Raw genomic sequence first — 114,428 nt, 5'->3', positions numbered from 1 at the left:
GAGCTCTCCGCGTCCGAAGTCCCGATCATGGATGGTAGCGCTGGACCTTTCGTATTCCTGATTCAATCGGCTGGCCTGGAAGAACAGGACGCCGCCAAGAAGTTCATCCGCATCCTGCGTGAAGTGACAGTGGAAGATGGCGACAAGCGCGCTACTTTCGTCCCTTTCGAAGGGTTCAAAGTGAGCTTCGAGATCGATTTCGATCACCCGGTTTTCCGTGACCGCACCCAAAGTGCAAGCGTGGATTTTTCCAGCACTTCGTTCGTAAAAGAAGTCAGCCGCGCCCGTACCTTTGGTTTCATGAGTGACATCGAGTACCTGCGCAAGCACAACCTCGCACTCGGCGGCAGTGTTGAAAACGCTATTGTGGTCGACGCCGATGGCGTACTGAACGAAGACGGTCTTCGTTATGAAGACGAATTCGTGAAGCACAAGATCCTCGATGCAATTGGTGACCTCTACCTGCTGGGCAATAGCCTGATTGGTGAGTTCAAGGGCTTCAAGTCCGGCCATGCACTGAACAACCAGCTGCTGCGCAAGTTGATTGAGCAGACAGATGCCTGGGAAGTCGTGACGTTCGAAGACGCCAGCACTGCACCGATCTCTTACATGCGCCCGGTTGCGGCCGTGTAAGCAAAAAACCTCTCTAGTTTTTTAAAGGCTACCTTCGGGTGGCCTTTTTTTATGCCGGCCGAAAAGTGCAAAGATCGCAGCCTGCGGCAGCTCCTACAGGGAAGTGCATTCCAAATGTAGGAGCTGCCGCAGGCTGCGATCTGTTTTCAGGCAGCACAAACAACCCGGTTCCGCCCCCTCTCCTTGGCCTGATACAGCGCCTTGTCCGCACTGAACAGCAACTGTTCCAGGGTGATTTCGCTGGCCGCCGTCCAGGTGGCAATACCGATACTCACGCTCATCGGTTGCTCACCGGCGTCGACCAGTGGCAGTTTTTGCACAGCCTCACGAATATGTTCGGCAATCTGCCGTGCACCATCACTGCCTGTTTCGGCCAGGACCACCGAAAACTCTTCGCCTCCGTAGCGCGCCACCAGGTCTGTGGGGCGATGGACATTGGCACTGATGACCTCGGCCAAGGCCCGTAACGCTTCGTCGCCGGCCTGATGCCCGTGCCGGTCATTGAAGGCCTTGAAGTGATCGGCATCGATCATCAGCAACGACAACGGCTTGCCACTGCGCTGCGCGCGAAACCATTCATGGCGCAGGGTCTGATCAAGGGATCGGCGGTTGGCCACGCCGGTCAAGGCATCGGTGGCCGCCAGTTGCGACAATTCCTGCTCGGCATTCTGGCGCAGGCGCAACTCGCGGCAGAGCAGCCAGGTCAACCACAGCAAACCGATGCACAAAACCCCGGTAGCACCGCTGATCACATAGGCCGTACGGCTCCAGGTGGCGAACACCTCATCCAGAGAAAGGGCCACGATGACAGTCAGCGGCAGGTTGCCGACCCGGGTAAAGGTGTACAAGCGCCGTTGATGGTCGACGCTCGACACGCTTTCGAAGGTGCCATTGCGCTCCTGCAGCATGCGTACGACGTTGGGGCGGCTGGAGAAGCTTTTGCCGATGGAGTTCGGTTCCCGGTACGGCTTCTGCGCCAAGAGGATCCCGTCATTGTCGATGATGCCCAGGGTGCTGCCGGTGCCGATGTCGAGGCTGTTGAACAACTGATCGAAGTAGCTCATGCGCATCGAGGCGACCGCGACCCCCAGAAACTCCCCTGTGGGCGAGGAAATGCGCCGGCTGAAACTGATGCGCCATTCGTCGCTGTCATCGCAGTCGCAGCGCGGCTTGAACGGTCGGCTGATAAACATGCCGGTGTCACGATTGAAGACATGGGCCAGGAAATAATCGCGGTCAGCGAAGTTACCCGGTTTCGGTTCGATCAACGATGAGTCGGCCAGCACGTCGCCGTGTTTGTCCAGCAGCAGGATGTCGCCCTTGTAGCGCGCGGTGGTGGAGCGGTCGAACAGCGCCAGATGACGAATCTGCGGCGAAACCTGTTTCAGGTCGTCCCGTTGGGCGGCGGCGATCAGGCCCTGCAAGGTCAGATCATAGAGCTCGACCGTACGCAGGACATCGGCATCGATCAGTTGCGCAATGGTGGTCGCGCTGCGTGTGGCGGTCTGCTGAGCGTTGGCGTGTTCGCGGATCAGCAGAAAAGTGACGATGCACAGGATCGAGATGACCGTCAGGGTGCTGCCGAAGATCACCATGATCTCGGGTCGCCCGGACGGGCCTTGAAAATGTGGGGTTCGGCTTGCGGTCATAGGGCTGACGTCTGCTAAAGGGACGCTGTAAGCGTAGTTGCATTAGCGTCGCAGCCGGGGGAATCGTGCTTGTTGCTCTAACGATTGATCAATGATGTAGGCGTCAGCGTTTGTCGTTGCGAAAATTGCAATGAAAGTTGACTCGCCGCGATAAAAAAAGCCGCTGAAAGCAGCGGCTTTGCAGACAACTTTTCAAAGGGAAGAGCCGATGAAAAGTGTCGTGGGAAGCAGGAGTAAGCGGTGCAGATCAGCTGTCCTTCTCGACCTGTGGCAGGGCCTGAGTGGTCGAGGCTTGCGGGGCTTGGGCGTCTTGCGCAGCCTTGGCCGTCATCTCGATCTGCTGCTCTTGGAACGCTGCAGCGCGTGCGGCGTTCTGTGCGACGAAAGTCTGCGATTCTTCCGCCATCGCCAATGGCGACAGGAACAAAGAGGACAAAACGAAAGCGCTGGCAATACCCATACTGTTGGACATCTTTAAAACCTTCTTGCTTGGCAAGTGCTGTTTGGTGCGGGCAAAGATAAGGATCTTGAGCGAGGGGAAAAAGAGCGGATTCATGAAAGGACTGTTGCTGTTATGGCAACAGTTGGTTGGTCGCGCACTTGTGTTCAACCCGGAACCAATGTGGGAGCGAGCTTGCTCGCGATAGCATCACCTCGGTTCAGAAGTTGCACCGAGTCGCTTGCATCGCGAGCAAGCTCGCTCCCACAAAGGAAGAGGGGGTCAGACAGGAAGATGAATCCCGAACGTATTCATCCCATGGTCACTGCGCACGAACACATCGCCGCCATGCATCAACGCAATCGCCTTGACGATGGCCAGCCCAAGGCCATGGTTGTGGCCGCTGTTGCTGCGCGATGCATCGACCCGGTAGAAACGCTCGAACAGCCGTGGCAGATGTTCGCGGGCAATCGGTGAGCCGGGGTTGGCGACGCCGATGCTGACCTGATGTTCTGCGGCTTCAATGTGCACTTCAATCACCTGACCGGGCGCGGTGTGCTGCACCGCGTTGTTCAGCAGATTGATCAACGCCCGGCGCAGATGGGCGATCTCGATGCTCACTTGCGCGTCACCACTGACCTCTACCTGGACCTGAGCGTCCTCAAGAATGAAGTCCAGGTATTCCAGGGTCGTGGCCACCTCATCGGCCAGCGACGTGGACGTCAATCTGGTTGCCTTGCTGCCCTGATCGGCACTGGCCAGGAACAGCATGTCGTTGATGATCGAACGCAGCCGCTCAAGCTCTTCGAGATTCGATTGCAGCACTTCGAAGTAATGCTCGGCGGAGCGTCCGCGGGTCAAGGCGACCTGGGTCTGGCCGATCAGGTTGGTCAGTGGCGAGCGCAGTTCGTGGGCGACGTCGGCATTGAAGGATTCAAGGCGTGAGTAAGCCTGCTCGACCCGTTCCAGGGTCGAGTTGAACGAGCTGACGAACTGATCGAGTTCCGGCGGCAACGGTGACAATCGCAAGCGCCCCGAGCGCAACGGCGGAGCCAGGCGCCGGGCTTCCTGGGACAGTTTGATCAGCGGCTTGAGGCCGATCCGCGCCACCCAATAACCCAGTGCCGAAGCCAGCAACACACCGACAATCGCCAGGCTGATCAGCGCAATCAACAGTTGATGCTGGGTCTGGAAAAACGTCTCGGTGTCGATGGCGATCATGAAGCGCAGCGGTGGGCGCTGGTCCTTGGCCGGGAATTCGCTGACCAGCACTTTCAGCGGATAGGGGTGGTCCGGCAGTTGCATGTCGCGCATGCCCAGTGGCCCTTGGGCAAAGGTGCGGATCTGCGGGGACAGGTTGCCGTATTCGTAATGCGGATCGCCGCTGATGATCCAGAAGCTGATGCGCTTGTCTTCTTCGCTCAGCAGATTGAGCTTGTTGTTGATCTTCACCCAATGCTCAGGCGTGCCGTAACGGCCGACCGTGGATTCGAGCACGCTGTAGCGCGCATCCAGCTCGGCTTCGGGCAACAGGCCCAGGCCTTTGTCGACCTGCTGGTACAAGGCCCAGCCGATCAACAGGAACACCAGCAGCGCCACCAGTGTGAACATCCCGCTCAGGCGCAAGGCAATGCTGTTACTGGACACCACGGCTCTCCAGCACATAACCCATGCCACGAATGGTGTGCAGCAGTTTCTCTTCGAAGGGTCCGTCGAGCTTGGCCCGCAGGCGTTTGATCGCGACTTCGACGACGTTGGCGTCGCTGTCGAAATTGATGTCCCAGACCATCTCGGCAATGGCGGTTTTCGAGAGGATTTCACCTTGGCGGCGCGCCAATACGCTGAGCAGCGAGAACTCCTTGGCGGTCAGGTCCAGCCGTGCGCCACCCCGGGTCGCCTTGCGGCTGATCAAATCTATCCACAGGTCGGCGATGCTCACTTGCACCGGTTCATGACCGCCGCTGCGCCGGGTCAGCGCTTGCAGGCGTGCCACCAGCTCAAGGAAGGAAAACGGTTTGCCCAGGTAATCATCGGCGCCGTCACGCAGGCCCCTGATGCGATCTTCCACACGTTCGCGGGCGGTGAGCATGATCACCGGGGTTTGCTTGCGCGCACGCAAGGCGCGCAACACGCCGAAGCCGTCGAGGCCCGGCAACATCACGTCGAGGACGATCACCGCGTAGTCGCTCTCCAGCGCCAGATGCAGGCCTTCGACCCCATCCCGCGCCAGGTCCACAGTGTAACCCTGTTCCGTCAGGCCGCGGTGCAGATAGTCCGCGGTTTTTTCTTCGTCTTCGATAATCAGGACGCGCATGACCCCGCCTCAGTCTGTGGTCGCCAGCGCCGGTACTGGCGGAGGTGCTGGTGAGAGAGTGTGCCTATGAAATAACCGCTCCAGCCACAAGTATATGACCGGCGTGGTGAACAGCGTCAGCGCCTGGCTCACCAGCAGGCCGCCGACTACCGCGATCCCCAGGGGTTGGCGCAACTCGGCGCCGGTGCCGTAGCCGAGCATCAGCGGCAGCGCGCCAAGCAGGGCGGCGAGGGTGGTCATGATGATCGGCCGGAACCGCGTGATGCAGGCCTTGAAGATCGCTTCTTCAGGTGACAGTCCGCCATTGCGCTGCGCTTCGAGGGCGAAGTCGATCATCAGGATGCCGTTTTTCTTGACGATACCGATCAACAGCACCAGGCCGATCAAGGCCATGATCGAAAAGTCCTGGCCGCAGATCCACAGCATGATCACTGCGCCGAGGCCCGCCGAAGGCAAGGTCGAAATGATAGTCAGTGGATGCACGAAGCTCTCGTAGAGCACGCCGAGAATGATGTACACCGCCACCAGCGCCGCCAGGATCAACCACGGCTGGCTGGCCAGCGAACTCTGGAACGCCTGGGCCGCGCCCTGGAAATTACCGCTGATGGTGGTTGGCATGCCGATGTCGGCCTTGGCCTGGTCGAGCATGATCACCGCATCGCCCAACGCCACGCCGGGCGCCAGGTTGAACGACAGGTTGGCGGCCGGGAACATGCCGTCATGGGCAATGGACAGTGGGCCGATGGTTGGCGCATCGAACCTGGCCAGGGCCGACAGCGGTACCATTTCCCCGCTCAGGGGCGAGCGCAGGTAGAAATAGTTGAGGCTTTCGGCTTTGCCGCGTTGCTGGGTGTCCAGCTCCAGGATCACGTTGTACTGGTTGACCTGGGTCTGGAATTCATTGATCTGGCGCTGGCCGAAGGCATCGTACAGGGCTTCGTCGACGTCGCTGGCGGTCAGGCCGAAACGCGCCGCGGCGCTGCGGTCGATGCTGATGTGGGTGATGCTGCCGCCCAGTTGCAAATCGTTGGAAATATCGCGGAAGGCCGGGGTGGCGCGCAGTTTTTCCGTCAGGCGCTGGGTCCAGGTGCTCAGGGTCGGACCATCGTTGCTCTTGAGCACATATTGATACTGGGCGCGGCTCGGGCCTGAACTGAGGTTGATGTCCTGGCCGGCGCGCAGGTACAGGACGATGCCCGGTACTTTCATCAGTTGCGGACGAATCCGGTCGATGAACTGACTGGCCGAGACATCGCGGTCGCTGCGTTTTTTCAGGGTGATCCAGAAGCGGCCGTTGGCGATGGTCTGGTTGCTGCCGGAGACACCGACCGAGTGCGAGAACGTTTCCACGGCAGGGTCGGCGGCGATGATTTCCGCCATGGCGAGGTGTTTTTTCACCATGTCGCCGTAGGAAATGTCAGCAGCGGCTTCGGTGGTGCCGAGGACGAAGCCGGTGTCCTGGATCGGGAAGAAGCCTTTAGGAATGAAGATGTATCCGGCGACGGCCAGACCCAGCGACAAAGCGAACACGCAGATCATCGTTTTCTGATGGGCGAGGGCGCGGCGCAGGCCTTTTTCGTACCAGGCCAACAGACGCTCACCAAAGCCCGGTTTGTCGTGGGCATGATGCAACGGCGCGCGCATGAACAGCGCGGCCAGGGTTGGCGCCAGGGTCAGCGACACCACCACCGAAATCATGATGGTCGAGGTGGCGGTCAGGGCGAACTCCTTGAACAGTCGCCCGACCACGCCCCCCATGAACAGCAACGGAATGAACGCCGCCACCAGCGAAAAGCTGATCGACACCACGGTGAAACCAATCTCGCCAGCGCCCTTGATCGCCGCTTCGCGCATGCCGTCGCCGGCCTCCAGGTGCCGGTGAATGTTTTCCACCACCACGATCGCATCGTCGACCACAAAGCCCACGGCCACCACGATCGCCACCAGCGTCAGGTTGTTCAGGCTGAAGCCCATGACGTACATCAGCGCAAAACTGGCGACCAGCGAAACCCCCAGTACCGCCGACACAATCAGGGTCGCCGACAACTGGCGCAGGAACAGCGCCATCACCGCCACCACCAGCATGATCGCGATCAGCAGGGTGATTTCGACTTCATGCAGGGACGCGCGAATGGTCTGGGTCCGGTCGATCAGCACCTTGACCTGCACCGAGGCGGGGAGCATCGCTTCCAGCGCCGGCAAGGCGGCCTGGATGCGGTCCACGGTTTCGACGATGTTGGCGCCCGGCTGGCGGAAGATCACCAGGTTCACCCCTGGTTGCGAGCCCGCCCAAGCCTGGACGTAGGCATCTTCCGAACCGTTGACGACTTTGGCGACATCGCGCAGATGAACCGGTGCGCCGTCCTTGTAGGAAACAATCAGCTGGCTGTAGTCCTCCGGGTGGAACAACTGGTCGTTGGTGGACAGGGTCGAGATGTTCGACTCCCCGTACAGCGCCCCCTTGGCCAGGTTGAGGCTGGTCTGCTGGATCGCCAGGCGGATGTCGGCGAGGGTCAGGCCGATGGCCGCGAGTTTGTCTGCCGAAACCTGGACGCGGATCGCCGGACGCTGCTGACCGGTAATGGCGACCTGGCCTACACCGTCGACCTGACTCAGCTGACGGGACAACAGGGTTTCCGTCAGGTCGCTGAGCTCCGGGCCGGGCATCAGCGAGGAGTTGACGCTGAGGATCAGCACCGGGCTGTCGGCCGGGTTGACCTTGCGCCAGGTCGGCAGGTTCGGCATGTCCTTGGGCAGCTTGCCCGCGGCCGTATTGATCGCCGCCTGCACTTCCTGGGCGGCGGTGTCGATACTCTTGTCGAGGGTGAATTGCAGGGTCAGGTTGGTCGAGCCCAGTGCACTGCTCGAGGTCATCTGGGTCACGCCGGGAATGGCACTGAATTGCACCTCAAGGGGCGTGGCCACCGAGGACGCCATGGTTTCCGGGCTGGCGCCGGGCAATTGCGCGGCTACCTGGATGGTCGGGAATTCTGCCTCCGGCAACGGCGCTACCGGCAGGCGCGGAAACGCGATGACGCCCAGCAGCACCAGGGCGAACGTCAGCAGGATCGTGGCCACCGGGTGGTCGATGCACCAGGCGGATACCGAACCATGGCCCTTCATTGTGCTGTCTCCGATTGCACCACTTGCGGCGGCTCGGTCATCACCTGCACCGTCGACCCCGGTTTGAGCCGCGACTGACCATCGCTGACCAGTACATCACCCGGTTTCACGCCCTTGATGATGTCCTGGCCGCTGCCTTGATAGACCATTTGCACCTGGACGGCTTCGACCTTGTCACCATTGACCCGGTACACGAAGTGCTGATCGAGGCCGCGTTGTACGACCGTCGGCGGCACTACCAGCGCATCTTTATCCAGGGCTGTCTGAATCTTTACCGTTACCAGCAGACCCGGCCACAGCTTCTGCCCCGGATTGTCGAACTCGGCCTTGGCGCGGATGGTGCCAGTGTTGGCATTGATCTGGTTGTCGATCAGGGTCAGGTGACCTTCGCCGAGCAGGTTGCCGGTTTCGCCGTCGGTGTCAGCTCCGATGTAGGCCTTGACCCGGGCGTGCTGTGGATCGTTGATCAGGCCCTGCAAGGTCGGCAGCATTTGCTGCGGCAGGGAGAACTCCACGGCGATCGGCTCGATCTGGGTCACGGTGAACAGGCCCTGGGTGTCGGTCATGCGCAGGAAGTTGCCTTCATCCACGGTGCGAATGCCGACGCGGCCTGTCACTGGGGAGCGAATCTGTGTGTAGGAAAGTTGTACCTGAGCTGCGTCGATTGAAGCCTGATTGCCTTGGACGGTGGCTTTGAGTTGGTTCACCAGCGCCTGTTGCTGGTCGTAGGTCTGCTTGGAAACACCGTCGTCAACGCTCAGCAGTTTGTAGCGTTTAAGGTTGACCAGCGCCACTTGCAGTTGCGCCTGGCTTTCGCCCAGCTGTGCCCGGGCCTGGTCGAGGCTGGCGCGGATCGAGCGGTCGTCGATGGTGGCCAGCAGGTCGTCTTTTTTCACCAGTTGGCCTTCCTTGACCATGATTTTGGTGAGGATGCCGTCGATTTGCGGGCGGACCACGACGCTGTGCAGGGACAGCACCGAACCGATGCCGCTGACGTAGCGTGGCACGTCTTTTTCGGCGACGGCGACCACGCGCACTGGGATGGCAGTGGGGGTGGCGAGTTTGGTCTTGACCGGTTGGGTGGCGTACCACAGGCCCAGCGCTGCCAGGACGATCAGAAGGGCGACGAGCAGGGCGGGGTTTTTCTGGATTCGCATGCGAGTGGGGCGCCGGGGCTGGGTTTTTGGTCGAAGGGTAGTTTCCTTTATAAACCTGTTTGGCGGTCAGGAGGGTGACGGGTAACTGACGGCGCTGTCAGCTTTGGGGGCTTGGCGGCCTCTGGGCCGACCATGTTGTTGGTTGACTGTGTACATATCCGTTTCTTCGGTAACGGCCACCTATGGTTTCGCCCTGACGGCGACTCACTTTTTTTAACAAACGCCTCAAAAAAAGTAAGCAAAAAAAGCGCTCGCCCCGAACGTACGGCCCCTCGCTTAGGCTCGGGGTTCCTTCGCTCCGGTATTCATCCGGGGGCATCGCCTCCGGTCGGCTTCGCTTCGACCTCCTCTCGATGTGTTCGGCTTCGCCGAACGGCGCTGCGCGCCCACCCCCGGATGAACACCTCCACTCAGCCTTCCGAGGGGGCGGGTGGATCAAGATCAAGAGCTGCAGGCGAGCTAACGCTCGGCCTGTTGAGTGGTGAAGAGCGTCTGTGTACGCCGACCCACTGTGGGGGCGAATCTGCTCTTCGGCTAAAACGCACTCCCCCTGTAGGAGCTGCCGCAGGCTGCGATCTTTTGATCTTGAAAAATCAAAGTCAAAAGATCGCAGCCTGTGGCAGGTCCTACAGGGTAAGGATTTGGCTCAATTCGCCACCCGAACCCCACCCAGACTCCCGCTCAATTCATACGCCGCCAGTTCCGCCTGATGCGCCGCCAGCAATTCCGGCAGCGATCCACGCAAATACTCGACCCAGGTCTTGATCTTCGCATCCAGGTACTGGCGCGAAGGGTAGATCGCATACAGGTTCAGTTCCTGCGAGCGGTATTTGGGCATCACCCTCACCAGCGTGCCGTTGCGCAGGCCTTCAATGGCGGCGTACAGCGGCAGGACGCCAACACCCATGCCGCTGATGATCGCGGATTTCATCGCGTCGGCGGAGTTCACCAGAAACGGTGAGCTGTTGATGGTGACCATTTCCTGGCCGTCAGGACCGTCGAAGGCCCATTTTTCCAGTGGGATCACCGGGCTGACCAGGCGCAGACAGGCGTGGTTGAGCAGGTCGCTGGGTTTTTGTGCGCAGCCGTTGGCTTTGACGTAGGCCGGCGAGGCGCAAACGATGCTGTAGGTGATGCCCAGGCGCTGGGAGACGAAACCCGAGTCCGGCAGTTCGCGGGCGAGGACGATGGACACGTCGTAACCCTCGTCGAGCAGGTCCGGCACGCGGTTGGCCATGGTCAGGTCGAAGGTTACGTCCGGGTGGGTCTTGCGGTAGCGGGCGATGGCGTCGATCACGAAGTGCTGGCCGATGCCGGTCATGGTGTGGACTTTCAGTTGCCCGGCCGGGCGGGCGTGGGCGTCGCTGGCCTCGGCTTCGGCTTCTTCGACGTAGGCCAGGATCTGCTCGCAGCGCAACAGGTAACGCTTGCCGGCTTCGGTCAGGGCGATGCGGCGGGTCGTTCGGTTGAGCAGGCGGGTTTGCAGGTGGGCTTCCAGGTTGGAGACCGCGCGCGAGACGTTGGCCGTGGTGGTGTCCAGTTGCACGGCGGCGGCGGTGAAGCTGCCGGCTTCGGCCACGTAACTGAAGGCGCGCATGTTTTGCAAAGTGTCCATGGGGTGCTCTCTCGTCGAATGACAAATTGTGACACGAAGTTTCTGTTTATTTACAGGCGACTAAAGATCGACTTACGGATTATCGCGTTAACGGTAACAAAGATTCACAGGAATCCCAGCTTATCGCCCTTCAGGCCGCCCCATAGAATTGTGCTCACCTCTGTAGGAGCTGCCGAAGGCTGCGATCTTTTGATGTTTGTTTTCAAGAGCAAGATCAAAAGATCGCAGCCTTCGGCAGCTCCTACGCACAGAACATCTCTCCACCTCAGGAAATCGCAGCAGTGCCGCGTCGCATCAGCAGAGCGCTTCAGCCGCTCAGTGTTTTGGCTTTAACCCTGGCAATCAGCGGCTGCATCGGAACCGGAGGTATTGCCCCGCAGGGCAAGGCGCTGGAGGCCAATTCACTGGCTACCGACGCAGCAATCCAGAGCGCCGCGCAAGATGCGCACTGGCCTACCGCGCAATGGTGGCAAGCCTATGGCGACCCGCAACTGAATCGCTGGATCGACCTCGCCCTGCAAGGCAGCCCGACCCTGGCCATGGCCGCCGCCCGGGTGCGTCAGGCCAAATCCATGGCCGGCGTGGCCGAAGCGGCCGAGTCGCTGCAGATCAATGGCGATGCCACCCTCAAGCGTCACAACTGGCCTACCGACCAGTTCTATGGCCCCGGCGAGCTAGCCAACAGCACCACCTGGGACAACAACGCGGCGCTGGGTTTCAGTTATGCCCTCGACCTCTGGGGCCGTGAAAGCAATGCCACCGAGCGTGCCGTGGACATGGCGCACATGACCGTCGCCGAAGCGCGACAAGCCCAGCTCGAATTGCAGGACAACATCGTGCGTGTCTACATCGAACTCTCGCTGCATTACGCGCAACGGGACATCGTTGATGCCACCTTGAAGCAGCAACAGCAGATCCTCGAGCTGGCGCAGAAGCGTTTGAAGGGCGGTATCGGCACCCATTTCGAAGTCAGCCAGGCCGAGACGCCGCTGCCGGAAACCCATCGCCAGCTCGATGCCCTCGACGAAGAAATTGCCTTGAGCCGAAACCAGCTCGCCGCCCTCGCCGGCAAGGGGCCGGGTGAAGGCGCGCAGCTGCAGCGGCCAACGCTGTCGCTGGGGGCGCCACTGAAACTGCCGTCGTCGCTGCCGGCGCAATTGCTCGGCCAGCGCCCGGACGTGGTCGCCAGTCGCTGGCAAGTGGCGGCGCAGGCGCGGGGCATCGATGTCGCCCATGCCGGGTTTTATCCCAACGTCGATCTGGTCGGCAGCCTCGGCTATATGGCAACCGGCGGCGGGGCCCTGGAGTTCCTGACCGGCAAGAAGCTCAACTACAGCGTGGGTCCGGCGATTTCGTTGCCGATTTTCGATGGCGGGCGTTTGCGTGCCGAGTTGGGCGAAGCTTCGGCCGGGTATGACATGGCCGTGGCCAAGTACAACCAGACCCTGGTCAATGCCCTGAAGAACATCTCCGACCAGTTGATCCGCCGCGAGTCCATGGACAAGCAACAGGCTTTCGCCGCCGAGTCGGTGGCCACCGCGCAGAAGACCTACGACATCGCGATGATCGCCTACCAGCGTGGCCTGACCGACTACCTCAACGTGCTCAACGCCCAGACTCTGCTGTTCAAGCAGCAGCAAGTGCAGCAGCAGGTCCAGGCGGCGCGTTTGAGTGCCCATGCCGAATTGGTGACGGCGTTGGGCGGTGGTTTGGGTGCCGGCAACGACGTACCGAACGACAGCCAGACCCAGGCGCCGAAAACCCCGAGCCTTTTGCGTTGAACACAAAACCTGTGGGAGCGGGCTTGCTCGCGAAGGCGGAGTTTCAGACGACATTTATGCTGCCTGACACTCCCTCTTCGCGAGCAGGCTCGCTCCCACAGGTTCCGGTTTTCACTGGAATTTATTGAGCAGGATTTGATGACTCCCTTGCCCGCACCCTTGCGCTGGCTCTACTCCCTTGAATGGCGCCGGGGTTTCTTCGACTGGGCGCGCAGCGACGGCGTGACCTGGGTCTACATCTTTAAGGTGCTGTTCGCGGCATTCCTGACGCTTTGGCTGGCCATGCGCCTGGAGCTGCCGCAACCGCGCACGGCGATGATCACCGTATTCATCGTCATGCAGCCGCAGAGCGGCCAGGTGTTCGCCAAGAGTTTCTATCGGTTTCTCGGCACCCTGGCCGGGTCGGCGGTGATGGTTGCGCTGATCGCCCTGTTTGCGCAGAACACTGAGCTGTTCCTCGGTTCGCTGGCGATCTGGGTCGGTATCTGCACGGCCGGTGCCGCGCGTTGCCGCAACTTCCGCGCCTATGGATTTGTCCTCGCCGGGTACACCGCCGCGATGGTCGGCTTGCCCGCGCTGGCCCATCCGGATGGCGCGTTCATGGCGGCGGTCTGGCGAGTGCTGGAGATCTCGTTGGGCATTCTCTGTTCGACCCTGGTCAGTGCGGCGATCCTGCCGCAATCGGCCAGCGCGGCGATGCGCAATGCCTTGTACCAGCGCTTCGGCGTGTTCGCCCTGTTCGTCACCGACGGCTTGCGCGGTCGCAGTCAGCGCGAGGCGTTCGAGGCTGGCAACGTGCGTTTCATCGCCGAAGCCGTGGGCCTGGAAGGCTTGCGCAGCGTCACTGTTTTCGAAGACCCGCACATGCGTCGGCGCAATGGCCGGCTCAGTCGCCTGAACAGCGAATTCATGGGCATCACCACGCGCTTCAATGCCTTGCACCAGTTGCTCGAACGCCTGCGCAGCAGCGCGGCGGACCAGGTGGTGGAGGCGATCAAACCCGGCTTGCAGGACCTCGCCGAGCTGCTCGACGGCTTCAGCGGCCGCGCCCTGACCAGCGCCGATGCAGCGCGTCTGGTCACGGTGCTGAGCGCCTACAAGGAAGGTTTGCCGGCGCGGGTGCGCTGTCTGCGGGCGACGTTCCAGCAGAGCAATCCGAGCGAGGCCGGGCAACTGGATTTCCACACCGCCTACGAACTGCTCTATCGCTTTGTCGACGACTTGCACAGTTATGCCCAGACCCACGCGTCACTGGCTGATCACAGTCACGAACGAGAGCGTTGGGACGAGCCGTTCACCCCGCAAACCAACTGGATGGCAGCGGCAGCATCGGGGATACGCGCGGCGTTCATTCTGGTGGTATTGGGCAGCTACTGGGTGGCAACCGCCTGGCCGAGCGGCGCGACCATGACCCTGATTGCCGCCGCGACCGTGGGCCTGTCCGCCGCTACCCCGAATCCCAAGCGCATGGCCTTTCAGATGGCGTGCGGGACATTGCTCGGGGCGCTGATCGGCTTTGTCGAAATGTTTTTCATTTTCCCGTGGATCGATGGATTTCCGTTGCTGTGCGTGATGCTCGCACCGGTGATCGTACTCGGCTCGTTCCTGACCTCGCGGCCGCAATACGTGGGCGTCGGCCTGGGCTTGCTGATCTTCTTCAGCACCGGCTCGGTGCCGGACAACCTCACGGTCTACAACCCCTACACCTTCATCAACGACTACATCGCCATGGTGATGGGCATGCTGGTGTGCGCAGCGGCCGGGGCGATCATTCTGCCACCCAACAGCCGCTGGTTGTGGCGTCGCCTGGAACAGGACCTGCGTGGTCAGGTTGTGTACGCCATCAGCGGCAAGCTCAAGGGCCTGGCGTCGAGTTTCGAAAGCCGCACCCGCGACCTGGTGCATCAGGCCTACGGCTTCGCGGCGGGCCAACCGCAGGTGCAGCGGGACTTGCTGCGCTGGATGTTCGTGGTGCTGGAAGTCGGCCACGCGATCATCGAATTGCGCAAGGAGCAGGCGATTCTGCCGGTGCACCCGGCCTATGCCGAATCCCAGCCGTGGCGCCAGGCGATCCGGGTGATGGGGCGTGCGCTGGTGCGGCTGTTCCTGCAACCGAACAGCAGCAACCTCGAACGCGCACTGATCGCGGTCGATCACGCGATCAGCCGTGTGCAGTCCACCGACGAACCCTTCGCCCCGCACTTCGATACCTCGGCGTTGCGCCGGGTGAAGAGCTACCTGCACTTCATCCGTACCTCGTTGCTCGATCCGCAATCACCGCTCGCGGCCTTCGCAAGCAGCCAGCCACAAGGACTTGAACATGCCTCGTGAAATCGCTTTCCACGGCGTGTACATGCCGACCATGACCCTGATGTTCTTTATCGCGGCGGCGTTGGCCTGGGCGCTGGACCGGTTCCTGTCCGGGTTCGACCTGTACCGCTTTTTCTGGCACCCGGCGTTGCTGCGCCTGAGTCTGTTTACCTGTCTGTTCGGCGCCATGGCGCTGTCTGTCTACCGTTGACTCTCTATCACTGAGAATGCCCTGATGAAAAAGTTTTTCAGCCTGCTCGCGACCCTGCTGGTGCTGGCCCTCGCGCTGTGGATCGGCCGCTCCTTGTGGGAGCACTACATGAACACGCCGTGGACCCGCGACGGCCGCGTGCGCGCCGACATCATCAACGTCGCCGCCGACGTCACCGGCGAAGTGGTGGACGTACCGGTGCGCGACAACCAGCTGGTGAAAAAAGGCGATTTGCTGATGCAGATCGACCCCGAGCACTACCGCCTGGCGGTGAAACAGGCGCAATCGCTGGTGGCATCGCGCAAGGCGACCTGGGAGATGCGCAAGGTCAACGCCCATCGTCGCGCCGACATGGACAACCTGGTGATCTCCCGGGAAAACCGCGACGACGCCAGTAACCTCGCCGACTCGGCCCTGGCCGATTACCAGCAGGCCCAGGCGCAACTGGAGGCCGCCGAACTCAACCTCAAGCGCACTGAAGTGCGCGCGGCAGTGGACGGTTATGTGACCAACCTCAACGTGCATCGCGGCGACTACGCGCGCATCGGCGAGGCGAAAATGGCCGTGGTCGACATGAACTCGTTCTGGGTCTACGGCTTCTTCGAAGAAACCAAGCTGCCCCGCGTGCGCGTCGGCGATAAGGCTGACATGCAACTGATGAGCGGCGAAGTGCTCAAGGGCCATGTGGAAAGCATCTCGCGCGGCATCTACGACCGCGACAACCCGGAGAGCCGCGAACTGATCGCCGACGTCAACCCGACCTTCAACTGGGTACGCCTGGCGCAACGGGTACCGGTGCGCATTCACATCGATGAAGTGCCTGAGGGTGTGGTGTTGGCGGCGGGGATTACCTGTACGGTGGTGGTGAAGCAGGAGGGTGGGGCATAGCCGGTACACCGAGTCGCCTGCTTCGTGAGCAAGTCGGATCGCCGCACCGCCGCTCCCACATTTTGGAATGCAACCCCCTGTAGGAGCGAGCCTGCTCGCGATGAACCAGAGCACGCCGCGTGTATTCAGAATGCACGCGTTATCGTTGACGTCCATCGCGAGCAGGCTCGCTCCTACAGTTGATCGCCCTCGGTTTCAGCAGAAAGTTTCCTGCAAATGCCGCCAAAGAATCCTGTCATCTACCTTCTCGAACACAACCGTGGAACGACGATCCGAGTGCAGCCCGGTCGCATCGGTCTGTTGCTCGCGGTAACTCACGGTGGCGCCGCCGTCGTACAACGCAATGCCACGCAACTCGCTGAGCTCGATGCGGAACCCGAGTTTCTTGCCGCCCGCCAGCGTGAACAGTTCGTTCAGCGCGTCAAAATCCAGCACCCGGCCGAGCGGCGAGACCATGGAAAATTGCGGCGAAAAACGCGTCAGCAGTTTTTCGAGATCGGACGCGTCGCGTTCCTCGGCCAGCCATTGTTCGATGGCCACGTGGGCCTGGATCACTTCGTCGAAGTATTCGGTGTAGTCGGTCATCAACTCATTCCTGAAATTCGCAGTGTCTGTTCCGGCGCCATCGCGAGCAGGCTCGCTCCCACAGGGGAACGCATTTCAAATGTGGGAGCGAGCCTGCTCGCGATAGCGGCGACGCGGTCTCAGAGCTGCCCACGCAACCCGAACCGCTTCATCAGCCCGGATTCGAGCAAACCCTTGGGCAGCAAACTGGCCATCAGCGGCAACGCGCGGCTGCCATTGCCCAGGCGGATCAGCCGTGGCGGTTTGGCTTGCTGCGCGGCCTTGAGCAATCCGGCAGCAAACTCACTGGCCGGGGTCGGTCTGTCCTGGGAAGCCCTGGCTCGGGCGCGTATGCCTTCACGCAGCGGAAACCACGGCGATTGTTCACTGATCAGTTGCTCGGCTTCGTGCCCGGCATTCTTGGCAAAACTGGAAGCGATGGCCCCCGGCTGGACCTCCATGACCCGCACGCCGAAGGGCGCCAATTCCATGCGCAAGGCATCGCTCAAGGCATGCACGGCGGCTTTCGAGGCGCAGTAGGCGCCAGCGAATGGCGTGACCAGTACGCCGGACACGCTACCGATATTCACCACCAGCCCCTTGGCCCGACGCAGCACCGGGAACAAGGCGCGGGTGACGCCGACGATGGCGAACACATTGGTTTCGAACTGGCGCTGCATGGCCGGTACGCCGCCATCGAGCAGCGGCCCCATGGCGCCATAACCCGCGTTGTTGATCAGCACATCGAGGCCGCCGGTTTGCTGGTTGATACGCTCGCTCAAGGTTTCGAGTGCCACGGCGTCGTTGACATCCAGTTGCACGGCGGTGAAGCCCGCAGCGGTGAGCGCCGCGACATCTTCAGCCTTGCGGGCACTGGCCCAGACTTCATAGCCGGCGACCTTGAACGCATCGGCAAGGGCACGGCCAATGCCGCTGGAGCAACCGGTAATCAACGCAACGGGCATGGCGCATTCCTTGTGCAAAAAATGGGGGGAGGGATCAGTCGGAAAAACTACCCTGCAATCGCTCGGCGCGAAACTCCAGGGTTTCCGGCCGGTAGCCAGGGCGCAATGGCGGCAGCGGCAAGCAATCTTCCCAGTTGCCACCGGCCTGCAATTCGCCGGGGCCGCGATAACGCGGTGCGGTGTATTGGTTGTCGGCGAGGTTCACCGTGTCGCCCGGAGCATAGGCCGCCACCCGCCAGCGCAACTCAGTCAGCGGCACGTCATTGCCATTGTTCATCGTCAGTTTCAGCGGTCGGTCGGCCGGGCAGTGCTCGGGCGCATAGCTGATGCGCAACTCCAGGCGTTGCAGTTGCTTGAGTTCGCGGTGGTCCATCCAGATGACCCAGGTCGCGACGATCCCCAGCCCCACGGCGGCGGCCACGGATACGGGCAAGGCCTTGGCCGGATAGCGCAGCAACAGGATCAGCCAGGTGATGACCAGCAGGACGCCGATGAACATGACGCGCAAACCTCGGGAGCAGAGAAGTGCATCCTACCTAAGCGTAGGTGCGATTGGCGATGGGAGAGATTTTCGCGGTGACTGTGGGGGCCCCTTCGCGGGCAACCCCGCTCCCACAGGTTTTTTGGTTGTTCACGAATGTTGTGTTCCACCCGGTCCACTGTGGGAGCGGGCTTGCCCGCGAAGAGGCCAGTCGAGGCACTACAAAAAACCAGTACAAAAAAAGCCCCCGAACCACCCGCTGCGGATAGGGAACGCAGCACGTGGATCGGGGGCTCAAGGTTTACAGAGGCTTACTGCGCGATAGTCTTCACCGCAACCCCACGCTCAACCGGCGTCGAGCGCCCGTAGATATCCTCAAACCGCTCGATATCGTCTTCACCCAGATAGCTCCCGGATTGAACCTCGATGATCTCCAACGGGATCTTCCCCGGGTTACGCAGGCGATGCACCGAAGCAATCGGAATGTAGGTCGACTGGTTCTCGGTCAGCAGGAACACGTTTTCATCACAGGTCACCTCGGCGGTGCCACTGACCACGATCCAGTGTTCAGCGCGGTGGTGGTGCATCTGCAGCGACAGGCAGGCGCCCGGTTTGACCGAGATGTGCTTGACCTGGAAGCGGCCGCCCATGTCCACCGAGTCGTAGGAGCCCCACGGACGGTAGACTTCGCAGTGGTTCTGGGTTTCGCTGCGGCCCTGTTCGTTGAGGGTGTTGACCATCTGTTTCACGCCTTGGACCTTGTCCTTGTGGGCGATCATCATGGCGTCCTTGGTTTCGACCACGACGATGTTTTCCAGGCCGATCACCGACACCAGTTTGCCGTTGCCGTGGATCATGCAGTTTTTGCTGTCCTGGATCACCACGTCGCCTTTGGTGACGTTGCCGTTGGCGTCTTTTGCATTCACTTCCCACAGCGACGACCAGCAACCGACATCGCTCCAGCCGGCGGTCAGTGGCACGACGCAGGCGCGTTGGGTTTTTTCCATCACCGAGTAGTCGATGGAATTGTCCGGGCAGCAGGCGAAGGTGGCTTCGTCGAAGGTGATGGTGTCGGCGTCCTGGTGGCTGCGTTCCAGGGTCAGCAGGCAGGTGTCGTAGATGTCCGGATCGTGCTTTTTCAGCTCTTCGAGGAAGCGGCTGGCGCGGAACAGGAACATGCCGCTGTTCCAGAAGTAACCGCCGGACTGGACGAACTCGGTGGCGCGCTTCACGTCGGGTTTTTCCACGAAGTGCGAGACGCGGCTGACGCCTTCGGGCAGCAGCGAGTCGTTGGTCGACTTGATGTAGCCATAACCGGTTTCCGGCTTGGTGGCCGGCACGCCGAACAGCACCATTTCACCGTTTTCGGCGGCAACTGTGGCTAGGGCCAGGGCGCGCTGCAGGGCTTTCTGGTCTTCCAGTACGTGGTCGGCCGGCAATACCAGCATCAGTTCGTCGCGACCTTCGTTGACCAGCATCATCGCGGTCAGGGCCACGGCCGGCGCAGTGTTGCGACCGAACGGCTCCATCAGGATGCGCTGGGACTCCAGTTTGCGCGCCGCTAACTGCTCGTTGACGATGAAGCGGTGGTCCTTGTTGCAGACCACGATGGGCGTGTCCATGCCTTCGAACACCAGGCGTTCCAGGGTTTGCTGGAACAGGGTGTGTTCGCCGGTCAGGGCCAGGAACTGTTTAGGGAATTGTTTGCGGGAAAGCGGCCAAAGACGTGAGCCACTACCACCTGACAAGATCACCGGAATCATGTTGTTACTCCTTGAATATCGATTGGTTAGAGCTACTGCGTTCTGTCGTTTCACTCTTGTTTTTGTTCCGTGTCCGGATTGGCCTTTGTAGGAGCGAGCTTGCTCGCGATGGAGGCTAACGATGAAGTTGGGCACCAGAAAAAACGCGGTGCCCTTGAGTTCATCGCGAGCAAGCTCGCTCCTACAGGGGGGACATGGGTCAATCCGGCAAATGTATTAGCGCGTCGATACCGGGCGTTTCACCCAGACCGGCGACAGGCTGCTGCCGCTGCCGGTGACGTACAGCACCGCGGCTTCACCGCGTTCCAGGGCGACCGGTTTCACGTCGCCGACTTTGGTGGTGCCGTCATAGAGCGCCAGGCTGACCTTCACCGGGTTGATTTCACGCTCGCCGCGACCCTTGGGCGCAACGTTCGGGACCACGTCGGTCTTGCCGTCGGCGGTTTTCAGGGTCAGCGCCTTGTCGCTGAGGTTTTGCACGCGGACCAGGGACTTCTGCTTGTTCTTGAACGGCGGCTCTTCGATCAGTTGCGGTGCGCCGCTGGCGTTGTTGACCAGGGTGTAATAGTGGTCGCCGGCCAGTTTCACCGGCAGGCTCTGGCTACCGACCTTGGCGCTGTAGTCGCCGCCCGGCATGAAGCTGAAGTCACTGCTCGACAGTGGCGCGACATCGCTCAGGTTGGTGCTGCCGACGGTGGCGCTGACTTCGGCGTTGCTGGCGTTGTAGATACGCACGAAGGTCGAGCCTTTCGGTGCGGTCGGGCCGTACAGGGCGGCGTCGCCACCGGCGAAAGCCTGCACCGACAGCACGCTGAGGCCGGCAATCAGGGCAAAGCTTTTAGCGAGACGACGAGGAGTTGTAGTGAAAGTCATGGTGTACCTCTCTTTCAGTTTTGCGCCCGGTCGGGCGTCTCGGATTTGTTGTTGATGGCTACGTTTTGTTGGCGAGCGCCGGCTTGTTTAAGCTCTGCGACCCACTGCGGGTCGGCGTCGCCGATTTCGTTGTTCACAGGCAGATATCGTTCAGGGAACTCCCAGATCAGCACCTGAGGCGGGCTGTTCTTGAAGGCATCACTTTTCAGGTAGCTGAGCATTGGCAGAATCGGGCCGTGACCGTCTTCGGCGTAATTGACCACGTCGCTGTGCAACGCCTGCTTGAGCGCTCCCACAAAATTCCAGTTGGGGTTGGCGCTGTAGCTGGTGCCGATCAGGGCCACGGGCACTTCGGTGTTGGCGAACAGCGCGTCGTCGCCGGCGGGCTGATCTTCAGCGGCGACCGTATTGCGCTTTTGCAAGGTTTCTTGCTTGGGCATCAGGTTTTCGAACAGCGGGTCCAGTGGCAGGAACAGACGCAGGTCGCCCTTGTGGGTGACGGTTTCGGCCGGTTCGGTGACGAAGCGCTGAGGTTCGCCGCTCAGCGGGTACTTGTCGGCGATGGTCTTGGCCAAACGATTGGCCGCGATCTCGGCGCCTTCCGGGGTCCAGTGGGTGTCGGTGCGCAGGAACACTTGCTGGCCGTTCTGCTTGGCCTGTTGCAGCGGGCCGAGCAGGTCGGGGGCCGGAATCCGGTCGGCGGCCAGGCGCTGGTGGAAGTCCTTGTAGAGGTTGGCGTGGATGCTCGCCGGTTTCACCTCACCCAGGTGTTCCGGGTACAGGCGCACCTTGGCTGGCACCACTGCCATCACCAGTTGCACGCCTTTCTCTTTCAAGGTCTGGCGCACGCCTTCGACCAGCGCGTAGTTGCCTTGCAGGTTCAGCTCTTCGTTGACCACCGGGTGGAATTCTTCATCGCTGTACAACCACTGGTCGCGACCGAGCACCACGCCCGGACGACCTTCGTTGAACAGTTTGAAATCCAGCGCGGCCCAGAGATTGGTGCCCAGGCGCTTGATCGGGAACTCGTCGTCGTAGTGGGTTTCCACGGCCTTGGTCCAGCGACCGTTGAGCACCGTCGCGTCGGCGTTGGTGCTGAAGCCGAAGAAGCTGCGCACCGACCACAGACCGAGCACCAGCAGGGTCACCAGGAACAGCGCGATGTAGAAGATGCGTAATGAGCGGGTCATGGTCAGATCCCTCAGAACTGGAAGTAAAGGAACGGCGAGAAGCTTTGCGCCGAGAGTTTGAGAATCGAGGCGATGAACAGCAGCAGCACCAGCGCACGCATCACGTAGCGCGACCAGTCAGCAGTCCAATAGGCTGGTTGCACCTGGGCTTCGACGCCGACGGTGTAGCCAGGCTGGTGGATGCTCGCCGGGTTATCCCCAGGTACGGCCTTGATCGTTCCCGATGTCGCGGCGGCCGGGCCGTCGGCATCGACGTTCACCGCAGGCTTGGTCTTCACCGGAGGCTGATTGGTGTAGAAATCCCGCAGGCCGAAGAACGCCAGGGTCACGTAGGCCACGATCAGCGTTGCCACTTGCAGGCCGGTGAGGCTGGCCTGGTTGAGTTCCGACAGCGACCAGTCGCCGAAGCTGAACATCGCGCCGTACATGCGCCCGGCGACGTGCAGGTTTTCCGCGCGGAAGATCACCCAGCCCATCACCACCAGCAGGAAGGTCAGCACCCAACGGATCGGGTTGAAGCTGCGTGGCGAGGTGTTCAGGCCAATGGCTTTTTCAATCGCCAGCCACATGCCGTGCCATGCACCCCAGACGATGTAGGTGATGTTCGCGCCGTGCCACAGACCACCGAGCAGCATGGTCAGGAACAGGTTGCGATAGGTCATCAGCGTGCCTTTGCGGTTGCCGCCCAGGGTGATGTACAGATAGTCACGCAGCCAGGTCGACAGGCTGATGTGCCAGCGCCGCCAGAACTCGGTGATCGACTGGCTGACATACGGCTGCTTGAAGTTTTCCATGAAACGGAAACCCATCATCAAGCCCAGGCCGATGGCCATGTCGCTGTAGCCGGAGAAGTCGAAATACAGCTGCGCGGTGTACGCCAGGGCGCCGAGCCAGGCATCGCCCGTGGTCGGGTTTTGCAGGGCAAAGCAATGGTCGGCCACCACCGCGAGGGTGTCGGCGATGAAGACTTTCTTGATGAAACCCTGCATGAACCGCGTGCAGCCCTCGGAGAACTTGTCGAGGGTGTGGGTGCGGTTGTTGAACTGGTCGGCCAGGTCGCGAAAACGCAACACGGGACCGGCGATCAAGTGCGGGAAGATCGCCACGAACGCCGCGAAGTCGATCAGGTTGCGGGTCGCCGGAGTGTCGCCACGGTAGACGTCGATGATGTAGCTGATGGACTCGAAGACGTAGAACGAGATCCCGATCGGCAGCAATACGTGGGTCAGGATGAAGGGTTCCAGGCCCACCGATGTCATCATCGCGTTGATGCTGTCGACGCCGAAGTTGGCGTACTTGAAGTAGCCGAGGATGCACAGGTCGACGGCCACGCCGAGCAGCAGCCAGCGCTGCGCCGGTTTGGTCCGGACACCTGCGGCACCGACTTTCAGGCCGATCCAGTAGTTCCACAGCGTGACGCCGGCGAACAGTGCGAGGAAGTCCACACGCCACCAGGCGTAGAACACGTAACTGGCAATCAGCAGCAGCAAATTGCGATAGCGTTGCCCGCTCAGGTAGTACAAGCCGAGGAAGATCGGCAAGAACAAAAACAGGAACACGTTGGACGAAAAAACCATCCCGATCTCTCCTTGTTTGAACCAACAGTCAAGGGCCAACGGCCCCCCCAAACCCCCCACGGAAAAACTGGGGGGCATCACACAAAACTCACTATCGACACCGACCCTGTAGGAGCTGGCTTGCCAGCGATGGCGGTGTATCAGGTACAGCGCGTCGTACCATTCGCCAGCAAGCCGGCTCCTACAGGATTGCGGTGACAGGTACACCGCGTTACGTCAGGAACCCTTGCCCTTTTCATTGGCCGGGTCGTAGACCTTGGTCAGGTCACCGCCGAGGCGGAAGGTCTTGAACGGTTGCATCTTGTGCTTCTTCGCCAGCACCTCGGGCGAGCAGGTGTAGAGCGAGCAGTACGGTTCGAGCCAGGCGAATTTCATGTCCTCTTTGAGGTCGGTCATGTCCTGTTCCTTGCCGTTCTTTTTCTCGAACTCATCCGGGTCTTTCACCCCGGACAGCACCCGGTCTCCCAGGCGTTTGAGTGCGCCATTGTTTTCCTGACGCAAGTCCACTCCGTTGACCTGGGCGAAACTGGCGATCATCGCCAGCGGCGGCAGGGCGTAGTTGTGGTAGGCCAGGGCGCGTTGCTGACGCTTGAGTTCGTTGGGCAGGTAGCCGTCGGCGTCGATCTGGTTGGCGCCGACCTTGTATTCCTTCACCGCCCAGTCGAACAGGTCGCGGCGGTTGGTGGCGACGGAAGTGGCCATCACCGACCAGGCGGCCCAGTACGAGTGGTTGTTGGTCTGTTCGAGCGGCAGATTGTCCCAGTCGCTGACCACCTGGTCGGCCATCTTGCTGAACCAGGCTTCGATCAACTGCGCTTGCTGTTGATGAGTGGCCAGCGGGTGGGAGTCGGAAAACTTCAGGCGGATGTACGCCGAAGCCATGCTGCCCAGGGCCCATTTGCGCATCGACTTGCCGGTGTGGTTGAAGTCCTTGGACATCAGCGCGTCGGCCTGGGCCCAAGCGGTCAACCAGTTGAGCGTGCATTCCAGCTGCTCCGGACGACCGTCCCGCATGAACTGCATCACGCGCTTGCTGGTGCCGCGCTCGATCTTGGTGATGTCGGCGGTGCTGTCGCGGAAGGCTTTTTCCGACTGCACGTTCAGGGTCGCGCGGGCCTTGTCCGAACCTTCGTACTTGCTGCGAAATTGCAACGAGCCGGTGTAAGGCGTCGGCACCGCATCGCAGCCTTCGCTCTTGTCGCCCGTCTTGAATTTATCCACAGGCGCAAAATAGCCTTGGGGTGGACGCAGTGGCGCCGCCGCTTGCGTGGCCCCGGCGAACATCGCCAGGCTCAAGAGCGTCGGTGCCAACAGTGTTGATAATTTCGGATTGCGCATAGCAGACCTCATTGCCCGACCGAAGCAGTACGCTGCTCGGTGCCCGGGAATACGTTGCGTTTGCAAATTTTCGCTTCGACTTTCTGAGGCGCGGCACCGGCTTCGGGGCCCTGGACTTCAACGGCCAGCAGGTTCTGCGAGGCCCAGTCTTCGTCCGTGCGCAACTCGAAAGCGAAACGCCCGTCAGTCTCGGAGGTTTCCGGTTTGTCGATCTTGATGTCCTCGTGGCGACCGTTCATGTACCAGAGGGTGGCTTGCAGGGTTTTCACCGACGTATCGGCGAAGCGGATGTCGACCTGGTGGCTAGCGTTACGCAGGTCCATGTTCTTGCTGTTGACCATCAACTCGTTTTTGCCCGGCTTGAGTGTGGCGTTGCCGGACATCTGTGCATCCTTGCCTTCGCAACCGTTGTCCAGCAGCGCCATCATCTGGCGGTAGATGGTTTCCTGGTCGAGGCGGTACAGCGGCGAGAATTCCCAGATGAGAATCTTCGGCGGGTTCTTCTGGAACTCGTCGCTGCCCAGGTACTGCAGCATCGAACCTTCCAGGCCGCCGCCGGGGAACGCCACGTTGAGAATGTCGGCACCGATGGCCTCCTCGAGGAAACCGGCGAAGTTGTAGTTCTTGCCACTGTGGGAAGTACCCACGAGGGTGATTTGCGGGTTGCCGGAATCGCCGAACAAGTCGCCATCGCCCGCTTCACCCTTCGGCTCGGTGGTGAACTGATCCATGTACTGGATCGCGTAGCTGGTGCCACAGAGTTGACCGGCCATGTTGTGCAACGTTCCGGTCTTGCCCATGCGACCCGACTTCTTGGTCTCGAATTCGCGCTTGGGAATGTCGGCGAATTCAGGCAATTGCTTGACCTTCTCGGCGACGATTTTCGCCGTGCGCTGGGCACCGTACGGGGTCCAGTGCTGGTCGCCACGGAAGTAGAAATCGTGGGCGGGCAGGGTGTCGGGCAACGACTCGTTGGTCAGCGGCGACAGGTCCGGAACGACGTAGCCCATCTGCGCGAAACGGCCCAGCATGGTCTTGTAGTTTCTCAGCGCCTTGTCGAAGTCGAAGCTGGCTTTCTCCGCCGGGTTGAGCTTGTTGCGGTTCACCAGGCCACGGGTCGGCTGGTACACGACAACCAGTTCCACACCTTTGCTCTTGAACGCATCGTGCAGCTGCTTCATGCGTTTGTAGCCGGCGGGCGTGGTGTCGAATTCGGTGCGCAAGTCTTCCTGTGTACGGAACAGCCAGTCGCCCTGGGCCTGCACCAGCGTGGTGAAGTTCTGCTGATAACGGGTGGTGTAGTTCTTCGGATCATGGGCGGCCGGGCACAGGCTGCAGCACGGCTCCGCGGTGAAGCTGGGTGCTTTGACTTCGTCGGCGCGAACACCGCCGCTGGCCGCGAGAATGCCGGCGGTCAGGGCCGACAGGCTGAGTAATTTGATCAAGTGTGGGTGCATAAGATTATCCTCAGTCCCGCATTTCGGTCTGGCGTTCGACGGGGTCGATCAACACGGCTTTCTGCTGGCGCACCAGCAGGTCGAGAATTTCATCCTGGCGCTCGCCAAGGATGCCGGTGAAGCTGATGCCGCTGGACTTGGTCGGTGCGAGCATGGACACGCGATACAACTCGACACTCAACGGCGAGTCGATGGACAGCGGGCCGCTGCCGTTGGCCGCCAGTTCACCGCCGACCACGATCAGCGACACCTGGGCGTCGAACGGGTCGAGCTTGATGTCACGGTCGGTGTTGCTCAGGTCCTTGATGTGGCCGTAGACACCGGTCAGGCCGTTGGCCATGGCGACGTTTTCGTACAGGCGAATGTTCACGCTGTTACGAATGCGGATGCCGTGGCGCCTGTTGCTCAATACGCGATTGCCCCACAGCAGGTTGTCGGCACTCTCGTAGAGGGTGATGCCGTCGGTGTGGTTCTGGTAGATCTCGTTGTGGGCAATCAGGTTGTTCACGCTGTTACGGTCGATCACCAGCCCCGAGAGGTGGTTGTCGTAGCTGCGGTTGTTGAAGATGAAGCTGTCGTTGACCTCACGGGAAATAATGATCCCGTGCTTCTTCTTGGTCCCGTACACCGTGTTGTCGGCAATGATCAGACCGTGGGAACGGTCGTGCGGGTCGATGCCGTAGACGATGTTGTCTTTGTAGGTGTTGCCCTTGACCACGAAGTCGCGGGTTTCGTAGCAGTAGAAGCCGTACCACATGTCCGAGAACTCGGAGCCGACGATCCAGCCGGTCGGCTCAGGACGCTTGAGCACCTTGGCCATGTTCGGCGTGTACTGGGAAATACTCACGCCGTAGGACTTACTGTTGGCGTAGCCGAAGCTGGCAATCTTGCTGTTGGCGATGTAGGTCTCGGTGCCGCCCCAGGACAGCAGGAACGGACGGAATTCCTTCGGCGAATTGAACGTCGCCGGGCCGTTGTCCTTTTCGCGCCAGCCAGTGATTTTGGTATCGCGTACGAACAACTGACCGTCGTTGACCAGGAACGCACCGCCCTCCTGGGACAGGCGCAGTTCCTGGGTCTGCTTGTCGATTTCGAGGATGCCGTGACGGCCGACCACGATCGGCAAGCGGGACAGGAACACGCCTGGCGAGGTTTCGCTGAAGTACTGCTTGGGGACTTTTTTCGCCAGGTCCTTGAGGTTCATGTAGCCGTCGTCGACGAAGATCGCCTGGGGGATGCCGTGCTGACGCACCACCCACTCGGCCATCTTGTTGTCGCCACCGATGAAGTCCTTCAGGGCGTCTTCCTGCATCATCCGGCGCAGGCTGACTTTGCCGACCTTGCTGCGCACGATTTTTTTCGCGATGGCCTCGGCGGTGTAGCCCGAGACGTCCGGCAGCGTCGGCTTGGCCAGTTCCAGCGGCGCGGTCGGCGCGCTGCTGACGGTGTAGGTCTTGGCCTGTTGCAGTTCCTTGGCAACAGTGGCCGGCTTGGCGGGCGCAGCGGGCTCCACAGTCGCGAAGGCTGCCGCACTTGCCAGTAGCATCGCGCCGGCCAGCAAGGTCAAGGAACCTTTCTTGGCACTGTTCATGTCGGGGACTCCCTTCGCGCTCTGCATCAGAATTTCCAGACCACGTCGATGAACGCGCGATGCATGTACGAATCGACTTCTTTGCCATAGGCGTCGCCGGGCTTGAACACACCGCCACGGAACCGCACCAGGGCCGAAGGTTCATCGATCTTCTGGCTCAACGCCGCTGGCAACAGGCCTTGCTTGAAGTACTTGGTGACGACCAGATCCATTTCCTGGCCGAGGTCTTTTTCGCCATCGTTCAGCGGCAGGGAGGTGCTGGACAACACGGCGCCGGTCACGTCGTCGGTGTTGTTCTGCACGGCGTCGATGCCGTCGCTGGTGATCGGCTTGTTGCCGTCGACGCGCCAGAATTTGTGGTAGATCAGGCTGGCGTCGTACTCGTCGTTTAGCATCCACGAACCGAACAGCGTGGCCGATTGCATGTTGTTCATTTCGCCACGGAAGGCTTCGCCGAAACGGTGCACGCGTGAACGTGTACCGGTGTAGTTCGAGCGGTTGCTTTCCAGGCCGTTCTGTTCGTAATCGGCGCTGGCCCGGGCGTAGGCCGCACCGACTTGCCATTGCGGATCGAGGCGCAGGCGCACGCCCAGGTCGGTGGCCCAGCCATCGACATCGCCGCTGCTCTTGGGTTGTGCCGGAGCGGTGCCATCAGCGTTCAGCGGGTTGACCGTGTCGCGGTCGCCACTCATGCCGGTGATGCTGCCCCAGTAGTTGAAGGTATTGGTGTTGCGCCAGTTGTAGGCATCGCTGTTGGCCTGTAAGCCCAGCCAGCTGATGTCGCCATTCTGTTTTTTGTCCAGCGAATCGGAAGGTACGCCCGGTTCCGGATAGTCGAGCTTGCCGTCATCGTGAGTGTGGTGACCGCGAATGCCGGCCCAGTGACCCGGTGTCCATTGGTATTCGGCATCGGCGTAGGCGTGCAGGCGATCCTTGTCCTTGGGGGACAGTTCTTTCAGGTCAGTGCGGTACTCGCTGAAGCGCTCGGCGACACCCGCGTTGGCGCGCAACAAGGTGGTGTCGAAGGTCCAGTTCAGGGCTTCGATGTTGGTATCGCGCCATTGACCGTCGTCGTTGTGCAGACGCTGACGACCGAGTTTCAGGATCTCGCCGGGGTAGGGCGTGAAACCGCTGTAGCCGACCCAGAATTCGCGCATCGCCAAGTAGTTCTTCTTGGTCTGGCGGTCATTGTTGCTGGTGTTCTCGGTGCCTTCGGACTCTTGCAGTGTGTCGGTCTCGATGATGTCGGTGGACGTCACCGCCTGACCCATGGCGTAAGCGCTCCACGCGCCGCTTTCGCCATACACCCACGGGCGCAGATCAAGGCCGAGGCCGTTGACGTCGCCGCCGCGCTGGGTGCCGAGGTCACGGTCGTCTTCGGACTGACCGGTGATCTTCATGTCCAGGCCGAAGTTCTTGGTTTCTTCAGTCATCGCAGCAAGCGTCGGGCAAGACCAGATCAGCGCGAACGTCAGGCCTACCAGGCCCGGTGAAAACGTAGCGAGCGAAGGAAAGGCAAGGCGAAAACTGGCGAGGACGCGGAGTTTACGTGTTGTAAATGAGCAGTCCGAGCCAGTTTTCAACGCAGCATTTCCGAGCGCAGTAGTTTTCACCGGGCCTGGTATGCCGGCCTTCATGAATGGATTCATATTCATTGGGATTCCTCGCCATCTTCTTCTTGCAGGGCATGCAGTTCCGGCGTGTTCGGGCTCAGGGCACCGCGCACGGCCTGTTCTTGTTTCAACAGGCGTTGGGCTTCGGCCAACCGGTCGGGCGGCAATTGCGTTTGGATTGTTTGCGCAAGCTCGGTGGCTTGCGGTGTGTTCTGGGCCAGGGCCAGTTGGCTGAAGACGTAGGCGTTCAGTGGATCAGGCTTGGTGCCCTTGCCCTGGGAAAACAGTTGGGCGATGGCGAAGTCGGCGCTGTTCTGGCCGTTGCGCGCAGCGGTCAACAAATGGTCGAGGGCCTTCTGCGGATAGACCTTGCCCAGGTAGCCACGGCGATAGATCTGGCCGAGGTAGTAATCGGCGGCGACTTCACGGCCGACGGCTTTCTGGAAATGCTCCTCGGCGACCTTGGCGTCGGCCGGCACCAGTTTGCCTTCGAAGTAGAGCTTGCCCAGCAACAGCTCGGCGCGTGGCTGGTCGGCGGCGCGGCCGTTGTCCAGGTACTTCATCATCTGGTCGACGTCGCCCAGTTCGGGGAAGTCGTAGATCAACTGCGCGAGGGTGACCCACGACGCCGGGTAGCCCGGTGCGATCGGTTCGAGCAGCGATTGCGCGGTCTTCTCGTCGGTCTTGCCCAGGGTGGCATCGGCGAGCACGCGAGCGACGCTGTCGACGCGCTGCGCCGAAACGCTGCCGCGAGCGTGAGCCGCTTGCATCTGCTTGATCAGCTCGGCTTGTTGCTCTGGCTTGGCCTGTTTCTGGTAGACCGTGGCCAGTTCGACGTAGCAGATGTCGCTGGTGTTGAGCGCGGCCTTGCAGATCTTTTCCACGTCATCCAGATGCTGGTCGTAGGTGCCCTGGGTGCGATAGAGCAGCACTTGCGCCAAGCCGGCTTCCGGCTTGTTCTCGGCACGCCATTGGCTGATCTGCTGCTGGGCATTTACGTTGGGAAAACTGTGCGGATATTGCAGGTACAGCATCGCCAGCGGAATCAGCGTGTTGCCTTCGCCCGCGGCGGCCGCTTTTTTCAACAGGGTTTCGGCTTCGTGCTGCTCGGCTTCGGTGGAGCCGGGCTTGGCCACCAGCAAGCGACCGAGGCGTGCCTGGGCGCGCGGCGAAACGCTGGCCGCGGCGCGGTAAGTCGCCTCGGCCTGTTTCATTTGCGCCGGGTCACGGCTGTCGACCTGAATATCGGCCAGGCCGACCTGCGCTTCGCTGTAGCCCAGGTCTGCCAGTTGCCGGTAGTTCGCCGCAGCGGTGGCGGTATCGCCGCGCTTGAGCGCTTCGTTGGCCAGGCGCTGGTCGGGGAGGCCGGCGCAACCGGCCAGGGTGACTGCCAGCGCAATTGCACACAACGCATAACCTTTGTGGGAGCGAGCCTGCTCGCGAAGCGGACTCTGCGGTGTTTCAGACAGACCGCGCGACCCCTTTCGCGAGCAGGCTCGCTCCCACAGGGACTGCGGTGTGTTCGAGATTTTTATGATGGTCACAGGCATGTCCTCGACTTAAAGACCGACAGCCATGGCTTTGTCGATCAGCCAGTTCAGGTTCGGGCCACGGTCGCTGTTCACTTCCACCGGGCGGCCGGCGAGGGAGCTGTCCAGGGTTTCGTCCGGCTGGATCAGCACGCGGATGTCCGACGACAGGTCGGCGCTTTTCAGGCTGGTGCTGCTGACGATCTTGCCGGTGCGGCTCTTGTCCTCGCCGGCGATCTGGAAGCGCACCGAAGTGCCCGGGCGTACGTCGCCGAACTGGCGATAGGAGAAGCGCGCTTCAACATTGGCTTCGCTGTTGCGCGGCACCAGTTGGAAGATCACGTCGCCCTTGCTGGCGTACTGACCGTTGGCGACCATTTGCTGGGCCACGGTGCAATCGCAAGGCGAGGTCAGGGTGCCGGTCATCTGCTTGCCGAACAGTTCTTCAACCTTGGCCGGTTGCAGTTGGTCTTCGTCCAGATGGCCCTTGAGCACGTCGAGCATGCTGGTGCTGAAGGTCGCCAGCGGTGCACCCTTGGCGGCCACGCCGTCGGCTTTCACCAGGCTCTGCACGGTGCCGTCGCGGGGCATGGTGATGTTCACGCCCGGCACGCTGACCAGACCGGCCTGGGCGTGGCTGACGAAGTACATGCCGTACACCGATTTGAAAACAAAACCGAAGGCGGCCAGACCGACAACGAAGACCCCCAGGCTGAAGGTCACGGCTTTCATGCGGCCGAACGCGGTCATGCCGTGGCCGCCGTCCTTCATTTTGCGCGCCTTGGTGAAGTTGTCGCGCTGCAGGGTCGCCAGCATTTCACCCACGCTGACGATGTCGCCGGCCAGGTGCGAAGTGATCAGGTGGCGCAAGGTCGAGATGTCCCGTGGTTCCAGGTTCTGGAACTGGCAGCCGGCGCGTCCGGTCTCGCGGTCGAAGGAGCGGACCTGCAACTCGACGTCCATGGCCAGGCCGAGGTTGTCGATGACGAACTGCAGGCGGGCCTTGTACACATCGCCAATTTTCAGCGGCAACTGACCGGCGTTGAACGCCAGGCCACCGGCGGACAGGTCGATCACCCGGGCTTCGACCGGTGTCCGGTCAGGGCCGAAGAAGCGCAACTTGGCCGGGATTTTCACGCGGGCGTGTTGGCGCTGGGCTTCGGATTCGTGCACTACGTTGGCGTTGACGGCGGTATTCATAAGGGCGATTTCCTGGTTAATTCAATAAGGGGGCGGTCAGACCATCAACAGCAGCACGGCGACAAAAATGCTGCCGGCAGAGAAGGTCATGGTCCGAGACGACCAGGTGTTGAACCAACGTTGAAAGCTGGCGAGATCACGGGTCAGAGAAGTGGGTTGGCGAGTCCAGGACTGTTTGTCGAGGCGGAAGAACACGTAGATCTTCACCAGCGCGCCGACGATCTGGTTGTAATAGAGAATCGCCGGGTAGGCTGGGCCGATCCGGTGTCCGGAGCACGACAGCAACAAGGTCAGGATGAACCGGGTGATGCCGATCCACAGCAGGTACACCAGGATGAACGCGGTGCCGTACTTGAAGCTGGCGATCAGCGCCACGGTCAGGCCCAGCAGCGAGGTCCACATCGACACGCGCTGGTCGAACAGCACCACCGAAGTGAACACGCCGAGGCGTTTGATCCCCAAGCCCAGGGCACGGGAGTTCTGCCGCAGGTTGTTGCCGTACCAGCGGAACATCAGTTTGCGGCTGGCCTTGATGAAGCTTTTTTCCGGCGGGTGTTCAACGGTATTTATCGCTGCATCGGGCACGTAGAAGGTGTCGTAGCCCAGGCGCATCAGGCTGAACCAGCTCGACTTGTCATCGCCGGTAAGGAACTTGAAGCGACCCAGGCGCCAGTGTTGCAGCGAGTCGCTTTCCACGTCGGCGATGAATTCCGGGTTGGTGACCACGGTGGCACGGAACACCGACATGCGCCCGGTCATGGTCAGTACGCGCTTGGACAGGGCCATCGAGCACATGTTGATGTGACGCTGGGCGAAACGCAGCTTGTGCCATTCGCTCATGATGTAGCCGCCGCGCACTTCGCAGAATTCGTTGGTGGTCAGGCCGCCGACGTTGCCGAACAACTGGAACCACGGCACGGTCTTGCGCACCACGCCTTCGCCGAGCACGGTGTCGCCATCGATCACCGCGACCACGGCGCGATCGTCCGGCAGGTGCCGGGAGATGGCGCGGAAGCCGTAGGCCAGGCCATCGCGCTTGCCGGTGCCGGGAATGCGCACGAAGTCGAGCTTGACCCGGGCCGGTGGGTTCATCCGGTTCCACAGGCTTTTGACCAGCAGCTCATCGGACATTTCCACGATGGAGCAGACCACGGTGGTCGGCAGGTCGCAGTCGATGGCTTCACGGATCACCGAGCTGTAGACCTGCGCAGTGGTCAGCGCGTCGATACGAAAGCTGGTGACCATCAGGAACACGTGGGACGGGTCAGCCGCTTTGCCCAGCTTGCGCACTTTGCGCCGCAGGTGCGGGTAGACGATGTACAGAAAAATCATGCCGCGCACAAAATGCGTGGCACCCATCGAGTAGCGCCAGATACCCACGGCGCCAATCAGGAAAATGAAGTCCTTCGACTCGGAGTCGAACGTGGACACGGGCAACGCCATGGCGAGGCCCATCAGTAAACTCAGGTAGAACAGCCAACCGGCGGCCTGGAGTAGGCCGTGCTTTAGCCTGTGCATAATCTGCATCCGTCTCGATCTCGGGCGAGCCTTTGGGGTGGCCCGATGGGGTTAAGGCAGGCTTGTGAAAACTGGCGGCACCCGCTCTGGATGACGCCAGAATCCCTGTAGGAGCTGGCGAAGCCTGCGATCTTTTGATCTTCAGCAATCACGCCGGCGCCAAAAGATCGCAGCCTGCAGCAGCTCCTACAGATACTGCGTTACCAGCAGATACCTTCGGTGCGACCTTTGACGCTGGTGGCCTTGGACATGAAGCCCACCAGGTCGATCACCTGCTTGCCGTGCGGAACGTCCTGCACCAGGGCACGGAATTTTTCGTCACGGTTGCCGAGGATGATCACGTCGGAGTTGTTGATCACCGCGTCGAAGTCGGCGTTGAGCAAGGACGAGACGTGAGGGATCTTCGACTCGATGTAGTCCTTGTTCGCGCCGTGAACGCGGGCGTACTCGACGTTACTGTCGTAGATGCTCAGGTCGTAGCCCTTGCCGATCAGCATTTCCGCGAGGTCAACCAGCGGGCTTTCGCGCAGGTCGTCGGTACCGGCCTTGAAGCTCAGGCCGAGCAGGGCGACTTTGCGTTTGTCGTGGCTGGAAACGATGTCGAAAGCGTTCTGCACCTGGGATTCGTTGCTGCGCATCAGCGAGTTGAGCAGCGGTGCTTCCACGTCCAGGGAGCCTGCGCGGTAGGTCAGTGCGCGCACGTCCTTTGGCAGGCACGAGCCGCCGAAGGCGAAGCCCGGGCGCATGTAGTACTGGGACAGGTTGAGGGTCTTGTCCTGGCAGACCACGTCCATCACTTCGCGACCGTCAACGCCGACCGCCTTGGCGATGTTGCCGATTTCGTTGGCGAAGGTGACCTTGGTGGCGTGCCACACGTTGCAGGTGTACTTGATCATCTCGGCGACCGCGATGTCCTTGCGAATGATCGGCGCGTCGAGCTCTTCGTACAGCGATTGCAGAACGTCACCGGACGCTTTGTCGAACTCGCCGATGACGGTCATTGGCGGCTGGTCGTAGTCGGCGATGGCGGTGCTTTCGCGCAGGAACTCAGGGTTCACGGCCACGCCGAAATCAACACCGGCCTTCTTGCCGGAGCAGTCTTCGAGAATCGGGATGACCACGTTGGCCACGGTGCCCGGCAACACGGTGCTGCGCACGACGATGGTGTGGCGGGTGGTCTTGTCACGCAGGACAAAACCGATTTCGCGGCACACTGCCTCGATGTAGTTCAGTTCCAGGTCGCCGTTCTTTTTGCTCGGCGTACCCACGCAGATCATCGACAAGTCGGTGTCGCGAATCGCCTCGGCGAAGTTGGTGGTGCCACGCAGGCGACCGGTCTGGATGCCCTGGGCCAGAAGTTCGCCCAGGCCTGGTTCAACAATCGGCGATTTGCCGGCATTGATCATATCGATCTTGTCTTTGGCCACATCGACGCCAACGACGTCATGACCCCGTGCAGACAGGCAACCGGCACATACTGCGCCAACGTAACCCAAACCAAATATGCTGATGCGCATCGCAATTACCTCTGTATTGATCAAGCCATTAGATGGCCGGAGTTAATGGTTTTCAGCGTGTTTTAGTGCACTCGCAAGTGCGCCATACAGGCGCAGCAATGCCCTGTGCTGGCATATAAGTTACGAGTGTCTAAATAAATGCACTCAAGGGGTGCGCAACTAGGCCTTGTTGTTATGATTTGCCCTGTTATGCAGCCGATCCTCCTTTCGAAGGATGCAGGTGCAACGGCTTTGCACGCTCGATGTCAGGCCGAAAGCCCGTAGATCAAGCGGTTGGGTGCTCGGGTGAGCACGTTTATAGGGGCGCTGCCGTGGCCATGTAGGGGATAGTCATACCGCGTTATCTCCTGTCCGCTTGCTATTGTTCAAATCAGTGATTAGTCAGCGCAAGTTAGTATTACAACTTCGCTACAAGAATCGCTTATCTGCGTAAGTTATCTCGTACAAGCTCGGCGAGAATCGTTACCGGTGGTATGAACGGCGCGTTTGGACATAGTTCCGGTCCGCTCATCGTGAAATCTGAAATTTCTTGAAATATTGAGAAAGATGGCACTGCTCTCAAATTGATAGCACTTGCCGTTTGGCCCTTTATATATAGGCGGATAATTGGGGCGGATAGTTTTTTGCCACTACTGTTAAAAAAAGTCAGTGCCACTACGCAAAAAAATGATTGAAGTCGAGTGAAACTAAAGTTAGGAAAACGATCGATGGTTTTTTGACGCCAATAGGCTGGCGATCAGGAGGGGGAATTGTCGGACGATCAAAGGTCGGCGCATGAGGGGGTGTTCGCTCGTGCGCCGACCGGCTGCATCACTCTGGTGCGTGATCGCGCAGAAACACCAGGTTGTCCGGTTTGGACTGTTCATCGCTGTAGCGATAGCCTTGAACGTCGAATTGCTTGAGGGTCGCCGGATCATTGATGCGCTCTTCGATGACGAAGCGGCTCATCATGCCCCGGGCCTTTTTTGCGTAGAAGCTGATGATCTTGTACTGGCCGTTCTTCAGGTCCTTGAATTCGGTATTGATGATGCGTGCGTTCAAGGCGCTGCGCTTGACCGCCGAGAAGTACTCGTTGGACGCCAGGTTGAGCAGCACGTCATCGCCTTGATCGACCAGGGCTTCGTTCAGCCATTCGCTGATGCGTGTACCCCAGAAGGCATACAGGTCCTTGCCCCGGGCGTTGGCCAGTCTGGTGCCCATTTCCAGGCGATAGGGTTGCATCAGGTCTAGTGGGCGCAGCAGGCCGTACAGGCCGGACAACATGCGCAGATGCTGCTGGGCATAGTCGAAATCGGCTTCGCTGAAGGTTTGTGCATTCAGGCCGGTGTACACATCGCCCTTGAAGGCCAGCAGCGCCTGCTTGGCGTTTTCCGGGGTGAACGCGGGCGTCCAACTGCCGAAACGCGCGGCGTTGAGCCCGCCGATCTTGTCGGAAACGTGCATCAATTCGCTGATCTGTGCCGGGGACAACTCGCGCAACTGCAGGATCAGCTCCTGGGAGTGGTCGAGGTACTGCGGCTGAGTGAAACGCTGGGTGGCCGGCGGTGTTTCATAGTCGAGGGTCTTGGCGGGTGAAATCACCATCAGCATGAAGTCGTCTCCTTTAATCGTGGCCGCGATTCTAGGGGGTTGTCGGCCTTGACTCCAGCTATCGGGGTAATAGGTGATGGCCGGTGGCCTTGCACCAAACCCTGTGGGAGCGAGCTTGCTCGCGATAGCGGTCTGACATTCGGAAAAGATGTTGGCTGATGCACCGTCATCGCGAGCAAGCTCGCTCCCACAGGAGATTGGGGTTGCTGCGGGAATGAGGGCCGCGATCAGCTATAGTGCCGCGCGGGTTTTGTTATGGAGACATCCCATTGCGTATCGCTTTTCTCATCTCGATCTGGCTACTGAGCTTCGGCGCCCTCGCGGCACCAGGCGATGTGGCGACGCTTGATCGCAGCACCTGGCCAGAAAAACTCGTCAGTCCAACGCTGTTCGACGTGGCGTCGAGGGCCGAGATCCTCATGTTTTCCAGTGTGCTGTTGGCCAGCGAATCGCTGGATGAACCCGCCCTGGCCCAGCGCCTGGGCTTGCGTACGATCAACCTGGAGTCGGTCAACCGGGTTCGCCAGCATCTGTGGCAACGGCTGCTGGCCAACTACAACTACGCCCAACAGAGTTGCGACCAGGATGCGTCGTTCTGTTTTCTGGTCGAAGACATGCCCACCTTGCGCGAACAAGCTGCCAAGTTCCAGGTCAGTGCAGACAGCTACTACATCAAGTGGGCCGAACCGAGTCGTGTGTTCCACACCCAGTACCTGGACGAACAATTGCGCAAGGCCGCCCTGTTCCCGCAAACCAGCAGTGAAGTCGATCATTTTGGCGACTATGAGCGCTCCGGCGACGGGATGCACGACCGGCTGTTTCTGCTGACCTTCGACAGTGCAGCCAACGCCGCGCCGGACAACACCGCCTGGGTCACCGAGTACCTGCGCAAGTCGAACATCAGCGGGACGTTCTTCGTCCTCGGCAAGGACATCCAGGCCCGTTTGGCCGAGCAATCGGTGAGTCACCTGCAAGCGACCTACTCGACCCAGTGCATCGGCGTGCAAGGCTGGGAATTTCGCTCCCACAGTCACTGGCAGGGCTGGCAGGACTCGGTGCGCCGCAGCGCCGAACTGGTCAAAAGCAAGCTGCCGGAGAACTTCGTGCCACTGTTCCGTCCGCCCGATGGCCAGCGCCGTTCCGATGCCGAAGGTTTCTTCAAGGCTCAGGGATTGCAGGTAGCGCTGTGGGACATCGACGCCCAGGATGGCGCCAGCAAACTCAAGGGCAACCCGAGTGCGCAACGGGTGCTGACCCTGATGCTGCTGTGGCGGCACGGGGTCATCAATTTCAATGTGAAGCAGGATGGGGTGAAAACGGCGTTGCCCTGGCTGGTCACGCAAACGGCGCCGGTCGGGATCGGTTGGGAGGATTGCCAGGATGCGTTTCGCTGAAACGACCAGACCCAGTAAACATTGGGTTTTTGGCGATCTTGCAGGGGGATTCGTTGCAGGTTGACTTCCGACTGTAAACGGGTGATGGCAGTCCGCCAAGTGTTATTGGTCACTCTGAAAAATAAACTTCAAAAAAGCGTCAAAGTATTTTTTTTGTCACACGTTTTGGAGTATTACGAAGACAGACCGCCGAAACCTGCAACACAGGTGGCGTCTCCCAAGACCCCGCTATGCAGGCAAAACACTTGAGTCCCCGCAGGTGTATTCGGCAGTCACTTCGAGGCGCAGCACCGTCAGGGTATTGCGTCGAATGGCTCCCACAAAGGTGACCGAGTATGGATGATCACGGACGTAGCTCTTCTTCCAACCAGCCAATCCTTTATGTACTCGATACCAACGTATTGATTCACGATCCAAACGCCCTGCTCAACTTCGAAGAACACCACGTCGCGATCCCGATGACCGTGCTTGAAGAGCTCGACAAGCTCAAGAGCGGGCATCACAGCGTTGCCGCCGAATGCCGCCAGGCCATCCGCCTGATCGACAAGACCCTGGGCGATGCCTCACCCGAGGACGTCGAGCAGGGTGTGCCGATCCAGCGTGGCAAAAGCGGGCCCAAGGGTTTGCTGTCAATTCTGATGAGCAAGCATGCCGAGCCGAACCTGATTCTGCCCGAGCACCTGAATGACAACAAAATCATCAATCAACTGATCGATCTGCACACACGGGACCCGAAGAAGCCCGTGGTGCTGGTCACCAAAGACATCAACATGCGCCTGAAGGCGCGCGCCTGCGGGATCGCGGCCGAGGACTACAGCACCGACCAACTGGTCGATGACGTGTCCTTGCTGCCCAATGGCTACCACAACATGACCGGCTCTTTCTGGGACCGCGTGAGCAAGGTCGAAACCCGTCAGGACCACGGCCGCACCTGGCATCAGGTGCAGTTGATCGACAACCTGCCGGCCGTGCACATCAATGAATTCATCATTGATGAACAGGGCTTTGTCGGCTGGATCAAGGAGATCGAAGAGGACCGCTTGCTGATCCTCGACCTGCACCAGGAACCGCTGCTGCACCAGGAGGCCTGGGGCCTGAAACCGCGTGATATCTATCAGAGCCTGGCGTTGTACGCCTTGCTCGATCCGGACATCCACCTGGTCAACCTGTCGGGTGCCGCGGGTTCGGGTAAAACCATCCTGGCGCTGGCTGCTGCGATCGAGCAGACCATGGTCAGCAAACGTTATCGCCGCATCATCGCCACCCGCAGCGTGCAGGGCCTGGACCAGGAAATCGGCTTCCTGCCCGGCACCGAGGCGGAAAAAATGGAGCCGTGGCTGGGCGCCATCACCGACAACCTCGAAGCCTTGCACATGGATGACGAAAGCACCCATGGCAGCGTCGACTACATCCTCAGCAAAGTGCCGTTGCAGTTCAAATCCCTCAACTACATCCGGGGCCGCAGCTTCCAGCAGAGCCTGATCCTGATCGACGAATGCCAGAACCTCACGCCGCACCAGATGAAAACCATCATCACCCGTGCCGGCGCCGGTTCCAAAGTGGTGTGCCTGGGCAACCTGGCACAGATCGACACCCCTTACCTGTCCGCGACCAGCTCCGGGCTGACCTACCTCACTGAACGCTTCAAGGACTTCCCGAACGGGGTGCACATCACCCTGCAAGGGGTTCCACGTTCGATCCTGGCCGAATACGCCGAATCGCATTTGTAATCGCTTCATCGAAACCGGGCGGCCTCAAAAGCCGCCCGGTTTTTCATGCCCGACACATAAACCCTGTAGGAGCGAGCCTGCTCGCGATGGACGTGAACGATAATGCGTGTTGCCTGAATGACCGCGTTGTCCTTGCGTTTTTCGCGAGCAGGCTCGCTCCTACAGGGGGATGTGTGGACCGATAATCGTGCGTGCGAAAAATTGACCCACAGGTTTACAATCGACGCTCCTGATCAGGAGTAATCCCGTGCTGACTCATCTCGATTCCCAAGGCCGCGCCAACATGGTCGACGTCACTGAAAAAGCCGTGACGTTCCGTGAGGCGACGGCCCAAGCGCTGGTGCGCATGCTGCCCGAGACCCTGCAGATGATCGTCAGCGGCGGCCACCCCAAGGGTGATGTGTTTGCCGTGGCGCGCATTGCCGGCATCCAGGCGGCGAAGAAAACCAGCGATCTGATTCCCCTGTGCCATCCGCTGATGCTGACTGGCGTCAAGGTCGAGCTCAGTGCCGAAGGCGACGATTCGGTGCGCATCGTGGCGCGCTGCAAGCTGTCCGGGCAGACCGGCGTCGAGATGGAAGCCCTGACCGCTGCCAGCGTCGCCGCGCTGACCATCTACGACATGTGCAAGGCCGTGGATCGCGGCATGACCATCGAAAGCGTGCGCCTGCTGGAGAAGGTCGGCGGCAAGAGCGGACATTTCCAGGCGGAGCAGCCATGAACGTGACCGTGAAGTTTTTCGCCCGTTATCGTGAAGCGCTGGGGCTGGACTCGGTGAAGGTTGAAGGCAACTTCGCCACCGTCGACGATGTCCGCGCGCTGTTGGCCCAGCGTGACGGTGCCGAGGTCTTGAGCGAGCAGAACCTGATGTGCGCCCGCAATGAAGACCTCTGCCAGCTCGACGAGCCGGTCAGCGAGGGCGATGAAGTGGCATTCTTTCCGACTGTGACCGGAGGCTGAACCATGGCCATTCGCGTGCAGTCCACGCCGTTCGATCCGGGCGCCGAGGTCAACGCCATGCACGACGCCAATGTCGGTGTGGGTGCGGTGGTGAGTTTTGTCGGCTATGTGCGCGACTTCAATGACGGCCTGGACGTCGCCGGGATGTTCCTCGAACACTATCCCGGCATGACCGAAAAGGCCCTGGGCAAGATCGCCATCGAGGCCGAGCAGCGCTGGCCACTGCTCAAGCTGGAAGTGCTGCACCGCATCGGCGCCCTGGAACCGGGTGAGCCGATTGTCTTCGTCGGCGCGGCCAGCGCTCATCGCCAAGCGGCATTCGACGCCTGCGCCTTTGTCATGGATTACCTGAAAACCCGCGCGCCGTTCTGGAAGAAGGAAAACACCAGCGACGGGCCGCGGTGGGTCGAGGGGCGTGACAGTGACCATGCGGCGGCGGATCGCTGGAAGCAGTAGTTTCTGCGGCGTTCTCAAGTCAGTCATCGCGGGCAAGCCCGCTCCCACAATGATCTTCAGTGAATACAGTTTTTGTGTACGACACAGAAACTGTGGGAGCGAGCTTGCTCGCGATGAGGCCTTTCGATTCAACCAATCACTCCTGGATTCACCACCCGACCATCGGCCGGCACGGGCTGCATTTGCCTGATTGACGACCAATACATAAAAGTCCAAGATGGAATTATAAGTACAAAAAAGGTTTCCACCCCGTTTCAGCTTTTTCTTCTGTCTTGCCAAACCAACAACAACCGCGAGAAAACGAACATGAAGAAGTTCCCCCTCATCACCGGTCTGGCCCTGAGCCTGTTGGCGTGCAGTTCTGTGTTCGCCGCCGAGAAAACCCTGCGCATCGGTATCGAAGCGGCGTATCCGCCGTTCGCCTCGAAATCCGATAAAGGCGAGATCGTCGGTTTCGACTACGACATCGGCAACGCGCTGTGCGCGCAGATGAAGGTCAAGTGTGTGTGGGTCGAAGGCGAGTTCGACGGTCTGATTCCTTCCCTGAAGGTGAAGAAAATCGACATGGCGCTGTCGTCCATGACCATCAATGAAGACCGCAAGAAGTCGGTGGACTTCACCCACAAGTACTATTTCACTTCGTCGCGCCTGGTGATGAAGGACGGCGCGATGGTGGATGACCAGTACGCCAGCCTCAAGGGCAAGACCGTCGGCGTGCAGCGCGCCACCACCACCGACCGTTACGCCACCGAGGTGTTCGAGCCCAAGGGCATCAACGTCAAGCGCTACAGCAACAACGAAGAAATCTACATGGACCTGGCGGCCGGTCGCCTCGACGCGATTTTTGCCGACACCATTCCACTCAATGACTTCCTGTCGATGCCGCGAGGCAAGGGTTATGCCTTTGTCGGGCCGGAGCTGAAAGATCCGAAGTATGTGGGCGAGGGTGCGGGGATTGCCGTGCGCAAGGGCAACACCGAGTTGGTCAGCGAGTTGAACACGGCCATTGATGGCATTCGTGCCAATGGTGAGTACCAGAAGATTTCCGAGAAGTATTTCAAGTCGGATATCTACGGCGACTGATCAATCGCTTTCGCGAGCAGGCTCGCTCCCACATTGGATCTCCCTCAAACACAGATTTTGTGTTCGGCGCAGAACCCTTGTGGGAGCGAGCCTGCTCGCGAAGGGGGCCTGTCAGGTAATACGTCTCTCAGGGCTCAGCCCTTCAATTCCTTCAAATGCTTGTACACCGTCGCCCGGCCCATGTTCAGCACATTGGCCACGTAGTTCGATGCGCTTTTGCCCTTGAACGCGCCTTCGGCGTGCAACGCCAGCACCAGCTCGCGTTTGTGGTCGCGGGTCAGCAGGTTCAGGCTCAACTGACGTTCGCGCAGCCAGGCGTGGAGGAAGGTGTTGATCCGCTCCTGCCAGTCATCGCGGAACAGTGCATCCGGTTGCGGGATCAGCTTGGTCGGCGACAGGAACAGGTCCAAAGCGGCCTTGGCATTCTCGAACAGAGAAATATTCAGGTTGATGCACAGCACCGCCAGCGGATGACCTTCGCTGTTGCGAAGTACCGTGCTGAGGCTGCGAATCTTCTGGCCATCCCAATTGAGCTTTTCATACGGCCCGATGTTTCGTTCGCTGACATCGTCGCTGAGCATGTCTTCCAGCGCCGAGTCGTCGCCGATTTCCCGCTTGGACAGGTTGTTGGCGATGTAGTCGACCTTTTGTGTGCGCAGGTCGTGCAGCACCACTTCGGCGTGGGGGAAAAACAACGTGGCGATGGCGTCGGCGATGGCGTGGAAGTTATCCAGGGACGTGTCGTCCAGGGCCGAGTCTTTTTCGGGGGCGTTCATACAGTGGAACTCCAGGCAGCGTCAGCGCCCCATCAAAGGGGCGCTGAAAGTGTGCCGTAATCGTGGGGGCACGTCACCTGAGGATCAAGCTCAGCCGAGGCGGGCAGGGGAGAGCATGTCGGCATTCAGGCCGAAACGGCCGAGCGGCTCGGGCAACGCTGCACCGCGCACCAGTGCGGCGCTGGCCTGGCCCATGGCCGGCGAGGTCTGGATGCCATACCCGCCTTGTGCCGCGACCCAGAACAGCCCTGGCACCTGTGGATCGAAACCGGACAGCAAATCGCCGTCGCTGACGAAGCTGCGCAAGCCGGCCCAGGTTCGGGTCGGGCGGCGAATGGTCAGGGTCGTGGCTTCTTCGATCTGGTAGATGCCCATGGCGATGTCCAGCTCTTCAGGCTGTACGTCATGGGGTTCCACCGGGTCGGCGTTGGCCGGCGAACCGAGGAACATCCCGGCGTCGGGTTTCATGTAGAAGGATTCGTCGAGGCTGACCAGCATTGGCCAATGATGGATGTCCACGCCCTCCGGGCCGGCGAAGATGAACGCGGCGCGGCGTTTCGGTTGCAGGCCCAGGGGCCTGGCGCCGGCCAGTTCGCCGATCTTGTCGGCCCAGGCGCCGGCGGCGTTGATGATGACCGGGGCGCTGAAGGTCTGAGTGCCGGTCTGGACGTGCCATGTACCCTGGTCATCGCGGCTCAGGCTGACGACTTCGGCGTCGGTGTGGACTTCGCCCCGGTTGCGGCGGATGCCGCGCAGGTATCCCTGATGCAGGGCATCGGTGTCGATGTCGGTGGCGGTCGGGTCGTAGATCGCGCCGTGGACTTTTTCCCGGCGCAGGATAGGTACGAGCGCGCAGGCCTCGTCGGTGCTGAGCAATTGCATCTCCGGCACCGTGGCTTTCGCGCTCTGGTATTGCCTGTTCAGTTCTTCCGGGTCGCCGGTGAAATCCACGGTCATTTCACCGCGTGGCGTCAGCAGCGGGTGTTCGCAGAAACCGCTGGGCGGATTGTCGAAAAAGTCCCGGCTCGCCAGGGTCAGTGCGCGAACTTGCGGGGTGCCGTAGGCGGCGGTGTACAGCGCCGCCGAACGTCCGGTGGAATGGTAGGCCGGATGGGATTCGCGTTCGAGCACGATCACACGGCCATGCTGCGACAGCCAGAAACCGGTGGAAGCGCCGGCGATACCGCCGCCGATGATGATGAAATCTGCCTGGCTCATGAACGTCTCCTGAAAGAGCACAAATGGCTAGTCCCTGTAGGAGCCGGCTTGCCGGCGATAGCATCACCGCGGTTTATCTGATGGACCGCGGCGTCTGTATCGCTGGCAAGCCAGCTCCTACAGGTTTGTGAGGTTAAGGCTGCAAGCGGTAGATCGCATTGGCCAGCGCAATGTCTTCCAGGCCCAGGCCGATGGAGCGGAAAAACACATGTCGATCGTAACCGGGACGCTGGACTTTATCGCTGAGCAGGTCCGGCAGGTCGCCGACAATCGCGCTCTTGTTCCAGCCATGTTGTTCGCCGGCGATGAGCATTTCACCGGCCGCGCCCGGGGTGGTCAGGCGATAGTCGCAGAACACCTGCATGTCATTGAGGCTTTGCGGCGGCACTTCGTGGGCACGCGGGGCGTTGGTGCTGATGGAGGTGATCAGCGCCGGTTTGCGCAAGCTCGACGGATCGATCACCGGACCGGCGGATGAGGTGCAGAGCATGATCACGTCGGCGTCCTGCACGGCAGCTTCGCGACTCTCGACGATGTTCAGGCGTGGCTCGATGTTTTTCAGCAGGCTCACGGTTTGAGCATCCTCGCTCAGGTTCGGCGCGTACAGGCTGATGCTCTGCCAGTCGCGCAGGCCTTTCACGTAATGCAGGTGTGCCTGGGCCACTTTGCCGCTGCCGATGATGGCCAGGCGATTGGCAGTCAGCGGCGCGAGGGCATCGACCGCCACGGCGGTGGTCGCGGCGGTGCGCGCGGTGGTCAGTTCACCCGCGTCGCACAGCAACAGTGGCTGGCCGGTCTGCATCGACATCAGCACAGTCCACGCGGTCACCAAGGGTCCCTGCTCACGGACGATGTACGGCGAAGTCTTGATGCCGTACACGCCGTCTTCGGCCAACACCCCCAGGTAGTTGATGAAGTCGCCGGCGCCCTGGGGAAATTCCACCAGTTGTTGTGCCGGTTGCACAGCTTGCCCGGCCGCCAGGTCACGGAACATTTTGCGCAGGATCTGCGGCACGTCGACCTGCACTAGCAACTCGCGAGCCTGGTGTTGGTTGATCACTTGGGGCGTATTGGACATGGTCGGCTCCGGGTCTGAAAGTAAACTAATTTGTCCATTATGGACTTTTAGTTGTATCTCACAATATCCGGGCGAAAAAAAAGCGCAGTCCGTTTCCGGCTGCGCTTGTCTTTTCAGCGTCGTTTAGTGTGGACGCTTGCGCTCAACCGCCCGCAACAGATGCGTCGGTGGTGTTTCACAGCTGATCTTGCGCCCCAGTTTTTCCTCGATGGACGGTAACTGGTAGGAGTCGTCTTCACCGGCAAAGCTGATGGACACACCGTCGGCGCCAGCGCGACCGGTCCGTCCGATGCGGTGCACGTAGTCGTCCGGCACTTCCGGCAGGGTGAAGTTGATCACGTGGCTGATGCCGTCGATGTGGATGCCGCGACCGGCCACGTCGGTGGCGACCAGGACGCGGATCTTGCCTTCGCGGAAGCCTTCGAGGGTCTTGATGCGCTTGTGCTGCGGCACGTCGCCGGACAGTTGCGCGGCGTTGATGCCGTCGCGCACCAGGCGTTCTTCGATGCGCCGCACTTCATCCTTGCGGTTGGCGAACACGATCACGCGCTCCCAGCCATTGTCGTTGACCAGGTTGTAGAGCAGTTTGTATTTGTCGGCAGCGGCCACGGCGTAGATGTGCTGCTCGACGTTTTCGTTGGCCACGTTGGTGACTTCGATTTCGACGATGGCAGGGTCGGTGGTCCATTGCTTGGCCAGGTTCATCACGTCTTCGGTGAAGGTCGCGGAGAACAGCAGCGTCTGGCGCTCGGCCTTCGGCGGCGTCTGGCGAATGATCTGGCGCACTTGCGGGATGAAGCCCATGTCGAGCATACGGTCGGCTTCGTCCAGCACCATCACTTCGACCATGTCCAGATGCACGTCGCCGCGTTGGTTGAAGTCCAGCAGGCGGCCCGGCGTGGCCACCAGAATGTCGCAGTGGCGGGCTTCGAGGTGCTTGAGCTGCTTGTCGAAGTCCATGCCACCGACGAAGGTCATGACGTTGAGGCCGGTGTACTTGGTCAGGTCGGCGGCGTCCTTGGCGATCTGTACCACCAGTTCGCGGGTCGGCGCGATGATCAGCGCCCGTGGCTCACCCATGTAGCGCTCTTTCGGCGGCGGGGTTTGCAGCAACTGGGTGATGATCGAGATCAGGAACGCAGCGGTTTTGCCGGTACCGGTCTGGGCGCGGCCGATGGCATCTTTGCCGGCGAGGGTGAAGCCCAGCACCTGTGCCTGGATCGGCGTGCAATACGGGAAGCCCAGGTCCTGGATGGCGTGCATCAGTTCAGGGGCCAGCTTGAAGTCGTGGAAACGGGTTTTGCCTTCCTGGGGCTCGACAACGAAATCTTCGAGTTTCCATGGGATGACCGGCGCCTTGGGCTTGGGTTCGCGGCGCGGTTTGGCGGGTTTCGGTGTTTCGCTGAGCGGCTGTTCCGGGGCTGCTATCGCCACCGGCTGGGCAGCGGGTGCGGGCTTCGGCTCATGCTTGGGTGCCGCGGTGGTTGCGGCCCGTTCAGACTGATTACCGTCGGTGCGGTGGCTGGGAGCGTGAGACGGAGCGCTGGGGACTGGCGCGAGTTGCTCAGTCTCGCTTTTACCGAACATTTTCTTGAGTGCTTTGAGCACGGTCATCTCATCAATTGGTTAAGGAATGTACGCCGGCCAGTGTAATGCAAGAATCGGGCGCGGCGTAGTGGGATGGATCAAAGGGGCCTTTTAAACAAAGAAAGGAACCTGAAGGGTTAACGCAAGCGCTCGGAGAGCCAGGTGCCGATGTCGCGAATTTCCTCGGGTAACACTTCGTGGCCCATTGGGTATTCCTGCCATGTCACGGTGACACCACGATGCTTCAAGTGCTCGTAGGCGCTGCGTCCCATCGAGTTCTGCACTACATCGTCGTATTGGCCGTGCATCGACAGTACCGGAATGCGCTGCTGGCTGGCGGACAGTTCCAGTTCGTCGCTGAAGGTCGGTGCATAAGTAGAAAGGGCAACGACGCCTCCCAGTGGTCCCTGCCACTTCAGAAACGCGGTGTGGAACACCACGGCACCGCCTTGGGAAAAACCGGCCAGAAAAATACGCGAGGCGTCTATTCCGCTGGCCTTCTGCGATTCGATCAGTTCGATGATCCAGTTGGCAGACTCTTCCAGTTGCTCGCGGTTGATCGCGCGCGCGGGGCTCATGGCCAATATGTCGTACCAGCTCGGCATCTCGTATCCGCCGTTGATGGTGACGGCACGGCTCGGCGCCTGGGGCAAAACAAAGCGGGTGCTCAACAGGGATTCCTGCAGGGCTTCGGCCACTGGCAGGAAGTCGTAGCGATCGGCACCCAGGCCGTGCAGCCAGATAACGCAGGCGTCTGCGGTCTTGACGGGTTCAAGAATCAAGGGGTTGGTCATGGGTGCTCCAAAAATGTGCGTGCGCTCTCATTGAGTGCGAGGGCTGAGTGCGTGTCTGGTTGATCAGTTACGAAGATGTCGCAAGGTTACAAGTTTTGCTATTGACCTGCAGCTGAACCGCTTCGGCGAGCGGTCTGGTACGGGCTTTGCTATGGCGAACTCTGTATGAAAAATCCTACGCCTGTCGGTAACACTATCAGGCCAAGGTTGTTAGTGGGATTGAAAAGAATCCGGTGATGGATGTTCGCCAAAGGCCGCTACGGGGCTTCGCGAACGTGAAAGGGCTACAGCCCGTTCGGCCGACTGGTGAGAGCGAGTTTTCCATGACGTGGATTTTCTCCTACTAGACTCATAGCTAACGTCTTACGTCGGTTGACCCAAAAACAAGCCAACACGGGTCGACTACGCCTCAAAAGGGTGCGACAGGACTCACGCTCCGACACAACAAGAGCAAAACTGGAGGTTTGAATGAAGATGTTGAAATCCACCCTGGCTATCGTGACTGCAGCCGCGGTACTCGGTGTCAGCGGGTTTGCCCAGGCGGGTGCAACCCTGGATGCAGTGATGAAGAAAGGTTTCGTGCAGTGTGGCGTCAGCGATGGCCTGCCAGGCTTCTCGGTTCCGGATTCCACCGGCAAGATCGTCGGTATCGATGCTGACTACTGCCGTGCAGTGGCGGCGGCTGTCTTCGGCGACGCGACCAAGGTCAAGTTCAGCCAGTTGAACGCCAAGGAGCGCTTCACCGCGCTGCAGTCCGGCGAAATCGACATTCTGTCGCGCAACACCACCATGACCAGTTCCCGTGACGCGGGCATGGGCCTGAAATTCCCGGGCTTCATCACCTACTACGACGGCATCGGCTTCCTGGTAAACAACAAGCTGGGCGTGAAAAGCGCTAAAGAGCTGGACGGTGCAACCATCTGCATCCAGGCCGGTACCACTACCGAACTGAACGTTTCCGACTACTTCCGCGGCAACGGCCTGAAATACACCCCGATCACCTTCGACACCTCCGACGAAAGCGCCAAGTCGCTGGAATCCGGTCGTTGCGACGTACTGACCTCCGACAAATCCCAGCTGTTCGCCCAGCGCAGTAAGCTGGCTGCGCCGAAGGACTACGTGGTTCTGCCGGAAACCATTTCCAAGGAACCTCTGGGCCCTGTCGTGCGTAATGGCGACGACGAGTGGCTGGCCATCGTGCGCTGGACTGGCTACGCCATGCTCAACGCTGAAGAAGCCGGCATCACATCGAAGAACGTCGAAGCCGAAGCCAAGGGCACCAAGAACCCTGACGTTGCCCGTCTGCTGGGTACCGACGGTGAATACGGCAAAGACCTGAAAGTGAAGAAAGACTGGGTCGTGCAAATCGTCAAGCAAGTGGGTAACTACGGCGAAGTGTTCGAGAAAAACCTCGGCAAGAGCACTCCGCTGGAAATCGACCGCGGGCTGAACGCTCTGTGGAACGCTGGCGGCATTCAATACGCACCACCAGTGCGCTGATGGTTCTATCACCCGGTGGGCCAACCACCGGGTGATGTTCTGTTCCATTATTTCCGGGGCACTTCATGCAAAATTCAATCGGCGCACCTAAGCAGAGGCTCAGCCTCAGCGATCCACGAGTGCGTGCGTGGGTATTTCAGATCATCACGATTATCGGGGTGGTCTCGCTGGGCTGGTATCTGTTCGATAACACCCAGACCAACCTGCAGCACCGGGGCATTACCTCCGGTTTCGACTTTCTGGAGCGCAGTGCCGGTTTCGGCATCGCTCAACACCTGATCGACTACACCGAAGCGGACACATACGCCCGGGTGTTTGTCATCGGCCTGCTCAACACGCTGCTGGTGACTTTCATCGGCGTAATCCTGGCGACGATCCTGGGTTTCATCGTGGGTGTGGCGCGGCTGTCGAAGAACTGGATCATCGCCAAGCTGGCGACGGTGTATGTGGAAGTTTTCCGCAACATTCCGCCGCTGCTGCAAATCCTGTTCTGGTACTTCGCGGTGTTCCTGACCATGCCGGGGCCGCGCAACAGTCACAATTTCGGCGACACCTTCTTTGTCAGCAGTCGTGGCCTGAACATGCCGGCGGCGTTGATGGCGGACGGTTTCTGGCCGTTTGTGGTCAGCGTTGTAGTCGCCATCGTCGCCATCGTGCTGATGAGTCGTTGGGCCACCAAGCGCTTCGAAGAAACTGGCGTGCCGTTCCACAAGTTCTGGACCGGCCTGGCACTGTTCCTGGTGATCCCGGCCTTGTGCGCACTGATCTTCGGCGCGCCGCTGCACTGGGAAATGCCGAAGCTGCAAGGCTTCAACTTCGTCGGTGGCTGGGTGCTGATCCCCGAACTGCTGGCGCTGACACTGGCCCTGACCGTGTACACCGCGGCGTTCATTGCCGAGATCGTGCGCTCGGGCATCAAGTCGGTCAGCCATGGCCAGACCGAAGCGGCGCATTCCCTCGGCCTGCGCAACGGTCCGACCCTGCGCAAGGTGATCATCCCGCAAGCCCTGCGCGTGATCATTCCACCGCTGACCAGCCAATACCTGAACCTGGCGAAGAACTCCTCGCTGGCGGCCGGTATCGGTTATCCGGAAATGGTCTCGCTGTTCGCCGGGACCGTGCTCAACCAGACCGGCCAGGCGATCGAGGTGATTGCGATCACCATGAGCGTGTACCTGGCGATCAGTATCAGCATTTCCCTGCTGATGAACTGGTACAACAAGCGCATTGCGCTGATCGAGCGGTAAGGAAAAGCGCATGAGCACTCATACTTTCAAACCTGACATGCCCCCACCGAGCAGCAGTATCGGTGTGGTGGCGTGGATGCGCGCGAACATGTTCTCCAGCTGGCTCAATACCCTGCTGACCCTGTTTGCGTTCTACCTCATCTACCTGGTGGTGCCGCCGATCCTGCAGTGGGCCATCCTCGACGCCAACTGGGTGGGCACGACCCGCGCCGACTGCACCAAGGAGGGCGCCTGCTGGGTGTTCATCCAGCAGCGCTTCGGCCAATTCATGTACGGCTACTACCCGCCGGAACTGCGCTGGCGCGTGGACCTGACGGTGTGGCTGGCGATTGTTGGCGTGGCACCGTTGTTCATCTCGCGCTTTCATCGTAAAGCGGTGTATGGCCTGAGCTTCCTGGTGTTGTACCCGATCATTGCCTACTTCCTGTTGCACGGCGGCATCTTCGGCCTGACCCAGGTCGCGACCAGCCAGTGGGGCGGCCTGATGCTGACCCTGGTGATCGCTACTGTCGGCATCGCCGGCGCGCTGCCGCTGGGGATTGTCCTGGCCTTGGGGCGTCGTTCGAACATGCCGGCGATTCGGGTGGTCTGCGTGACCTTCATCGAGTTCTGGCGCGGCGTGCCGTTGATCACGGTGCTGTTCATGTCCTCGGTGATGCTGCCGCTGTTCCTGCCTGAAGGCATGAACTTCGACAAGCTGCTGCGGGCCCTGATCGGCGTGATCCTGTTCCAGTCGGCCTACGTGGCCGAGGTGGTGCGCGGTGGCCTGCAAGCGATTCCCAAGGGGCAGTACGAAGCGGCTGCAGCGATGGGGCTGGGCTACTGGCGCAGCATGGGCCTGGTGATTCTGCCGCAAGCCCTGAAACTGGTGATCCCCGGCATCGTCAACACCTTCATCGCGCTGTTCAAGGACACTAGCCTTGTGATCATCATCGGCCTGTTCGACCTGCTCAACAGCGTCAAGCAAGCCGCCGCCGATCCGAAGTGGCTGGGCATGGCCACCGAAGGCTATGTGTTCGCTGCCCTGGTGTTCTGGATTTTCTGTTTTGGTATGTCGCGCTATTCCATGCATCTGGAACGCAAGCTCGACACAGGCCACAAGCGTTAGGAGTTCTTTTATGAGCGAAGCAAATAAAAAGCCTGTGAGCCCTGAAGGCATTATTCAGATGCAGGGCGTGAACAAGTGGTACGGCCAGTTCCACGTGCTGAAAGACATCAACCTCAACGTCAAGCAGGGCGAGCGTATCGTGTTGTGCGGTCCGTCGGGTTCCGGCAAATCCACCACCATCCGCTGTCTCAACCGCCTGGAAGAACACCAGCAGGGCCGCATCGTGGTCGATGGCGTGGAACTGACCAACGACCTCAAGCAGATCGAAGCGATCCGCCGCGAAGTCGGCATGGTGTTCCAGCATTTCAACCTGTTCCCGCACCTGACCATCCTGCAGAACTGCACGCTGGCGCCGATGTGGGTGCGCAAGATGCCCAAGCGCAAGGCCGAGGAAATCGCCATGCACTACCTGGAACGCGTACGCATTCCGGAGCAGGCGCACAAGTATCCGGGGCAGTTGTCCGGCGGACAGCAACAGCGTGTGGCGATCGCCCGCGCGCTATGCATGAAGCCGAAAATCATGCTGTTCGACGAGCCGACGTCGGCCCTCGACCCGGAGATGGTGAAAGAGGTACTGGACACCATGATCGGCCTGGCCGAAGACGGCATGACCATGCTCTGCGTGACCCACGAAATGGGCTTCGCCCGCACCGTGGCCAACCGCGTGATCTTCATGGACAAGGGCGAAATCGTCGAACAGGCCGCGCCGAACGACTTCTTCGATCACCCTCAGAACGAGCGCACCAAGCTGTTCCTGAGCCAGATCCTGCATTGATCGAACCCAGGCACTGAAATAAACCCGGACCGAGTTCCGGGTTTATTTTTGCCCGCGACTTCACCGCCCCCCCTGTAGGAGCTGCCGCAGGCTGCGATCTTTTGATTTTGTTTTTTAAAGACAAGGTCAAAAGATCGCAGTCTTCGGCGGCTCCTACAGGGGTTGTGTGGGGGGCTTAAGCTGACTAACATGTCAGAAAATTCATCCTATGATTGGATGAGAGGGCGAATTCCATGTCAGAAATCTCTCCATTGGTAAAACGATCCCTGGTCGATCAGGCCCTGGACCAACTGCGCCAGCGTATCAACCAGGGCATCTGGGTCGTTGGCCAGCGTTTGCCCACCGAGCCCGAGTTGTCGGCGGAACTGGGCATCAGCCGCAACACTGTGCGCGAAGCCATGCGCGTGTTGGCGTTTTCCGGGTTGATCGAAATCCGTCAGGGCGACGGCAGTTACCTGCGGGCGGTGGTCGATCCGCTCGATACCCTGAAGGCGCTGTCCCGTTGCTCCCTCGAGCAGGCCCGGGAAACCCGGCACATCCTTGAGGTCGAGGCCATCGGCCTGGCAGCCATGCGCCGCACCGATGAAGACCTGGTGGCATTGCGCGAGGCGCTGGGTGTCAGCGGCAGTCACTACCATGGCGATCTCGACACCTACATCGCCTGCGATCTGGTGTTTCACCGCCGTCTGGTGGACGCCGCGCACAACCCGACCCTCAGCGAGTTGTATCGCTATTTCTCCAGCATCGTCGGCGCGCAGTTGCGCCAGACCCTGAGCATCGTCCCGCGCCGCCAGGAAGTGTTCGACCTGCATATCGAATTGCTCGATGCCGTCGAACAACGCGATCCGGAGCGGGCCAAATCCTTGTCGAGGCAGTTGATCAATGAACCTTGAAACCGAGAAGTCGATACCGCGCAGTGATTTATCCACAGCCGCAAAACGCTCGGCAGAGCTGGAAGAGCTGCTGATCGACGCCGAGGCTGATGACGAACAGGTTCAGCAAACCCACCCGGTTCTGCGCCGGCCGTGGTTGTTGCTGCTGGGCCTGATTCTGGTGGCGCTGAACCTGCGCCCGGCGCTGTCGAGCATGGCGCCGATGCTCAGCGAGGTCTCGAAGTCCCTCGGCTTGTCGGCGTCTACGGCAGGATTGCTGACCACGTTGCCGGTGCTTTGCCTTGGCCTGTTTGCGCCGCTGGCACCACTGCTGGCCAGACGGTTTGGGGCTGAGCGGGTGGTGCTGGGCATTCTTCTGACCCTGGCTGGCGGGATCATCCTGCGCAGTTCATTCGGTGGGATCGGCCTGTTTGCAGGCAGTGTGCTGGCCGGTGCCAGCATCGGCGTGATCGGTGTGTTGCTGCCAGGCATCGTCAAGCGCGATTTCCCGAAACAGGCCGGGACCATGACCGGTGTCTACACCATGGCGCTGTGCCTGGGCGCGGCGATGGCGGCGGGTGCGACCGTGCCGCTGAGTGAGCACTTCGACAACAGCTGGGCGCTGGGTCTCGGCTTCTGGGTTATTCCGGCATTGGCGGCAGCGCTGTTCTGGCTGCCGCAAGTCAGCCAGAAACACGGCGCGCACAATGTTGCCTACCGCGTTCGAGGCTTGCTGCGCGATCCGCTGGCCTGGCAGGTGACCTTGTACATGGGCCTGCAATCGTCCCTGGCCTACATCGTGTTCGGCTGGTTGCCGTCGATCCTGATCGGTCGCGGTCTGACCCCGACCCAGGCCGGGCTGGTGCTGTCGGGTTCGGTGATCGTGCAACTGATCAGCTCCCTCGCGGCACCCTGGCTGGCGACTCGCGGCAAGGACCAGCGCCTGGCGATCGTGATCGTGATGGCCCTGACCCTCGGCGGTCTGTTCGGTTGTCTGTATGCGCCGATCGAAGGTTTGTGGGGCTGGGCGATCGTGCTGGGGCTGGGGCAGGGCGCCACGTTCAGCCTGGCCTTGACCCTGATCGTGCTGCGCTCGCGGGACTCCCACGTCGCGGCGAACCTGTCGAGCATGGCCCAGGGTTTTGGTTACACCCTGGCGTCCATGGGGCCGTTCGCGGTCGGCATCGTGCATGACTGGACCGGTGGCTGGACGGCGGTGGGCTGGATCTTCGGCGTCATCGGCCTGGGCGCGATCATCGCCGGTCTCGGTGCCGGCCGTTCGCTGTACGTTCAGGTACAAAGCGAGAAAGTCTGAGGTACGGCGCTACAGGTAGACAATCTCCAGCGTCGCCGAGCCATCGATTTGTACATCGGTGCTCAGGTCCAGCTCGGAGGTTGGCGCGATAACGGTTTCGACGATGACCCGGCTTGTCAGATGGCGGATGGCGATCGGGCCGGCGTTGCTTCCTGCTCTGTCGGTGAAGCCCAGGTAGCTCCTGGCAGCAATGGGTATGGGGCGGTTGTTCGATGTACTCCAGGCTACGCCACCGGTGGTCGAATCGGTGCGAAAGACCTGCGACAGGTCGTCCACGACCGTATTTTCAGGATTGAAATTCAATGAGTACAAGCCGATTTTGTTGCCGCTGCCGTCGTAGTTCAGACCGTAATAAATCTGACTGTTGACGATGGCCGAGCCCTCGCGGTCGTCACGCATTCGCAGGGCGAAGCGGCCGGGGGCCGAGCACTGGATGCTGAAGTCGAGTGTCTGGTCACGCAGCCGCGTGCGCTTATCGACATTCAGATCCCGCCGGGGGATTTTTCCGAATTCCACGAGGCCGCTGTTGGACAGGCTGGGTGTGCAGGCCAGTGGGGTGATGAGGCCTTTGACGGTCAATTTATCGGCCGACGCGGCTAGGGCATGAGGCGCCAGGCCAATCAACCCGGTGAGCGAGAGTGCTGCGAAGTGATTTTTCATCCATGGATGCTCATTCATTTGAGTGGGTTGTCCTTGCAGGCGCTGAACCGCTCACGTTCGCTGACGCTGCGAGCGGTTCAGCGTCATGACTTTACTTGTACCAAACCTCAATCGTTGCGAGGCCGTCGATAGGGATTTCGCTGTCTATGGTCAAGGAGTCGGTACCGGCAATGTAGGTGTTGATTTCCAGGTCCATGGTGAGATCCTTGACTTCAATCCGCGTGGAGTGATCACTCATAGCGGCAACCGATGACTGTTTGTCTTTCATGATGCGGTCTTGTTTGACCCAGGTTGCCCCGCCATCAGAAGAGCCAATCGCCTGTACTTGGGTTGTATCTGCCGTGGAGTCGTTGATCGTTATATCAAAGAAGCCGAGTTTTTCATTGGCAGGGGTCAATCCCACTCCAAAGTAATCGCCGATTCCTGCTGCAGTACCTGGCCTGAGATCGATTGGGTTCAGCATGAAAAGCATCGATTCACTACACGTCATGGTCAGTTGCATCTTTGTTGAATTCAGCAAGGTGTTGTTAGTGGGATGAAGGTCATTCACCGATCTCGTGCCGATGTCGACAATCCCCCCACTACTCAAGTTGATATCACACGCGGCCGGCGTGATGCTGCCTGTGACTGTCAGGGGAGTATTCGACGCCGCAAGGGCATGCGGTGCGACGCAGATCAGTGCGGTGGTTGAAAGTGCTGCAAAGTACTTTTTCATTTTCTTACTCACTTCTGTGGTTGTTTTCCTGGCTAGTCCGAGAGGCCTGTTTCGCCCCGTTTCCAGCAGGATTGGGTTGGGTGTTACAAATAGATAATCTCGATCGTCCCCGCGCCATCGAGGTCGATGGCGCCGCTCAAGTCCAGGCTGCTGGTCGGCGTAATGACGGCGTCGACGGTCAAGGTGGTGCTGAGGTTCTGGATCGGGATCGGGCCCGAGCTAGTGCCGACGGTGTCGGTAAAGCCCAAGTAACTGGTTGTTCCGATTGAGCGCGCGTTGATGCTGGACGTATTCCAGGCCACGCCACCGCTAGTGGAGTGGGTTTGAAAGAGCCTGGCAAAACTGTCGGCCCTGGCGCCGGTCGGTTCGACGCTCACTGAATACAGGCCGATCTTGTTGTTGCGGTAGTCGGTGCCCAGACCGTAGGCACTTTCGCTGCTGACCGTCGCCGAGCCTGAGCGGTTGTCGTGCATGGTCAGGGCGAATGCGGTGGGCGCATCGCAGTTGACACTCAATGTCAGGGACTTGGGCGGCAGGCGAGTGCTTGTGTCAGTGTTCAGGTCGTTTCTGGACAGCGTGCCGAAGTCGACCACGCCACCGTCGGACAGCGTCGGCTCACAAGCCGCCGGAGCGAAACGGGCACGCAAAGTAATCTCCGGGGTGTGCCCGATAGCCACTGCATCAAATACACCGGAGGCCTGCCAGGTGACCGCGTCGCGCACTTGCAGCCCGCGCTCTTGAACCCACGCGGTCAGCTCAAGCTGCGCCGAGAATTGACGGCCCTGTAATGGCATGCCAGCGAGTACGGGAACGATCCCGTGCGCCGGTCGCCAGATCAGACTCGACGCCGTTTCTGCGGGCGATTGACCGACTCCGGCAATCAACCCGATCGCTACCGATTGACCATCCAGCACCGCTTCGCGAATACGGATCTGATAGCTGCCGCGTTCAGCAAAGTGAAAACGTTCGGCAGTCGCGGCCAGGGCCCGATAAAACAGGCTCATGTCGGTGGGATGTGAGCAGTTCAGGCTCAGACTCAGCTGACGCTGGCCCAGGTTTCGCTCCGGTGCCGAATCAGGGCGAAGCGCCCGGTTCATCATTCCGTAATCGAGCAAGGGCTGGCTCAGGTTGAATTGGCAGTCGTCAGCGGACGCCGAGGCGAGCGAGGTGAATCCGCTCACTGCCAGGGACGCGAGGGTCGGCAGCCAATAACCGGATAGATTCATGAAGTTCTCCTCATAGGGCTCGGCACTTGGCGGGGGCGGTTTCGTAGTACGCCTGGGGGTCGACGTCCTGGGGCAATTCGAAGCTCAGTTCGCAGCGTTCCAACCCCGGCGCGGTGACCCGCAACGTGCGGGAGTCAAGGGCGTTGGGCAGGAACACCAGGCCGCCGTCCTGCACCAGGGTGATGAATTCGCCATCCGCGGTGTTCACCGCGGCGCCGCGCGGCAAGGGCGCGCCGTTGGCGGTGGTGACCTTGAGCAATGCCCGACGGGTGAGGCTGATGCCGAACTCGACGCTGTCGACGGCACCGCGACCGGCAGTAATCATCGCCAACCCGTTGTGGATGTCGACGTTGCGAGGCAGGCTTTTGGGGTCGACTTCCACCTTGCTGCGGCCGTAAGCCGCCACTTGCGGGATCACTGCCTGACCTTGCCAGTCGGTCCAGACCGGGCCGCTGGGCGTCGTCACCTTGATGGCGCCCATGTCACCGACCGAGAGCAGCGCAAAGGTGTCGCTCACCGGGTAAGGCGACAGCGTCAGGCCACCACCGTGCAGCACGGCACCGCCTCGGGCGCTGGCCTGATAGCTGGAGCGCTCGGCATCGGCGCGGGTGTAATTCAGGTCCAGTTGGGTGTAGCGCGGCAGCAGCGAAACACCGGCGGTGGACTGCACCTGCCTGTCGCGCGTGTCCCGTTCGACGCCGACCCGATACGCCAGTTGATCGCCGATCTGCTCACTCAAGCCCACGCCGCTGCGGGATTCGCCAGCTGAACTGCGCACCCAGGTACTCGCCCGGCGGTTCTCCCCCAAAGGGATGCTTAGATTCAGGTAGACACTGTTGTCTGCGCGGTTCATACCGCTGATCTGCCATTCGGCGGTCGTCGACACCGACACGCTAGCAACGCGGGTGCCCCAGGAGGCGATGGCACGGCTGCTGCTTTGGCCGTCAAACGTGCTTGACCGGCTCAAACCACCACTGAAAACGCCTAGCCAGGGATGCGACCAGGAGAGGCTGGCGCTTTGTTGGTCGCGGTAACGGGATTGACTGAAGTCGGAGGTGCGGTCGAACACCGCATCTTCCAGCTGACGGTAACCAAAGGTTCGGTAGGCGCTTCCTCCATTGAGCGCCCATTGATCGCTCAAGCGGTGGGTGACGTTAAGGTCGGCTTGAAGTCCCTGACTGACTTTGCTGCCAGTGGCGTCAGCAGCTGTCAGTGTGGCTTGAACCTGGGTGCCGGGCGAGGGCAGCAGACCTACACCGACGCCTGCCGCGCGGTAGTCGGCCGCGCCAGTCAGGCCTGCGCTGAACAGTGCTTGCGGAGCGATTGCAGCGCTCCAGCCGCCACTGATCACCCAGGGATCATCGCCCTGTTCGGCGCCTGTACTGCGGACCTGGCCAGCCGCTAGCGAATAACCGGGCGCCGGCAAGTCGATGCCGAGCGTTGCCGCGGAAATGGTAAAGCTGCGCTCGCTGCCATCGGCTTCCCTGACCGTGACGTGCACATCGGAGCGGCTGTTGAGGCGGCGCACGTTGTTCAAGGCAAACGGGCCGGCGGGAACCACCGTCGAATGAATCAGCGAACCGTTCTGCCGAATCTCGACCTGCGCCTGGCTGTGGGCAATGCCTTCGATGACGGCGTTTTGTCCTTCCACCTGCAAGGCGTGCTCATTGAGTATCTGCACCCCGGTGATCTGCGCGCCGGCGAGGACCGGGTTATAGAGGTTGATCTGACCCGCTTGCAGCACGGCTTCCTGGCTGACGAACGTGCGCTGGGCATACGCGGCGATATGAGTCGTTCGAGAACGGTCGTCCTGCCAGCTCTGCACCTGGCGACTGCGCACGATCCAGTCCCCGGCGTTGAAACCGAGTTCGGTGTTGGCCGCTGCGTAGCGACTCGATCGATCGCCAAAACGGCTGTGCAGACCGGTGATGTCGTAATTGAGCATGCCGGCGAAGCCGCCGGTTCGATAGCCGGAAAAATCCCGGGCAGTGGGACGTATTGCGTCGGTGGGCACGATCAATGCCATGGCAAGGTTCGCCGGATCCTGTTCGATGACGGTCTGCGGCGAGGTGCCGAGAAAATCGTGGCACTGGCTGTCGCCCAGCAGCCGACTGGGCACATTCAGACTGGCCGCATCAAGCAGGGTGCGATCGAAGCACAACGCTCCCTCGCGGTTGAATCTGACGTCTACCCGACCATGGCGCTGGCCATTGACCGTGAGGGTGACCGGGTGCTTTCCAGCCGTGAATCGCGGCGCTTGCATCAGCGACGTGGCCAGCGCTGGGTCAATCCCTCGCAGCAGCAACGTGTTTTTGTCGAACGAAGTAGGCAAGGAAACATTTCCCTGGGCGTTGAGTACCATCAACGCATTGGTCAGCAGCAGCGCCAGCGGGGCCGGCCGCCGTAACAGACGAGGGCGAGCAGCGGCTTGAATGGCGGGCACGGCTTCGCCATCACGGTAAATTAATGCTGTGTTCATTGGGTTCGCTTGGGTGAGGTCGGCGTGCTCGCCTGTTTTGCTCTGGCTTCAGACACGCTCTTGGCAATGGCTAGAGGGCCGTTGCCTTGAAACATCAGCGCTCACTGTTCTTCAAAGGGCGCTGTGGAGTGGTTGTGGTTTCAGAGTTTGATGGGCGCCTCATGGTGAGGCACGCTGAAACCGTAGACGGTGGCCGGCTGAAAACGCACTTGCGTGGCGGCACCTGATGGCACCGGAACACTGATGTGTTCACCGGGCAATACATAGGTTTTAGGTAGCAGGACGTTGCCGGCAGAAGGTAACAATGTCACTTCCTGGCCCAGACGTACGACGTAGGGCGTATCGTTGCGCACGGTCAGTTGCGCGTCCTTCAACGACCATTGCAGGTCGGTCCAGGGCGTGCGATTAGGCGCCAGGCCTTTGGGGTGAAGGATCAGTGGCAGATTCTGGCGCACTGTCACACCCACGCGGGCATGCCCGGCTTCGATTGCAGGTTTGCCTTGGGGAATGCCTTCGAAGATCACTCGCTTCAGACGCTGGGTGAGCAGGGGTTTTTCCGCTTGAAGAATGAACCGAACCAATTGCGTTTTCGACGCTTCGACGCGTGCCAGCGGTGGCGTGACAAATGCCAGGGGCTCGGTGTCCTCGGGGATGTCTTCGATGGTGACGTGCATCAAGGCCAGTGTGGAATCAGTGTTGGTTACTGTAACGGACGCTTCGCCATCAGCTTCGTTGACGATGACAACGGAAGTGTTCGGCACCATGCCGTCGGCCTGGGCCTGTACGGTCAGCAGGAGAGCGAGTGTGCCGATGCCGGAATTGAGCAGGCGGCGTGTGATTGTTGAAAACATCGTCATGACGTGTCTCGTTGAGCGTTTCGTAAAAAGTAAATGCCGGGGTGGTGCGGACAGGATTCAATCTATCGGTCGAAGTCACTGGGTGGTATGCAACTAATACGAAAAGAGAGCGGGCGTGTATGAAGGAGTGTTGCGGACTACGCAGCGTTTTCTAAGAGGACTCTTTTTGGTGTAGTCCTCCTGCGTAGTCTTCAGCGCACTGCAATGTAGGAACCATCTATTTGTTAGATGGGCAAAGAGTTAGCCCATTGAATACATTGGGGGGGCGACGTCAGAGGGTTTTACGAGGCGTTGTGGAAGGGGCAGGAACGGCGCTACTTTCCGCGCTTTTGCGCCACCAGCAGGAGGTATCCCACAATGCGAGTCGTTATTGCTGACGACCATTCCGTCGTTCGTGTCGGGCTGCGCATACTCATCAACGCCAGTCGACGATGCGTGATCGTCGGTGAGGCCGACAGTGTCGACAACTTGATGAATCTGCTTTCAAGTACGTCCTGCGAATTGCTGATCACCGACTTCTCCATGCCGGGAGGACTGCAGGCCGATGGTTTGAAGATGTTGAGTACGATTCAGCGCCATTACCCGACCTTGCCGATCATTCTGGTGACCATGTTTACCAGTGTGGTGACGGCAAGGGCTGCGCTGGCGCAAGGGGTGATGGGCATCGTTGCCAAAACCGCATCGGCGACGGAGTTGCCCCTGGCAATCAATGCGGTGCAGGACGGGCGCCGTTACCTCAGCAAGTCCCTGCGCACGCTGTTGGCCAATACCCGCGATCAATTTCACGAATCACCCTTGTCTGCCAAGGAGCACGAAGTGGTCCGAATGCTTGCCAATGGCATGACCGTCAGCGAAATCGCCGTTCACTTCAATCGCAGCGTGTCGACCATCAGTAAACAAAAGAAAATGGCTATGCTCCGGTTAGGTATTTCCACGGACGTTGATCTTTTTTCCTACGCCCGGGACAGCGGAATGACCTGAATAGTCATCGCGTTATTTTCATCGTGAATGCCGATAGTGTTCGATGCATTTGCAGACTATCGTGCGGGCACTCTTTCGAAATCATTATGCAAACCCAGGGGAACCCGCAGATGAGTGAAGCCCATAACGCCTTGATCACCCGTTTCTACCAGGCTTTCCAGCGCCTGGATGCCGAAGCCATGGCGGCCTGCTACACCGACGACGTGGTGTTCAGTGACCCAGCGTTCGGTGAGCTTCGCGGTCGCGATGCCGGTGACATGTGGCGCATGCTGACTACTCGAGCCAAGGATTTTTCCCTGACCTTCGATCATGTTCACGCCGACGGTCGCACCGGTGGCGCCCATTGGGTGGCGACCTATCTGTTCAGCCAGACCGGCAACACCGTGGTCAACGACATCCAGGCGCGCTTCGTCTTTCGCGACGGCAAAATCTGCGAGCATCACGACAGCTTTGATCTCTGGACCTGGTCACGTCAGGCATTGGGTTTCAAAGGTCTGCTTCTGGGCTGGACGCCACTGGTGCGCAATGCCGTTCGCGCCCAGGCATTGAAGGGGCTGAAGGCATTTCAGGCCGGTCGCTGATAAGATCGCGGCTTGTTTCCTTTCAAGCCTTGATCGTGCCGTGACCACACCAAGCGAGTCTCCCGTCAACAAGCCCTGGTTCGTCTACCTCGTTCGCGCGGCCAATGGTTCGCTGTATTGCGGAGTAAGCGATGATCCCGTGCGCCGCTTCGCCAAGCATCAAAGTGGCAAGGGTGCACGGTTCTTTCTGTCCAGCCCGGCCATGGCGCTGGTCTACACCGAACGTTGTCGCGACAAAAGCGAAGCGCTGCGCCAGGAACGGCTGATCAAGAAACTGCGCAAAAGCGCCAAGGAATGTCTGGTCGCGTCTTATCACTCTGACTGATCAGTTCCCATCAGGCAGATCTGTAGGCTGCCAGTTGATTGCGCGCTAAGCTGCGGATTCCTGATCCTTGCGGCGGAGCCGAGCATGTCCGAGTTGATTCTGCATCATTACCCGACGTCCCTCTTTGCCGAGAAGGCCCGCCTGTTGCTGGGCTTCAAGGGCTTGTCATGGCGCTCGGTGAAGATCTCGCCGGTGATGCCCAAACCGGACCTTACGGCGTTGACCGGTGGCTACCGCAAGACGCCAGTGTTGCAGGTCGGTGCAGATATTTATTGCGATACGGCATTGATTGCCCGGCGACTGGAGCAGGAAAAAGCCTTGCCGGCGTTCTTTCCGGAAGGTCAGGAAATGATCACCGCGTCGTTTGCAGCCTGGGCCGACTCTGTTGTGTTCCAGCACGCGGTCAGCCTGGTGTTCCAGCCGGAATCGATAGCGGTGCGCTTTGGCAATTTATCGCCGGAAGCGATCAAGGCGTTTCTGGCCGACCGTGCCGGTTTGTTCAGTGGAGGTAGCGCGACAAAGTTGTCTACCGAACAGGCCAAACATCAGTGGCCAACGATCATGTCGCGGCTGGAGCTGCAGTTGCAGCGTGAAGAGGGTGATTTCCTGTTCGGTGAACCGTCGATTGCCGACTTTGCCCTGGCCCATTGCCTCTGGTTCCTCAAGGCCACACCGGTGACGGCTCCGCTGGTCGACGCTTACCCGGCAGTCAATGCGTGGCTCTCTCGGGTATTGGGCTTTGGTCATGGCGCCTCCAGCGAGATGACGTCCGAAGAGGCGCTGGAGGTGGCGCGCAGGTCCACGCCAGTGGCATTGCCGGATGAGCAGTTCGTCGATCCCAATGGATTCACGGCGGGTCAGCAGGTGGTGATCGCGGCCACGGACTATGGCGTTGATCCGGTGGTGGGGGAGTTGCTGTTTGCCGGCAGCGAAGAATTGATCTTACGGCGCAAGGACGAGCGTGGCGGCGTGGTGCATGTGCACTTCCCGCGGTTTGGTTTCCGTATCGAAGCCATCTGAAACCGACATACACCTGTGGCGAGGGAGCTTGCTCCCGTCGGGTCGCGAAGCGGCCCTTGAAGAGGGACTGCTGCGCAGTCCAGCGGGAGCAAGCTCCCTCGCCACAAGGGTTTTGTGAACCTGGTCAGTTATTTCAACGCCGCCAGAATCGCATCCGGGTCATACCCGCGAATCAAGGTTCCGTTCACATCGATGATCGGAATCCCTCCGCCACCCAAGGCCTCATAGTCCTTGCGCGCGACGGCATCTTTCTCGATATCGAATTCCTTGTACGGAATGCCTTTCTGATCGAGAAAGCGCCGGGTCAGCTTGCAGTAACCACACCATTCGGTGGCGTAGAGCACGACGTTGGCCCGGGCCTGCGTCTGTGCTGGCACCACTTGCGAAGGGTTGAACACCCGCTCGATCTTGCCCCAGTTCTGGTAAGTCACGACCACCAGCAGGATCAGCAGGAATTTTTTCAGTACGCCGCCGAGCATCAGTTGCGACGCTTCAGCTGATCGGTGAGCGAAGTGGGCAGGCCCTTGATGATCAACGTGCCGGCTTCTTCGTCGTACTCGATCTTCGACCCCAGCAGGTGTGCTTCGAAACTGATCGACAAGCCTTCGGCGCGGCCAGTGAATCGACGGAACTGGTTCAGGGTGCGTTTATCGGCCGGGATTTCCGGTGACAGGCCGTAGTCCTTGTTGCGAATGTGATCGTAGAAGGCCTTCGGGCGTTCTTCGTCGATCAGCCCCGACAATTCTTCCAGGCCCATCGGCTCACCGAGCTTGGCCTGGCTGCTGGCGTAATCCACCAGGGTCTTGGTCTTTTCGCGGGCGTCGTCTTCCGGCAGGTCTTCGCTTTCAACGAAATCACTGAAGGCCTTGAGCAGGGTGCGGGTTTCACCCGGACCGTCGACGCCTTCCTGACAGCCGATGAAGTCGCGGAAATACTCCGAAACCTTTTTGCCGTTCTTGCCTTTGATGAACGAAATGTACTGCTTGGATTGTTTATTGTTCTGCCACTCGGAAACGTTGATCCGCGCTGCCAGGTGCAGTTGGCCCAGGTCCAGGTGACGGGACGGGGTCACGTCCAGTTCATCGGTCACGGCCACGCCTTCGCTGTGGTGCAGCAGGGCAATGGCCAGGTAGTCGGTCATGCCTTGCTGGTAGTGTGCGAACAGCACGTGGCCGCCGACCGAAAGGTTCGATTCCTCCATCAGTTTTTGCAGGTGCTCGACCGCCACGCGGCTGAACGCCGTGAAATCCTGGCTGCCCTCGAGGTACTCCTTCAGCCAGCCGCTGAACGGAAATGCACCGGATTCCGGATGGAACAGGCCCCAGGCTTTACCCTGTTTGGCGTTATAGCTTTCGTTGAGGTCGGCGAGCATGTTCTCGATGGCCGCGGACTCGGCCAGTTCGGATTCACGGGCGTGGAGAACTGCAGGTGTGCCGTCGGGTTTTTTGTCGATCAGGTGGACGATGCAATGACGGATCGGCATGGGCTTCTCGGCTGAATGAGGAGAGGAGGGCGTGCTCCCCCGAAAAAGCGCTCAGTGTACCCGCATCCCTCTGTAGGAGCTGCCGAAGGCTGCGATCTTTTGATCTTGTTTGTAAAAATACAAAGGCAAAAGATCGCAGCCTTCGGCAGCTCCTGCAGGAGGGATAGAGGGCAATTGGCAGGCGACCGACGGCGCTTATGCGTTTTTTTCCTGTTTTAGCGCAATAAAGCTGACCAAATGGGTAGCTAGAGGCGGATATTTCCACGTCTGTGTGCTAGCTTTGCCCGGTCTTGCGCGAAGTCACTGCGTTAAGCGTGCAGTCAGCATTTGTCAGGTCGAACCAAACCCTGATTTCGGTATCTATAACCCCGATCCCGAGGTTATTTGGCCGAGGGTGCCGGATCCAAAAGATCGGGCTCGATGGCTGACATTGCACTCTGCAATCCATATGAATTTGATAGGGAAGGAACACTAAATGGCTCTTACTAAAGACCAACTGATCGCCGACATCGCTGAAGCTATCGACGCGCCGAAAACCACCGCGCGTAACGCTCTGGACCAACTGGGCCAAATCGTTGCCGATCAGCTGGAAAACGGCGGCGAAATCACTCTGCCAGGTATCGGCAAACTGAAAGTGACTGAGCGTCCTGCCCGTACCGGCCGCAACCCTTCGACTGGCGCTGCCATCGAAATCGCTGCCAAGAAAGTGATCAAGCTGGTTGTGGCCAAAGGCCTGACCGACGCTGTTAACAAGTAAGACTTGTTAAGAAAAACCGTGCGCCGGAGCGATCCGGGCACGGTTTTTTTATGGGCGTTGAAAAAGTTTACGCAACGTAAACTTTGGCAATAATTTATTTGTGGAAGCGGTTGTTACTGCGCGTTTCATCGGGATAGCTCGTTTGTTCTGAATAACACTTTTCTCCCTGTATAAAACGAACGCTCCTACAGAACTGACAGTTGAGTGTGCGCCTTGGGTCGGTAGTATCGATTAGGCGTAGCGCATGGCTTTGCGTAAAAGCCAAAACCAAATTTCAGTTGTTCGTTACAGGGACGTTTTTTATGAAAGTTAAAAAGTTGTTGATGTGCGTATCGTTTCTGGTGTCCGGTCAGGCGTTGGCCAATGTGACCGAGTACTGCCCAAGCCCTGCTGACATCAAGGAGTTGGCAATCGGTGTCTATAAAGCCCCGACAGCCAGTGGCGACGGGGAATGGTACGGTGTTTCGCAAACCGGGCGTGGGCCGGTAGGTGAGTTCGAACTGGCGATATTCGCACCTCGCATAGCGGCCGAAATCAGCGCTGTAGCCGGTGAAATTCTGCGTTGCGGTTACATGCTGCAAAATGGAGGCGAACTGGATATGAGATACAAACGAGAGGGAACTGTCGTGAGCATTGATACTAATGGGCCATGGGAGGAATGGTTTGGTCAGTATTACTGCGATAGCAAGGAGGTACGTGCCTGTGCGTTCAAAGAAGTTGTTCGTACAACAAAACGCTGAAATGAAGGTGTCTGAACTTGCTTGTTATCGACGTTGCCCGGAAAGCTCAGGCAGTTTGTGATTATAGATATTAGCGACATTGCTAACCGCTAAGGCTTGTTAAAAAGCCGTGTACAGGAGTCATCCGGGCACGGCTTTTTTGTGCGTTTAACTTTTTACTCAGCTGTAGTCTTCGACCATCGCGCCTGACGCCAGGCCCGTTGCTGCGCTTGGGTCTGGAAGGTCCAGGCGACGAAGCGGCTCTGCTTCTGTCCCTGACCCATTTCCACCACCCGACTGTCCAGCGCGCCGGCCTTGGTCAGGGCCGTCTGGATCGCCGGCAGGTTCGATGCTTTTGACACCAGAGTGCTGAACCACAGCACTTGTTGCGCCACCTGCACGCTCTCGCTGACCAGTTGCGTGACGAAACGCACTTCCCCACCCTCGCACCACAGTTCCGCCGCCTGCCCGCCAAAGTTCAGCACCGGCAGCTTGCGTTTCGGATCGGCCTTGCCCAGGGCTCGCCATTTGCGCGTACTGCCCCGCGTGGCCTCGTCCAGCGAGGCGTGGAATGGCGGGTTGCACATGGTCAGGTCGAACCGCTCTGCGCTCTCCAGCAGGCCTGTGAGGATCTGCTTGGGGTTGCTCTGCTGGCGAACCTGGATCGCCTTGTTCAGGCCATTGGATTGAATGATGGCCTTCGCCGCGGCGATGGCGGTCGCATCGATGTCGGAGCCAAGGAATTGCCAGCGATAATCGCTGTAACCGATCAGCGGATACACGCAGTTGGCGCCCATGCCGATGTCCAGCACCTTCACGGCAGCACCACGAGGGATCGCTCCGTCATTCCCGCTGGCCAGCAGGTCGGCGAGGAAGTGCACGTAATCGGCACGGCCTGGCACTGGCGGGCACAGGTAGTCGGCCGGAATGTCCCAGTGAGCGATGCCATAGAACGACTTGAGCAGCGCCCGGTTGAACACCCGCACGGCCTCCGGGCTGGCGAAGTCGATGCTTTCCTTGCCGTACGGATTGACGATCACGAATTTTTTCAGTTCCGGCGTGCTTTTGATCAGCGCCGGAAAGTCGTAGCGGCCCTGATGGCGATTGCGCGGGTGCAGGCTGGCTTTTTCACGCGGCGCCACAGAAGGCGTTGGAGGATTTGGCTGCTTGCGCGGTGCTTTGGGTTTGCTGGGGGCGGTCATGGGGGCGTCGATTCAGGAGGTGGTTCAATATGACGCCCATTCTCCCACAAATGAGAATCTCACGTGCCTGATTGAGCGTTGGGCACCCCTACTCCATGGTGCATGTTTTTTTAAAAAGCTCCGACGCCGTTTAGACTTTAAAATACCTTGTCGTCGCCTGGTTTTATCTGCATTGGCGTTAGCCCCTGGTTGTTAGGGGCTAACTATCTAGAGTTTGAGCAAATAATTTTAAATTTCGTCTGGGTCGCTAAGGTAAGGCGTATTGCGTTCCATAATGTTAAGGTCAAGGGTTATATTGACTTGGCCATTTGCGAGCAGTCTTGCGCCCCCTTCAAGGAATATAAATTCAGCATTGACGCGCTCGTCACTACGAGTGCGCAAATATACTTTTTCGTTATCGCTATTCAGCTCATCCAAGGTGAGTGTTGTGCCTTCCTTGTTGACGATTTTTAATGTTTCTGAGTCGTGCGATGCGCCGCAAGTGAAGAATTTTCCGCTACGGCCTATTGCCTTGCCGAAATAGTCACCCTTAGATCGGATGTAAAGTGTGTACGCATCGTCCGCGCATCGGAAATAAAAAACGTCTGCTTCACCCGTAAGCTTTTGGCTCAAAACTGGAACTGAATTGCCGGGATGTGAAATCAACCCTATGGGTTTATTGCCAAAGCTTAACGTGGCAAGAAAAGATTTTTGACGATTGGTGCTCATGCTGAAAATCCTTTTTCAGAGATGTTTAGTATGGAAGTTGTTGATGTGTTTGGAGTGTTGATATTAGCGAAGTGAAAAGTGATAAGAAACTATTTACACGTTTGGTAATTATCAAAAAAATGCCCCGAAGATCGGGGCATTTTATGTGCAAGCGGCGAATTAAAATTTACAAACTGGCAATCCGCGCGTGCTGCTCGGCCAGCTTGCCCAGGGCCTGTTCGGCCTCGGCCAGTTTGGCGCGTTCCTTTTCGATGACTTCGGCGGGCGCCTTGTCGACGAAACCGGCGTTGGACAGCTTGCCGCCGACTCGTTGCACTTCACCTTGCAGACGCTGGATTTCCTTGTCCAGACGCGCCAGTTCCGCACCTTTGTCGATCAGGCCGGCCATCGGCACCAGCACTTCCATCTCGCCGACCAGTGCGGTGGCGGACAGTGGTGCTTCTTCGCCGGCAGCCAGCACGGTGATCGATTCGAGGCGCGCCAGCTTCTTCAGCAGGGCTTCGTTCTCGGTCAGGCGACGCTGATCCTCGGCGCTGACGTTCTTCAGGAACAGCGGCAGCGGTTTGCCCGGGCCGATGTTCATTTCGCCACGGATGTTACGGGTACCGAGCATCAGGCCCTTGAGCCATTCGATGTCGTCTTCGGCCGCCTGATCGATGCGGGTTTCGTTGGCCACCGGCCAAGGCTGCAGCATGATCGTCTTGCCTTCGATGCCGGCCAGCGGCGCGATGCGCTGCCAGATTTCTTCGGTGATGAACGGCATGAACGGGTGCGCCAGGCGCAGGGCGACTTCCAGTACGCGCACCAGGGTGCGACGGGTGCCGCGCTGGCGTTCAACCGGAGCGTTTTCGTCCCACAGCACAGGCTTGGACAGTTCCAGGTACCAGTCGCAGTACTGGTTCCAGATGAACTCGTACAGCGCTTGTGCCGCCAGGTCGAAACGGAACTGGTCGAGTTGGCGGGTCACTTCGGCTTCGGTGCGTTGCAGCTGCGAAATGATCCAGCGATCCGCCAGCGACAGCTCATAGGCTTCGCCGTTCTGGCCGCAGTCTTCGCCCTTGTCCAGCACGTAGCGCGCCGCGTTCCAGATCTTGTTGCAGAAGTTGCGATAGCCCTCGACGCGGCCCATGTCGAACTTGATGTCACGGCCGGTGGACGCCAGCGAGCAGAAGGTGAAGCGCAGGGCGTCGGTGCCGTAGCTGGCGATGCCTTCGGCGAACTCGTCGCGGGTCTGCTTCTCGATCTTCTTCGCCAGTTTCGGCTGCATCATGCCGGAGGTGCGCTTCTGCACCAGGGCTTCGAGCTCGATACCGTCGATGATGTCCAGCGGGTCCAGGACGTTGCCCTTGGACTTGGACATCTTCTGGCCCTGGCCGTCACGCACCAGGCCGTGAACGTACACGGTCTTGAACGGGACCTGCGGCGTGCCGTCTTCGTTTTTCACCAGGTGCATGGTGAGCATGATCATCCGGGCAACCCAGAAGAAAATGATGTCGAAGCCAGTCACCAGGACGTCGGTGGAGTGGAATTTCTTCAGGAACTCGGTTTTTTCAGGCCAGCCGAGGGTGGAGAAGGTCCATAGGCCCGAGCTGAACCAGGTGTCGAGAACGTCATTGTCCTGTTGCAGGGCAACGTCCGGGCCGAGGTTGTGCTTGGCACGCACTTCGGCTTCGTCGCGACCGACGTAGACCTTGCCCGACTCGTCGTACCAGGCCGGAATGCGGTGGCCCCACCAGAGTTGACGGCTGATGCACCAGTCCTGGATGTCGCGCATCCACGAGAAGTACATGTTTTCGTACTGTTTCGGCACGAACTGGATGCGGCCGTCTTCAACGGCGGCGATCGCAGGCTCGGCCAAAGGCTTGGTGGACACGTACCACTGGTCGGTCAGCCACGGCTCGATGACGGTGCCGGAGCGGTCGCCTTTCGGCACTTTCAGGGCGTGATCGTCAACGCTGACCAACAGGCCGGCAGCGTCGAACGCGGCCACGATCTGCTTGCGCGCTTCGAAGCGGTCGAGACCGGCGTATTCGGCCGGGATCTTGCCGTCGATGGTTTCATTCAGCGTGCCGTCGAGGTTGAACACCTGGCAAGCCGGCAGGACCGCTGCGTTCTTGTCGAAGATGTTCAGCAGCGGCAGGTTGTGACGCTTGCCGACTTCGTAGTCGTTGAAATCGTGGGCCGGGGTGATTTTCACGCAGCCGGTGCCGAATTCAGGGTCGCAGTAATCGTCGGCGATGATCGGGATGCGGCGGCCAACGAGTGGCAGCTCGACAAATTTGCCGATCAGAGCTTTGTAGCGTTCATCGTTCGGGTTCACGGCCACGGCGGAGTCGCCGAGCATGGTTTCCGGGCGAGTGGTCGCGACGATCAGGAAATCGTTGCCTTCAGCCGTCTTGGCGCCGTCGGCCAGCGGATATTTCAGGTTCCACAGGAAACCTTTCTCGTCGTGGTTCTCCACTTCGAGGTCGGAAATCGCCGTGTGCAGCTTGGTGTCCCAGTTGACCAGGCGCTTGCCGCGGTAGATCAGGCCGTCTTCGTGCAGGCGTACGAAGGCTTCTTTAACGGCTTCCGAGAGGCCGTCGTCCATGGTGAAGCGCTCGCGGCTCCAGTCGACGGACGAACCGAGGCGACGGATCTGGCGGCTGATGTTGCCACCGGACTCATCCTTCCACTCCCAGACTTTCTCGAGGAATTTTTCGCGACCCAGGTCATGGCGGCTCTGGCCCTTGGCTTCGAGCTGACGCTCAACCAGCATCTGCGTGGCGATACCGGCGTGGTCGGTGCCCGGCTGCCACAGGGTGTTGCGACCCTGCATGCGGCGGAAACGGATCAGGGCGTCCATGATCGCGTTGTTGAAGCCATGACCCATGTGCAGGCTGCCGGTGACGTTCGGCGGCGGGATCATGATGGTGTAGGACTCGCCCGCGCCTTGCGGGGCGAAGTAATTCTCTGACTCCCAGGTGTTGTACCAGGAAGTTTCAATGGCGTGCGGCTGGTAGGTCTTATCCATGCGCGGCGGGACCCTATTGGCATTTATTCAGGAAAAGCCGGGAAGTATAGCGGGGATGAGCCGATGCGCGTAGAGCGAGGTGACAATGGGCGGGGGAAAAGTTGTGGTGGGTGTTTGGTCTGGGAGGGAGCCTTCGCGGGCAAGCCTGCTCCCACAGGATCAGTGTCGATCATAAAATAGTGGTTCGACAAAAGACCTGTGGGAGCGGGCTTGCCCGCGAAAGCGATCTGTCAGGCAACCCGATTCAAATCGTTATGCCGCGTTTCCTTCAGGCACAGCACCGCAATCAAACTCAGCACCGCCGCCCCGGACACATAACCGCCGACGTAGCTCAGCCCGCCCATCGCCACCAGTTTCTGGGCGAAGAACGGCGCTGCGGAGGCGCCCACGATACCGCCCAGGTTGTAGGCCGCCGAGGCGCCGGTGTAACGCACATGGGTCGGAAACAGCTCCGGCAGCAGCGCGCCCATGGGCGCAAATGTCACGCCCATCAGAAACAGTTCGATGCACAGGAACAACGCCACACCCCAGGTCGAACCTTGGGTCAGCAGCGGTTCCATAAGGAAGCCGGACAGGATCGCCAGCACGCCACCGATGATCAGCACCGGCTTGCGCCCGTAACGGTCGCTGGCCCAGGCCGACAGCGGGGTGGCGGCCGCCATGAACAGCACTGCGAAGCACAACAGACCGAGAAAGGTTTCGCGGCTGTAGCCGAGCGTTGCAACGCCGTAACTCAGGGAAAACACCGTGGAGATGTAAAACAGCGCGTAGCACACCACCATCGCGCCGGCGCCCAGCAACACGGGCGCCCAGTACTGGCCGAACAGCTCGAACAGCGGGATTTTCACCCGTTCCTGGCGCGCCATGGCGTTGGCGAATACCGGGGTTTCATGCAGCTTGAGGCGCACGTACAGGCCGACCATCACCAGTGCAGCGCTGAGCAGGAACGGAATACGCCAGCCCCATGAGCGGAACTGTTCATCGTCCAGCACCACGGCCAGGGTCAGGAACAGGCCGTTGGCCGCCAGGAAGCCAATGGAGGGACCCAGCTGCGGGAACATGCCGAACCAGGCGCGCTTGCCTTTCGGCGCGTTCTCCGTGGCCAGCAATGCCGCGCCACCCCATTCACCGCCCAGCCCCAGGCCCTGGCCGAAGCGCAGGACGCACAGCAGGATCGGTGCCCAGGCGCCAATGCTGTCGTATCCCGGCAGCACGCCGATCAGCGTGGTGCACACGCCCATCAGCAGCAACGAGGCGACCAGGGTCGACTTGCGGCCGATACGGTCGCCGAAGTGACCGAAAAGGGCCGAACCCAAGGGGCGCGCGAGGAAGGCGATGCCGAACGTGAGAAACGCCGACAGCATCTGGGCGGTGCCAGATGTCTGTGGAAAGAACACCGGGCCAATCACCAGCGCCGCAGCGGTGGCATAGGCATAGAAATCGTAGAACTCGATGGCGGTACCGATGAAGCTCGCAGTGGCCACGCGGGTAGCGGAGTTCGTCGGTTGTGCAGGTGTGGAGTCGCTGTAAGTCGTGCTGGTCGTCATGCGGTGATCCCTGACAGTCATGTGCCCCAGTGGAGCGAATTATTATGGTCGAGAACCCAGGGATGTGGGCTTAACGCAGAGTGCGGGTGGCACAGGGTGTGGCGGGGCTTGGGTAAGCGGTTCGATTATAGGAAGGTGGCTAACGATTCAACAAGCGCAAAAGATCGCAGCCTGCGGCAGCTCCTACAGGGGAAACGCGTTCCAATGTAGGAGCTGCCGCAGGCTGCGATCTTTCAACAATCTAACGGGCGGGTAAAGCAGCGAGAGCCGGGTTGGTAGGCCAAATCAACACCCGCGTGACACGATTGTCCTCAGTCGCGAGAATTTCCAGTCGATAGCGGCCGATTTTCAGGCATACAGGGCAGTCCGGGATGGTTTCCAGTGCTTCGGTGACCAAGCCGTTCAGGGTTTTCGGGCCATCGCTGGGCAGGTGCCAGCCGAGGCTCTTGTTCAATTCGCGGATGGACGCGGCTCCATCGATCACCAGGCGTCCGTCGGCTTGGGGATGAATGTGCGGGTTGTCCAGGCTGTGCTGGCTTTCGAACTCGCCGACGATTTCTTCGAGAATGTCTTCCAGGGTGACGATGCCCAGCACTTCGCCGTATTCATCGACCACCATGCCCAGGCGTCGTTGCTGTTTGTGGAAGTTGAGCAGTTGCAGTTGCAGCGGGGTGCTTTCCGGCACGAAGTACGGCTCGTGGCTGGCCGCCAGCAAGGCTTCCCTGGTCAGGCTCGCATCGGGCAGCAAGTGCAGGATGTGCCGGGTGTTGAGGACGGCTTCGACCTGGTTGATATCGCTGTGGAACACCGGCAGGCGCGTGCGCTTGTTGTGGCGCAATTGCTCGATGATTTCTTCGATGGAGTCATCGAGATTGATGCCGTCCACGTCGCTGCGCGGTACCAGGATGTCATTGACGGTGATGTTGTCCAGCGCGTGGATGCCTGGCAGCGGGTGAGGGCGGCTTACAGTTTCGGAGGGTGCATGCCGCTCCGTCAGCGTTTCGTCCTCACTTTGTTGCACCACTTTGGCTTTACGGACGAATGGGCGCGTCAGCAACCGGCTGATGCTGGTGAGCAGCCATGCCGCGGGATAGATGATTTTCAGCGGCAACCGCAGCAGGTTGTTGCCCTGGGCCAGGATCGCATCCGGATAGCGAGCGGCGAGGGTGCGTGGCAAGTAGTCGGAAAACACCAGCAACACGGCGCCCGCCCCGAGGCAGGCGACCCACGGGCCGTTCTCGGCCCAGGTGAAAATGGCCAGCAAGGTGCTGATGACCACCACGAGTGCACGGCACAGTGTGTTGCAAAAAATCAGGCTGGCCAGAGGGAAGCTGAGTTCCGCCACCGGTTTGTCGCTGGAACGCGTTGCGGTGCGCTGGGCCAGCAAATGCTGGTGCGCCGCTTCGATGGCGGTAAACAGCCCCGACCATAAAACCAGCAGGGTCACTACCGCGAGCATCGGCCCTATGGGCAAGTCGTCCATTAATGCCGCCCGTCAGATATGCAGGATGTATTCACGAACCAGCTTGCTGCCGAAGTACGCCAGCATCAGCAGGCAAAAGCCGGCCAGGGTCCAGCGAATGGCTTTGTGCCCACGCCAGCCGAGGCGATTGCGTCCCCACAGCAGCACGCTGAAAACAACCCAGGCCAGGCAGGCCAGCAGGGTTTTGTGCACCAGATGCTGGGCGAACAGGTTCTCGACGAACAGCCAGCCGGAAATCAGCGACAGCGACAACAGCGTCCAGCCGGCCCAGAGAAAACCGAACAGCAGGCTTTCCATGGTTTGCAGCGGCGGGAAGTTCTTGATCAGCCCGGAGGGGTGCTTGTGCTTGAGCTGGTGGTCTTGAACCAGCAGCAGCAAGGACTGGAACACCGCGATGGTGAACATGCCATAGGCCAGAATCGAAAGCAGGATGTGGGCGAGGATGCCCGGCTCCTCATCGATGACCTGTACCGTGCCGGCGGGGGCAAAATGCGCCAGCATCACGGTCAAGGCCCCAAGCGGGAACAGCAGGACCAGCAGGTTCTCTACCGGAATCCGCGAGCAGGCCAGCAGGGTCAGAGCGATGACCGCCACGGCAATCAGGCTGGCGGCACTGAAGAAGTCCAGGGCCAGGCCGGTCGGGGTCAGCAGGTGGGTGAGCAGGCTGATGCTGTGGGCCAATACGGCGAGCACGCCGAGCATGACCAGCAGGCGTTTGTTGACCTTGGCGCCGGACGCCAGGTGAGTGCCCTGGTAAATGGTCGCAGCGGCATACAAGCAGGCGGCGGCGAGGGTAGTTAGCAAGCTGGGTGACAAGGGGAGCATAAATCCTGTTAGGCAAGCCCGAAAGTCGCTGAGTTTGGCATAGAACCCCTGCCACACGAAAGACCGCGCGACCCGACGGCGAGGTGTCCGCCGGCCACAGTCTTCGCTATAATCCGCGACCTGCCCACGCCGCAGGCTCGCCGAGCACACGTTTAGTCCGGTCCGGGCCGCCATTATCCCGGTCTACACAGGGCCTGAAAGGATCGCGCAATGTTTGAAAACTTAACCGACCGTCTCTCGCAGACGCTGCGCCATGTCACTGGCAAGGCCAAGCTGACTGAAGACAACATCAAAGACACCCTGCGTGAAGTGCGCATGGCGTTGCTCGAAGCCGACGTCGCCCTGCCGGTGGTCAAGGACTTCGTCAATTCGGTCAAGGAGCGTGCCGTCGGTACCGAGGTGTCGCGCAGCCTGACGCCGGGCCAGGCCTTCGTGAAGATCGTCCAGGCCGAACTCGAAAGCCTGATGGGCGTGGCCAACGAAGACCTGAACCTGAGCGCAGTGCCGCCAGCGGTCATCCTCATGGCCGGTTTGCAGGGCGCTGGTAAAACCACCACCGCCGGCAAGCTCGCGCGCTTCCTTAAAGAGCGCAAGAAGAAGTCGGTCATGGTCGTGTCCGCCGACGTTTACCGTCCGGCGGCGATCAAGCAGCTGGAAACCCTGGCCAACGACATCGGCGTGACCTTCTTCCCGTCGGACCTGAGCCAGAAGCCGGTCGACATCGCCAATGCGGCTATTAAGGAAGCAAAACTCAAATTCATCGATGTGGTCATCGTCGACACCGCCGGTCGCCTGCACATTGATGAAGAGATGATGGGCGAGATCAAGGCGCTGCACGCCGCGATCAACCCGGTCGAAACCCTGTTCGTGGTCGACGCCATGACCGGCCAGGACGCCGCCAACACGGCCAAGGCCTTCGGCGATGCATTGCCGCTGACCGGCGTGATCCTGACCAAGGTCGACGGCGACGCCCGTGGCGGTGCCGCGCTGTCGGTGCGCGCCATCACCGGCAAGCCGATCAAGTTCATCGGTATGGGCGAGAAGAGCGAAGCGCTCGATCCGTTCCACCCTGAGCGTATCGCCTCGCGCATCCTCGGCATGGGCGACGTGCTCAGCCTTATCGAGCAGGCGGAAGCGACCCTCGACAAGGACAAGGCCGACAAGCTGGCCAAGAAACTGAAGAAGGGCAAGGGCTTCGACCTCGAAGACTTCCGCGATCAGTTGCAACAGATGAAGAACATGGGCGGCCTCGGCGGGCTCATGGACAAGCTGCCGAACATGGGTGGCGTGAACCTGGCGCAAATGGGCAACGCCCAGGGTGCGGCAGAGAAGCAATTCAAGCAGATGGAAGCCATCATCAACTCCATGACCCCGGCCGAGCGCCGCGACCCCGAGATGATCAGCGGTTCGCGCAAGCGCCGGATCGCCATGGGTTCCGGCACCCAGGTGCAGGACATCGGCCGCTTGATCAAGCAGCACAAGCAGATGCAGAAGATGATGAAGAAGTTCTCTGCAAAAGGCGGAATGGCCAAGATGATGCGCGGCATGGGCGGAATGCTACCCGGCGGCGGCATGCCAAAAATGTAAAGAATTCGCGCCGGTCGTCGCACCGGCGCTAACCCACACGGACGTGGGATACACAGCAAACCCGCACTTGGCGGGAGCTGACCGGCCGTTTTCAACGACGGCTCTATAGCAAATCTGCATGGCGGCCGATAGACCGCCGGAAAAAGTCATTTGCAAAAGTCCGGATATTCCTTAGAATATGCGGCCTTTCGGGCACCCATGCCCGCTGTGCCTTTAGATTTGCAGCACCGACTACAGGAACGATGTTCACATGCTAACAATCCGTCTTGCCCTTGGCGGCTCCAAAAAGCGCCCGTTTTACCACTTGACCGTAACCGACAGCCGCAACCCGCGCGACGGTTCGCACAAGGAACAGGTTGGCTACTTCAACCCTGTTGCCCGTGGTCAGGAAGTTCGTCTGTCCGTGAACCAAGAGCGCGTAGCCTACTGGCTGAGCGTTGGTGCACAACCTTCTGAGCGCGTTGCTCAGTTGTTGAAGGAATCTGCTAAGGCTGCGGCCTGAGCAATATGAACGCGACGCCAGCTGTTGCTGATGATTTGATCGTTATCGGCAAGATTTATTCTGTTCACGGCGTTCGCGGCGAAGTGAAGGTGTATTCCTTTACTGATCCGATTAAGAACCTGCTGGATTACAAAACCTGGACGCTCAAGCGTGACGGCAATGTAAAGCAGGTAGAGCTGGTCAGCGGACGCGGGAATGACAAGTTCCTGGTCGCAAAGCTCAAGGGTCTCGATGATCGTGAAGAAGCTCGTCTTCTGGCCGGTTATGAGATCTGCGTGCCGCGCAACCTGTTCCCTGAACTGACCGACGGCGAGTACTACTGGTACCAGCTGGAAGGTCTCAAGGTCATCGACACCCTCGGGCAACTGTTCGGGAAGATCGATCACCTGCTGGAGACCGGCTCGAACGATGTCATGGTGGTCAAGCCTTGCGCTGGCAGCCTGGATGATCGCGAACGCCTGTTGCCCTATACCGAGCAATGCGTGTTGGCTGTCGACCTGGCAGCAGGCGAGATGAAGGTGGATTGGGACGCGGATTTCTAAGCGTGGCTAACTTGCGCGTAGAAGTGATCAGTCTGTTTCCCGAGATGTTCTCTGCCATCAGCGAGTACGGCATCACCAGTCGTGCGGTGAAACAGGGGCTCTTGCAGCTCACCTGTTGGAATCCGCGAGACTACACGACGGATCGACATCACACTGTGGACGATCGCCCGTTTGGCGGTGGTCCGGGCATGGTGATGAAGATCAAGCCCCTGGAAGATGCTCTGGTTCAGGCCAAGGCAGCAGCCGGGGAGGCGGCGAAGGTAATTTACCTGTCGCCCCAAGGCCGCCAGCTGACTCAGTCGGCGGTACGCGAGTTGGCGAATCTGGATGCATTGATCCTGATTGCCGGCCGCTATGAAGGCATTGACGAGCGTTTTATTGATGCTCATGTCGATGAAGAGTGGTCGATTGGCGACTATGTACTGTCTGGCGGCGAGCTGCCGGCGATGGTCCTGATCGATGCGGTTACACGACTGCTGCCTGGAGCTTTAGGGCATGCGGACTCCGCCGAGGAAGATTCCTTTACGGATGGTTTGCTGGATTGCCCGCACTACACCCGACCGGAGGTGTATGCGGATCAGCGTGTTCCCGACGTATTGCTAAGTGGCAATCACGCGCACATCCGGCGTTGGCGTTTACAGCAGTCCCTTGGTCGGACCTTTGAACGACGCGCCGATCTTCTGGAAAGCCGCTCGCTTTCTGGAGAAGAGAAGAAGCTGCTCGAGGAATACATCCGCGAGCGGGACGATAGTTAACAACGTATCGATGGTAGATCCGACGATTTACCTTAGGAGCACAGCATGACTAACAAAATCATCCTTGCACTCGAAGCAGAGCAGATGACCAAAGAGATCCCTACCTTTGCCCCGGGCGACACCATTGTCGTTCAGGTGAAAGTGAAGGAAGGCGACCGTTCGCGTCTGCAAGCGTTCGAAGGTGTTGTTATCGCCAAGCGTAACCGCGGCGTAAACAGTGCATTCACCGTTCGTAAAATCTCCAACGGTGTTGGCGTAGAGCGTACTTTCCAGACCTACTCCCCGCAAATCGACAGCATGGCTGTCAAGCGTCGCGGTGACGTACGTAAAGCCAAGCTGTACTACCTGCGCGACCTGTCGGGTAAAGCAGCTCGCATCAAGGAAAAACTGGCTTAAGTCCAGCTTCCGATGCAAAAAAAAGCAGCCTGCGGGCTGCTTTTTTGTTGCCTGCGATTTATCTTCGTTGACCGTGTTATCGGTCTTGCCTGAGCCTTTATGCCCGCCATTGATCATCCCCTGATAGACCAGTTCCTCGACGCTCTCTGGCTGGAGAAAGGACTTTCCGACAACACCCGCGATGCCTATCGCAGTGACCTGGCTCTGTTCAATGGCTGGCTGCAGGAAAAAGGCCTGGAGCCGATCAACGCCGGACGCGAATTGATCCTCGATCACCTGGCCTGGCGCCTGGAGCAAAACTATAAGCCCCGTTCAACGGCAAGGTTTCTCTCTGGCGTGCGTGGCTTCTATCGCTATCTGCTGCGGGAAAAGCTGATCGTCGTCGATCCGACCCTGCGCATCGATATGCCGCAACTGGGTAGGCCATTGCCCAAATCCTTGTCGGAAGCTGACGTTGACGCGCTGTTGGCTGCACCCGACCTCAGCGAAGCCATCGGCCAGCGTGACCGGGCGATGCTCGAAGTGCTTTATGCCTGTGGTCTGCGGGTGACGGAGCTGATCAGCCTGACCCTGGAACAGGTCAACCTGCGCCAGGGGGTGCTGCGCGTGATGGGCAAGGGCAGCAAGGAGCGGTTGGTGCCGATGGGCGAGGAGGCGATTGTCTGGGTCGAGCGCTACTTGCGTGAGGCCCGCAGCGAACTGCTTGGGGGGCGTCCCAGCGATGTGTTGTTCCCGAGTCAGCGTGGCGAGCAGATGACCCGCCAGACCTTCTGGCATCGGATCAAGCACCAGGCCAAGGTGGCGGGGATCGGCAAGTCGCTGTCGCCGCACACGTTGCGGCACGCTTTTGCCACACACTTGCTAAACCACGGCGCCGATTTACGGGTGGTGCAGATGCTCCTTGGTCACAGCGATCTGTCGACCACCCAGATTTACACACACGTCGCCCGCGCCCGCTTGCAAGACCTTCACGCAAAACACCATCCGCGCGGATGACCGTGTTCCCCCTGTAGGAGCTGCCGAAGGCTGCGATCTTTTGATTTGTTTTTTTAAGATCAAAAGATCGCAGCCTTCGGCAGCTCCTACAGGGAGCCTCATGCGTCGAGGTCAAAATGTCTTGCGTCAGGCGCATTCGGTCATGCGAACCTTATGTGATAGGCTTGGCCGGTTTGCACGATGGGCGGTTATGACCCGGTGTTTCGGCACGGGCGTTCTGATCGTCCCATATGTTCGCCTTCAGGAGTTCTCATGCGTCTGACCCAGATTTTCGCCGCCGCAGCCATTGCGTTGGTCAGCACCTTTGCCGTCGCCGATGACGCGGCCGACAAAGCCATTCGTAAAAGCCTGGAAAACCTCCAGCTCGAAGTGCCGGTAGAGACCATCACCGCCAGTCCGTTGCCGGGCCTGTACGAAGTCAAGCTCAAGGGCAGCCGTGTGCTGTACGCCAGCGCCGACGGCCAGTACGTGGTGCAGGGCTACCTGTTCGATCTCAAGGACGGCAAGCCGGTCAACCTGACCGAGAAGACCGAGCGCCTGGGCATCTCCAAGCTGATCAACGATATTCCGGTTGCAGAAACCGTGGTGTACCCGGCCATTGGCGAAACCAAGTCGCACATCACCGTGTTCACCGATACCACCTGCCCGTACTGCCACAAGCTCCACGCCGAAGTGCCGGAGCTGAACAAGCGCGGCATCGAAGTGCGTTACGTCGCGTTCCCGCGTCAGGGCCTGGGCTCGCCGGGTGACGAGCAACTGCAAGCTGTGTGGTGCTCGAAAGACAAGAAAGCGGCCATGGACAAAATGGTCGATGGCAAGGAAATCAAGGCCGCCAAGTGCGATAACCCGGTTTCCAAGCAGTTCGCTCTCGGCCAGTCGATCGGCGTGAACGGCACGCCGGCCATCGTTTTGGCCGACGGACAGGTCATTCCGGGCTACCAGCCTGCGCCACAAGTCGCCAAACTGGCGCTGGGCGCGAAGTAAATTCGCATCGTCACGGGCAGCCATTGACGATCATGGTCCGGCAGCGACATCGCCGGGCCATTAATAGAGAGCCGCGAGCATGCGGCTGTTTTCACGGCCGGCCTTGAGTCGGCCGTTTTATGGGGAGTTCACAGTGAAACCGGTCAAAGTAGGCATCTGTGGGTTAGGGACCGTCGGTGGCGGTACCTTCAACGTACTTCAGCGCAACGCCGAGGAAATTGCTCGTCGTGCCGGGCGTGGGATCGAAGTGGCACAAATTGCCATTCGCACGCCAAAGCCTCAGTTCCAAACGACCGGTATTGCGATTACCAGCGATGTCTTCGAAGTGGCCACGAACCCTGAGATCGACATCGTTATAGAGCTGATGGGCGGCTACACCGTTGCCCGCGAGCTGGTACTCAAGGCCATCGAGAATGGCAAGCATGTGGTCACCGCGAACAAGGCACTTATTGCTGTTCACGGTAATGAAATTTTCGCCAAGGCACGCGAGAAAGGCGTGATCGTTGCGTTCGAAGCGGCGGTGGCCGGTGGCATTCCGGTGATCAAGGCGATCCGCGAAGGCCTGTCCGCCAACCGTATCAACTGGGTGGCCGGCATCATCAACGGCACCGGCAACTTCATCCTGACGGAAATGCGCGAGAAGGGTCGCACCTTCGAGGACGTATTGGCCGAAGCCCAGGCTCTGGGTTACGCCGAAGCCGATCCGACCTTCGACGTTGAGGGGATCGACGCTGCTCACAAGCTGACGATCCTGGCCTCCATCGCGTTCGGCATCCCGCTGCAATTCGACAAGGCCTACACCGAAGGCATCACCAAGCTGACCACCGCTGACGTGAACTACGCCGAAGCGCTGGGCTACCGCATCAAGCACCTGGGCGTGGCGCGCAGCACCGCGGCCGGTATCGAACTGCGCGTGCACCCGACGCTGATCCCGGCCGATCGCCTGATCGCCAATGTCAACGGCGTGATGAATGCGGTGATGGTCAATGGCGATGCTGCCGGTTCGACCCTGTTCTACGGCGCTGGCGCCGGCATGGAGCCGACTGCTTCGTCGGTGATCGCCGACCTGGTGGACGTGGTTCGCGCCATGACATCTGACCCAGAGAACCGTGTACCGCACCTGGCGTTCCAGCCGGATTCGCTGTCGGCTCACCCGATCCTGCCGATCGAAGCCTGTGAAAGCGCCTATTACCTGCGCATTCAGGCCAAGGACCATCCGGGCGTATTGGCTCAGGTCGCGAGCATCCTCTCGGAGCGCGGCATCAACATCGAGTCGATCATGCAGAAGGAAGCCGAGGAGCACGACGGCCTGGTGCCGATGATCCTGCTGACCCACCGCGTGCTGGAACAGCACATCAACGATGCCATCGCTGCTTTGGAAGCCTTGGCGGGTGTGGTCGGTCCGGTTGTTCGGATCCGTGTCGAGCACCTGAATTAATTAAAAGCAGCGGCAAGCTGCAAGCTTCAAGCGGCAAGTCAAAGGCAGATAGGCTTTTACTTGCAGCTTGGAGCTTGAGGCTTGAAGCCCAAACCGAAGGTTTGCCCTTATGCGCTACATCAGTACCCGCGGCCAGGCACCGGCCCTGAATTTCGAAGACGTCCTGCTGGCAGGCCTTGCCACCGACGGCGGTCTGTACGTCCCGGAAAACCTGCCACGTTTCACCCAGGAGGAAATCGCTTCCTGGGCCGGCCTGCCGTATCACGAGCTGGCCTTCCGCGTCATGCGCCCGTTTGTTACCGGCAGTATTCCGGATGCCGATTTCAAAAAGATCCTTGAAGAAACCTACGGTGTATTCGCCCACAGCGCCGTTGCGCCGCTGCGCCAGCTGAACGGCAACGAATGGGTGCTGGAGCTGTTCCACGGCCCGACCCTGGCGTTCAAGGACTTCGCCCTGCAACTGCTTGGTCGCCTGCTCGACTACGTGCTGGAAAAGCGCGGCGAGCGTGTGGTGATCGTCGGTGCCACCTCCGGTGACACCGGTTCGGCTGCCATCGAAGGCTGCAAGCACTGCGAAAACGTCGACATCTTCATCCTGCACCCGCACAATCGCGTGTCCGAGGTGCAACGTCGGCAGATGACCACCATCTTCGGTGAAAACATCCACAACATCGCCATCGAAGGCAACTTCGATGACTGCCAGGAAATGGTCAAGGCCAGCTTTGCCGACCAAGGCTTCCTCAAGGGCACTCGCTTGGTCGCCGTGAACTCGATCAACTGGGCGCGGATCATGGCCCAGATCGTTTACTACTTCCACGCAGCCCTGCAGTTGGGCGGCCCGGCGCGCTCGGTGGCGTTCTCGGTGCCGACCGGCAACTTCGGCGACATCTTCGCCGGTTACCTGGCACGCAACATGGGCCTGCCGATCAACCAGTTGATCGTCGCCACCAACCGCAACGACATCCTGCACCGCTTCATGAGCGGCAACCAGTACGTCAAGGAAACCCTGCACGCCACGCTGTCGCCGTCCATGGACATCATGGTGTCGTCGAACTTCGAACGCCTGCTGTTCGACCTGCATGGCCGCAACGGCGCGGCAATCGCCGGACTGATGGATTCGTTCAAGCAAGGCGGCGGTTTCAGCGTCGAGCAAGAACGCTGGACCGAAGCCCGCAAGTTGTTCGACTCGCTGGCCGTGGATGACGCGCAAACCTGCGAAACCATCGCCGAAGTCTACGAGCAGACCGGTGAAGTGCTCGACCCGCACACGGCCATCGGGGTGAAAGCTGCACGCGAATGCCGTCGTAGCCTGGACATTCCAATGGTGATCCTGGGCACCGCCCACCCGGTCAAATTCCCGGACGCCGTGGAAAAAGCCGGTGTAGGAAAAGCACTCGAACTGCCTGTGCATCTTTCTGATTTGTTTGAACGAGACGAACGTTGCACCGTATTGCCAAATGACCTGAAGGCCGTGCAGGCCTTTGTCAGTCAGCATGGCAACCGTGGCAAGCCGCTGTAACCGGTCAGCGCTGTTACATTTTGAAGCCCGTCTCCTGACGGGCTTTTTCATTTCTGCATGCACACTTGTCGTGTTCTCGCCGCGAAGGGACAGGCGAGTGGATCACCAAGGACATGGGAATGCGGTTTACAAGTGTGTTCAAGCCAGTCGCGCGCTGGCTGGTTTTATTCGGCATTGTGGGAGTCGCCGAATGGGGAGGGGCAAGCCCTGCATCGATTCAGGAGCGTGGGAAGACTGTTGCACGTTCAGCGGTCGTGCTGGATGACCAGGAGCAGCAGTGGATAGCCAGCCATCCACGGGTCGTGGTCACGGCACTGGAATACCCGTTGTATCATTTCAAGGATGAGCAGGGTCAATGGACGGGCCTGAACAGTGACCTGCTCAAGCGCATCAGTGACATGACGGGGTTGCAGTTCGTTTACGAAGAGTCTTTTTCCGTTGATCAGATGCTGGCTCGTCTGGAAAGCGGCGCGGCGGATTTGAGCACCACGCTGTCAATGAATGACGAACGCCGGGCGTTTCTCGATTTCAGCCATGCGTACGGTGGTGCAGGATGGGCCTTTGTCGGGTTGGCCGGGGCACCGCCGGTGCAGTCGCTAGAGGATCTGGCGAAGCGGGTACTGGTGCTGCCGGCCCGGCATGCACTGGAAGCGATGATCCGTCGCGATTTTCCGTCCATCGAATTGCGTTCGGTCAAGACCTACGCCGAAGCCCGTGCCTGGGTTGAAAGCGGAGACGCCTATGCCACCATCGAAAGCGAAATCGGCGCCCAGTTTTTTCCGTCGGGCCGGCTACAGATCGGAGCTGCGGTGCCGGACAAATGGGATGCGGATTATCTGGCGGTGCGCAAAGGTCAGCCGCAGTTGCTGAGCATCCTCAACAAGGCGCTCGAGGCTTTTCCTGCTCAGGAGCTGCGCGATCTTCGCCGCAAGTGGTTCGGTGGCGCTACCACGGCACAGGCGCCTGGCCTCTGGCAGCGGCTTGACCAGTGGGTCTGCTGGGGCGTGTTTGTGCTCAGCCTGTTCGGCCTGTTGTCCCTGCTCTGGAACCGGCGGTTGGCGGTGGTCGTCAGGCAGCGGGTCGAGGCCCAAAGAAACCTGTGCGATCAGCTCGCATTCCAGCATGCCCTGATGGATGCCATGCCTGACCCGATGTTTGTCCGTGACCTGCAAGGGCGTTTGATCATGTGCAACAAAAGTTATGAGGACGCCTTGTCGACACGTTTTGACCGGATGCAGGGGCGGCAGTTGATCGAGGTCGATGTCATGCCCAGACAAACCGCGGAGCTGCTGCATGCCGAGCTGATGGAGCAGTTGAGTACGCGCAGGACGCGCTTCTTCGAACGTCAATTGCTGTTCAAGGAGGGTGTCCGGAATATCTACCAGTGGACAGTGCCGTTTTACACGGCGGATGGCCAGATGAAAGGCTTGTTGGGAGGCTGGGCCGACATCGCCCGGCGTACCCGACAAACGTGACGGCCGGGTTTTTTCTCTGTCATGTTCACCGTGCATGCTCTCTTGACTGTACGGCAGGTTCGCCTGCGGTCAGTAGCCAGAACTTTCTTCTCGGGCCAGCGGTCATCTGTTGTAGGCATGCCCCAGGCACGTTGTTTTCGGACTATTGAGTGGTGATCGGGATGGAAAGTATCAGTCTGTTGCTCGGTGAGGCGCTGAGCCCGTATCAGGTTACATTGACCCCGTCAGGCATTCGTGGCGAATGTCGGGTGACCCTGAAAAATGCTATCGGCGCGACCGTGGTCGAGCGCGAATTCAATCAGGCCCAGTTGAATGACAAGCGCCTGCTGACGGATGTGGTCGACGGTTTGCATCGCGACGTGCTGATCGCTGAAGGACGCCTTGAGCCTTGTGTCATCGCGGCATTGCGTAATGCTGCCCGGGACAAGCTTCTGGCCAGCCGCAATTGAACGGATTTTTGTGGGAACCTTCCCACGCCCAGGTCAGTCAGACTTTGTAACAGCAGGATCAAGCATTGTGCTCCGGTGCTTGTAGCTTGCTGCTACTGGTCTCCAAGCAGACCACGTTTAACCCCGAGTCGTTTCCCCACTTCTCGGGGTTTCTTTTTGCCCGTGATTGATCATGGCTGCGCCAGATTGTCGAAAAACGCCTTGGTGTCTTTCAGGTATTCACTGCGGCTTTGCGGATCCAGCCAGGCGGCATAGGCCTCGTCCAGGCGCTCGCGGGGCAGGGTGCGCAGCACCTGATTGATTTCGGCAATGGCTTGTCGGCCCTTTGGCGTATCGGTGCAACCGATGTAGCCGGACAGGTATTTGCCCGTGCCACGGATTGGATAGAACTGCAATTCATCCTCGGCGATGCCTTGCAGCGAAGCCTGGTAGCGGATTTCCGGACGATAGCCCAACAGTAGGCGCAAACGCCCAAGGCGCTGCATTTGCAGGAGGCTGCCCAAGGCGTCGTTGCCGTAATGAGGCGTCAGCACGTCGGCGGGTGCTTGCTTGAGCAGCCCGTCGAGGTACTCGCCGTAATTGCGTTCGGCGATGATCCCCAGTTTTTCGTTGCCGCTGGCGAGCAACTCGGCGAGGTCCACTTCGCCATCCTTGATAAAGGGGGCCAGTACCTTCTGGTCAACGCGCCGCACGGCCAGGCCATTGCTCATCGCACGAAAGACCGGGATGGAAAAGGCGATCCACTGTTCCCGTTCCTTGCTCCAGTTCAGCGCCGTGTCGCAGACGAGGGACGGTTCGTGAAGCATTTGCAGGCCGCGCGCGCGATTGACCCTCATCACGCTGTGCTGGTACTGCGGCATGCCGGCAATCAACAGAGGAAGCAGTTGATCGATGACACCCTGGCCCTTTTTCGGTCCGTCGAAGATCGTCAGCGGCGGCAGGTCGCGTTTGAGCCAGATCAGGGTTTCCCTGGATTGCGCCAGGGCTGACGGGACCGGTTCAATGAGCAAGGTCGCCAGCACGCAAAGCACACAGCCAGCGCGCAACGGGCAGTACCGAATGACCCATGCAGGCAGGCGCCTCAGTTCAGATGGCTCCGTCTTTGCGCAACTGTGCGATCTGCGTCGCGTCATAGCCAAGTTCCTGGAGTACCTGTGCGTTGTGCTCACCCAGTTGTGGCCCGACCCATTCACATTCACCGGGTGTCTCTGAGAGTTTCGGCACGATTCCCGGCATCTTGAAGTCTTTACCGTCCGGCAGTTTGGCCTGCAGGAACATTTCACGTGCCAGGTACTGAGGGTCATTGAACATGTCTTCGGCGCTGAAGATCCGGCTGGCCGGCACGTCGGCCTGATTGAGCAGCGCCAGCACCCTGTCCAGCGGCAGCGAATTGACCCAACGATCGATGACGCCATAGAGCTCGTCGCGCCGCGCATCACGGCCATCGTTGCTGGCAAGCAGAGGGTCGTTGGCGAGGTCTTCCCGGCCAATGATCAGCATGAAGCGCTTGAAAATGGCGTCGCCATTGGCGCCGATCTGCACGTGCTTGCCGTCGGCGCTGGTGTGGATCGAGGACGGGGTGATGCCCGGCATGATATTGCCCGTGCGTTCGCGGATGAAGCCGAACACGTCGAATTCCGGGACCATGCTTTCCATCATGGCGAAGATGGCTTCATACAGCGCCACGTCCACCACTTGCCCCTGGCCGCCGTTGACCTCGCGATGACGCAGGGCCATCAACGCACCGATCACGCCCCAGAGCGCGGCAATCGAGTCACCGATGGAAATGCCGGTGCGCACCGGTGGCCGGTCTTCGAAGCCGGTGATGTAGCGCAGACCGCCCATGGACTCGCCGACCGCGCCAAAGCCGGGCTGATCTTTCATCGGGCCGGTCTGGCCGAAACCCGACAGCCGCACCATGACCAGTTTCGGGTTCAAGGCGTGCAGGACGTCCCAGCCCAGGCCGAGCTTTTCCAGGACGCCGGGACGAAAGTTCTCGATCAGAATGTCGGCTTCACCGAGCAACTGTTTCAGGATCGCCTGACCGTCGGGGTGCTTGAGATTGAGGGTCAGGGACTTTTTGTTGCGCGCCTGGACGAACCACCACAACGAAGTGCCTTCATACAATTTGCGCCATTTGCGTAATGGATCACCGCCGTCCGGGGATTCGATCTTGATCACATCGGCACCGAATTCAGCGCAAATGCGTGAAGCAAACGGGCCGGCAATCAAGGTACCCAATTCGATGACTTTCAGACCGGAAAGCGGTTTGGCGGTGAACGGCATGCGGGATCCTGCTGGACAAGGGATGGGCGAATACAGCGTTTTAACATAGCCGACTGTCAGGCGCTTCAGGTTGATCACCTTCAATTCGTGGATTGCCCGTCGCATCGGTTAGACTTGCCGCCTTTCCTCGTATCAAGAAGCCCGTTCATGGCCCAGCCGTCCACGACCTACAAGTTTGAACTGAACCTCACCGACCTCGACCGCAGCGTCTATGAGAGCGTGAAGCAGACCATCGCCCGTCACCCTTCGGAAACCGAGGAGCGCATGACCGTGCGCCTGCTGGCCTACGCCCTCTGGTACAACGAACAGCTGTCGTTCGGCCGTGGTCTGTCGGAAGTGGATGAGCCGGCCTTGTGGGAAAAAAGCCTGGATGACCGCGTCCTGCACTGGATCGAAGTCGGCCAGCCGGATGCCGAGCGCCTGACCTGGTGCTCGCGCCGCACCGAGCGCACCAGCCTGCTGGCCTACGGCAGCCTGCGTGTGTGGGAAGGCAAAGTGGTGCCCGCGGTGAAAAACCTGAAAAACGTCAACATCGCTGCCGTGCCTCAGGAAGTCCTGGAGACCCTGGCCAAAGACATGCCACGCGTCATCAAGTGGGATGTGATGATCAGCGAAGGGACGATCTTCGTCACCGACGACCGTGGTCAGCACGAAGTGCAGTTGCAGTGGCTGGCCGGTGAGCGCGGCTGATTATTCGCCGCTCTAGCGCGTCACCCGGTTTTATCCTACGTATTGAAGAGAAGCATCTTTCGCCCCATGCGCATCGAACCTCGCCTGCTGCCCGACACCCTGCCATTCCTCGGTGATATTCCGCCCCTGCTGACCCGCCTGTACGCGGCGCGGGGCGTGCAATCCGAGGCGGAACTGGACAAGAGCCTGGCGCGGCTGATTCCGTTCCAGCAGCTCAAGGGCATTGATGCCGCCGTGGATTTACTGGTGACGGCGCTCGAACAGCGCCAGCGCATTCTGATCGTCGGCGACTTCGATGCCGACGGCGCAACGGCGAGCACCGTGGGCACGCTGGGGCTGCGTTTGCTGGGGGCGGCGCATGTCGATTATCTGGTGCCGAACCGTTTCGACTACGGCTACGGCCTGACCCCGGAGATCGTCGCGGTCGCGCTGGAGCGCCAGCCACATTTGCTGATTACCGTGGATAACGGCATCTCCAGCGTCGAAGGCGTGGCAGCGGCGAAAAAGGCCGGGCTCAAGGTGCTGGTTACCGATCACCACTTGCCCGGCGACGAACTGCCGTTGGCCGACGCCATCGTCAATCCGAACCAGCCAGGTTGCGAGTTTCCGAGTAAGGCCCTGGCCGGTGTCGGGGTGATTTTCTATGTGCTGATGGCTCTGCGTGCGCGTTTGCGCGAGCTCGGCTGGTACGCCAGCAAGCCGCAGCCGAATATCGGCGAATTGCTCGATCTGGTGGCCTTGGGCAGCGTGGCCGACGTCGTGCCGCTGGATGCCAACAACCGGATTCTGGTGCATCAGGGCCTCGAGCGGATTCGCGCCGGACGTGCCCGGCCGGGAGTCAAGGCGATCCTCGAGGTGGCCAAGCGTGACCACGCGCGCATCACCTCCACCGACCTGGGTTTCATCGTCGGTCCACGCCTGAACGCCGCAGGGCGTCTGGATGACATGAGCCTGGGCATCGAATGCCTGTTGACCGAAGACGCAGCTCTGGCCCGTGAGATGGCGGCTCAACTGGACGGCATGAACCAGGATCGCAAATCCATCGAGCAGGGCATGCAGCGCGAAGCGCTGACCCAGCTCAAGGATCTGCCGGTGGAGTCGATGCCGTTCGGCTTGTGCCTGTTCGATCCCGAGTGGCATCAGGGCGTCATCGGTATCCTCGCGTCACGGATGAAAGAGCGTTATTTCCGCCCGACCATCGCCTTTGCCGATGCCGGTGACGGCCTCCTCAAGGGTTCTGGGCGTTCGGTCCAGGGCTTTCACATCCGCGACGCCCTGAGCGTGGTGGCGGCGCAGCATCCGAATCTGATCACCAAGTATGGTGGCCACGCAATGGCGGCTGGCCTGACGCTGCCGGAAGCGAATTTCCCCTTGTTCGCCGAGGCCTTTGACGCTGAAGTGCGCCGGCAACTGCGCGAAGAAGACCTGACTGGCCGCTTGTTGTCGGACGGCACCCTGGCAGTGGAAGAGTTTCACCTGGAACTGGCCCGCGCCCTGCGGCATGCCGGCCCTTGGGGGCAGCACTTCCCGGAACCGTTGTTTCATGGTGTGTTCCAGTTGGTCGAGCAGCGCGTGGTGGGCGAACGGCACCTCAAAGTGGTGCTCAAAAGTGAATGTGGTTCGGTGAAACTCGACGGCATTGCCTTCGGGATCGACCGCGACATCTGGCCGAATCCGACCATCAAGTGGGTGGAACTGGCCTACAAGCTCGACCTCAACGAGTTTCGTGGCAACGAGACGGTTCAACTGCTGATTGCCCACATCGAACCGCGTTGAACCCACCCCTTGTAGGAGCGAGCTCGCTCCTACAAGGGGGCGACATCCCTCGATGTCGACTAGGCTCTAATCACTGCTTGATTTTGGTCTTGTGACGTTTTGTCGAATTTTTTGCCCGCGGGGGCGGGTGTTGTACCTTTTTCCTGTCACTCGTCGACTATTCAAACAGAACCTGGAGCCTGCCCACTGATTCGAGAGGTGCCCCATGAGTCTGCTGCTTGAACCCTTTACCCTTCGCCAATTGACCCTGCCCAACCGCATCGCGGTATCGCCGATGTGCCAGTATTCCAGTGCCGACGGCCTGGCCAATGACTGGCACCTGGTCCACCTCGGCAGCCGCGCTGTCGGCGGGGCCGGGCTGGTGTTTACCGAAGCCACGGCGGTCACCGCCGACGGGCGTATCACGGCTCAGGACCTCGGTCTGTGGAATGACGAGCAGATCGAACCCTTGCAACGTATCACCCGCTTCATCAACGCCCAGGGCGGCGTTGCCGGCATTCAACTGGCCCATGCCGGGCGCAAGGCCAGTACCTACCGGCCATGGCTTGGCAAGCACGGCAGCGTCAAACCCGACGAGGGCGGCTGGGTGCCGGTCGGACCTTCACCGATTGCGTTCGACCCACAGCACACTCAACCCAGACAACTGGATGACGAAGAGATCGCCCAAGTGATCCAGGCCTTTGTCGATGCGGCAAAGCGCTCGCTGACGGCCGGTTTCAAGGTGGTCGAAGTGCATGCCGCCCATGGCTACCTGCTGCATCAGTTCCTGTCGCCGTTGAGCAATCAGCGTCGCGATCAATATGGCGGTTCGTTCGAAAATCGCATTCGGCTGGTGCTGCAAGTCACCGAAGCGATACGTGCGGTTTGGCCTGAAGAGTTGCCGGTGTTTGTCCGGGTGTCGGCCACCGACTGGGTCGAAGACGGCTGGAATCCCGATGAAACCGTGGAACTGGCACGTCGCCTCAAAGCCTTGGGCGTGGACCTGATCGACGTCTCATCGGGCGGAACGGCGGTGAATGCCGAAATTCCCACAGGCCCCGGTTACCAGACCCGCTTCGCCGAACGTGTGCGCAAGGAGTCGGGCATGGCCACCGGCACGGTCGGCATGATCACCGAGCCGGCCCAGGCCGAACACATCCTGCGCACCTGCCAGGCGGACATCATCTTCCTGGCCCGTGAGTTGTTGCGCGATCCGTACTGGGCGCTGCACGCCGATGATGATCTGGGCGGGCACAAGGCCGTGTGGCCGGCGCAGTACCAGCGGGCGACTCACCGTGAGCAGCCGATTCACGAATCGGATTTGCGCGACTGAAATCCATTGATAAGCAAAAGCCCCTGAATCGCGAGATCCAGGGGCTTTTGTTTATACCGGTGACCGATCAGGCCGCTTCGATCTTGCTGCGGTTCTGTTCGACCTGGTTCAGGTAGTCCTTGAGCTTGTCCTGCTCGGCTACTGTCGTGAACAAGCCGAGCTTGCTGCGACGCCAGAGGATGTCGTGGGCGCTGGTGGCCCATTCCTCGCTGCACAGGTAGTCGACTTCGCGAGTGTAGAGGCCGCCGCCGATATGCTCTCCCATGTCGCTGAGGTCCTGTACACCTTCGAGCATGCGCCAGGTACGGCTGCCGTAGGTGGTGGCCCAGCGGCGAGCGATCTCGCTCGGTACCCAGTCAAACTTGTCGCGGATACGCGAGCTCAAGGCTTGCGGGGTGGTCATGTCTTCACCGCCCGGCAGCGTGGCGCTGGCGGTCCAGCTTGGCTTGATGTGCTTGAAGTAGGGTGCCAGTTGCGCCAGCGCCGACTCGGCGAGCTTACGGTAAGTGGTGAGCTTGCCACCGAACACCGACAGCAACGGGGCTTCTTCGCCAGTGCCAGACAGCGCCAGGGTGTAATCGCGGGTCACGGCCGACGGGTTGTCGGATTCGTCGTTGCACAGCGGGCGCACACCGGAATAGCTGTGCAGGATGTCGTCGCGGCCGATCTGCTTTTTGAAATGGGCGTTGACCACGTTCAGCAAGTAATCGGTTTCGCCGTCGGTGATCGCAACGGCAGCCGGATCGCCGGTGTACTCCCGGTCGGTGGTGCCGATCAGGGTGAAGTGGTTCAGGTACGGAATGGTGAACACGATGCGCTGATCTTCGTTTTGCAGGATGTGCGCGTGTTCGCCTTCATACAGCTTCGGCACGATCAGGTGGCTGCCCTGGATCAGGCGGATGCCGTAAGGCGATTCCATCTTCAGGTCGTCGCGAATGAACCTGGCGACCCATGGCCCGGCCGCATTGACCAATGCCTTGGCGCGAATCGAAAACAGGCTGCCATCGCTGCGTTCCAGGTGCAGGTGCCATAGGCCCTTGGTGCGGCGCGCGCTGACGCAACGGGTTTGGGTGTGAACGTGGGCACCTTGTTCCCGGGCGGCCATGGCGTTCAACACCACCAGGCGCGCGTCGTCGACCCAGCAATCGGAGTATTCGAAACCCTTGGTGATCTCGCTTTTCAGCGCGCTGTCGGGGCCGAACTTCAGGCTTTTCGAACCCTGGAGTTGCTCGCGCTTGCCCAGGTTGTCATAGAGAAACAGCCCGGCGCGGATCATCCATGCCGGGCGCAGGTGCGGGCGGTGCGGTAACACGAAACGCATTTGCTTGACGATGTGCGGTGCCTTGGCCAACAGCACTTCACGCTCGGCCAGGGCTTCACGCACTAGGCGAAATTCGTAATGTTCGAGGTAGCGCAGACCGCCGTGGATCAACTTGCTGCTGGCCGACGAAGTATGGCTGGCCAGGTCATCCTTTTCGCAAAGGAACACCGAGAGACCGCGACCGGCGGCATCTGCTGCGATCCCCACGCCATTGATCCCGCCACCGATGACGGCGATATCGTAGATCTCGGCGAGAGGGGGCGTAGGCAAGGTGGAAGTGGGCATCGGCACGGCCTCGGAATTCTTTGATGTTCTGTATTTGAATTCGAACATTAATGTTCATTTGCGAAAATACTAGCCCATAAAGAGGTGCGTAGCCAGTCAGCTTCGATTGAAAATACTCATCGAAGGGCTGTTAAAGGAAAATTTACGAACATAAAAGCAAAAGATCGTCCTAACGCGGCCCGAACCTTCGGCAGCTCCTACAGATGCACTCAATTCTGTAGGAGCTGCCGAAGGCTGCGATCTTTTAAGGGGGGGTTAAACGACCTCTAACCGAACCTTGTGCTGGTTCAACAGCTGCGCCAGCGCCGGGGAAGGCTGCTGATCGGTGACCAGGCAATCGACCAGGCTGATCGGTCCCAGGCGAATCATGGCGTTGCGTCCGAACTTGCTGGAGTCGGCTGCGAGTATCACTTGTCGGGCATTGGCGATGATCGCCTGGGATACCCGCACTTCCTGATAGTCGAAGTCCAGCAGGCTACCGTCCTCATCGATACCACTGATGCCGACCAAGGCGAAATCGACCTTGAACTGGTTGATGAAGTCGACACTGGCCTGACCGACCACGCCGCCGTCGCGACGAACGTTGCCACCGGTCAGCAGCACGTCGAAGTCGTCCTTGGCGCTGAGCATGGAGGCCACATGCAGGTTGTTGGTGATGATCTTTAGGTGACTGTGGTTGAGCAGTGCCCGGGCGATGGATTCGGTGGTGGTGCCGATGTTGATGAACAACGAGGCATGGTCGGGAATCTGCGCGGCAATGGCTTCGCCGATACGCTGTTTTTCATCGCGCATCTGATCGGCGCGCATGGCGTAGGCGGTGTTTTCGACACTGGAGTCATAGGCGGCGCCACCGTGGTAGCGACGCAACAGGTTGGCTTCCGCGAGCTGATTGATGTCGCGGCGGATGGTCTGCGGTGTAACGACGAACAACGTGGCCATTTCCTCGATACTGACATAGCCGCGTTCGCGAACCAGCTCGAGGATTTGCTGCTGACGGGGAGGCAGATTCATGGGGCGTCCTTTGGGCTGCCGTGCAAAATTTGCCCATGATGACGCAGGAATCCGCTCCCTACCAGTTACCAAACAACGTGAAAACTACTTTCGTGCTGGGCGCCTTCGGCGTTACGCAAGAAATCCTGCGTTAAAAACAGGCTCGGACTGCTCATTTACAACCTCGTAAAGTCGGGTGCGACCCCAGCCGGTCCTCGCCTGTTTTTGCCTTGTCTTTCCTTCGCTCGCTACGTTTTCACGCTGTTTGGACATACAGAGACGAGCCTGTGTCTTGGCTTATTCAGCCTCGTCTTCAACCGCCCAATCGCGGGTACGGCTGACGGCTTTTTTCCACCCGGCGTAGAGTTTTTCCTTCGCCCCTTCATCCAGCGTCGGCTCGAACCGGCGCTCGATCACGGCCTTGCCACGCAACTCTTCCAGGCTGCCCCAGAAGCCACAGGCCAGGCCTGCCAGGTAAGCGGCGCCGAGTGCTGTTGTTTCACGCATTTGCGGGCGCTCGACTTGCGTGCCGAGGATGTCGGCCTGGAATTGCATGAGGAAGTTGTTGGCCACCGCGCCACCGTCCACGCGCAGAGCTTTCAGGCGCTCCCCGGAGTCCTGCTGCATGGCGTCCAGTACGTCGCGGGTCTGGTAGGCAATCGACTCCAGCGCGGCGCGAATGATGTGGTCCACGCGTACACCGCGGGTCAGACCGAACAATGCGCCACGAGCGTACGGGTCCCAGTACGGTGCGCCAAGTCCGGTGAAGGCCGGCACCAGGTACACGCCGTTGCTGTCCTTGACCTTGTTGGCAAAGTATTCGGTGTCGTGGGCGTCGTTGATGATTTTCAGCTCGTCACGCAGCCATTGCACGGTGGAGCCGCCGTTGAACACTGCGCCTTCCAGTGCATAAGCCACCTCGCCGCGAGGGCCGCAAGCGATGGTGGTCAGCATGCCATGCTTGGATTTCACCGCTTTGTCACCGGTGTTCATCAGCAGGAAGCAGCCAGTGCCGTAGGTGTTTTTCGCCTGGCCTGGCTCGACGCACATCTGGCCAAACAGAGCGGCTTGCTGGTCACCGGCGATACCGCCGATGGCGATGCCGCTTTTGGTGTGGCCGTAGATTTCTGAGGATGATTTAACTTCCGGGAGCATTTCGCGTGGGATATCCAGCAGCTCCAGCATCTTCGCGTCCCACTCCAGGGTATGGATGTTGAAGAGCATGGTGCGCGAGGCGTTGGTGTAGTCGGTGACGTGCACCTTGCCGCCGGTAAATTTCCAGATCAACCAGCTGTCGACGGTGCCGAACAGCAGTTCGCCGTTGCGCGCACGTTCGCGGCTGCCTTCGACGTTATCGAGAATCCACTTGAGCTTGGTGCCGGAGAAGTAGGGGTCGGTGACCAGGCCGGTGGTGTCGCTGATGTATTGCTCGTGGCCGTCGCGTTTGAGCTGCTGGCAGATCTCGGTGCTGCGCCGGCACTGCCAGACGATGGCGTTGTAGATCGGGCGGCCGGTGTTCTTGTCCCACACCACGGTGGTTTCGCGCTGGTTGGTGATACCGATGGCGGCTACCTGGTCGTGGTGCAGGCCGGCTTGTGCCAGGGCTTCGACCATCACGGCGCTTTGGGTGGCGAAGATCTCCATCGGGTCATGCTCGACCCAGCCGGCTTGCGGGTAATGCTGGGCGAACTCCCGTTGGGCGGTGCAGACCACGTTCGCGTCGCGGTCGAAAATGATCGCGCGGGAGCTGGTCGTACCCTGATCGAGGGCAATGATGTAGTTCTTATTCTGTGTGTCGGTCATGTCGATTGCCTTGGACGAAATAAGGGAGTGAGGTCTGGCGCGCGATCAAAGGGCAGGGGCACGCGCCAACGGTATCAGGACGTTCTGGGTTTGCCGTCAATGGCCGGTGTTTCATCCTTTGTAGCAGGTACGGAGCCGGGCAGGTGGCGGGCAATCAGCCCGCGATAGGCGGCGGCGCCGAGGCAGGCACCGACAATCGGTGCAAAAACAGGAATCAGGAAGTACGGAATATCGCGTCCGCCGGTGAAGGAAATTTCACCCCAGCCAGCGAAGAAAGTCATCATTTTAGGGCCGAAGTCCCGCGCAGGGTTCATGGCAAAACCGGTAAGCGGTCCCATCGAGCTACCGATCACCGCAATCAGCAGGCCGATCAGCAGCGGTGCCAACGGGCCTTTGGGCAGGCCATTGTTGTCGTCGGTCAGGGACATGATCACGCCCATCAGGATGGCCGTAATGATCACCTCCACCAGAAATGCCTGGGCGGTGGTGAGCGCAGGATTCGGGAAGGTGGAGAACACGGAGGCCAGTTCAAGGCTGGCTTGTGTGCCACGAACCATGTGCTGCGTTTGTTCGAATTCGAAGAATAGGTTGCTGTAGAGCGTGTAAACCAACAGCGCGCCACAGAAGGCACCCGCCACTTGGGCGAGTACGTAGAAAGGCAATTTACGTTTTTCGAAGTCCGCGAAAATGCTCAAGGCAATGCTGACGGCAGGGTTCAGATGAGCCCCGGAAACTCCGGCGGTGAGGTAGATCGCCATGCTGACGCCGACGCCCCAGATAATGCTGATTTCCCACAAACCAAAACTGGCACCCGCGACCTTGAGCGCGGCAACACAACCGGTACCAAAAAAGATCAGCAGCGCCGTACCCAGAAACTCGGCCATGCATTGGCTCGAGAGCGACGGTTGTTGTAAAGCAGTAGTCATTGAAACCTCAATTTTTTTTGTTGTCTGGCGCGTTCTTGCCTACATGGTCAACGCGCGTTTTTCGCCGAGGCAGGATCCCCATCCTGGTCGCGGTTTACTGCCGGGTACAGCGGTAGGACGTTTCGTACAGTTTCAGAAACGAAAAAATATAGACAAGAAACGCTGCTGTCAAAGGTCGAAAGTGAACTGTCAGTCACAAAAAAACTTTTCGTTGCATGAATGAACGAATCATTGCGCAACGGGATGGCCAGGCAATGGCGTTATGGATGCGCCGCCGTAGAGCCTTTTAATGATCAATGTCCTAGAATCCGGCGCAGTATTTTCTTCTGCTGCCCAGTCTGGAGCTGCCATGACCCCCGCATTGGATTTATTGAAAAAGGTTCGAGCCGAACATCGCGTACACAGTTACGAACATGACCCGAAGGCCGCTTCCTATGGTCTGGAAGCCGCGGAAAAACTCGGGCTCGACCCGGCGCAAGTGTTCAAGACCTTGCTGGCGGCCAGCGAAAAAGGAGAGTTGCTGGTGGCTGTAGTGCCGGTTGTCGGCAGCCTGGACTTGAAAGGGCTGGCCCATGCCGCCGGCGTGAAAAAGGTCGAAATGGCCGATCCGGCGGCAGCACAGCGCTCTACGGGTTATCTGTTGGGCGGGATCAGCCCGCTGGGGCAGAAAAAGCGTTTGCGTACCTTCATTGATAACTCGGCCCAGCCCTTCGCCAGCATTTTTGTCAGTGCCGGCCGGCGTGGACTGGAAGTCGAACTGGCGCCGGCCGTGCTGGCCGAACACACCCAGGCGAAGTTTGCCGATATCGGCCGTGCGTGAGCGCAGCGCTGTATGGTGAAAATCAGCCGGTTCTGTCACTGGTGCCGGTTCGGTCGGCGCTGCATGCTCGGCGGTCTGACAAAGGGAGAAGGTTATGCAGCTTGAGTTTCATCAAGTCGACGCGTTCAGCAATCAGCCATTCAGCGGTAACCCGGCGATGGTCTATCGGCTCGATAGCTGGCTCGCCGATGAATTGATGCAGAAGATTGCCGCCGAGCACAACCTCGCCGAAACGGCGTTTGTCGTGCGCGAAGGGCAGGGCTGGCACATCCGCTGGTTTACGCCGACCACCGAGGTGCCACTGTGCGGTCACGCGACACTGGCCAGTGCCCATGTGTTGTTTGAAATCTATAAAGAGCCGGTCGAGCGCCTGGACTTCACCTGCAAATCCGGCCCGTTGAGCGTGACCCGTGAGGATGGACGACTGTGGCTGGATTTCCCGTCGATCAACGCGTCGCCGGTGAATATAACCTCGGACATCGAGCGTGCACTGGGCGTGAAGGCTGTCGAGGTACTGGCTTCGAATGAGCTGTTCGTGGTGCTGGAGTCGGAGCAAGCCGTGCTCGACTGCAAGCCGGACATGGTGGCCTTGGCAAAACTGCCGTGGTTGGGCGCCATCGTGACGGCGCAGGGCGAGCAGCACGATTTTGTTTCCCGTTACTTCGCCCCGGCAATCGGCATCAATGAAGACCCGGTGACCGGATCGACCCATTGCCTTCTGATTCCGTACTGGTCAAAGCGTTTGGGCAAGTCGAGTCTGACGGCTTGTCAGCGTTCGACGCGGGGCGGGGAGTTGTTCTGCCGGTTGGAAGGCGAGCGGGTGAAGATCGGCGGGGATGCGACGTTGGTTGCCAGTGGTACGCTGATGCTGGGCTAACGCAAACCCAGTGTAGGAGCGAGCCTGCTCGCGATGGACGACAACGATAACGCGTGCAACCGGAATGAACGCGTTATCCAGACGTTTTTCGCGAGCAAGCTCGCTCCTACAGGGTTTTTGTGTATCAGTTGGCCGCGCTGTAGCGCCGGACACCCAATTCAACAGCGGGAATCTGTGCCGCCGTGCTGCCGGACGCCTGGAACAGCACCAGGTGTTCAGCCGCGACCCGAATGCCCACGTCCGCCCCGACCTGACGATCGACATGGCTCGGGAAGATCGACTCCAACTGCGCGCCTGTCGGCAACTGCAAGCGATACAGGGTCGACGCACCGAGGAACGTCTTGCCGGCGATTCGCGCCTTCAGTGTGCTGTCCGGTGCGTAGACGATATCGTCCGGACGCAGCAGCACGTCCACGGCGCCGCCTACCGGCCAGGTGTAAGCCCGGTTGCCACGCAACTCACCCAGCTCGGTTTGTACCGACTCCGGGCTGCTCAACTGACCGCGAATGAAATAGCCCTGACCGATGAAGCTGGCTACAAAGGGCGTCAGTGGTTCGTGATACAGGTTGTAGGGCGTATCCCACTGTTCCAGTCGACCTTCCTTGAACACGCCAACGTGGTCGCTGACCGCGAAGGCTTCTTCCTGGTCGTGTGTCACCAGAATCGCGCTGGTGCCACGGGCCTTGAGGATGTCGCGTACTTCATGGCTGAGCTTGCGGCGCAATTCGCCATCGAGGTTGGAGAACGGCTCGTCGAGCAACAGCAGTTGCGGTTCCGGCGCCAGTGCGCGGGCCAGGGCGACACGCTGCTGCTGCCCACCGGAAAGCTCGTGGGGGAAACGCTTGCCGAGGTTTTTCAGGTTGACCAGTTCCAGCAGCTCTTCGGTGACGCGATCCTTTTGCGGATGCTTGCGAATGCCGAAGGCGATGTTGTCGGCCACGCTCAAGTGCGGGAACAGCGCGTAGTCCTGGAACACCATGCCGATGCGGCGTTTCTCCGGGGCGAGGGTGAAGCCGGCGCTGGAGATGGTCTCGCCGGCCAGCTGGATTTCGCCTTCGTGCACCGGTTCGAAACCGGCAATCGCCCGCAGTGTGGTGGTCTTGCCGCAGCCGGAAGAGCCCAACAGGCAACCGATGTCACCGGCGTTCAAATGCAGGTTCAGGTTCTGCACCACGCGCTGGTCTTGATAGCCGCAGGCGAGGTTGCGCAGGTTAAGCAGTAATGGCTGGCTCATGCGTGGTGATACGCCGGTTCGACGAGGAACTCGAGCAGGGCTTTTTGCGCATGCAGGCGGTTTTCGGCTTGATCCCAGGCCACCGAGCGTTTGTCGTCGAGCAGGTCGACGCTGATTTCCTCGCCACGGTGCGCCGGCAGGCAGTGCATGAACAGCACGTCGTCAGCGGCCAGGTCGAGCAGGGCGCGGTTGACCTGGAACGGTGCGAACAGCTGCAGTCGCTTGGCGGTTTCCTCTTCCTGGCCCATGGAGGTCCAGACGTCGGTGCTCACCAGGTGTGCACCGCGCACGGCATCTTTCGGGTCGCGAACGATGGAGACCCGATCGCCGGCCTTGGCCAGGAACACCGGGTTGGGTTCGTAGCCTTCCGGGCAGGCAACGCGCAACTGGAAGTCGAACTGTATCGCCGCTTCTATATAGCTGTTGCACATGTTGTTGCCATCGCCGATCCAGGCCACGGTCTTGCCCTGGATCGAGCCGCGGTGTTCGAGGAAGGTCTGCATGTCGGCCAGCAACTGGCACGGGTGTAGGTCATCGGACAGGCCGTTGATCACCGGTACGCGGGAGTTGGCGGCGAATTCGGTCAGGTTGCTGTGGGCAAAGGTACGGATCATCACCGCGTCGAGCATGCTCGACATGACGATGGCACAGTCGCCGATCGGCTCGCCACGGCCCAGTTGGGTATCACGTGGCGACAGGAAGATCGCCTGGCCGCCGAGCTGGATCATGCCGGCCTCGAAGGAGATCCGGGTGCGGGTCGAGGATTTCTCGAAAATCATCCCCAGGACGCGGTTTTTCAGAGGCTCGAACAGTACGCCGCGGTTACGCAGGTCCTTGAGCTCAACGCCTCGACGGATCACGCTGACCAGCTCTTCGGGCGTGCAATCCATCAGGGAGAGAAAGTGCCTTGCGCTCATCATTGACTACCTTTTTGCTACAAACCGCAGATGCTCAAAGCCTTGTTTGACGGAACAACGGGCGAGACCTGCGGCGTAAGCCGCACGGGGCGACGAAATAGGGGAAGGCGCGATCTTATAATTAAATGTCGCGTCTTACCAATAGGGCTACAGTTTTTAGGGAGTTTCAGAGGTGCTACGGGTTCACCGAGGTAGCGCTTTTGAAGCCTGTTTCCTGAAAGCAGCGGTTCATTTGTACACCGGCCTCTCGGGGCTTGGCAATCAGGCGGGGCGGCAATGGTGCGCTGACAGTCGGTTTCTGACTTGCCGTTCCAGGTCTTGAGCCGTGTGTCGCCAGCTTGAAATATTTGCTAATGCAAAGTGCTGGGTTATAAATAAATCTCGAGTGACGCGGAAGCTTCCCGATGGAATCGAAAGAACAGCTGTTAATGGAGCTACTGGGCCTCACGGCACGCTCGCTGACTCACCTCACCGCCTCGATGACGACGATGTCCTTCGAGTTGTTGCGCAGCGAAGACGAGGTCACCCGGGCTGCCGGCCGTCACATGATCGATCGTATGGCCACCATCAGTGCCGGGCTCGACGAGCACTGGCGCCTGATTGGCGAACTGACCGGTGTCGATGTTGCTCACGGAGCGTTCGAAAACCTCCAGGAAATCCAGTTGCAGGCACCGCCCAGGCTGCCGTCGAACTGAACCCGCGCGGCCATCGGCTGGCCTGATAACCCTCGATTCACAAGACGAACGTCGCTGGCGTGGCGTCGGGTCTGGCGCCATAGTTTTGTTTCCGCGGCCATCGGTGCCCGCCCATGACAAGACAGACTGGCCATGACCAAGACTCTCCATCACCGTGCGTGCCATTTGTGCGAAGCCATCTGTGGCCTGACCATCGAAACCACCGAGGTCGAAGGCGGTAACGTGCAGATCACGTCGATCAAGGGCGATCCCCAGGACGCATTCAGCCGTGGCCACATTTGCCCCAAGGCCGTGGCCCTGCAAGACATCCAGAATGATCCGGATCGCCTGCATCAGCCGATGCAGCGGGTGGGCAATGAATGGCAGCCCATCGAGTGGGACGCGGCATTCAACCTGGTGGCCGAGCGCCTGGCGGCGATTCAGGAGCGCCATGGGCAAAACGCCGTAGCGGTCTATCAGGGCAACCCGAGCGTGCACAATTACGGGCTGATGACCCACAGCAATTACTTCCTGGGCCTGCTGAAAACCCGCAACCGGTTTTCAGCCACCTCGGTCGATCAATTGCCCCATCACCTGACCAGTCATTTGATGTACGGCCACGGTTTGCTGCTCCCGATCCCGGACATCGATCACACCGATTTCATGCTGATCCTGGGCGGCAACCCGCTGGCTTCGAACGGCAGCATCATGACCGTGCCCGATGTGGAAAAACGCTTGAAGGCGATACAGGCCCGGGGTGGCAAAGTGGTGGTAGTCGACCCTCGCCGCAGTGAAACGGCGGCGATCGCCGATCAGCATCTGTTCGTGCGCCCGGGCGGTGATGCCGCGCTGTTGTTCGGCTTGCTCAACACCTTGTTCGCTGAAGGCCTGACCCGCGACGGCCATCTGCCGGTAGACGGTCTGGAGGGCGTGCGGGAGGCCGTCGCGCCGTTCACTGCCGAGGCCATGAGTCCGTTGTGCGCCGTACCGGCCGAACAAATCCGCCAATTGGCGCGAGACTTCGCCGCGGCGCCCTCGGCTGTCTGTTATGGCCGCATGGGCGTCTCGACCCAGGCCTTCGGAACACTTTGTCACTGGGCGGTGCAGTTGATCAACCTGGTCACCGGCAACCTCGACCGCGTGGGGGGTGCCTTGTGCACAGAGCCGGCGGTGGACCTGGTGGCGACGACTTCGGGCGGGCATTTCAATCTGTGGCAGAGCCGGGTTTCCGGGCGCCCGGAATACGCCGGAGAGCTGCCAGTCTCTGCGCTGGCCGAAGAGATGCTCACCGAAGGGGAGGGGCAGGTCCGGGCGCTGATCACCGTGGCGGGCAATCCGGTGCTGTCCACGCCCAATGGCCGAAAGCTCGAGCAGGCACTGGACGGGTTGGATTTCATGGTCAGCATCGACCTGTACATCAATGAAACCACGCGCTACGCCGACCTGATCCTGCCGTCCACATCGGCGCTGGAAAACGATCATTACGACACCACGTTCAACCTGTTCGCGGTGCGCAACGTCAGTCGTTTCAACCGCGCAATCCTCGCCAAGCCCAAAGGGGCATTGCACGACTGGGAGATCTTCGTCGGGCTGGCCAAGGCGTTTGCCGCCAGGACCGGCAAAGAGTTGAAACCTACCATCGCCCCGGCGCAAATGATCGATCGCGGCCTGCGCATGGGGATGTACGGCGACACCTCAGAGCACAAGCTATCGCTGGCGACTTTGTTCGATCATCCCCATGGCGTCGATCTTGGCGCGCTCAAGCCCAACCTTGCACCGCGCCTGAAGACTGCCAATCAACGCATCCAGGCCGCGCCGGCGGCGATTCTCGCTGACCTGGCGCGCTTCGCAGCCTTGAAGGCGCCGGCCGCCGACGAGTTGTTGATGATTGGCCGCCGGCATGTACGCAGCAACAACTCATGGATGCATAACTATCATCGGTTGGTGAAGGGCAAGCCACGTCACCAGTTGCTGATGCATCCGGACGATCTGGTCAGTCGCGGGCTCAGTGACGGACAGCGCGTTCGGGTCAGTTCGCGGGTGGGTGTGATTGAGGTCGAAGTGCTGGGTAGTCTGGATATGATGAAAGGCGTGGTCAGTCTGCCGCACGGCTGGGGTCACGCGCGGCCGGGCGTGCAAATGTCGATTGCCAGCAGTCAGCCGGGCTCCAGCGCCAATGATCTGACCGACGACTGCCAGCTTGACGAACTGTCGGGAAATGCCGCGCTTAACGGTGTGCCGGTGACCGTAGCGGCGGCTTGAATCAGTCTGACGGAGAGACCGAGCAGGGCGCTCGGCTTTCCGTTACAATGCGCCACCGTGCCGACCCATGAGTCGGAAAGTTCAGCCGAGGTGCTCCATGGATATCATCGAAACGATTAAAGAGCAGATTGCCAACAACACCATTCTGCTTTACATGAAAGGCTCGCCAAATGCCCCGCAGTGCGGCTTCTCCGCGAAAGCTGCACAGGCCGTGATGGCGTGTGGTGAAAAGTTTGCGTACGTGGACATCCTGCAGAACCCGGAAATCCGCGCCAACCTGCCAAAATACGCCAACTGGCCAACCTTCCCGCAACTGTGGGTTGCCGGTGAGCTGGTCGGCGGTAGCGACATCATGACTGAAATGGCTGCTGACGGTTCGCTGCAGAGCCTGATCAAGGACGCCGCCGCCAAGGCCGCTGCTCCAAAGACCGAAGCCTGATTCGGGCGGCTCCCCTGTAGGAGCTGCCGAAGGCTGCGATCTCTTGATCTTCAGCATTAAAAAAGCCCCGCCACTCGAAAGAGGGCGGGGCTTTTTATTGCTCTAAGGAAGTTACTGCAATATTGCGGCTGCAGTTGCCAAGATCGCAGCCTGCGGCAGCTCCTACTCTTCACCCATCTGCGATTGCAGATAGTTTTCGATACCGATCTTGTCGATCAGGCCCAATTGGGTTTCCAGCCAGTCGATATGTTCTTCTTCGGACTCGAGGATATCTTCAAGCAGCTCACGGCTGCCAAAGTCGCCCACTGTTTCGCAATGCGCGATAGCCACTTTCAGGTCGGCATGGCCGATTTTCTCGATACGCAGGTCGCACTCGAGCATTTCCTTGGTGTGCTCGCCGATGTGCAGCTTGCCCAGGTCCTGGACGTTCGGCAGGCCTTCAAGGAACAGGATCCGCTTGATCAGCTTGTCCGCATGCTTCATCTCGTCGATGGATTCGTGGTACTCGTGCTTGCCGAGCTTGTTCAGGCCCCAATCTTCGTACATGCGCGCATGCAGGAAGTATTGATTGATCGCGACCAGCTCATTGGCAAGGATCTTGTTGAGATGCTGGATGACTGTAACGTCGCCTTTCATGATGGGGTCCTGCCCTTTGTTAGCTGTCAATAGAACAGAGAGTTTGAGCTGCGTATTTAATAGTGTCAAACCTAAGTTATTGAAACTTAAATGAAAATTAATCGGAATAAGAATGTTTGTGTTCCGCGTCTAGAGCATAACTAGTTGATTTTGAGGCATAAAAAAACCGGACATATGTCCGGTTCTTTGAAATTCGATAGTTAAGCCGCTGTAAATTCTGCTGGATAGGGAATTGCAGCCTGGGCCGTTTGCAGTTTTGTCAGGGTCTCGCGGACCACTTCCTTGGCAAGACAGGCACATTTGCCGCATTGACTGGCAACGCCGGTAGCCACACGGACTTCCTTGTAGCTGCAGCATCCTTCATAGATCGCATCGCGGATTTGACCGTCGGTGACGCCAGTGCAGAGGCAAACATACATAAGGAAGACCGTCGCTGATTGTGACTCAATTGCGATGGATCTTAATGTTAACGAGAATGATTGTCAAAGTGGTTTCAGAGTACTTTTCGTCATAAGCGGGGATGGCTGACGAACGGTCTATATGGCAAACCGGTGATACAAAACCGTCGGGGATTTCATCGTACCGGGAAAAAACAGCTAAGCCAGCTCAAATACGCGGTGTATGATGACCGGTCTTTTGCGACCGGGGTTCGTGTCACAGGGCTGTCGCCTCAGGGTGGCAGGCTGATGCGAACCCTGTTTCTCACGCTATTACACCAGGAGATATCCAATGAGCGTACTCGTAGGCAAACAAGCCCCTGACTTCACCGTACCGGCCGTACTCGGCAATGGCGAGATCGTAGACAGCTTCACCCTGTCTTCGGCGATCAAAGGCAAATACGGCCTGGTGTTCTTCTACCCGCTGGACTTCACCTTCGTTTGCCCGTCCGAGCTGATCGCTCTGGACAACCGCATGTCCGAGTTCAAGGCGCGCAACGTTGAAGTGGTCGCTGTGTCGATCGACTCGCACTTCACCCACAACGCCTGGCGCAACACACCGGTCAACAATGGCGGTATCGGCGAAGTTCGCTACACCATGGCTGCCGACATCAAGCAGGAAATCATGAAGGCCTACGACGTTCAGTCCGCTGACGGCGTGGCGTTCCGTGGCGCGTTCCTGATCGACGACAAAGGCGTTGTCCGTTCGCAGATCATCAACGACCTGCCGCTGGGCCGTAACATGGAAGAGCTGCTGCGTCTGGTCGACGCTCTGCAGTTCCACGAAGAGCACGGCGAAGTCTGCCCTGCCAACTGGAAGAAAGGCGACAAAGGCATGAACGCTTCGCCAGAAGGCGTTGCGGCTTACCTGACCGAGCACGCTGCCGCTCTGTAAGGCGCACGCTGCAGGTAAAAAAAACCGGCCATCGAGGCCGGTTTTTTTATGTGCGGGATAAACCTGGAACTCCTGTAGGAGCGAGCTTGCTCCGGGCGGCGTTCCGACGATGGACTTGAGAACGCCGCTGGGTGTCAGGTTCCCCGCGTTATCGTTAACGACCATCGCGAGCAGGCTCGTTCCTACACAAAGCCATCAATCGTTGAAATCTTCCCAGCCACCCATCTGTTTCCAGCGATTGACGATGCCGCAGAACAGCTCTGCCGTCTTCTCGGTGTCATAGCGCGCCGAGTGAGCCTCGCGACCGTCGAAGTCGATGTCCGCTGCCTGACACGCCTTGGCCAGCACGGTCTGGCCGTAGGCCAGGCCCGCGAGCGTCGCGGTATCGAAACTGGAGAACGGATGGAACGGATTGCGCTTCATGTCCAGGCGCGCAACCGCCGCATTCAGGAAGCCCAGGTCGAAGCTGCTGTTATGCCCGACCAGGATCGCCCGTTTGCAACCGTTGGCCTTGAGGGCCTTGCGCACGCCGCGGAAGATATCGTTCAGGGCAGACTCTTCACTCACGGCCATGCGCAGCGGGTGATCGAGCTTGATTCCGGTGAACTCCAGGGCCGCCGCTTCGATGTTCGCGCCTTCGAATGGCTCGACCCGGAAGAAGTAGGTGTGATCCGGGTACACAAAACCCTTTTCATCCATGGCGATGGTGGTCGCGGCGATTTCCAGCAGGGCGTCGGTGGCCGAGTTGAAGCCACCGGTTTCTACGTCGACGACAACCGGCAGGTAACCACGGAACCTGGCAGCCATTGGATGACGGGAACCGCCTCCGCCACCATTGCCTTCCAGTTCGTCGTCGAAATGCTCTTCACTCACGCGTGTTCCTCCAGCAGGCGCCAGCGCAGTTTTTCACCGGCGCGCAGCGGGATAACGGTCAACTCGCCAAACGGCAGGCTGGCAGGGGCGGTCCATTCTTCGCGGACCAGGGTGATGCGATCGGTGTTGGCCGGCAAGCCATAGAAACGCGGGCCGTTAAGGCTGGCGAAGGCTTCGAGCTTGTCCAGCGCATTGCGCTGTTCGAACGCTTCGGCGTACATCTCGATCGCCGCATAAGCGGTGTAGCAGCCGGCGCAACCACAAGCGGCTTCCTTGGCGTGCTGGGCGTGGGGGGCCGAGTCGGTGCCGAGGAAGAATTTTTCGCTGCCGCTGGTGGCGGCGTCGAGCAGGGCTTCCTGGTGCGTATTGCGCTTGAGGATCGGCAGGCAGTAGAAATGCGGCCGAATCCCGCCCACCAGCATGTGGTTGCGGTTGTACAGCAGGTGATGCGCGGTGATGGTCGCGCCAACGTTGGCCGAAGCCGAGTTGACGAACTGCACGGCGTCAGCGGTGGTGATGTGTTCGAACACCACCTTGAGCGTCGGGAAACGCTCGACCACACGACGCATGTGCTCGTCGATGAAGATTTTTTCGCGGTCGAACACGTCGACATCGCCACGGGTGACTTCGCCGTGGATCAGCAACGGCATCCCGACTTCGGCCATGGCCTCGAGTGCGGGGAAAATCTTGTCGATGCTGGTAACACCAGAGTCCGAGTTGGTGGTCGCGCCGGCCGGGTACAGCTTGGCGGCGTGCACGAATCCGCTGGCCTTGGCCTCGCGGATTTCTTCAGGCTGGGTGCGGTCGGTCAGGTACAGGACCATCAGCGGCTCGAACGGGCTGCCGGCCGGGCGGGCAGCGAGAATCCGCTGGCGATAGCCGTCGGCTTCGGCCGCGTTGCGCACCGGTGGAACCAGGTTGGGCATGATGATGGCGCGGCCAAAGGTGCGCGCGACATCCGCGACGGTATTGGTCAACACGGCACCATCGCGAAGATGAATGTGCCAGTCGTCGGGACGCAGCAGGGTCAGGCGGTCGGACATGAGGGGATTCCAGGCGGGTCAAACTCAAGGGAATGCTACCGGAAAAGACTCTTGCAGGCACTCGCTATCAAGTTTTGCCGCCAGCTTCCGATATCCAACAGGTATGCCGTAAACATGTGTGTGTCGGTCTTTTTGTTGTAGAAGCCAGTGGAGCCTCCCGTGCGCCAGCGTTATTTAGCCTTGCTCAGTGTGTTTGCCAGCCTTCCCGCGATGGCGCTCACTTTTCAGACCCGCCTGGAGAGCATTGAGTGGACGGTCGAAGGCGACAAGTTCGAATGCCGCCTGGCGCAGCCGATTACCGACTTCGGTTCGGGTGAGTTCGTGCGCAAGGCCGGTGAGCAGGCAACGTTTCGTCTGAAAGCCTATAACCCGATGCTGGGCGGAGGTTCGGCGACCTTGCTGGCCGCTGCCGCACCGTGGCAACCGGGGCGTGACGATATCAACCTGGGCACGGTGAGAATCGGCAGCGGCAACGTGTTGTTCAACAGTTCACAGGTGCAGGCCGGACGCCTGATCAGTGGCCTGATGGACGGTCGCAGCCCGGTGGTTCGCCATTCCTCGGGGGATGGCCGGGTGTCGGAAGTGCGCTTGCTGCCGGTCAGGTTCACCCAGGCGTTTGCCGATTATCAAGGCTGCGTGGCCAAACTGTTGCCGCAGAACTTCGAGCAGGTGAAACAATCCCAAATCGGCTTCCCTGGCGGCGGAATCGAGCTCGACAGTGCCGCGAAAGCCAAGCTGCAGGTCATGCTGGACTACATGAGGGCTGATCCGACGGTCAATCACATCGAGCTCGATGGCCACTCCGACAACAGCGGCAACCGCCTGACCAATCGCGACCTGTCGCGGCGTCGGGCCCTGGCAGTGATGGAGTTCTTCAAGGCCAACGGCATCCAGGAGTCGCAAATCACCCTGCGTTTCCATGGCGAACGTTATCCGCTGGCGCCCAATACCAACAACGCCAACCGTGCGAAGAACCGTCGGGTAGCGGTACGGCTGGAGCGGGGAGCACCCGCGGAGCAAGTCGCCCCGCAAGCGACGAAAGCGGCCACTTCGGCAACGTCCTGACCCTTCGGTCATCGTCGCGCTCTCGACAGATTCTGTCGCTTGGTCGTCATAAGCTGTCGCGCCTCTGTAAATTATCCCGCATGAGCGGTAGACTTCACGGCTTTCCGTAGAACCCCGTGGAGTGATGGCATGGCGGACGTAAACAAGGTCGTTCTGGCGTATTCCGGCGGCCTGGACACTTCGGTGATCCTCAAGTGGCTGCAGGATACTTATAACTGTGAAGTGGTGACCTTCACCGCTGACCTGGGTCAGGGCGAAGAGGTCGAACCTGCACGCGCCAAGGCTCAGGCCATGGGCGTCAAAGAGATCTACATCGACGACTTGCGCGAAGAGTTCGTGCGCGATTTCGTTTTCCCGATGTTCCGCGCCAATACCGTTTACGAAGGCGAGTACCTGCTGGGTACTTCCATCGCTCGTCCGCTGATCGCCAAGCGCCTGATCGAAATCGCCAACGAAACCGGCGCTGACGCCATTTCCCATGGCGCCACCGGCAAGGGCAACGACCAGGTTCGTTTCGAATTGGGCGCCTACGCCTTGAAGCCTGGCGTGAAAGTGATTGCTCCCTGGCGCGAATGGGACCTGCTGTCCCGTGAAAAACTGATGGACTACGCCGCGAAGCACGCGATCCCGATCGAGCGTCACGGCAAGAAGAAATCCCCGTACTCCATGGATGCCAACCTGCTGCACATCTCCTATGAAGGCGGCGTGCTGGAAGACACCTGGACCGAGCACGAAGAAGACATGTGGCGCTGGACCGTTTCCCCGGAAAACGCTCCAGACAAGCCGCAGTACCTGGAGTTGACCTACCGCAACGGCGACATCGTCGCGCTGGACGGTGTCGAAATGACTCCGGCCACCGTGCTGGCGACCCTGAACCGTATCGGTGGTGAACACGGTATCGGCCGTCTCGACATCGTCGAGAACCGCTATGTGGGCATGAAGTCCCGTGGCTGCTACGAAACCCCTGGCGGCACCATCATGCTGCGTGCCCACCGCGCGATCGAATCGATCACCCTGGACCGCGAAGTGGCTCACCTCAAGGACGAGTTGATGCCCAAGTACGCCAGCCTGATCTACACCGGCTACTGGTGGAGCCCTGAGCGTCTGATGCTGCAACAGATGATCGATGCGTCCCAGGTCAACGTGAACGGCGTTGTGCGCCTGAAACTGTACAAGGGCAATGTGATCGTCACTGGTCGCAAGTCCGATGACTCGCTGTTCGACGCCAACATCGCTACTTTCGAAGAAGATGGCGGCGCGTACAACCAGGCGGATGCTGCGGGCTTCATCAAGCTCAACGCCCTGCGCATGCGCATTGCGGCGAACAAAGGCCGGAAGCTGTTCTGAGACCTTTGAACTCGTGATGGGTGCCTGACCTCGTCCTCGACGGGGTCAGGCACCTGAAAACGGGGTGTGATGCCAGTTACTGCGTAGTCGGGTATTCGTTGCCGCTGACGGTTTCCTGTCTTTCTCCTTCCAATGGTCTGTCCTGTTCTACGCGTTGTTGTTTGCCGGTTGCACGGCTTGATCAATGACTGTCAACCTGTGCGAGACCGGATTGTAGGCAATGTAAAAGGCGGGGCAGTGCTTCCTGGTCTGCCTGGAATGCTTGAGCGCACTGGCCTTCAGTAAAGTCTCTGAAATGGCACAAGTGATAAACAGAATCACGTACGCCATCTTTTCCGGCGGCTTCTGGATTTTTTCCAGCAGCGCTTCAAATTCGACCTCCTTGCTCATACCGCGTGTATCAACGATGCACAGGTCTTTTACAAATTCCGGTAACTGCAGTTGATGCTGAACGAAGACGGTGCTGTGCAGACCAATTTCCGTTGGCGGGTCCTGTGCACCGCAGGGCGACCGACCTGGCTGCTGGCCATTCGTTGACGTTACCGTAGTGGGATTCCCTGACGACTTCCCGGATACTTTTTTTTCCGACCGCCCTCCATCTTCCATCACCTTCATGAAATGTTTTCCCTTTTCAAAGTCGGAAGGCGCATACAGTGAGCGGTAGTTGAAGTTGAGTGTCGCGAAAAAAAGCAAAAGTAAATAAAACGGAAAGCTGATCAGAAACCAGACATAGAGTTCTCTTTCTTCTTGGTCAAGGAAGGGCAGAGAAACGGCGGCCGAAGTTTCAGAGAGCGCTGCGAATATCGCAATGATTGTCATTGGGTTGGTGATTAACTTTCTGTCATGTTCTGGGCTCATGTTGAGTTCTCGTTTTTTGAACGGTTTTTAAAGTTTTTTTGATGTGGTGGTTGTAGAGTTTTTTGATGGTTGCTGGTGATGTTTTAATGATTGCTCAAAAAATATAATTTGCTGTAAGAGTAATTGGATTCTTGGTGTGTGATATTTCTGGTGTGAGTGTTGAATGCGAAAATATCAGTTACGTTTTAGCGCAGAAGTAGATACTTGTGTTTGTCAGAGCTCGGCCATTCAGGCTGGCTTTTGGAAAATTCTGGTCGTAAATCGATAGAGCTGATTGGTGAAAACTGCGTCACCATGACGCTGATACAGTTTTCAACTCATTCCGTTCGAGGGATTTTTGTAGGAGAAATCCGTGTTGTTTGTAGGGTATGTCTCTTGGTGTGGGTGGTTGGAAGGGGCGACATGCCATGGGTGAAACGACTAGGCTATTGTGCGGGCTCTAAAAATTCGAACAGCGAAAATTGGACTTGCCCATGAATAAAGTGCTGATCGTGGATGATCACCCCGTCATTCGTCTTGCGGTACGTATGCTAATGGAGCGTCATGGCTACGAAGTTATTGCAGAAACCGATAATGGTGTGGATGCACTGCAACTAGCCCGTGAACTTACGCCGGATATTGTCATTCTGGATATCGGGATTCCGAAGCTGGACGGGTTGGAAGTCATCGCACGTTTGTCTTCGACCTCAATGCCGATGAAAGTGCTGATCCTGACTTCCCAGGCACCGGGGCATTTTTCCATGCGTTGCATGCAATCCGGTGCCGCCGGTTATGTCTGCAAACAGCAAGACCTGACGGAGTTGCTCAGCGCAATAAAAGCCGTGTTGTCAGGTTACAGTTACTTTCCCAATCAAGCCTTGCATACCGTGCGTTGCAGTTTGGGGAACGCCAGTGAGGCCGACATGGTGGATCGGTTGTCGGGGCGGGAAATGATGGTCCTGCAGCAATTGGCCAGAGGGAAGACCAATAAGGAAATTGCCGATGGAATGTTTCTCAGCAATAAAACAGTGAGTACTTACAAGACCCGCCTGTTGCTCAAACTCAATGCAAGGTCCCTGGTCGATTTGATCGAACTGGCACAACGCAATGGTCTGGTGTGATGGCGTATTTGCGCGATAAGGGGCGGTTGTCGAAGTATGGCACTTAAAAAAAAAGCCTCCGTTTCGGGAGGCTTTCAGGTGTCATAAGTCAAAATCGTAGTCGGCCAATTGCTTTTGCAGTCGGCGCTCCTCCAGCAGATTGTCGATGGTGCGGCGTTTGCTCAGATTAGTTTTCGCTACTTCAACCACCGGCTCAGCGTCATCGGTTTCGGCGGTGGTGAAGTCGTCTTCTACGTCCAATTGCTCTTTGCCAGTACTCATTTAGTTGCTCCAGGCTAAGAAGGCCTTTGGCGCTCCTTATATCGACAATCTCCCGGCGGGTAAAAAAGATTTTTTCAATCGACAATTCAATAATCCCAATAGCGCCTCAATCGTCGGAGGTTTTGTGCTTGTATTCGCACAAGTCCTCGATCCGGCAGCTTCCGCATCGGGGCTTGCGGGCGAGGCAGACATAGCGGCCGTGAAGGATCAGCCAGTGATGGGAGTCGAGCAGGTACTCCCTGGGCACGAATTTCATCAGTTTTTTCTCGACTTCCACCACATTCTTGCCGGGTGCAATGCCGGTGCGGTTGCTGACCCTGAAAATATGCGTGTCGACAGCCATGGTCAGCTGACGGAATGCCGTATTGAGTACCACATTGGCGGTTTTGCGGCCGACGCCGGGCAGCGCTTCCAGCTCTTCGCGGGTTTGCGGCACTTCACCGGCATGACGCTCGACCAGCAAGCGGCAGGTTTCGATCACGTTTTTCGCTTTGCTGTTGTACAGGCCGATGGTCTTGATGTATTCCGACAGTCCCTCGACACCCAGGGCATGGATCGCTGCCGGGGTATTGGCGACCGGGAACAGCTTGGCGGTGGCCTTGTTGACGCCGACGTCGGTCGACTGCGCCGAGAGAATCACGGCGATCAGCAATTCGAACGGTGAGGAATAGGCCAGTTCGGTCTTGGGTTCCGGGTTGTCTTCGTGCAGCCTGCGGAAAATTTCCAGACGTTTTGCGGCATTCATGGGCAGTGCGTTTCCTCGTAGGCAATCAATGGGTAGGTTTGGGGCGCCAGGCCTGCCAGGCGGCGATCAGCAGTCCGAGCAGAATGAACCCGCCAGGGACCAATGTGGCCAGGCGCAGACCACCATCGGTCACCAGCACCCAGCCTTGCCAGTCAGTTTGCGTTGCACCGGACAGCCACGATAGTCGGTTTCCAAGGGTTGCATTGCCGATGAGTTCGCGCAGCAGTCCCATAGCGATCATCAGCGTGACAAACAGCCCACTGAGTCGCAGGCGCTGGGGCCAGCCGTTTTGAAAGAACCCGGTGTGCTCCAGTACGACGCATTGCAAGGCGATCATGGCGCCATAAAACCCCAGATGCTGCTGCCATTGCAGCGACCAGGCTTGTGCCATGACTTCCGCGCAACTGGTGAGCGTGGCAGCCAACAGAACGCTGGCCGGCAAGCGGGCCGCCGGGACCAGTCGGTGTCGCAGGGCGCCCATGGCCAGGCTGAACAACTGGGTCACCACCATGAACATCAGGCACAGGCCAAGTGCGGCCATCAGCGAGTGGGT

General features: G+C 59.7%; 103 protein-coding genes (2 of these 103 only partly in view). 46 read left to right on the top strand and 57 right to left on the bottom strand.

From position 1 onward, the window contains the following. Positions 1–633: the 3' portion of a UDP-3-O-acyl-N-acetylglucosamine deacetylase gene (gene lpxC, locus CD175_RS14105; protein WP_007939852.1), read on the top strand. Its footprint begins 279 nt before the window's first position; 633 of the gene's 912 nt are visible here — the last part of the coding sequence; the start codon falls outside the window, past its left edge; the stop codon is at positions 631–633. A gap of 146 nt (positions 634–779) precedes the next feature. Here lpxC and CD175_RS14100 read toward each other — a convergent pair whose 3' ends face one another. The 7 genes from CD175_RS14100 to CD175_RS14065 form a co-directional block, all read right to left on the bottom strand. Beyond that, the gene (locus CD175_RS14100; RefSeq protein WP_104449355.1) at positions 780–2,282 is read right to left on the bottom strand and encodes a sensor domain-containing diguanylate cyclase; all 1,503 of its coding nucleotides are present in this window, start codon (positions 2,280–2,282) and stop codon (positions 780–782) included. A 247-nt stretch (positions 2,283–2,529) separates the two neighbouring features. Beyond that, positions 2,530–2,754: a hypothetical protein gene (locus CD175_RS14095; protein WP_104449448.1), complete on the bottom strand. Its 225-nt coding sequence runs from the start codon at positions 2,752–2,754 to the stop codon at positions 2,530–2,532. 249 nt (positions 2,755–3,003) lie between these two features. After that, entirely contained in the window at positions 3,004–4,368 is a 1,365-nt protein-coding gene (locus tag CD175_RS14090) for a heavy metal sensor histidine kinase (protein ID WP_104449354.1), read from the bottom strand. Beyond that, positions 4,358–5,035, bottom strand: coding sequence for a heavy metal response regulator transcription factor (locus CD175_RS14085; protein ID WP_102698516.1), 678 nt, complete (start codon positions 5,033–5,035; stop codon positions 4,358–4,360). The genes CD175_RS14090 and CD175_RS14085 overlap by 11 nt, the downstream gene beginning before the upstream one ends. Before the next feature lie 9 nt (positions 5,036–5,044). Further along, positions 5,045–8,158, bottom strand: coding sequence for a multidrug efflux RND transporter permease subunit (locus CD175_RS14080; RefSeq protein ID WP_104449353.1), 3,114 nt, complete (start codon positions 8,156–8,158; stop codon positions 5,045–5,047). Then, positions 8,155–9,315, bottom strand: coding sequence for an efflux RND transporter periplasmic adaptor subunit (locus CD175_RS14075; protein ID WP_104449352.1), 1,161 nt, complete (start codon positions 9,313–9,315; stop codon positions 8,155–8,157). The genes CD175_RS14080 and CD175_RS14075 overlap by 4 nt, the downstream gene beginning before the upstream one ends. Before the next feature lie 646 nt (positions 9,316–9,961). Further along, the gene (locus CD175_RS14065; protein WP_007972623.1) at positions 9,962–10,930 is read right to left on the bottom strand and encodes a LysR family transcriptional regulator; all 969 of its coding nucleotides are present in this window, start codon (positions 10,928–10,930) and stop codon (positions 9,962–9,964) included. 281 nt (positions 10,931–11,211) lie between these two features. On the opposite strand from CD175_RS14065, the gene CD175_RS14060 reads away from it, so the two are divergent. From CD175_RS14060 to CD175_RS14045, 4 genes are all read left to right on the top strand, one after another. Next, a complete protein-coding gene (locus tag CD175_RS14060) occupies positions 11,212–12,711 on the top strand; it encodes an efflux transporter outer membrane subunit (protein ID WP_104449351.1) in 1,500 nt (499 codons plus the stop codon). A gap of 138 nt (positions 12,712–12,849) precedes the next feature. After that, a complete protein-coding gene (locus CD175_RS14055; protein WP_104449350.1) occupies positions 12,850–15,042 on the top strand; it encodes an FUSC family protein in 2,193 nt (730 codons plus the stop codon). After that, positions 15,032–15,232, top strand: coding sequence for a DUF1656 domain-containing protein (locus tag CD175_RS14050; RefSeq protein ID WP_104449349.1), 201 nt, complete (start codon positions 15,032–15,034; stop codon positions 15,230–15,232). The genes CD175_RS14055 and CD175_RS14050 overlap by 11 nt, the downstream gene beginning before the upstream one ends. A 24-nt stretch (positions 15,233–15,256) precedes the next feature. Further along, positions 15,257–16,120 (top strand): efflux RND transporter periplasmic adaptor subunit, encoded by an 864-nt coding sequence (locus CD175_RS14045; RefSeq protein WP_104449348.1) that lies wholly within the window; start codon positions 15,257–15,259, stop codon positions 16,118–16,120. Positions 16,121–16,315: 195 nt separating this feature from the next. On the opposite strand, the gene CD175_RS14040 is transcribed toward CD175_RS14045, so the two are convergent. The 16 genes from CD175_RS14040 to yaaA form a co-directional block, all read right to left on the bottom strand. Further along, positions 16,316–16,705, bottom strand: coding sequence for a DUF4440 domain-containing protein (locus CD175_RS14040; RefSeq protein ID WP_104449347.1), 390 nt, complete (start codon positions 16,703–16,705; stop codon positions 16,316–16,318). A 119-nt stretch (positions 16,706–16,824) separates the two neighbouring features. Beyond that, on the bottom strand, positions 16,825–17,649 hold the full coding sequence (locus CD175_RS14035; RefSeq protein WP_102698508.1) for an SDR family oxidoreductase: 825 nt from the start codon (positions 17,647–17,649) through the stop codon (positions 16,825–16,827). 34 nt (positions 17,650–17,683) lie between these two features. Beyond that, positions 17,684–18,148: a multidrug transporter gene (locus CD175_RS14030; RefSeq protein WP_104449346.1), complete on the bottom strand. Its 465-nt coding sequence runs from the start codon at positions 18,146–18,148 to the stop codon at positions 17,684–17,686. A 293-nt stretch (positions 18,149–18,441) separates the two neighbouring features. Then, positions 18,442–19,893, bottom strand: a complete 1,452-nt coding sequence (locus CD175_RS14025) for a mannose-1-phosphate guanylyltransferase/mannose-6-phosphate isomerase (protein ID WP_104449345.1) — start codon at positions 19,891–19,893, stop codon at positions 18,442–18,444. Positions 19,894–20,109: 216 nt separating this feature from the next. Further along, the gene (locus CD175_RS14020; protein ID WP_104449344.1) at positions 20,110–20,766 is read right to left on the bottom strand and encodes an alginate O-acetyltransferase AlgF; all 657 of its coding nucleotides are present in this window, start codon (positions 20,764–20,766) and stop codon (positions 20,110–20,112) included. A gap of 14 nt (positions 20,767–20,780) precedes the next feature. Then, positions 20,781–21,956, bottom strand: a complete 1,176-nt coding sequence (locus CD175_RS14015; RefSeq protein ID WP_104449343.1) for an alginate O-acetyltransferase — start codon at positions 21,954–21,956, stop codon at positions 20,781–20,783. A gap of 11 nt (positions 21,957–21,967) precedes the next feature. Then, a complete protein-coding gene (locus CD175_RS14010; protein WP_104449342.1) occupies positions 21,968–23,533 on the bottom strand; it encodes an MBOAT family O-acyltransferase in 1,566 nt (521 codons plus the stop codon). 216 nt (positions 23,534–23,749) lie between these two features. Then, positions 23,750–24,871 (bottom strand): mannuronate-specific alginate lyase, encoded by a 1,122-nt coding sequence (locus tag CD175_RS14005; RefSeq protein ID WP_104449341.1) that lies wholly within the window; start codon positions 24,869–24,871, stop codon positions 23,750–23,752. 8 nt (positions 24,872–24,879) lie between these two features. Further along, positions 24,880–26,328, bottom strand: a complete 1,449-nt coding sequence (locus CD175_RS14000) for an alginate O-acetyltransferase (protein ID WP_104449340.1) — start codon at positions 26,326–26,328, stop codon at positions 24,880–24,882. A 10-nt stretch (positions 26,329–26,338) separates the two neighbouring features. Further along, positions 26,339–27,919 carry a mannuronan 5-epimerase AlgG gene (algG, locus tag CD175_RS13995; protein WP_104449339.1) on the bottom strand — a complete coding sequence of 527 codons (1,581 nt, stop codon included), beginning with the start codon at positions 27,917–27,919 and terminating at the stop codon, positions 26,339–26,341. 26 nt (positions 27,920–27,945) lie between these two features. Further along, positions 27,946–29,403, bottom strand: coding sequence for an alginate export family protein (locus CD175_RS13990; RefSeq protein WP_104449447.1), 1,458 nt, complete (start codon positions 29,401–29,403; stop codon positions 27,946–27,948). Between the two features lie 167 nt (positions 29,404–29,570). After that, positions 29,571–31,082, bottom strand: a complete 1,512-nt coding sequence (gene algK, locus CD175_RS13985) for an alginate biosynthesis TPR repeat lipoprotein AlgK (RefSeq protein ID WP_104449338.1) — start codon at positions 31,080–31,082, stop codon at positions 29,571–29,573. A gap of 9 nt (positions 31,083–31,091) precedes the next feature. After that, positions 31,092–32,261: an alginate biosynthesis protein Alg44 gene (locus CD175_RS13980; protein WP_104449337.1), complete on the bottom strand. Its 1,170-nt coding sequence runs from the start codon at positions 32,259–32,261 to the stop codon at positions 31,092–31,094. A 36-nt stretch (positions 32,262–32,297) separates the two neighbouring features. Further along, positions 32,298–33,779 (bottom strand): mannuronan synthase, encoded by a 1,482-nt coding sequence (gene alg8, locus CD175_RS13970; RefSeq protein ID WP_420849103.1) that lies wholly within the window; start codon positions 33,777–33,779, stop codon positions 32,298–32,300. Between the two features lie 200 nt (positions 33,780–33,979). Continuing rightward, the gene (locus tag CD175_RS13965; RefSeq protein ID WP_007972653.1) at positions 33,980–35,296 is read right to left on the bottom strand and encodes a nucleotide sugar dehydrogenase; all 1,317 of its coding nucleotides are present in this window, start codon (positions 35,294–35,296) and stop codon (positions 33,980–33,982) included. 810 nt (positions 35,297–36,106) lie between these two features. Further along, positions 36,107–36,886 (bottom strand): peroxide stress protein YaaA, encoded by a 780-nt coding sequence (gene yaaA, locus CD175_RS13960; RefSeq protein WP_104449335.1) that lies wholly within the window; start codon positions 36,884–36,886, stop codon positions 36,107–36,109. A 269-nt stretch (positions 36,887–37,155) separates the two neighbouring features. Between yaaA and CD175_RS13950 the strand changes: the two genes are divergently transcribed. From CD175_RS13950 to CD175_RS13925, 6 genes are all read left to right on the top strand, one after another. Next, positions 37,156–38,280 carry a polysaccharide deacetylase family protein gene (locus CD175_RS13950; protein WP_104449333.1) on the top strand — a complete coding sequence of 375 codons (1,125 nt, stop codon included), beginning with the start codon at positions 37,156–37,158 and terminating at the stop codon, positions 38,278–38,280. Positions 38,281–38,615: 335 nt separating this feature from the next. Further along, positions 38,616–40,010 (top strand): PhoH family protein, encoded by a 1,395-nt coding sequence (locus CD175_RS13945; protein WP_007972659.1) that lies wholly within the window; start codon positions 38,616–38,618, stop codon positions 40,008–40,010. Between the two features lie 247 nt (positions 40,011–40,257). Then, a complete protein-coding gene (gene moaC / locus CD175_RS13940; RefSeq protein ID WP_007972660.1) occupies positions 40,258–40,731 on the top strand; it encodes a cyclic pyranopterin monophosphate synthase MoaC in 474 nt (157 codons plus the stop codon). After that, on the top strand, positions 40,728–40,970 hold the full coding sequence (gene moaD, locus CD175_RS13935) for a molybdopterin converting factor subunit 1 (protein ID WP_075945584.1): 243 nt from the start codon (positions 40,728–40,730) through the stop codon (positions 40,968–40,970). The genes moaC and moaD overlap by 4 nt, the downstream gene beginning before the upstream one ends. 3 nt (positions 40,971–40,973) lie before the next feature. Further along, a complete protein-coding gene (moaE, locus tag CD175_RS13930) occupies positions 40,974–41,426 on the top strand; it encodes a molybdopterin synthase catalytic subunit MoaE (protein ID WP_015096731.1) in 453 nt (150 codons plus the stop codon). 306 nt (positions 41,427–41,732) lie between these two features. Beyond that, entirely contained in the window at positions 41,733–42,509 is a 777-nt protein-coding gene (locus CD175_RS13925; RefSeq protein WP_104449332.1) for an ABC transporter substrate-binding protein, read from the top strand. Between the two features lie 134 nt (positions 42,510–42,643). Here the strand turns inward: CD175_RS13925 and CD175_RS13920 are convergent, their stop codons facing one another. The 5 genes from CD175_RS13920 to CD175_RS13900 form a co-directional block, all read right to left on the bottom strand. Next, positions 42,644–43,285: a helix-turn-helix transcriptional regulator gene (locus CD175_RS13920; RefSeq protein WP_104449331.1), complete on the bottom strand. Its 642-nt coding sequence runs from the start codon at positions 43,283–43,285 to the stop codon at positions 42,644–42,646. A 90-nt stretch (positions 43,286–43,375) separates the two neighbouring features. Further along, positions 43,376–44,503 carry an NAD(P)/FAD-dependent oxidoreductase gene (locus CD175_RS13915; protein ID WP_104449330.1) on the bottom strand — a complete coding sequence of 376 codons (1,128 nt, stop codon included), beginning with the start codon at positions 44,501–44,503 and terminating at the stop codon, positions 43,376–43,378. Positions 44,504–44,636: 133 nt separating this feature from the next. After that, positions 44,637–45,581, bottom strand: coding sequence for an ornithine cyclodeaminase family protein (locus tag CD175_RS13910; protein WP_104449329.1), 945 nt, complete (start codon positions 45,579–45,581; stop codon positions 44,637–44,639). A 123-nt stretch (positions 45,582–45,704) separates the two neighbouring features. Further along, positions 45,705–47,195 (bottom strand): ATP-dependent RNA helicase RhlB, encoded by a 1,491-nt coding sequence (rhlB, locus tag CD175_RS13905; protein ID WP_104449328.1) that lies wholly within the window; start codon positions 47,193–47,195, stop codon positions 45,705–45,707. A gap of 110 nt (positions 47,196–47,305) precedes the next feature. Next, the gene (locus CD175_RS13900) at positions 47,306–47,962 is read right to left on the bottom strand and encodes an alpha/beta hydrolase (protein ID WP_104449327.1); all 657 of its coding nucleotides are present in this window, start codon (positions 47,960–47,962) and stop codon (positions 47,306–47,308) included. A 468-nt stretch (positions 47,963–48,430) separates the two neighbouring features. On the opposite strand from CD175_RS13900, the gene CD175_RS13895 reads away from it, so the two are divergent. From CD175_RS13895 to CD175_RS13865, 6 genes are all read left to right on the top strand, one after another. Then, on the top strand, positions 48,431–49,462 hold the full coding sequence (locus CD175_RS13895; RefSeq protein ID WP_104449326.1) for an amino acid ABC transporter substrate-binding protein: 1,032 nt from the start codon (positions 48,431–48,433) through the stop codon (positions 49,460–49,462). A gap of 65 nt (positions 49,463–49,527) precedes the next feature. Then, on the top strand, positions 49,528–50,709 hold the full coding sequence (locus CD175_RS13890) for an amino acid ABC transporter permease (protein WP_104449325.1): 1,182 nt from the start codon (positions 49,528–49,530) through the stop codon (positions 50,707–50,709). Between the two features lie 10 nt (positions 50,710–50,719). After that, entirely contained in the window at positions 50,720–51,817 is a 1,098-nt protein-coding gene (locus CD175_RS13885; RefSeq protein ID WP_104449324.1) for an amino acid ABC transporter permease, read from the top strand. Positions 51,818–51,827: 10 nt separating this feature from the next. Beyond that, positions 51,828–52,592: an amino acid ABC transporter ATP-binding protein gene (locus CD175_RS13880; protein ID WP_104449323.1), complete on the top strand. Its 765-nt coding sequence runs from the start codon at positions 51,828–51,830 to the stop codon at positions 52,590–52,592. A 233-nt stretch (positions 52,593–52,825) separates the two neighbouring features. Next, the gene (locus CD175_RS13870) at positions 52,826–53,485 is read left to right on the top strand and encodes a FadR/GntR family transcriptional regulator (protein ID WP_007972687.1); all 660 of its coding nucleotides are present in this window, start codon (positions 52,826–52,828) and stop codon (positions 53,483–53,485) included. Further along, entirely contained in the window at positions 53,475–54,779 is a 1,305-nt protein-coding gene (locus tag CD175_RS13865; RefSeq protein ID WP_104449322.1) for a CynX/NimT family MFS transporter, read from the top strand. Before CD175_RS13870 ends, CD175_RS13865 begins: the two co-directional genes overlap by 11 nt. Positions 54,780–54,788: 9 nt before the next feature. Here CD175_RS13865 and CD175_RS13860 read toward each other — a convergent pair whose 3' ends face one another. From CD175_RS13860 to CD175_RS13840, 5 genes are all read right to left on the bottom strand, one after another. Beyond that, positions 54,789–55,439, bottom strand: a complete 651-nt coding sequence (locus CD175_RS13860; protein WP_104449321.1) for a DUF1120 domain-containing protein — start codon at positions 55,437–55,439, stop codon at positions 54,789–54,791. A gap of 91 nt (positions 55,440–55,530) precedes the next feature. Next, positions 55,531–56,154 carry a DUF1120 domain-containing protein gene (locus CD175_RS13855; RefSeq protein WP_104449320.1) on the bottom strand — a complete coding sequence of 208 codons (624 nt, stop codon included), beginning with the start codon at positions 56,152–56,154 and terminating at the stop codon, positions 55,531–55,533. A gap of 83 nt (positions 56,155–56,237) precedes the next feature. Next, positions 56,238–57,380, bottom strand: coding sequence for a DUF1120 domain-containing protein (locus CD175_RS13850; protein ID WP_104449319.1), 1,143 nt, complete (start codon positions 57,378–57,380; stop codon positions 56,238–56,240). A gap of 10 nt (positions 57,381–57,390) precedes the next feature. Next, entirely contained in the window at positions 57,391–59,859 is a 2,469-nt protein-coding gene (locus CD175_RS13845) for a fimbria/pilus outer membrane usher protein (protein WP_104449318.1), read from the bottom strand. 140 nt (positions 59,860–59,999) lie between these two features. Then, positions 60,000–60,716: a fimbria/pilus chaperone family protein gene (locus tag CD175_RS13840; protein ID WP_104449317.1), complete on the bottom strand. Its 717-nt coding sequence runs from the start codon at positions 60,714–60,716 to the stop codon at positions 60,000–60,002. 357 nt (positions 60,717–61,073) lie between these two features. Between CD175_RS13840 and CD175_RS13835 the strand changes: the two genes are divergently transcribed. From CD175_RS13835 to CD175_RS13820, 4 genes are all read left to right on the top strand, one after another. Continuing rightward, the gene (locus CD175_RS13835; protein WP_104449316.1) at positions 61,074–61,697 is read left to right on the top strand and encodes a response regulator; all 624 of its coding nucleotides are present in this window, start codon (positions 61,074–61,076) and stop codon (positions 61,695–61,697) included. A 110-nt stretch (positions 61,698–61,807) separates the two neighbouring features. Further along, the gene (locus CD175_RS13830; RefSeq protein WP_104449446.1) at positions 61,808–62,278 is read left to right on the top strand and encodes a nuclear transport factor 2 family protein; all 471 of its coding nucleotides are present in this window, start codon (positions 61,808–61,810) and stop codon (positions 62,276–62,278) included. A gap of 40 nt (positions 62,279–62,318) precedes the next feature. Further along, positions 62,319–62,603, top strand: coding sequence for a GIY-YIG nuclease family protein (locus CD175_RS13825; RefSeq protein WP_104449315.1), 285 nt, complete (start codon positions 62,319–62,321; stop codon positions 62,601–62,603). A gap of 84 nt (positions 62,604–62,687) precedes the next feature. Further along, entirely contained in the window at positions 62,688–63,623 is a 936-nt protein-coding gene (locus CD175_RS13820; protein ID WP_104449314.1) for a glutathione S-transferase family protein, read from the top strand. A 128-nt stretch (positions 63,624–63,751) separates the two neighbouring features. On the opposite strand, the gene CD175_RS13815 is transcribed toward CD175_RS13820, so the two are convergent. After that, the gene (locus CD175_RS13815) at positions 63,752–64,102 is read right to left on the bottom strand and encodes a glutaredoxin family protein (RefSeq protein WP_104449313.1); all 351 of its coding nucleotides are present in this window, start codon (positions 64,100–64,102) and stop codon (positions 63,752–63,754) included. Further along, a complete protein-coding gene (yejK, locus tag CD175_RS13810; RefSeq protein WP_104449312.1) occupies positions 64,102–65,106 on the bottom strand; it encodes a nucleoid-associated protein YejK in 1,005 nt (334 codons plus the stop codon). The genes CD175_RS13815 and yejK overlap by 1 nt, the downstream gene beginning before the upstream one ends. A gap of 475 nt (positions 65,107–65,581) precedes the next feature. Here yejK and CD175_RS13805 point away from each other — a divergent pair, with 475 nt between their 5' ends. Further along, the gene (locus tag CD175_RS13805) at positions 65,582–65,863 is read left to right on the top strand and encodes an HU family DNA-binding protein (RefSeq protein ID WP_007905514.1); all 282 of its coding nucleotides are present in this window, start codon (positions 65,582–65,584) and stop codon (positions 65,861–65,863) included. Positions 65,864–66,165: 302 nt separating this feature from the next. Next, positions 66,166–66,603 (top strand): DUF3757 domain-containing protein, encoded by a 438-nt coding sequence (locus CD175_RS13800; protein ID WP_104449311.1) that lies wholly within the window; start codon positions 66,166–66,168, stop codon positions 66,601–66,603. Positions 66,604–66,758: 155 nt separating this feature from the next. On the opposite strand, the gene rlmF is transcribed toward CD175_RS13800, so the two are convergent. The 6 genes from rlmF to CD175_RS13770 all read right to left on the bottom strand — a co-directional run bounded on the left by rlmF (position 66,759) and on the right by CD175_RS13770 (position 75,360). Then, the gene (gene rlmF / locus CD175_RS13795) at positions 66,759–67,784 is read right to left on the bottom strand and encodes a 23S rRNA (adenine(1618)-N(6))-methyltransferase RlmF (protein WP_104449310.1); all 1,026 of its coding nucleotides are present in this window, start codon (positions 67,782–67,784) and stop codon (positions 66,759–66,761) included. A gap of 228 nt (positions 67,785–68,012) precedes the next feature. Further along, entirely contained in the window at positions 68,013–68,492 is a 480-nt protein-coding gene (locus CD175_RS31085) for a hypothetical protein (protein WP_146094578.1), read from the bottom strand. Positions 68,493–68,658: 166 nt separating this feature from the next. Continuing rightward, positions 68,659–71,505 (bottom strand): valine--tRNA ligase, encoded by a 2,847-nt coding sequence (locus tag CD175_RS13785; RefSeq protein WP_007972710.1) that lies wholly within the window; start codon positions 71,503–71,505, stop codon positions 68,659–68,661. Between the two features lie 230 nt (positions 71,506–71,735). Next, entirely contained in the window at positions 71,736–73,052 is a 1,317-nt protein-coding gene (locus CD175_RS13780) for an MFS transporter (RefSeq protein ID WP_104449308.1), read from the bottom strand. Between the two features lie 241 nt (positions 73,053–73,293). Next, entirely contained in the window at positions 73,294–74,535 is a 1,242-nt protein-coding gene (locus CD175_RS13775; RefSeq protein WP_104449307.1) for a transporter associated domain-containing protein, read from the bottom strand. Positions 74,536–74,547: 12 nt separating this feature from the next. After that, a complete protein-coding gene (locus CD175_RS13770; protein ID WP_104449306.1) occupies positions 74,548–75,360 on the bottom strand; it encodes a cytochrome C assembly family protein in 813 nt (270 codons plus the stop codon). Positions 75,361–75,570: 210 nt separating this feature from the next. On the opposite strand from CD175_RS13770, the gene ffh reads away from it, so the two are divergent. The 11 genes from ffh to CD175_RS13710 all read left to right on the top strand — a co-directional run bounded on the left by ffh (position 75,571) and on the right by CD175_RS13710 (position 86,003). Continuing rightward, positions 75,571–76,947, top strand: a complete 1,377-nt coding sequence (gene ffh / locus CD175_RS13765; protein ID WP_104449305.1) for a signal recognition particle protein — start codon at positions 75,571–75,573, stop codon at positions 76,945–76,947. A 250-nt stretch (positions 76,948–77,197) separates the two neighbouring features. Then, positions 77,198–77,449: a 30S ribosomal protein S16 gene (gene rpsP, locus CD175_RS13760; RefSeq protein WP_007972721.1), complete on the top strand. Its 252-nt coding sequence runs from the start codon at positions 77,198–77,200 to the stop codon at positions 77,447–77,449. Positions 77,450–77,454: 5 nt separating this feature from the next. After that, positions 77,455–77,991 (top strand): ribosome maturation factor RimM, encoded by a 537-nt coding sequence (gene rimM / locus CD175_RS13755; RefSeq protein ID WP_007972729.1) that lies wholly within the window; start codon positions 77,455–77,457, stop codon positions 77,989–77,991. Positions 77,992–77,993: 2 nt separating this feature from the next. Beyond that, positions 77,994–78,746, top strand: a complete 753-nt coding sequence (gene trmD, locus CD175_RS13750; protein ID WP_007897583.1) for a tRNA (guanosine(37)-N1)-methyltransferase TrmD — start codon at positions 77,994–77,996, stop codon at positions 78,744–78,746. Between the two features lie 45 nt (positions 78,747–78,791). Beyond that, the gene (gene rplS, locus CD175_RS13745; protein WP_003175895.1) at positions 78,792–79,142 is read left to right on the top strand and encodes a 50S ribosomal protein L19; all 351 of its coding nucleotides are present in this window, start codon (positions 78,792–78,794) and stop codon (positions 79,140–79,142) included. Between the two features lie 99 nt (positions 79,143–79,241). After that, positions 79,242–80,138 (top strand): site-specific tyrosine recombinase XerD, encoded by an 897-nt coding sequence (gene xerD, locus CD175_RS13740; RefSeq protein ID WP_104449304.1) that lies wholly within the window; start codon positions 79,242–79,244, stop codon positions 80,136–80,138. Positions 80,139–80,390: 252 nt separating this feature from the next. Beyond that, the gene (dsbC, locus tag CD175_RS13730; RefSeq protein ID WP_007971283.1) at positions 80,391–81,122 is read left to right on the top strand and encodes a bifunctional protein-disulfide isomerase/oxidoreductase DsbC; all 732 of its coding nucleotides are present in this window, start codon (positions 80,391–80,393) and stop codon (positions 81,120–81,122) included. 133 nt (positions 81,123–81,255) lie between these two features. Continuing rightward, complete coding sequence (locus tag CD175_RS13725; protein WP_104449445.1) at positions 81,256–82,560, top strand: homoserine dehydrogenase; 1,305 nt, start codon at positions 81,256–81,258, stop codon at positions 82,558–82,560. Positions 82,561–82,669: 109 nt separating this feature from the next. Then, the gene (gene thrC / locus CD175_RS13720; protein WP_007971289.1) at positions 82,670–84,079 is read left to right on the top strand and encodes a threonine synthase; all 1,410 of its coding nucleotides are present in this window, start codon (positions 82,670–82,672) and stop codon (positions 84,077–84,079) included. Positions 84,080–84,198: 119 nt separating this feature from the next. Further along, positions 84,199–85,554 (top strand): transporter substrate-binding domain-containing protein, encoded by a 1,356-nt coding sequence (locus CD175_RS13715; protein ID WP_104449303.1) that lies wholly within the window; start codon positions 84,199–84,201, stop codon positions 85,552–85,554. Positions 85,555–85,715: 161 nt separating this feature from the next. After that, a complete protein-coding gene (locus CD175_RS13710; RefSeq protein WP_007971293.1) occupies positions 85,716–86,003 on the top strand; it encodes a DUF3509 domain-containing protein in 288 nt (95 codons plus the stop codon). A gap of 170 nt (positions 86,004–86,173) precedes the next feature. Here CD175_RS13710 and CD175_RS13705 read toward each other — a convergent pair whose 3' ends face one another. Beyond that, positions 86,174–87,136 (bottom strand): TIGR02285 family protein, encoded by a 963-nt coding sequence (locus CD175_RS13705; RefSeq protein ID WP_104449302.1) that lies wholly within the window; start codon positions 87,134–87,136, stop codon positions 86,174–86,176. Further along, on the bottom strand, positions 87,090–88,289 hold the full coding sequence (locus CD175_RS13700) for a CaiB/BaiF CoA transferase family protein (protein WP_104449301.1): 1,200 nt from the start codon (positions 88,287–88,289) through the stop codon (positions 87,090–87,092). Before CD175_RS13700 ends, CD175_RS13705 begins: the two co-directional genes overlap by 47 nt. 147 nt (positions 88,290–88,436) lie before the next feature. Between CD175_RS13700 and CD175_RS13695 the strand changes: the two genes are divergently transcribed. From CD175_RS13695 to CD175_RS13685, 3 genes are all read left to right on the top strand, one after another. After that, positions 88,437–88,979: a YaeQ family protein gene (locus CD175_RS13695; protein ID WP_007971297.1), complete on the top strand. Its 543-nt coding sequence runs from the start codon at positions 88,437–88,439 to the stop codon at positions 88,977–88,979. Between the two features lie 66 nt (positions 88,980–89,045). Further along, a complete protein-coding gene (gene recJ / locus CD175_RS13690) occupies positions 89,046–90,755 on the top strand; it encodes a single-stranded-DNA-specific exonuclease RecJ (RefSeq protein WP_104449300.1) in 1,710 nt (569 codons plus the stop codon). 205 nt (positions 90,756–90,960) lie between these two features. Further along, positions 90,961–92,067: an NADH:flavin oxidoreductase/NADH oxidase gene (locus tag CD175_RS13685; RefSeq protein WP_102698461.1), complete on the top strand. Its 1,107-nt coding sequence runs from the start codon at positions 90,961–90,963 to the stop codon at positions 92,065–92,067. A 67-nt stretch (positions 92,068–92,134) separates the two neighbouring features. Here CD175_RS13685 and glpD read toward each other — a convergent pair whose 3' ends face one another. From glpD to CD175_RS13665, 4 genes are all read right to left on the bottom strand, one after another. Then, positions 92,135–93,673 carry a glycerol-3-phosphate dehydrogenase gene (gene glpD / locus CD175_RS13680; protein WP_104449444.1) on the bottom strand — a complete coding sequence of 513 codons (1,539 nt, stop codon included), beginning with the start codon at positions 93,671–93,673 and terminating at the stop codon, positions 92,135–92,137. Positions 93,674–93,928: 255 nt separating this feature from the next. Then, complete coding sequence (locus CD175_RS13675) at positions 93,929–94,684, bottom strand: DeoR/GlpR family transcriptional regulator (RefSeq protein ID WP_007971301.1); 756 nt, start codon at positions 94,682–94,684, stop codon at positions 93,929–93,931. A 276-nt stretch (positions 94,685–94,960) separates the two neighbouring features. After that, positions 94,961–96,466 (bottom strand): glycerol kinase GlpK, encoded by a 1,506-nt coding sequence (glpK, locus tag CD175_RS13670; protein ID WP_104449299.1) that lies wholly within the window; start codon positions 96,464–96,466, stop codon positions 94,961–94,963. 74 nt (positions 96,467–96,540) lie between these two features. Continuing rightward, positions 96,541–97,392, bottom strand: a complete 852-nt coding sequence (locus CD175_RS13665; RefSeq protein WP_104449298.1) for an MIP/aquaporin family protein — start codon at positions 97,390–97,392, stop codon at positions 96,541–96,543. Positions 97,393–97,741: 349 nt separating this feature from the next. On the opposite strand from CD175_RS13665, the gene ybaK reads away from it, so the two are divergent. Both ybaK and CD175_RS13655 read left to right on the top strand, forming a co-directional pair. Beyond that, complete coding sequence (ybaK, locus tag CD175_RS13660) at positions 97,742–98,212, top strand: Cys-tRNA(Pro) deacylase (protein ID WP_007971306.1); 471 nt, start codon at positions 97,742–97,744, stop codon at positions 98,210–98,212. Positions 98,213–98,306: 94 nt separating this feature from the next. Beyond that, complete coding sequence (locus tag CD175_RS13655) at positions 98,307–99,089, top strand: PhzF family phenazine biosynthesis protein (protein ID WP_104449297.1); 783 nt, start codon at positions 98,307–98,309, stop codon at positions 99,087–99,089. Positions 99,090–99,213: 124 nt separating this feature from the next. On the opposite strand, the gene CD175_RS13650 is transcribed toward CD175_RS13655, so the two are convergent. Then, a complete protein-coding gene (locus CD175_RS13650; protein WP_104449296.1) occupies positions 99,214–100,323 on the bottom strand; it encodes an ABC transporter ATP-binding protein in 1,110 nt (369 codons plus the stop codon). After that, the gene (gene argF / locus CD175_RS13645; protein WP_033047492.1) at positions 100,320–101,240 is read right to left on the bottom strand and encodes an ornithine carbamoyltransferase; all 921 of its coding nucleotides are present in this window, start codon (positions 101,238–101,240) and stop codon (positions 100,320–100,322) included. The genes CD175_RS13650 and argF overlap by 4 nt, the downstream gene beginning before the upstream one ends. Before the next feature lie 404 nt (positions 101,241–101,644). On the opposite strand from argF, the gene CD175_RS13640 reads away from it, so the two are divergent. The 3 genes from CD175_RS13640 (at position 101,645) to grxD (ending at position 104,615) form a co-directional block, all read left to right on the top strand. Continuing rightward, positions 101,645–101,935: a PlzR type 4 pili assembly inhibitor gene (locus CD175_RS13640; RefSeq protein WP_104449295.1), complete on the top strand. Its 291-nt coding sequence runs from the start codon at positions 101,645–101,647 to the stop codon at positions 101,933–101,935. A 132-nt stretch (positions 101,936–102,067) separates the two neighbouring features. Further along, positions 102,068–104,176, top strand: a complete 2,109-nt coding sequence (locus tag CD175_RS13635) for a molybdopterin oxidoreductase family protein (protein ID WP_104449294.1) — start codon at positions 102,068–102,070, stop codon at positions 104,174–104,176. Between the two features lie 97 nt (positions 104,177–104,273). Then, positions 104,274–104,615, top strand: a complete 342-nt coding sequence (gene grxD, locus CD175_RS13630; protein ID WP_007971318.1) for a Grx4 family monothiol glutaredoxin — start codon at positions 104,274–104,276, stop codon at positions 104,613–104,615. Positions 104,616–104,777: 162 nt separating this feature from the next. Here the strand turns inward: grxD and bfr are convergent, their stop codons facing one another. Both bfr and CD175_RS13620 read right to left on the bottom strand, forming a co-directional pair. Beyond that, the gene (gene bfr, locus CD175_RS13625; protein ID WP_104449293.1) at positions 104,778–105,251 is read right to left on the bottom strand and encodes a bacterioferritin; all 474 of its coding nucleotides are present in this window, start codon (positions 105,249–105,251) and stop codon (positions 104,778–104,780) included. Positions 105,252–105,451: 200 nt separating this feature from the next. After that, complete coding sequence (locus CD175_RS13620) at positions 105,452–105,670, bottom strand: bacterioferritin-associated ferredoxin (RefSeq protein ID WP_007985869.1); 219 nt, start codon at positions 105,668–105,670, stop codon at positions 105,452–105,454. Positions 105,671–105,980: 310 nt separating this feature from the next. Between CD175_RS13620 and CD175_RS13615 the strand changes: the two genes are divergently transcribed. Then, positions 105,981–106,583 carry a peroxiredoxin gene (locus CD175_RS13615; protein ID WP_007971324.1) on the top strand — a complete coding sequence of 201 codons (603 nt, stop codon included), beginning with the start codon at positions 105,981–105,983 and terminating at the stop codon, positions 106,581–106,583. 195 nt (positions 106,584–106,778) lie between these two features. Here the strand turns inward: CD175_RS13615 and rnt are convergent, their stop codons facing one another. Beyond that, complete coding sequence (gene rnt / locus CD175_RS13610) at positions 106,779–107,456, bottom strand: ribonuclease T (protein WP_104449292.1); 678 nt, start codon at positions 107,454–107,456, stop codon at positions 106,779–106,781. Further along, positions 107,453–108,499 (bottom strand): dihydroorotase, encoded by a 1,047-nt coding sequence (gene pyrC / locus CD175_RS13605; protein ID WP_015096688.1) that lies wholly within the window; start codon positions 108,497–108,499, stop codon positions 107,453–107,455. Before pyrC ends, rnt begins: the two co-directional genes overlap by 4 nt. 159 nt (positions 108,500–108,658) lie before the next feature. Here pyrC and CD175_RS13600 point away from each other — a divergent pair, with 159 nt between their 5' ends. Further along, positions 108,659–109,564 carry a flagellar protein MotY gene (locus CD175_RS13600; protein ID WP_104449291.1) on the top strand — a complete coding sequence of 302 codons (906 nt, stop codon included), beginning with the start codon at positions 108,659–108,661 and terminating at the stop codon, positions 109,562–109,564. A gap of 129 nt (positions 109,565–109,693) precedes the next feature. Then, positions 109,694–110,911, top strand: a complete 1,218-nt coding sequence (locus CD175_RS13595) for an argininosuccinate synthase (RefSeq protein ID WP_007972320.1) — start codon at positions 109,694–109,696, stop codon at positions 110,909–110,911. Positions 110,912–111,058: 147 nt separating this feature from the next. Here the strand turns inward: CD175_RS13595 and CD175_RS13590 are convergent, their stop codons facing one another. Further along, entirely contained in the window at positions 111,059–111,769 is a 711-nt protein-coding gene (locus tag CD175_RS13590) for a hypothetical protein (RefSeq protein WP_104449290.1), read from the bottom strand. A 473-nt stretch (positions 111,770–112,242) separates the two neighbouring features. Between CD175_RS13590 and CD175_RS13585 the strand changes: the two genes are divergently transcribed. Beyond that, positions 112,243–112,869: a response regulator transcription factor gene (locus CD175_RS13585; RefSeq protein ID WP_007972324.1), complete on the top strand. Its 627-nt coding sequence runs from the start codon at positions 112,243–112,245 to the stop codon at positions 112,867–112,869. An 81-nt stretch (positions 112,870–112,950) separates the two neighbouring features. Here the strand turns inward: CD175_RS13585 and CD175_RS13580 are convergent, their stop codons facing one another. The 3 genes from CD175_RS13580 to CD175_RS13570 form a co-directional block, all read right to left on the bottom strand. Continuing rightward, positions 112,951–113,130, bottom strand: coding sequence for a PA3496 family putative envelope integrity protein (locus CD175_RS13580; RefSeq protein ID WP_007972325.1), 180 nt, complete (start codon positions 113,128–113,130; stop codon positions 112,951–112,953). A 106-nt stretch (positions 113,131–113,236) separates the two neighbouring features. Beyond that, positions 113,237–113,875, bottom strand: a complete 639-nt coding sequence (nth, locus tag CD175_RS13575; protein WP_007972326.1) for an endonuclease III — start codon at positions 113,873–113,875, stop codon at positions 113,237–113,239. A gap of 25 nt (positions 113,876–113,900) precedes the next feature. Continuing rightward, on the bottom strand, positions 113,901–114,428 hold the 3' portion of the coding sequence (locus CD175_RS13570) for an Rnf-Nqr domain containing protein (protein ID WP_104449289.1). Its footprint extends 57 nt past the window's final position; only the last 528 of its 585 coding nucleotides appear in the window; its start codon lies beyond the right edge, outside the window — the gene reads right to left on this strand; its stop codon occupies positions 113,901–113,903.

This window comes from Pseudomonas laurylsulfatiphila, assembly GCF_002934665.1.
Lineage (GTDB): Bacteria > Pseudomonadota > Gammaproteobacteria > Pseudomonadales > Pseudomonadaceae > Aquipseudomonas > Aquipseudomonas laurylsulfatiphila.
The sequence above is the reverse complement of the archived record's forward strand: the minus strand, read 5'-3'. Positions and strand labels throughout refer to the sequence as shown.

Excerpts from the sequence above, each read along its gene's own strand:
- CD175_RS14100 (WP_104449355.1), bottom strand. The coding sequence starts at position 2,282 with ATGACCGCAAGCCGAACCCCACATTTTCAAGGCCCGTCCGGGCGACCC.
- CD175_RS14095 (WP_104449448.1), bottom strand. The coding sequence starts at position 2,754 with ATGTCCAACAGTATGGGTATTGCCAGCGCTTTCGTTTTGTCCTCTTTG.
- CD175_RS14085 (WP_102698516.1), bottom strand. The coding sequence starts at position 5,035 with ATGCGCGTCCTGATTATCGAAGACGAAGAAAAAACCGCGGACTATCTG.
- CD175_RS14080 (WP_104449353.1), bottom strand. The coding sequence starts at position 8,158 with ATGAAGGGCCATGGTTCGGTATCCGCCTGGTGCATCGACCACCCGGTG.
- CD175_RS14075 (WP_104449352.1), bottom strand. The coding sequence starts at position 9,315 with ATGCGAATCCAGAAAAACCCCGCCCTGCTCGTCGCCCTTCTGATCGTC.
- CD175_RS14065 (WP_007972623.1), bottom strand. The coding sequence starts at position 10,930 with ATGGACACTTTGCAAAACATGCGCGCCTTCAGTTACGTGGCCGAAGCC.
- CD175_RS14055 (WP_104449350.1), top strand. The coding sequence starts at position 12,850 with ATGACTCCCTTGCCCGCACCCTTGCGCTGGCTCTACTCCCTTGAATGG.
- CD175_RS14050 (WP_104449349.1), top strand. The coding sequence starts at position 15,032 with ATGCCTCGTGAAATCGCTTTCCACGGCGTGTACATGCCGACCATGACC.
- CD175_RS14045 (WP_104449348.1), top strand. The coding sequence starts at position 15,257 with ATGAAAAAGTTTTTCAGCCTGCTCGCGACCCTGCTGGTGCTGGCCCTC.
- CD175_RS14040 (WP_104449347.1), bottom strand. The coding sequence starts at position 16,705 with ATGACCGACTACACCGAATACTTCGACGAAGTGATCCAGGCCCACGTG.
- CD175_RS14035 (WP_102698508.1), bottom strand. The coding sequence starts at position 17,649 with ATGCCCGTTGCGTTGATTACCGGTTGCTCCAGCGGCATTGGCCGTGCC.
- CD175_RS14030 (WP_104449346.1), bottom strand. The coding sequence starts at position 18,148 with ATGTTCATCGGCGTCCTGCTGGTCATCACCTGGCTGATCCTGTTGCTG.
- CD175_RS14025 (WP_104449345.1), bottom strand. The coding sequence starts at position 19,893 with ATGATTCCGGTGATCTTGTCAGGTGGTAGTGGCTCACGTCTTTGGCCG.
- CD175_RS14020 (WP_104449344.1), bottom strand. The coding sequence starts at position 20,766 with ATGACTTTCACTACAACTCCTCGTCGTCTCGCTAAAAGCTTTGCCCTG.
- CD175_RS14015 (WP_104449343.1), bottom strand. The coding sequence starts at position 21,956 with ATGACCCGCTCATTACGCATCTTCTACATCGCGCTGTTCCTGGTGACC.
- CD175_RS14010 (WP_104449342.1), bottom strand. The coding sequence starts at position 23,533 with ATGGTTTTTTCGTCCAACGTGTTCCTGTTTTTGTTCTTGCCGATCTTC.
- CD175_RS14005 (WP_104449341.1), bottom strand. The coding sequence starts at position 24,871 with ATGCGCAATCCGAAATTATCAACACTGTTGGCACCGACGCTCTTGAGC.
- CD175_RS14000 (WP_104449340.1), bottom strand. The coding sequence starts at position 26,328 with ATGCACCCACACTTGATCAAATTACTCAGCCTGTCGGCCCTGACCGCC.
- algG (WP_104449339.1), bottom strand. The coding sequence starts at position 27,919 with ATGAACAGTGCCAAGAAAGGTTCCTTGACCTTGCTGGCCGGCGCGATG.
- algK (WP_104449338.1), bottom strand. The coding sequence starts at position 31,082 with ATGCCTGTGACCATCATAAAAATCTCGAACACACCGCAGTCCCTGTGG.
- CD175_RS13980 (WP_104449337.1), bottom strand. The coding sequence starts at position 32,261 with ATGAATACCGCCGTCAACGCCAACGTAGTGCACGAATCCGAAGCCCAG.
- alg8 (WP_420849103.1), bottom strand. The coding sequence starts at position 33,779 with ATGCACAGGCTAAAGCACGGCCTACTCCAGGCCGCCGGTTGGCTGTTC.
- CD175_RS13965 (WP_007972653.1), bottom strand. The coding sequence starts at position 35,296 with ATGCGCATCAGCATATTTGGTTTGGGTTACGTTGGCGCAGTATGTGCC.
- yaaA (WP_104449335.1), bottom strand. The coding sequence starts at position 36,886 with ATGCTGATGGTGATTTCACCCGCCAAGACCCTCGACTATGAAACACCG.
- CD175_RS13945 (WP_007972659.1), top strand. The coding sequence starts at position 38,616 with ATGGATGATCACGGACGTAGCTCTTCTTCCAACCAGCCAATCCTTTAT.
- moaD (WP_075945584.1), top strand. The coding sequence starts at position 40,728 with ATGAACGTGACCGTGAAGTTTTTCGCCCGTTATCGTGAAGCGCTGGGG.
- moaE (WP_015096731.1), top strand. The coding sequence starts at position 40,974 with ATGGCCATTCGCGTGCAGTCCACGCCGTTCGATCCGGGCGCCGAGGTC.
- CD175_RS13925 (WP_104449332.1), top strand. The coding sequence starts at position 41,733 with ATGAAGAAGTTCCCCCTCATCACCGGTCTGGCCCTGAGCCTGTTGGCG.
- CD175_RS13920 (WP_104449331.1), bottom strand. The coding sequence starts at position 43,285 with ATGAACGCCCCCGAAAAAGACTCGGCCCTGGACGACACGTCCCTGGAT.
- CD175_RS13915 (WP_104449330.1), bottom strand. The coding sequence starts at position 44,503 with ATGAGCCAGGCAGATTTCATCATCATCGGCGGCGGTATCGCCGGCGCT.
- CD175_RS13910 (WP_104449329.1), bottom strand. The coding sequence starts at position 45,581 with ATGTCCAATACGCCCCAAGTGATCAACCAACACCAGGCTCGCGAGTTG.
- rhlB (WP_104449328.1), bottom strand. The coding sequence starts at position 47,195 with ATGACCGTGCTCAAAGCACTCAAGAAAATGTTCGGTAAAAGCGAGACT.
- CD175_RS13900 (WP_104449327.1), bottom strand. The coding sequence starts at position 47,962 with ATGACCAACCCCTTGATTCTTGAACCCGTCAAGACCGCAGACGCCTGC.
- CD175_RS13895 (WP_104449326.1), top strand. The coding sequence starts at position 48,431 with ATGAAGATGTTGAAATCCACCCTGGCTATCGTGACTGCAGCCGCGGTA.
- CD175_RS13890 (WP_104449325.1), top strand. The coding sequence starts at position 49,528 with ATGCAAAATTCAATCGGCGCACCTAAGCAGAGGCTCAGCCTCAGCGAT.
- CD175_RS13885 (WP_104449324.1), top strand. The coding sequence starts at position 50,720 with ATGAGCACTCATACTTTCAAACCTGACATGCCCCCACCGAGCAGCAGT.
- CD175_RS13880 (WP_104449323.1), top strand. The coding sequence starts at position 51,828 with ATGAGCGAAGCAAATAAAAAGCCTGTGAGCCCTGAAGGCATTATTCAG.
- CD175_RS13870 (WP_007972687.1), top strand. The coding sequence starts at position 52,826 with ATGTCAGAAATCTCTCCATTGGTAAAACGATCCCTGGTCGATCAGGCC.
- CD175_RS13865 (WP_104449322.1), top strand. The coding sequence starts at position 53,475 with ATGAACCTTGAAACCGAGAAGTCGATACCGCGCAGTGATTTATCCACA.
- CD175_RS13860 (WP_104449321.1), bottom strand. The coding sequence starts at position 55,439 with ATGAAAAATCACTTCGCAGCACTCTCGCTCACCGGGTTGATTGGCCTG.
- CD175_RS13855 (WP_104449320.1), bottom strand. The coding sequence starts at position 56,154 with ATGAAAAAGTACTTTGCAGCACTTTCAACCACCGCACTGATCTGCGTC.
- CD175_RS13850 (WP_104449319.1), bottom strand. The coding sequence starts at position 57,380 with ATGAATCTATCCGGTTATTGGCTGCCGACCCTCGCGTCCCTGGCAGTG.
- CD175_RS13845 (WP_104449318.1), bottom strand. The coding sequence starts at position 59,859 with ATGAACACAGCATTAATTTACCGTGATGGCGAAGCCGTGCCCGCCATT.
- CD175_RS13840 (WP_104449317.1), bottom strand. The coding sequence starts at position 60,716 with ATGACGATGTTTTCAACAATCACACGCCGCCTGCTCAATTCCGGCATC.
- CD175_RS13835 (WP_104449316.1), top strand. The coding sequence starts at position 61,074 with ATGCGAGTCGTTATTGCTGACGACCATTCCGTCGTTCGTGTCGGGCTG.
- CD175_RS13830 (WP_104449446.1), top strand. The coding sequence starts at position 61,808 with ATGAGTGAAGCCCATAACGCCTTGATCACCCGTTTCTACCAGGCTTTC.
- CD175_RS13820 (WP_104449314.1), top strand. The coding sequence starts at position 62,688 with ATGTCCGAGTTGATTCTGCATCATTACCCGACGTCCCTCTTTGCCGAG.
- CD175_RS13815 (WP_104449313.1), bottom strand. The coding sequence starts at position 64,102 with ATGCTCGGCGGCGTACTGAAAAAATTCCTGCTGATCCTGCTGGTGGTC.
- yejK (WP_104449312.1), bottom strand. The coding sequence starts at position 65,106 with ATGCCGATCCGTCATTGCATCGTCCACCTGATCGACAAAAAACCCGAC.
- CD175_RS13805 (WP_007905514.1), top strand. The coding sequence starts at position 65,582 with ATGGCTCTTACTAAAGACCAACTGATCGCCGACATCGCTGAAGCTATC.
- CD175_RS13800 (WP_104449311.1), top strand. The coding sequence starts at position 66,166 with ATGAAAGTTAAAAAGTTGTTGATGTGCGTATCGTTTCTGGTGTCCGGT.
- rlmF (WP_104449310.1), bottom strand. The coding sequence starts at position 67,784 with ATGACCGCCCCCAGCAAACCCAAAGCACCGCGCAAGCAGCCAAATCCT.
- CD175_RS31085 (WP_146094578.1), bottom strand. The coding sequence starts at position 68,492 with ATGAGCACCAATCGTCAAAAATCTTTTCTTGCCACGTTAAGCTTTGGC.
- CD175_RS13785 (WP_007972710.1), bottom strand. The coding sequence starts at position 71,505 with ATGGATAAGACCTACCAGCCGCACGCCATTGAAACTTCCTGGTACAAC.
- CD175_RS13780 (WP_104449308.1), bottom strand. The coding sequence starts at position 73,052 with ATGACGACCAGCACGACTTACAGCGACTCCACACCTGCACAACCGACG.
- CD175_RS13775 (WP_104449307.1), bottom strand. The coding sequence starts at position 74,535 with ATGGACGACTTGCCCATAGGGCCGATGCTCGCGGTAGTGACCCTGCTG.
- CD175_RS13770 (WP_104449306.1), bottom strand. The coding sequence starts at position 75,360 with ATGCTCCCCTTGTCACCCAGCTTGCTAACTACCCTCGCCGCCGCCTGC.
- ffh (WP_104449305.1), top strand. The coding sequence starts at position 75,571 with ATGTTTGAAAACTTAACCGACCGTCTCTCGCAGACGCTGCGCCATGTC.
- rpsP (WP_007972721.1), top strand. The coding sequence starts at position 77,198 with ATGCTAACAATCCGTCTTGCCCTTGGCGGCTCCAAAAAGCGCCCGTTT.
- rimM (WP_007972729.1), top strand. The coding sequence starts at position 77,455 with ATGAACGCGACGCCAGCTGTTGCTGATGATTTGATCGTTATCGGCAAG.
- rplS (WP_003175895.1), top strand. The coding sequence starts at position 78,792 with ATGACTAACAAAATCATCCTTGCACTCGAAGCAGAGCAGATGACCAAA.
- xerD (WP_104449304.1), top strand. The coding sequence starts at position 79,242 with ATGCCCGCCATTGATCATCCCCTGATAGACCAGTTCCTCGACGCTCTC.
- dsbC (WP_007971283.1), top strand. The coding sequence starts at position 80,391 with ATGCGTCTGACCCAGATTTTCGCCGCCGCAGCCATTGCGTTGGTCAGC.
- thrC (WP_007971289.1), top strand. The coding sequence starts at position 82,670 with ATGCGCTACATCAGTACCCGCGGCCAGGCACCGGCCCTGAATTTCGAA.
- CD175_RS13715 (WP_104449303.1), top strand. The coding sequence starts at position 84,199 with ATGCGGTTTACAAGTGTGTTCAAGCCAGTCGCGCGCTGGCTGGTTTTA.
- CD175_RS13710 (WP_007971293.1), top strand. The coding sequence starts at position 85,716 with ATGGAAAGTATCAGTCTGTTGCTCGGTGAGGCGCTGAGCCCGTATCAG.
- CD175_RS13705 (WP_104449302.1), bottom strand. The coding sequence starts at position 87,136 with ATGACGCGACGCAGATCGCACAGTTGCGCAAAGACGGAGCCATCTGAA.
- CD175_RS13700 (WP_104449301.1), bottom strand. The coding sequence starts at position 88,289 with ATGCCGTTCACCGCCAAACCGCTTTCCGGTCTGAAAGTCATCGAATTG.
- CD175_RS13695 (WP_007971297.1), top strand. The coding sequence starts at position 88,437 with ATGGCCCAGCCGTCCACGACCTACAAGTTTGAACTGAACCTCACCGAC.
- recJ (WP_104449300.1), top strand. The coding sequence starts at position 89,046 with ATGCGCATCGAACCTCGCCTGCTGCCCGACACCCTGCCATTCCTCGGT.
- CD175_RS13685 (WP_102698461.1), top strand. The coding sequence starts at position 90,961 with ATGAGTCTGCTGCTTGAACCCTTTACCCTTCGCCAATTGACCCTGCCC.
- glpD (WP_104449444.1), bottom strand. The coding sequence starts at position 93,673 with ATGCCCACTTCCACCTTGCCTACGCCCCCTCTCGCCGAGATCTACGAT.
- CD175_RS13675 (WP_007971301.1), bottom strand. The coding sequence starts at position 94,684 with ATGAATCTGCCTCCCCGTCAGCAGCAAATCCTCGAGCTGGTTCGCGAA.
- glpK (WP_104449299.1), bottom strand. The coding sequence starts at position 96,466 with ATGACCGACACACAGAATAAGAACTACATCATTGCCCTCGATCAGGGT.
- CD175_RS13665 (WP_104449298.1), bottom strand. The coding sequence starts at position 97,392 with ATGACTACTGCTTTACAACAACCGTCGCTCTCGAGCCAATGCATGGCC.
- ybaK (WP_007971306.1), top strand. The coding sequence starts at position 97,742 with ATGACCCCCGCATTGGATTTATTGAAAAAGGTTCGAGCCGAACATCGC.
- CD175_RS13655 (WP_104449297.1), top strand. The coding sequence starts at position 98,307 with ATGCAGCTTGAGTTTCATCAAGTCGACGCGTTCAGCAATCAGCCATTC.
- CD175_RS13650 (WP_104449296.1), bottom strand. The coding sequence starts at position 100,323 with ATGAGCCAGCCATTACTGCTTAACCTGCGCAACCTCGCCTGCGGCTAT.
- argF (WP_033047492.1), bottom strand. The coding sequence starts at position 101,240 with ATGAGCGCAAGGCACTTTCTCTCCCTGATGGATTGCACGCCCGAAGAG.
- CD175_RS13640 (WP_104449295.1), top strand. The coding sequence starts at position 101,645 with ATGGAATCGAAAGAACAGCTGTTAATGGAGCTACTGGGCCTCACGGCA.
- CD175_RS13635 (WP_104449294.1), top strand. The coding sequence starts at position 102,068 with ATGACCAAGACTCTCCATCACCGTGCGTGCCATTTGTGCGAAGCCATC.
- grxD (WP_007971318.1), top strand. The coding sequence starts at position 104,274 with ATGGATATCATCGAAACGATTAAAGAGCAGATTGCCAACAACACCATT.
- bfr (WP_104449293.1), bottom strand. The coding sequence starts at position 105,251 with ATGAAAGGCGACGTTACAGTCATCCAGCATCTCAACAAGATCCTTGCC.
- CD175_RS13620 (WP_007985869.1), bottom strand. The coding sequence starts at position 105,670 with ATGTATGTTTGCCTCTGCACTGGCGTCACCGACGGTCAAATCCGCGAT.
- CD175_RS13615 (WP_007971324.1), top strand. The coding sequence starts at position 105,981 with ATGAGCGTACTCGTAGGCAAACAAGCCCCTGACTTCACCGTACCGGCC.
- pyrC (WP_015096688.1), bottom strand. The coding sequence starts at position 108,499 with ATGTCCGACCGCCTGACCCTGCTGCGTCCCGACGACTGGCACATTCAT.
- CD175_RS13595 (WP_007972320.1), top strand. The coding sequence starts at position 109,694 with ATGGCGGACGTAAACAAGGTCGTTCTGGCGTATTCCGGCGGCCTGGAC.
- CD175_RS13590 (WP_104449290.1), bottom strand. The coding sequence starts at position 111,769 with ATGAGCCCAGAACATGACAGAAAGTTAATCACCAACCCAATGACAATC.
- CD175_RS13585 (WP_007972324.1), top strand. The coding sequence starts at position 112,243 with ATGAATAAAGTGCTGATCGTGGATGATCACCCCGTCATTCGTCTTGCG.
- CD175_RS13580 (WP_007972325.1), bottom strand. The coding sequence starts at position 113,130 with ATGAGTACTGGCAAAGAGCAATTGGACGTAGAAGACGACTTCACCACC.
- nth (WP_007972326.1), bottom strand. The coding sequence starts at position 113,875 with ATGAATGCCGCAAAACGTCTGGAAATTTTCCGCAGGCTGCACGAAGAC.